This is a genomic window from Mycoplasma sp. 1578d (assembly GCF_024582695.1).
In the GTDB taxonomy this organism is placed as follows: Bacteria; Bacillota_I; Bacilli_A; order Mycoplasmatales; family Metamycoplasmataceae; genus Mycoplasmopsis.
Genome location: NZ_CP102081.1, coordinates 807400 through 893515 on the forward strand (window position 1 = coordinate 807400; position 86116 = coordinate 893515).

71 protein-coding genes, 1 tRNA gene, 1 rRNA gene, 2 pseudogenes and 1 riboswitch are annotated in these 86116 nt (G+C 28.9%); of the genes and pseudogenes, 21 read left to right on the top strand and 54 right to left on the bottom strand.

Annotated features, from left to right (window positions below):
* The first annotated feature begins 222 nt into the window (after positions 1-222).
* On the top strand, positions 223-693 hold the full coding sequence (locus NPA11_RS03185) for a hypothetical protein (RefSeq protein ID WP_257043476.1): 471 nt from the start codon (positions 223-225) through the stop codon (positions 691-693).
* 115 nt (positions 694-808) lie between these two features.
* Here NPA11_RS03185 and NPA11_RS03190 read toward each other — a convergent pair whose 3' ends face one another.
* The 17 genes from NPA11_RS03190 to uvrB all read right to left on the bottom strand — a co-directional run bounded on the left by NPA11_RS03190 (position 809) and on the right by uvrB (position 24231).
* On the bottom strand, positions 809-1906 hold the full coding sequence (locus NPA11_RS03190; RefSeq protein ID WP_257043477.1) for an NADH-dependent flavin oxidoreductase: 1098 nt from the start codon (positions 1904-1906) through the stop codon (positions 809-811).
* Between the two features lie 224 nt (positions 1907-2130).
* Entirely contained in the window at positions 2131-2748 is a 618-nt protein-coding gene (locus tag NPA11_RS03195) for a hypothetical protein (protein ID WP_257043478.1), read from the bottom strand.
* Entirely contained in the window at positions 2748-3965 is a 1218-nt protein-coding gene (locus tag NPA11_RS03200) for an ABC transporter ATP-binding protein (protein WP_257043480.1), read from the bottom strand. The genes NPA11_RS03195 and NPA11_RS03200 overlap by 1 nt, the downstream gene beginning before the upstream one ends.
* Positions 3966-3967: 2 nt before the next feature.
* Complete coding sequence (locus tag NPA11_RS03205; protein ID WP_257043481.1) at positions 3968-4915, bottom strand: sugar ABC transporter permease; 948 nt, start codon at positions 4913-4915, stop codon at positions 3968-3970.
* Positions 4916-4918: 3 nt separating this feature from the next.
* Positions 4919-7879: a carbohydrate ABC transporter permease gene (locus tag NPA11_RS03210; protein WP_257043482.1), complete on the bottom strand. Its 2961-nt coding sequence runs from the start codon at positions 7877-7879 to the stop codon at positions 4919-4921.
* Positions 7880-7881: 2 nt separating this feature from the next.
* Entirely contained in the window at positions 7882-8277 is a 396-nt protein-coding gene (locus tag NPA11_RS03215) for a hypothetical protein (RefSeq protein WP_257043484.1), read from the bottom strand.
* An 82-nt stretch (positions 8278-8359) separates the two neighbouring features.
* The gene (locus NPA11_RS03220) at positions 8360-10330 is read right to left on the bottom strand and encodes a hypothetical protein (protein ID WP_257043485.1); all 1971 of its coding nucleotides are present in this window, start codon (positions 10328-10330) and stop codon (positions 8360-8362) included.
* Positions 10331-10527: 197 nt separating this feature from the next.
* A complete protein-coding gene (locus NPA11_RS03225; protein WP_257043486.1) occupies positions 10528-10773 on the bottom strand; it encodes a hypothetical protein in 246 nt (81 codons plus the stop codon).
* A gap of 18 nt (positions 10774-10791) precedes the next feature.
* Entirely contained in the window at positions 10792-11250 is a 459-nt protein-coding gene (locus NPA11_RS03230) for a hypothetical protein (protein ID WP_257043488.1), read from the bottom strand.
* Positions 11251-11420: 170 nt separating this feature from the next.
* On the bottom strand, positions 11421-13814 hold the full coding sequence (locus NPA11_RS03235; protein WP_257043489.1) for a hypothetical protein: 2394 nt from the start codon (positions 13812-13814) through the stop codon (positions 11421-11423).
* A 103-nt stretch (positions 13815-13917) separates the two neighbouring features.
* Positions 13918-15747, bottom strand: a complete 1830-nt coding sequence (locus NPA11_RS03240) for an alpha-amylase family glycosyl hydrolase (protein WP_257043490.1) — start codon at positions 15745-15747, stop codon at positions 13918-13920.
* Between the two features lie 229 nt (positions 15748-15976).
* Positions 15977-16909 (bottom strand): NAD(P)/FAD-dependent oxidoreductase, encoded by a 933-nt coding sequence (locus tag NPA11_RS03245; protein ID WP_257043491.1) that lies wholly within the window; start codon positions 16907-16909, stop codon positions 15977-15979.
* Between the two features lie 12 nt (positions 16910-16921).
* Positions 16922-17902, bottom strand: a complete 981-nt coding sequence (gene lgt, locus NPA11_RS03250; RefSeq protein ID WP_257043492.1) for a prolipoprotein diacylglyceryl transferase — start codon at positions 17900-17902, stop codon at positions 16922-16924.
* A complete protein-coding gene (gene hprK / locus NPA11_RS03255) occupies positions 17892-18821 on the bottom strand; it encodes an HPr(Ser) kinase/phosphatase (RefSeq protein ID WP_306429072.1) in 930 nt (309 codons plus the stop codon). Before hprK ends, lgt begins: the two co-directional genes overlap by 11 nt.
* Positions 18822-18854: 33 nt before the next feature.
* A complete protein-coding gene (gene uvrA, locus NPA11_RS03260; protein ID WP_257043494.1) occupies positions 18855-21707 on the bottom strand; it encodes an excinuclease ABC subunit UvrA in 2853 nt (950 codons plus the stop codon).
* Positions 21708-21737: 30 nt separating this feature from the next.
* Complete coding sequence (locus tag NPA11_RS03265; protein ID WP_257043495.1) at positions 21738-22214, bottom strand: hypothetical protein; 477 nt, start codon at positions 22212-22214, stop codon at positions 21738-21740.
* Between the two features lie 19 nt (positions 22215-22233).
* The gene (uvrB, locus tag NPA11_RS03270) at positions 22234-24231 is read right to left on the bottom strand and encodes an excinuclease ABC subunit UvrB (protein WP_257043497.1); all 1998 of its coding nucleotides are present in this window, start codon (positions 24229-24231) and stop codon (positions 22234-22236) included.
* Between the two features lie 129 nt (positions 24232-24360).
* On the opposite strand from uvrB, the gene NPA11_RS03275 reads away from it, so the two are divergent.
* The 4 genes from NPA11_RS03275 (at position 24361) to NPA11_RS03290 (ending at position 27982) form a co-directional block, all read left to right on the top strand.
* Positions 24361-24434, top strand: a tRNA-Gly gene (locus tag NPA11_RS03275).
* A 434-nt stretch (positions 24435-24868) separates the two neighbouring features.
* Entirely contained in the window at positions 24869-25642 is a 774-nt protein-coding gene (locus NPA11_RS03280; protein ID WP_257043498.1) for a GNAT family N-acetyltransferase, read from the top strand.
* A 41-nt stretch (positions 25643-25683) separates the two neighbouring features.
* Entirely contained in the window at positions 25684-27036 is a 1353-nt protein-coding gene (gene asnS / locus NPA11_RS03285; protein ID WP_257043499.1) for an asparagine--tRNA ligase, read from the top strand.
* Between the two features lie 37 nt (positions 27037-27073).
* Entirely contained in the window at positions 27074-27982 is a 909-nt protein-coding gene (locus NPA11_RS03290; RefSeq protein WP_257043501.1) for a nucleotidyltransferase, read from the top strand.
* 23 nt (positions 27983-28005) lie between these two features.
* Here the strand turns inward: NPA11_RS03290 and NPA11_RS03295 are convergent, their stop codons facing one another.
* Together NPA11_RS03295 and NPA11_RS03300 are read right to left on the bottom strand one after the other, a co-directional pair.
* Entirely contained in the window at positions 28006-30066 is a 2061-nt protein-coding gene (locus NPA11_RS03295; protein WP_257043502.1) for an MYPU_1760 family metalloprotease, read from the bottom strand.
* 59 nt (positions 30067-30125) lie between these two features.
* Positions 30126-31031, bottom strand: a complete 906-nt coding sequence (locus tag NPA11_RS03300) for a type II restriction endonuclease (protein WP_257043503.1) — start codon at positions 31029-31031, stop codon at positions 30126-30128.
* Positions 31032-31139: 108 nt separating this feature from the next.
* Here NPA11_RS03300 and dcm point away from each other — a divergent pair, with 108 nt between their 5' ends.
* Positions 31140-32300 carry a DNA (cytosine-5-)-methyltransferase gene (gene dcm, locus NPA11_RS03305; protein ID WP_257043505.1) on the top strand — a complete coding sequence of 387 codons (1161 nt, stop codon included), beginning with the start codon at positions 31140-31142 and terminating at the stop codon, positions 32298-32300.
* Between the two features lie 13 nt (positions 32301-32313).
* On the opposite strand, the gene rlmD is transcribed toward dcm, so the two are convergent.
* From rlmD to NPA11_RS03360, 11 genes are all read right to left on the bottom strand, one after another.
* Positions 32314-33612: a 23S rRNA (uracil(1939)-C(5))-methyltransferase RlmD gene (rlmD, locus tag NPA11_RS03310; protein ID WP_257043506.1), complete on the bottom strand. Its 1299-nt coding sequence runs from the start codon at positions 33610-33612 to the stop codon at positions 32314-32316.
* Complete coding sequence (gene rsmD / locus NPA11_RS03315) at positions 33596-34138, bottom strand: 16S rRNA (guanine(966)-N(2))-methyltransferase RsmD (protein ID WP_257043507.1); 543 nt, start codon at positions 34136-34138, stop codon at positions 33596-33598. Before rsmD ends, rlmD begins: the two co-directional genes overlap by 17 nt.
* A 32-nt stretch (positions 34139-34170) precedes the next feature.
* The gene (locus NPA11_RS03320; RefSeq protein ID WP_257043509.1) at positions 34171-34722 is read right to left on the bottom strand and encodes a DJ-1/PfpI family protein; all 552 of its coding nucleotides are present in this window, start codon (positions 34720-34722) and stop codon (positions 34171-34173) included.
* Positions 34722-35618, bottom strand: a complete 897-nt coding sequence (locus NPA11_RS03325; RefSeq protein ID WP_257043510.1) for an MSC_0882 family membrane protein — start codon at positions 35616-35618, stop codon at positions 34722-34724. The genes NPA11_RS03320 and NPA11_RS03325 overlap by 1 nt, the downstream gene beginning before the upstream one ends.
* Before the next feature lie 137 nt (positions 35619-35755).
* Positions 35756-36880: a hypothetical protein gene (locus NPA11_RS03330; RefSeq protein ID WP_257043511.1), complete on the bottom strand. Its 1125-nt coding sequence runs from the start codon at positions 36878-36880 to the stop codon at positions 35756-35758.
* A gap of 1 nt (position 36881) precedes the next feature.
* A complete protein-coding gene (gene def, locus NPA11_RS03335) occupies positions 36882-37439 on the bottom strand; it encodes a peptide deformylase (protein ID WP_257043512.1) in 558 nt (185 codons plus the stop codon).
* Between the two features lie 116 nt (positions 37440-37555).
* Positions 37556-40501: an AAA family ATPase gene (locus tag NPA11_RS03340; RefSeq protein ID WP_257043513.1), complete on the bottom strand. Its 2946-nt coding sequence runs from the start codon at positions 40499-40501 to the stop codon at positions 37556-37558.
* 9 nt (positions 40502-40510) lie between these two features.
* Positions 40511-41191, bottom strand: a complete 681-nt coding sequence (gene rnc, locus NPA11_RS03345) for a ribonuclease III (RefSeq protein WP_257043514.1) — start codon at positions 41189-41191, stop codon at positions 40511-40513.
* A 2-nt stretch (positions 41192-41193) separates the two neighbouring features.
* A complete protein-coding gene (plsX, locus tag NPA11_RS03350) occupies positions 41194-42174 on the bottom strand; it encodes a phosphate acyltransferase PlsX (protein ID WP_257043516.1) in 981 nt (326 codons plus the stop codon).
* Between the two features lies 1 nt (position 42175).
* Complete coding sequence (locus tag NPA11_RS03355; protein ID WP_257043517.1) at positions 42176-43807, bottom strand: DAK2 domain-containing protein; 1632 nt, start codon at positions 43805-43807, stop codon at positions 42176-42178.
* On the bottom strand, positions 43800-44096 hold the full coding sequence (locus NPA11_RS03360; RefSeq protein WP_257043519.1) for a hypothetical protein: 297 nt from the start codon (positions 44094-44096) through the stop codon (positions 43800-43802). Before NPA11_RS03360 ends, NPA11_RS03355 begins: the two co-directional genes overlap by 8 nt.
* Before the next feature lie 145 nt (positions 44097-44241).
* On the opposite strand from NPA11_RS03360, the gene lysS reads away from it, so the two are divergent.
* From lysS to NPA11_RS03385, 5 genes are all read left to right on the top strand, one after another.
* Positions 44242-45717 (top strand): lysine--tRNA ligase, encoded by a 1476-nt coding sequence (gene lysS / locus NPA11_RS03365; RefSeq protein WP_257043520.1) that lies wholly within the window; start codon positions 44242-44244, stop codon positions 45715-45717.
* The gene (locus NPA11_RS03370) at positions 45707-46555 is read left to right on the top strand and encodes an HAD family hydrolase (RefSeq protein WP_257043521.1); all 849 of its coding nucleotides are present in this window, start codon (positions 45707-45709) and stop codon (positions 46553-46555) included. Before lysS ends, NPA11_RS03370 begins: the two co-directional genes overlap by 11 nt.
* A 17-nt stretch (positions 46556-46572) precedes the next feature.
* The gene (locus NPA11_RS03375) at positions 46573-46839 is read left to right on the top strand and encodes a PTS transporter subunit IIC (RefSeq protein WP_257043959.1); all 267 of its coding nucleotides are present in this window, start codon (positions 46573-46575) and stop codon (positions 46837-46839) included.
* A 225-nt stretch (positions 46840-47064) separates the two neighbouring features.
* Positions 47065-47205 carry a hypothetical protein gene (locus tag NPA11_RS03380; RefSeq protein WP_257043522.1) on the top strand — a complete coding sequence of 47 codons (141 nt, stop codon included), beginning with the start codon at positions 47065-47067 and terminating at the stop codon, positions 47203-47205.
* A 1-nt stretch (position 47206) separates the two neighbouring features.
* Positions 47207-49144, top strand: a complete 1938-nt coding sequence (locus NPA11_RS03385; protein WP_257043523.1) for a thiamine pyrophosphate-dependent enzyme — start codon at positions 47207-47209, stop codon at positions 49142-49144.
* A gap of 77 nt (positions 49145-49221) precedes the next feature.
* Here NPA11_RS03385 and NPA11_RS03390 read toward each other — a convergent pair whose 3' ends face one another.
* The gene (locus tag NPA11_RS03390; protein ID WP_257043524.1) at positions 49222-49647 is read right to left on the bottom strand and encodes a hypothetical protein; all 426 of its coding nucleotides are present in this window, start codon (positions 49645-49647) and stop codon (positions 49222-49224) included.
* Positions 49648-49725: 78 nt separating this feature from the next.
* On the opposite strand from NPA11_RS03390, the gene NPA11_RS03395 reads away from it, so the two are divergent.
* The 3 genes and pseudogenes from NPA11_RS03395 to NPA11_RS03405 all read left to right on the top strand — a co-directional run bounded on the left by NPA11_RS03395 (position 49726) and on the right by NPA11_RS03405 (position 50658).
* Positions 49726-50046: a hypothetical protein gene (locus NPA11_RS03395; protein WP_257043525.1), complete on the top strand. Its 321-nt coding sequence runs from the start codon at positions 49726-49728 to the stop codon at positions 50044-50046.
* A 48-nt stretch (positions 50047-50094) separates the two neighbouring features.
* A 5S ribosomal RNA gene (gene rrf / locus NPA11_RS03400) occupies positions 50095-50199 on the top strand.
* A gap of 139 nt (positions 50200-50338) precedes the next feature.
* Positions 50339-50658 (top strand): annotated as a pseudogene (locus NPA11_RS03405) (thioredoxin family protein).
* Positions 50659-50702: 44 nt separating this feature from the next.
* On the opposite strand, the gene NPA11_RS03410 reads toward NPA11_RS03405, so the two are convergent.
* The 13 genes and pseudogenes from NPA11_RS03410 to NPA11_RS03470 all read right to left on the bottom strand — a co-directional run bounded on the left by NPA11_RS03410 (position 50703) and on the right by NPA11_RS03470 (position 64764).
* Positions 50703-51176, bottom strand: a complete 474-nt coding sequence (locus NPA11_RS03410) for a hypothetical protein (protein ID WP_257043526.1) — start codon at positions 51174-51176, stop codon at positions 50703-50705.
* 60 nt (positions 51177-51236) lie between these two features.
* On the bottom strand, positions 51237-51689 hold the full coding sequence (locus tag NPA11_RS03415) for a hypothetical protein (protein ID WP_257043527.1): 453 nt from the start codon (positions 51687-51689) through the stop codon (positions 51237-51239).
* Positions 51690-51811: 122 nt separating this feature from the next.
* The gene (locus NPA11_RS03420; RefSeq protein ID WP_257043528.1) at positions 51812-53920 is read right to left on the bottom strand and encodes a DEAD/DEAH box helicase; all 2109 of its coding nucleotides are present in this window, start codon (positions 53918-53920) and stop codon (positions 51812-51814) included.
* The gene (locus NPA11_RS03425; protein ID WP_257043529.1) at positions 53907-54842 is read right to left on the bottom strand and encodes a DUF1837 domain-containing protein; all 936 of its coding nucleotides are present in this window, start codon (positions 54840-54842) and stop codon (positions 53907-53909) included. The genes NPA11_RS03420 and NPA11_RS03425 overlap by 14 nt, the downstream gene beginning before the upstream one ends.
* A 2-nt stretch (positions 54843-54844) precedes the next feature.
* A complete protein-coding gene (locus NPA11_RS03430) occupies positions 54845-55066 on the bottom strand; it encodes a helix-turn-helix transcriptional regulator (RefSeq protein WP_257043530.1) in 222 nt (73 codons plus the stop codon).
* A 191-nt stretch (positions 55067-55257) separates the two neighbouring features.
* Positions 55258-55860: a restriction endonuclease subunit S gene (locus tag NPA11_RS03435; protein WP_306429079.1), complete on the bottom strand. Its 603-nt coding sequence runs from the start codon at positions 55858-55860 to the stop codon at positions 55258-55260.
* Between the two features lie 25 nt (positions 55861-55885).
* Positions 55886-57025: a restriction endonuclease subunit S gene (locus NPA11_RS03440; RefSeq protein WP_257043531.1), complete on the bottom strand. Its 1140-nt coding sequence runs from the start codon at positions 57023-57025 to the stop codon at positions 55886-55888.
* 2 nt (positions 57026-57027) lie between these two features.
* On the bottom strand, positions 57028-58608 hold the full coding sequence (locus NPA11_RS03445; protein WP_257043533.1) for a type I restriction-modification system subunit M: 1581 nt from the start codon (positions 58606-58608) through the stop codon (positions 57028-57030).
* 18 nt (positions 58609-58626) lie between these two features.
* Positions 58627-59496, bottom strand: a complete 870-nt coding sequence (locus NPA11_RS03450; protein WP_257043961.1) for a hypothetical protein — start codon at positions 59494-59496, stop codon at positions 58627-58629.
* A 24-nt stretch (positions 59497-59520) separates the two neighbouring features.
* Positions 59521-61548: pseudogene (locus NPA11_RS03455) on the bottom strand (type I restriction endonuclease subunit R); the annotation flags it as partial.
* Positions 61549-61572: 24 nt separating this feature from the next.
* Positions 61573-61773, bottom strand: a complete 201-nt coding sequence (locus tag NPA11_RS03460; protein ID WP_257043535.1) for a hypothetical protein — start codon at positions 61771-61773, stop codon at positions 61573-61575.
* Positions 61774-62861: 1088 nt separating this feature from the next.
* Positions 62862-64268, bottom strand: a complete 1407-nt coding sequence (locus NPA11_RS03465; RefSeq protein ID WP_257043537.1) for a phosphotransferase — start codon at positions 64266-64268, stop codon at positions 62862-62864.
* Positions 64261-64764: a hypothetical protein gene (locus NPA11_RS03470; RefSeq protein ID WP_257043538.1), complete on the bottom strand. Its 504-nt coding sequence runs from the start codon at positions 64762-64764 to the stop codon at positions 64261-64263. The genes NPA11_RS03465 and NPA11_RS03470 overlap by 8 nt, the downstream gene beginning before the upstream one ends.
* Before the next feature lie 66 nt (positions 64765-64830).
* Between NPA11_RS03470 and NPA11_RS03475 the strand changes: the two genes are divergently transcribed.
* The 4 genes from NPA11_RS03475 to NPA11_RS03490 all read left to right on the top strand — a co-directional run bounded on the left by NPA11_RS03475 (position 64831) and on the right by NPA11_RS03490 (position 68140).
* On the top strand, positions 64831-65433 hold the full coding sequence (locus NPA11_RS03475; protein ID WP_257043540.1) for a ribonuclease HII: 603 nt from the start codon (positions 64831-64833) through the stop codon (positions 65431-65433).
* A 72-nt stretch (positions 65434-65505) separates the two neighbouring features.
* Positions 65506-66306, top strand: a complete 801-nt coding sequence (locus NPA11_RS03480) for an energy-coupling factor transporter ATPase (protein WP_257043542.1) — start codon at positions 65506-65508, stop codon at positions 66304-66306.
* Positions 66297-67232 (top strand): energy-coupling factor transporter ATPase, encoded by a 936-nt coding sequence (locus NPA11_RS03485; RefSeq protein ID WP_257043543.1) that lies wholly within the window; start codon positions 66297-66299, stop codon positions 67230-67232. The genes NPA11_RS03480 and NPA11_RS03485 overlap by 10 nt, the downstream gene beginning before the upstream one ends.
* Positions 67232-68140 (top strand): energy-coupling factor transporter transmembrane protein EcfT, encoded by a 909-nt coding sequence (locus NPA11_RS03490; protein ID WP_257043544.1) that lies wholly within the window; start codon positions 67232-67234, stop codon positions 68138-68140. The genes NPA11_RS03485 and NPA11_RS03490 overlap by 1 nt, the downstream gene beginning before the upstream one ends.
* A gap of 18 nt (positions 68141-68158) precedes the next feature.
* On the opposite strand, the gene trmB is transcribed toward NPA11_RS03490, so the two are convergent.
* Positions 68159-68767 (bottom strand): tRNA (guanosine(46)-N7)-methyltransferase TrmB, encoded by a 609-nt coding sequence (gene trmB / locus NPA11_RS03495; protein ID WP_257043545.1) that lies wholly within the window; start codon positions 68765-68767, stop codon positions 68159-68161.
* A 74-nt stretch (positions 68768-68841) separates the two neighbouring features.
* Complete coding sequence (locus NPA11_RS03500) at positions 68842-70209, bottom strand: FAD-dependent oxidoreductase (RefSeq protein ID WP_257043546.1); 1368 nt, start codon at positions 70207-70209, stop codon at positions 68842-68844.
* Between the two features lie 129 nt (positions 70210-70338).
* On the opposite strand from NPA11_RS03500, the gene NPA11_RS03505 reads away from it, so the two are divergent.
* From NPA11_RS03505 to NPA11_RS03515, 3 genes are read left to right on the top strand one after another with little or no spacing between them, the layout of a single operon-like run.
* Positions 70339-71082, top strand: a complete 744-nt coding sequence (locus tag NPA11_RS03505) for a phosphotransferase (RefSeq protein ID WP_257043547.1) — start codon at positions 70339-70341, stop codon at positions 71080-71082.
* 26 nt (positions 71083-71108) lie between these two features.
* Positions 71109-72146: a phosphatidate cytidylyltransferase gene (locus NPA11_RS03510; RefSeq protein ID WP_257043548.1), complete on the top strand. Its 1038-nt coding sequence runs from the start codon at positions 71109-71111 to the stop codon at positions 72144-72146.
* 19 nt (positions 72147-72165) lie between these two features.
* On the top strand, positions 72166-76524 hold the full coding sequence (locus tag NPA11_RS03515; RefSeq protein WP_257043549.1) for a PolC-type DNA polymerase III: 4359 nt from the start codon (positions 72166-72168) through the stop codon (positions 76522-76524).
* 348 nt (positions 76525-76872) lie between these two features.
* Here the strand turns inward: NPA11_RS03515 and NPA11_RS03520 are convergent, their stop codons facing one another.
* The 8 genes from NPA11_RS03520 to NPA11_RS03555 form a co-directional block, all read right to left on the bottom strand.
* Positions 76873-77751: a hypothetical protein gene (locus NPA11_RS03520; protein ID WP_257043550.1), complete on the bottom strand. Its 879-nt coding sequence runs from the start codon at positions 77749-77751 to the stop codon at positions 76873-76875.
* 580 nt (positions 77752-78331) lie between these two features.
* Positions 78332-79060, bottom strand: a complete 729-nt coding sequence (locus tag NPA11_RS03525) for an ATP-binding cassette domain-containing protein (RefSeq protein ID WP_257043552.1) — start codon at positions 79058-79060, stop codon at positions 78332-78334.
* Entirely contained in the window at positions 79060-80262 is a 1203-nt protein-coding gene (gene cypl / locus NPA11_RS03530; protein WP_257043553.1) for an ABC transporter thiamine pyrophosphate-binding lipoprotein p37/Cypl, read from the bottom strand. The genes NPA11_RS03525 and cypl overlap by 1 nt, the downstream gene beginning before the upstream one ends.
* 38 nt (positions 80263-80300) lie before the next feature.
* A riboswitch (TPP riboswitch) is annotated at positions 80301-80394 on the bottom strand.
* Positions 80395-80552: 158 nt separating this feature from the next.
* On the bottom strand, positions 80553-82643 hold the full coding sequence (gene fusA / locus NPA11_RS03535; RefSeq protein WP_257043554.1) for an elongation factor G: 2091 nt from the start codon (positions 82641-82643) through the stop codon (positions 80553-80555).
* A gap of 27 nt (positions 82644-82670) precedes the next feature.
* Positions 82671-83141 (bottom strand): 30S ribosomal protein S7, encoded by a 471-nt coding sequence (gene rpsG, locus NPA11_RS03540; RefSeq protein ID WP_257043555.1) that lies wholly within the window; start codon positions 83139-83141, stop codon positions 82671-82673.
* A 52-nt stretch (positions 83142-83193) separates the two neighbouring features.
* The gene (rpsL, locus tag NPA11_RS03545) at positions 83194-83610 is read right to left on the bottom strand and encodes a 30S ribosomal protein S12 (RefSeq protein WP_257043556.1); all 417 of its coding nucleotides are present in this window, start codon (positions 83608-83610) and stop codon (positions 83194-83196) included.
* Between the two features lie 143 nt (positions 83611-83753).
* Positions 83754-84866 (bottom strand): ABC transporter permease, encoded by a 1113-nt coding sequence (locus NPA11_RS03550; RefSeq protein ID WP_257043557.1) that lies wholly within the window; start codon positions 84864-84866, stop codon positions 83754-83756.
* Positions 84867-84873: 7 nt separating this feature from the next.
* Positions 84874-85794, bottom strand: a complete 921-nt coding sequence (locus NPA11_RS03555) for an ABC transporter ATP-binding protein (protein ID WP_257043558.1) — start codon at positions 85792-85794, stop codon at positions 84874-84876.
* Positions 85795-86116 lie beyond the last annotated feature (322 nt).

Genomic DNA, 86116 nt, shown 5'->3' on the forward strand with positions numbered 1-86116 from the left:
TAAATTATTAATATTGATTAAATGTTATTAATTATATTTTATAAAGAATTAAAAAAGTGCTTTATGAAATTAAGCACTTTTTCTGTAAATTTAACTAATATTTTGTTTCAATTCGATCGAAATCGATCGAATTGAAAATCATTAGAATGAAATAAACGTTTTTTATTATTAAAATAAAAAATAATAATATAATATTAGAAAATCAATATGAAAGGCATTTATATGAAAAAATTATTTAAAGGATTAACTATTTTACCAATTACATTAATTCCTACTGTTATTGCTATGTCTTGCGAAACAAAAAAAGAAGAACCAATAAAGAAAGTAGAAAAAGAGAGTAATTTAATCGAAGACTATGAAAAACCAAATCCAACAGTAAATGATTTAAAAAGATTTTATCAAGCTTATGTCAGAATAATGTCTACAACAGGTTTTCTTCAAAAAGATAAAGAAGGAATTATAAGACAAGAATCTTTAGAACATTACTTTGGAGTAAATTTTGACAAAAAATTTGATGAATTCCAAGACAAAAGAGATAATGAGAAACTAAGTACTTTGTTAGATATTTTTACATCAATAAAAATTCCTTCAAATGCTTCAGAGCTTTTTATAAAAACGATTATAGAACCTTATTCAAAAGAAAAAATCGATCTAATTAAGAAAACAATAGCTGAAAATAAAGAATTAGAATAAAGAAATTAATATTTACAAAAGAAATAGTAAATATATTTTGTTTAATTTTCAGTTGTCGGCAATTTGCTGAACAACTGAATTTTTTATTTCGAAAAATGAACATTTTTAATTTTTATTAATCTTTAATTTCAAATCATCCTGGTGTTTTTTGAATTTTTTCTCACATTAAATCTGGTAGTTTTAATTCCTTAACTTTCTTGCAAGAAAGAGCATGTTCAATTTGATCTTCATTCCCTGAAAGAGTTTTTTTAATTCAATCTGGATCAGTAATTAAAACTTGTCCTAAAGCAACCAAATCAGCTCCTAAATTTAAAACTTGCTTTGCTTGATCTGGCGTTTGAATTTGTCCAGCACTAATTAATGTTGCACGTTGATTAATTTGTTGAGCAAATAATTCAACATAAGTTTTTTCATATCCTTGAGGTTTTGATTGATATGCTTGAAAAAGTGATGTATGAATATAATCAACTCCTAAATTAACTAATTTTTCGGTAAGTTGTAAAGTATCGATAACTTTTAACCCATTTTCAATTGGTTCATCTGGAGAAATCCGGTATCCGATAATAAAGTCTTTTTTATTTTCTTGCTCAACTACTTGTTTAACTTGTTTTACAATTTCTAAAGCAAAACGCATGCGATTTTGTATGCTACCACCTCATTGATCGTTTCGTTTGTTAAAATAAGGTGATAAAAAGTTTTGAATTAAAAATCCATGAGCTCCATGTATTTCAATTCCATCAAATCCGGCCTGAATTGCTCTGCGGGTTGTGTGCCCAAAATCTTGGATTATTTGTTGAATTTCTTGCTCACTTAATTCTCTAACTTTTAAATTGCTATTTGCTGGAGCTACATTACTTGCAGAAACAATATCCTGAACAAGCTTAGAAGGAGCTTTATTTCCCGCGTGGAAAATTTGTAAAATAGCTTTTGCTCCACCTGCTTTAGTTACTTGAGCTAATTGACTTAAACTAGGGATAAATTTATCGTCATATCCGGCAAATTGATTGGTAAATCCAATTCCGTTTTCTGAAACAAAGGTACATCCAGTGATTAATAATCCAACTTGGTTATTTCTATGTTTATAGTATTCTATCTCTTGATCAGAAATGGTTAAATCATCATTTGAAGAATAAGTAGTCATAGGTGCCATTGCAATTCTATTTTTAATAGTATGTTTATTTGCTAAATTAATTTGAGAAAAAAGTTCCTTCATTTTGTTCCTTATTTTGTGTCTTTTGGTAAAAAATAAATAAAAAGATTATTAAACCTAAAAGCATACAATTGTAATATTACTAGGTTTAATAACTGCTTTTCTTGATTATAAATAAATTATACTTTATTTTAATTCGGTCGAAATCGATCGAATTAATTCTAACTAAATTACTATTATTTAAAAACGAACAAATTCATTTTGTTCGTTTTTTGTGGTTTTTATGTTTATGCAATTGGTTTGAATTTGCGTTTTAAAATAATGTCTTTGCTTAAAAACCCATATTTTAAGCGTGAATTAATTAAAATAATCATTATTGCAAAGGAAATAAACATTGAAGCTCATGCAAGTGAATAATTGATCCGGTCGCTAGATTGGGTAATATTAACATTTCTTCCACTAATATTAACTGTTCGAGCAATGGTAAGCTCAATTGGTTGGAGCGCAACAATAAAGAAGATCATCACAAATGCAATAAGTACAAATCAAACATTATATCTAATGATTTTATTTCCATTAAAACGATTGCTAAATAGTCCGTATAAAGCAAGACTTGATAAGAACACACTAATTAAAAGAGAACTAATAGCAATTGAAACTAATACTAAAAAGATGGTTTTAAGTTGAAAACTAGTTGAACGTTGATCTAAAATTGTAGCAAATTCAGCTTGACTTTTATCCTTTAGTTCATCTTTTAATCGTTCAGTTAATCACTCTCGTTCAAATGTAATTCGACCATAAAATTTGCTAATTAACAATCCAAGCAAAATTAGAACAACCACACCAAAAATAAGTGAAATTAACACTAAAATTTTCCGTTGTTGGTAGTTAACAAATCAATTCATTAGTTAATTCTTTTCTGAGTAACTTTATCAAAAATATGGACACGAGAATTATCAAATTTGAGTTGGATTTTTTGATAAAGTTCATACTCTTCGTTGTTTGGTGCAGTAATAATAAACTCTAGTGTTTCATTAATTTTAGCTAAAATTAATTGATCTTTACCAATTAGCTCAATGTTAAAAACAATTGCTTGAGTGCTGTTTTGCTCATGGATTGACGAAATTTTAATATCTTCACTTCTAAATCCGACCACAAGTTCTTGGTCAGGGTGCAGTAATGAAGCAGTTTGAGGATTAATTTCAATGCTTAAACTTTTATCACTTGAAACTAGTTTACCATTTTCAAAAATTGCGTCAAATGTGTTCATAGTTGGTGAACCGATAAATTTAGCTACGAATAAATTAGCTGGTTTAAAGTAAAGTTCTCTTCCGTTTCCGCTTTGTTGAATTGAACCATCGTTAAAGACAACAATTTGATCACCCATAGTCATAGCTTCAAGTTGATCGTGAGTAACGTAAATACTAGTGGTTTTGAGCAATCTATGAATAGAAACAATTTCTCTCCTCATGCTTTCACGTAATTTAGCATCAAGGTTTGAAAGTGGTTCGTCCATTAAAAAGACCAAAGGTTTCCGCGAAATTGCCCGACCAATAGCTACCCTTTGTCTTTGACCTCCAGATAGGTCTCTTGGTTTACGATATAAATAATCTTCAATTTTGAGAATTTTAGCAACATCTTTTACCCGACGATCGATGATATCTTTCCGTTCTTTAGCAATTCTAAGCCCAAACGAAATGTTGTTATACACGTTCATATGTGGATAAAGAGCATACGATTGGAATACCATAGCAATATTACGCTCATTAGGAAGTAAGTTATTATATCTTTTATTATTGAATAATAAATCTCCTGAAGTAATTGAGTTAAGTCCGGCAATCATTCTTAATAAGGTAGTTTTACCACATCCACTTGGGCCAAGAAAAATACAAAATGAACCTGGTTTGATTTCTAAATTAATATCCTTAAGGGTGTATTTTTCGTTTCCTTCATATTTTTTTGACAAATTAACTAGCTTAATATGAGCACCATTGTTAGTGTTGGTAATTTCACCTAATTGAGTGATCATTTTATCAAGATCAATTGTTTCAAAGTTATATTCTGGATCAATATGTTCATTTGGTTGAGATACGTGCGATTTTTTAAAAATATTTTTAATCATAATTATCCTTTAACAGCTCCTTCTGAAAGTCCTCCAACAATGAATTTTTGCAAATACATAAATAGTGCAAACGCTGGAATTGAAGCAAGGAGCGAACCAGCTAAATAAGCTCCAAAGTTAATGTGTTTTGGTTCGGTTTCAATCAGAGTGAGTAATCCAACAGCTAGTGTTTTGGTTTCGTTTTCAAAAAGAACAAATCTTGGTAAGATAACGTCAGTAAACGGAATTAAGAACGATCATAATGCCACCATAATTAGTGAAGGTCTAATTACTGGAAGTAAAATTTTAAAGAACAATCCTCAGTTTGTACATCCATCCACTTTTCCTGAATCATCTAATTCAGATGAGACTGTATCTAAATAACTTTTAAGCATAAAAGTGTTGGATGAAATCGCTCCACCTGTATAAATAACAATGAGCATGTACACAGGATTTGCTCCAAGTGCAGTTCCCATTTTAACAATAATAAATAAGGTAATTAGCGATGAAGTTGCTGGAATCATTTGTAAGAGCATAATAATTGCCAGTGAATATTTAGAACCGGCAAACTTAAAGCGTGAGTATGCATATGCATTTAATGCCACTCCGGATGTTGCAAAAATCATAGTTAGTCCAGCGATTAAAAGAGTGTTTTTATATCAAGTTCCAAACAAACTTCGTGGCGAAGTGAATAAGTAATTAAAATTATCAAGTCCAAACTTAAATGGAACAATAGCAATAATCCGTGGGTTGTTAACGTTAAACGATGCGGTAATGAGCGAAAATACTGGAAATAAGATAATAATTGCTCAAAAAATAAGCACTAAGTAGTTAATAAATAAGAACAAGATTTCCATTGGAGTTGGTGCTTTAGTATCCGATTCATTAAAATTAATTCTTTTTAATGGTTTCTTACGGGGAGTAGTATTAATGCTGGAATGAATTGGTTTAAAAAATCTTGATTCAGTCATTGCTTAATCTCTCCTTGTAATTGTTCGAATAAATCCTCTTGCTGAGACAGCAATAGTCATCAATGAAGCAAGAGTAGTAAGAGCAGCAGCAAACGCTTGATCACTTTCAATTTTAATAGCTCCTTGAGCAATTTTAAATACTCAAGAAATAATAATGTCAGTGGTTCCTTCTTTAAATACAGTTGCATCTAAGTATTCTGGACCACCACCAGTGAACAAGCTGATTGTAGTAAAGTTGTTAAATGCACCAACAAATTGTCCAATTAACATTGGTGCAATCATTGCCAGTAATTGCGGGATGGTCAAGAATCAGAACAAGTGTCGACCTTTGGCCCCGTCAATTGAACCGGCTTCATAAATATCTTTTGGTATTGATTGTAAATTACCAGTTACTAGCATAAAGATTCATGCGTATGAAATTCATGTTTGAATAAGAATTACTAACACTCTAACTCTAAGCACATTGTCAAATAATCAGTTGATTGGTCGCTCGATCAGACCGAGTTTTAGGAATATAGCGTTGAAATATCCTGTATCCCCACCAGCAAATGAATTTTTAAAGAAAGTCACGGTAATAAAGACTGGAATGGCTCAAGGAATAATGTAAATTAAACGGAAAATCTTTTTCCCTTTAAGACGGTTATTGTTGACTAAAATAGCAATTGCAATTCCTAATACTACCGGTAATAGTGTTGAAAAGATGCTTCATACTATAGTTCATGAAATAACTCTATAAAGCGAGGTAATGAGACGGTTCTCTCTAAAAATTCATCATAATCCTCATTGTTTCAATCCAACTCATGACACTTTTTGGGTTACTGGATCATGTAAGAATCCAAAGTCAGTAAAGGAAATTAAAATAGAAGTAATAACAGGGGTTGCAACCACAAAAAGCATCAGCACTCATCCAAATAATGAGATCATTCAAGGGAAACCACTAGTGTTGAGTCAGCGTTTAGTTGATGATCATTTACTTGGTCTGAGTCCGTGTTGAAGTGCAATAGCTACTCTCCGTGCTCCAATTGCTGAAATGGTAAAATAAATCAGCGTAAACACGAGCAGAATAATTGAAACTACACCACCAAAAAGGTAATAACGAGCATCAGGCAAGATTCCTAATTCGACGTTTCGAATATTAGCTCCTAGGTCAATCAGTCCAAAGACTCCACCAATCTTATCTCAGTATGCTCCAAATGAAAACGGAACAAATCCTGCGTAAAATAGTACTGAAAAGGCGAGCATAATAGCACCTTTGGCATATTGTTTAAATCAGATTAGCTCTGACAATCCAGGGAGAATAAATCCAACAATTGAAGCTCAAATTCTAATGTGTTTAATACATTCGGTGGGGATTGATTTTTGAGCTTCGTTGATTTTACTTTCAAAGATCTTTTTATCAATCTTCATTTCTGCTTTACGTCTGAAATAAAGGGTTCATAAAGTGTTTTTAATCCGTGACACTTCATTGTTTAATTTAGTGTGATTAACCGCTTCTTTATAATTAATTTTAGCTTCAATTTTTAAGTTTTTATACGCTTGTTTTGAAATTGCTTTAGATGCAAGCTTTTCTTTAATTGTTTTTAAAGCGTTCTTGTAATCTACTTTAGCTTGAGCAATTGACTTTTTAAGTTTTTCGTACTCTTGAGCTTGTAAATTATTTGCCTTCATAACTGACTTTTGACCAGCAGCTTGGCACTCTTCAAGTAAAAATTCAAGTCGAGTTTTGTTCAAATCACTCGAAAGTGTTTGATAAGCATTTCCTGATTCAATATCAAATAAACCATTATAAGTGTGGGCTTTTAACAGCTGACCCTTTTTAATTAAGAACTGTCCTTTGTAAAAATGTTTGATAATTTTTTTGGTATATCTTTTGTTAACAAATCCCCTTACTTTTGACACAATCACATTGAACATAAGGTTTTGTTCATTAGTAAATTGTGCTTTATATGAATCTAGATTTTGTTCATTGAGTTCTGGAAGGTCTAAAATGGTTTTTGTTAGGTAAATGGTGTCTTTTTGTTGCGAATCAGCAAGAAAGTATTCCATTTTAGCAAGCTCTTGTTGATATTGAGCTTTGAGTTGAGCAATTTGCTCATTAGCTGTTTGTTTGTGACTTTGCATTAAAGCAATATTGTGTTGTTCTTGATCAACAATTTGACTTTTATGCTCATTTATGGCTTGATTAAATTGTTCTTTCTTTGCTAAAATTGCTTGTCGATTAAGTTCAAATTTTTCATTATACTCATATTCAGCTTGTAGAATTCTCTTTTTATAGTCAAGCTTGATATTGTATCTTTGAACTTTATATTCTTTTTTCAAAGCATCTTGTTGATTTAAAAATTCTCTGTAATATTTTCTTTTTTGGTTTTGAAGAAATTCCCGTTTTTCATTAATATGTTCAACAAATAAACGAGTCACTATATCTGAATTATTGGGAGTAGAAAGATTAAAGTAATTATTTTGTTTTTGTTTGAGAGCTTGTTTAAATAAGCGATATTTTTTGAAAAGTTTTTCTTCTTCAATCTTGGTATCTGCTTGTAGTTTTTTTAATAATTGCTCTTTAACTTCTAAACTATCATCAGTATCTTTAAGTGATTTTTGGAAATCTTTAACATACGCTATGAGTTCTTTTTTCTTAGCAATAATTTTATTAAGCTCAAATTTAACAAAATCTTGATACGTATCAGTAAAGTTTAAGTTTTTATATGATTCTTTTAAAACTTTAACTTTATTAATATAAGCGACTCGATGACTGGATAATTCACGTTTTAAGTTGGCTTCAAGTTTTGAACGAGCACGTAAAAATAAATCTCGTTCCACTTTTTGCTGAAACTTTAGTGAACTGAACATACGTTCAATTTTCACTTTAGCAATATGCTTATATGCTTTTAGCGTTTGTCCACTTTGTGGGACAATCGGATCAAATTCTTTGTTATACCAGTTATATAGTTTTAATTGTTCCAAGCTTACCTCCTTTTATGTTTAATGTTTTGAATCATTTCGTAACGAGCAACTTTTCGTTTAATGATTAATTTAATGGTGTATCACAGCATAAAAATGCTGAGTAAGATTGCAAAAATTGAGCTAAAGCTTCCAAAAATCTTTTGCATGGTGTTTATTTTATCAAAATCACTCAGAAACGGTACAAAGGCCATCCCAATAAAAATGACAGCTCAAAATATAAAAAAGATATAGCCTGCTTTGATTTTATGTCTTAAAAAATAAGAATAAGCACAAAAGAAGACTATAACTAAGGAATTGGTAATATAAGACAATAACTTAGCGACTTTTATATTGTCAAGTTCATTTGCAGAAAGTTTGCTCAAATCATTATCAACAAAGGTTGATAAAAGTCAAAACATCAACGAAATTGTGATGATTGCACAAAATGATAGCAGAATATAAAAGTCTCTTTTTTCTAAATGTAATTTTAGTTTTATGTTGCTATTTCTTATCAAATTTTATAAATGTAGAGCTACCTGGTTGCTTGTTGATAGTGCTTGTAGTTTCGTCGTATCTTTCGGTTAATTTTCCCATAATTTTATTTTGGAATCATTGTAGATCTTTGTTGGTGTTTTCTTTAGCTATATTTTGCAAGAATTGTACATTTCCAAATGTTTGATCATTTCAATTACCTCATAAACTAGCTGTTAAAATTGGATTTGAATGATCGATCCGGTTAGGTTGGAATTTAATTTCACCAACCCCACCATCTTTAATTGATTTATGTGAGGTAAGCACATCTAATATCTTGTCAAAACTTAAAGTTTTAAGGAAGTTATTCACTTCGGTTTGAATTTGAGCAACAGTTGCTCCATTAGGAAGGGTTTTTTCTTTTTCTTTAACTTGTTCACCCACAAAGTTTTGTCATACTGCTTGATTTACAAATTCGTTAAAGTGCAATCTAGCTGCTTTTTTGATAACGTCATCACTAGCAGGAGTAATAGCTACTTCTTTAATAAACTTAAGAGCATTATCTTCGACTTCTTTGTATAGAGTTTCTAATGAATTGTTCGCTAAAGCTGAAATAACTTTGTTTACCACAGCCATTTTTTCATCATTATTATCACCATTAGCTCCAAAAATAACTTTTTCGATTTTTCTAAGGTGTCATCCGTCGCCATCTTTTAAATCAGCTTTTTTATCAAATTCTTCTGGTTTGATAATGCCATCTTTAATTAACCAAGATTTTCCTTGGAATGAGAATTGACTCATTTTTTTACTAAACATTGCTGCTAAAGCATTTCTTAAAGCTATTTCATCTTTAAGGTTTGCTGTAAGAGTTGCTAATGATTCAGGTTTAAATTCGACAAATGTTCTAATAGCTCCTTTTTCACCAGTGAAAAATTCACCTTTAATTACGTTTGAATCATTAAGTGGTTCATCTTCAGTAACAGTTTCTCATTGATAGAATGGAGTTTTGTTTGCGCTATTAGCTAATTCAAGGATTGGTGCAAAAACTTTCATTAATTCATCATGTGATTTGTATCCTAAACTTGTATAAAATTCTTTGTAATGTTTTGAAGTTGACTCGGTATTCTCTTTAACTTTATTTTTGATATCATTTTGAGATTTAACGGTAAATTGTACCTTAGAATCAGCTTTAAAGTACTCAAAGTTAGGTTCAGGCGATAATGCAATTTTAATAATTTGAGAAATGGCTTGTCTTCTTCCTGGTGAAGAGTTTGTGTTTCTTTGGTTAACCAAAAAGCTTCAAGCACCTAAAGCTTGTCTGTATTCTTCCCCATCAACAGTGTTAATCACATTAAAGAAACTTTGGGTTTCAGCTGAATTTTGAGAAGTTTGTAAATCTCAAGTACCAATGATTGCATATTCAATTTTTCTTTGCTTCATTAACTCAAAGATTTTGTTTTGAACTTGATTCATATCACTGGTTAATACGGCTTTAAGATCATCTTGTGAAATCCCTCTTTTAAACCAGTTAGTTTGTTTATACTCATCTTGATTGAGTAAATAAGCTCCTTGATAAACTGGGAAGTAAACTCTTGTTGCTACATCCACTGCTTGTTTAAAGTATTTATAAAATTTGTTTTCTGGAATGTTTTGATATCCAGAAACAATCTTAGAACTTTCTGGATAAAGTATCTTATCCATTAAATCTACTTTTTCATTTTTAAGTTCGGGTATTTCTTCTTGTAGTTTGTTGAATACCCCACCTAAAATTCCGTTTCCATACCAAAAGTCTTGTAAACGAATAATTGCTTTTCCTTCTTTTACAAGTTCCTCTAAGCTATCTGAATTTGGGTTATTAAGTTCTTTTCTAGCTTCTTCTTCAGGTTTAGTTGAAGCTAAAATAATTCCTTCTACATTATGTCTAATCCCTAAAAGTTTTGATTCAAATTTAGGATTATTTTCCGAACCAACAAGTCCAGTTACGCTACCAAATTTGCTCATATCCGCTTCTTCTTGTTGGGTTGCTCCAAGTTCTTTTGTAACTTCTTTAAAAAGTTTTGGGTCAAATTTATTAAGATCAACAACTGAGTTGCTAACTGCTAAATCAGTAACTCTATCATGAGGTGCATAGAAAATATCAGGAACTTGCTCATCAGTAATTCCTGTTGTAGTATTTAAAGCATCAAAAACATTTTTCTTTATGGTCTTAATTCGGTAACCGTCTGTGTAACTTTGGGTTTTATTAAAGAGTTCAACAACTTTCTTGTAGAAACTTTCTTGTAGAAACTTTCTTGTGCTCCATCTACAGCGACAATAATTTCCTTGCTATCATTTGCTTTTGCATTTGTTGATGAACCATATCCTGTTGAACACCCTATGGCAAGCGATCCCACACTAAGCGAACCTACTAACAAGCTTGATTTAAATAATTTCTTTTTGAACATTCATTCTCCATTTCTTCTTTATTCAAATGCGATTTCGTTTTTGATATATCCTCAGATTGCAAAAATAATTGACAAAGGAATTAATGGAATAATATTAGTGCTAATGCACAAAATATTGATTAATTTAGCTTTTTCAGTTTTTGAATAAATATAACTCAAATGTATTGTCATGAATATATTTACAATCAAAGAAAAGGTTGTGATAATCATCACTAAACGAGCTGAAAAAGTTTTTAATTCGTTTATAAACGATTCTAAATTCTTTTTTGAAGATAAATCAAAATTGTATTTGGATAAAGAATAAAGTAATAATATTAGGTTGAAAAAAATTATTAAATTAGCAAAAAGAATAAAAAGATATTCAATGATTTTGGGAGCGTATTTGCGCTCTAAAGGTCTTTTTCCTAATAATAAAAAACGCAGTTTCTTTTTAAGTGGAATTTTTTCCACTCTTATTTTCCGCTTAAAATTTTTCATAACCTATATAAATTATAAATTTATCGCATTCTTATTGGAATAATTTCCACATTTTTCCAGAATTTTCTGCACTTAGACTTGACTAGTCAACTAAAGAATTGGCAACTTAAATGATCTTTTTTATCTTTTGATTGATAAAAAGCATCTCTTTTTTGAGATGCTTTTGAAAATTACTTGTCAAAATTAATTATTGTTGAGCTTCCTGGTTGATTGTTAAGTGCACTTGTTGTAGCTTTTCATCTTTCACTGAGATGATTCATAACTTTATTTTGGAATCATTGTAGGTCTTTATTGCCGCTTTCATGTGCAAGACTATCTAAAAAGGTAACGTTTCCAAAAGTTTGTTGATTTCAATTGGTTCAAATATCATTTCCTAAAACAGGGTTTGAATGGTCAATTCGATTATCTTGGAATCTAATTTGTCCTAATCCGCCATCTTTAATTGGGGTTTTGGACGCAAGTACTTCAAGTAACTTATCAAAGCTTAAGGTTTTAAGAAATTCATTAACTTCAGTTGAAATTTTCTCAATAGTTATTCCTTCAGGAAGTGATTTTTCTTGCTCTTTTACTCGCAGAGAAACAAAATGTTCTCAGCGAGCTTGGTTAACATATTCGTTAAAATATAATTTAACAGCTTGTTTAATTAGATCATCACTTGCAGGCTTAAGTGCAACTTCTTTAACAAATGTAAGAGCTCTATCTTCAACTTCTTTGTATAAGTTTTCAAGTGAATTGTTCGCTAAGGCTGAAATAATTTTATTTACAAGTTCTGATTTTTCGCTAACATTATCGCCATTAGCTCCAAAAATGTGTTTTTCAATTTTTCTTAAGCTTCATCCATCTCCTTCCTTTAATTGTGGATATTTATCGTAAACATCTTGCTTGATAATATTATCTTTAATTAAATTTTGAGATTCTCCAAATTTAAATTCACTTAATTTCTTACTAAACATTGTTGCTAATGCGTTTTTAAGTGCGATTTCATCTTGAAGAGTTTTTGTAAATTTATCTAAATCAGTGTTTGTAACTTGAGCAAGAGATTGTATTTTTCCAGCACTACCTACAAAATATTCTGGTTTAAGTAAATTTGCATTATCTAATGGATTATCGGCTTTGTTAATTTCTCACTCATAAAAAGGCGTTTTTTTAAGATTGTTAAATAATTCTAAGTTTTTGGATTGTGCTTTAAGTAAATCTTCGTGGGAGCTGTATCCTAAACTTTTGTAAAAATCTGTATATTTTTTAGCTGTTGTTGCTGAATTTTCAGTGACTTTCTTTTTGATTTCAGCTTGAGATGCTGCTGTAAATTCAACTTTTGAATCGGCCTTAAAGTATTCATAATTAGCTTCAGGTTCAAAGATTGTTTTAATAACTTGTGAAATTGCTTTTCTACGCCCAGGAGAAGCATTAGCATTTCTTAAATTAACTAAATAATTTCATGCACCTAACGCTTGTCTGTACTCAACTCCATCAACTGTATTGCTAATGTTGAAGAAACTCTTTGCACCACCGGCATTTTCAGCAACTTGTAAATCACCAGTCACGATAACTGCATATTCAATTGAACCATTTTTCATAAGTTCAAAAATCTTGTTTTGTAGCTGAGTAACATCACTAATAAGTACAGCTTTAAGGTCTTCTTGCGACATTCCTCTTTTAGCTCATACTGAATCTTTAAATTGCTTTGGAGTTAATAAGTAAGCTGCTTCATAAACTGGAAAGTAAAGTCTCGCAGCAATATCCACACCTTGTTTAAAGTATTGATAATATTCACTATTTTCTTCAAAACCTGAAATAATACTTGAACCTTTTGCATATAAAAATTGTCCCATTAAGTCAACATTCTTAAGTTCTGGTTTTGTCTCTTGCAATTGTTTAAAAAGTCCACCAAAGATCCCATTTCCATACCAAAAGTCTTGTAAACGAACAATAGCTTTTCCGGCTTTCACTAACTCTTCTAAGCTATCAAAATTTGGGTCATTAAGATCTTTCAATGCTTCATCCTTGGTTTTAGTTGAAGCTAAAATAATTCCTTCTACATTATGTCTAAGTCCAAAAAGTTTCCCAATTAATTTACGCTCACCATCTTTTTGAGTAAGTCCAGTAATTCTTCCAAATTCTTTAAGATTTTCTTTTTCTTCCGGCGTAGCTTTAATTATTTGAGCAACTTCATCAAGTAATTTTGGATCAAACTTGTCAAGTTCAACTACTGATTTATTTACTGCTAGTTCAGTTACCCGATCTTGAGGTGCATAAAAAATATCAGGAACTGATGAATCAGTAATTCCAACAGTGGTTACAAATGCGTCTCAAACTGATTTACTAATTGGTTTAATTCTATAACCCTCTTTGTAACTTTCTGATTTGTTGAACAGTTCAATCACTTTATTGTAAAAAGTTTGTTGAGCCCCATCCACAGCAATAATGATTTCTTTGTTATCATTAACATTAGTTGTTGCTGAACCTGGGTTTCCATTGTAACCACAAGAAATCGCTAAAGTTCCAACCCCACTTAATGTACTAAGCAATAAGGTAGATTGAAGCAATAATTTTTTCTTAAACATTTTTTCTCTCTTTCTTTAAAAATGTGTTTTTAGTCCTAATTTAATTATAAAAATTCCCTTTGTAAAAAGGAAATTTTTCCACATTATCTGGTTAAATGCTTGACTATTCAACTACTTTTAGTTTCATTACTAAAAGTGGTCCAACTCCATTAGTTTTAACTTGTTTTGTTGCTTTGTCAACAATCACATTTTTAGAAAGTAAAATATCTTGGATAGATACATTGTCTTTCAATTTAAATTCTGATTTATTTTTACCTCAATCAAAAACATACAACAAATACTCACCTTGCCCATTGGTGCGTAAACTCATATTACTTGAAACAATCAATCCTTTAAGTGTCTTAGGAAAAATTAAATCTTGTGGATTTGCAACACTATTTGGATTTTGACTGGTGACATAATCATAATCATTACGAATTTTGTTCAATTTAGCTACAAGTGAATAAGTTGAATTAGCATCCTTAATTGCATCTTCGATTTTTTGCTCATTTTTTGAGAGGTTTAGGAAAATTTTACTGCTCGATTCTCCTGAGCGTTGTTCATAGAAATTAACTTGTTTATTATTATCTTTTCACGGAAAAGCCTCCCTAACTAAGTTATCACCTTTAGATTTAGGCCCTCCATGCATATTTAATTCCATTCCGTCGTATAAAATTGGACTTCCAGCTCGAGACAATAAACTAGTTAAGGCATATTGCAACATAGAAATATCATTTTCATTTAACGGATCATCTCTAAAAATGTTTCTTTTAGTAAAATTATTCGCTAGACGAACTGAATTAATTCACCTTTCAACATCATGATTATCCAAAAAAGGCATTCAGGTGGATTTGTTTTGTACCATTTGCTCAAGGATTCCTTTTTCTTGTAAATAATCAATTCCAACATTACTTTGGAATTTTCAATGGGAACCATCAATCACACTGTCTAAGCCTATAAATTGTACATTTGTATAACTCAATGATTCAGCTGGTGTTTTTCATCATTCTCCAAACATTAATGGAGTGTTATTTGAGCGTTTTCGTTTATCATTATAAGCTTGTTCGCTAGATTTACGTAGTTGTGCAAAAATTTTATTAATTTTGTTATTTCCGTTACTTTTATCTTTATATGGATTTTTACTATCAAAGAAATGATAAAAAGCATCATATCTAAATCCATCAACCCCAAGTTTGGATCAGTATTTTTGCACTGATTCAATTTCTTTAATCACCTTTGGATTATTTAAATTTAAATCTGGCATTCCAGCTCAAAATTCAGCTACATACTTCTTGTTAGTTGCGTTTTTGTTTTTCAAATTTTGAAAAATACCTCTAATTCAATCATTATCAATCCCTAAACCTGGAGTATTTTCGTCAACATTATCAGGTAAGAAATAGTAATAATCCTGGTATTTTTTATCTCCTTGAAGAGCTTTTTGGAACCAAGGATGTTCGTATGATGTATGATTAAATACTAAGTCAAGAACAACTTTTATGCCCCTTTTATGTGCTTGAATTAAAAAATCTTTAAAAGCTTGCTCTCCACCAAGTTCAGGAGCAACTCCTAAATAATCAATCACGTCATAGCCGTGATATGAACTAGAAGGATGAATTGGTGAAAGATAAAGAGTATTAATTCCTAAATTAACAAAATAATCTAAATTATTTTTTAATCCGATAAAATCACCAATTCCATCATTATTCCCATCAGCAAATGAATATACAGTTAATTGATAAATTGTATTAGACTTATTTTTTGGTTCAAAAGGAGCTAAAAATTGAGCATTATTTGCTTCTTCGACATATGATAAACGATTACTATAATTTTGAGCAAAAAATAATTCTCCTCATTTGCGTTCTTGTTTTTGTATTTGAACATTATTACATGCAACACTCACTACACTTATTAGTGGAGTCGTTAAAAATAACCATTTTAAATTTCTTATCTTCATATTTAAATTTTACTAAAATACACAATTTAAAGGGTGATACGCTTATAAAAAGCTTATTTTGTGGAATATTTCCACATAAATAAGCTTTTTAGTTTTTGATAAAAATTTGACCAAGCAAGTATATATAATGGAATAATAACGATGAATTAAAGAACAAAAAAAGAAAAGAACTCAATTCTGAAAGCATAAAAAACATTTGCTTTTTGGCAAATGTTTTTTGTCTAAATAATTAACCTAAATTTGCATTAATTAAATCTGAAATCTTTTTAGCAGCAATGGCTCCGTCTGAAGCTGCAGTTACAATCTGGCGAATTTCTTTGCTTCGAATATCTCCAGCAGCAAAAATCCCTTTTACTGAAGTTTGCATTTCTTCGTCAGTAACAATAAATCCTCTTTGATCGAAAATATCAAAATCTTTAGCAAAATCAGCGACAGGAATTAATCCAATATATGGGAAAAATGAGCTTACTTGTAAAGTCACAAGTGTTCCATCGTCCTTTTTAACTATCGCTCCTTCAAGTTTGTTTTCTCCAAGTAATGAAACAATTTGTGATTTCATAAAGACTTCAATATTTGGAATTTTAAGCAATTCATCAACAAGTTTTTTTTCTGCGTTAAAGAAATCATCTTTAACCACTAAATAAACATGTGAGGCAATTTTTGAAAGATAAGTGGCTTCTTCCACCGCTGAATTTCCACCACCAAGTACAATTGAAGGAAGCCCTTTGTAAAGCGGTCCGTCACAAATCGCACAAAAACTTACTCCACGATCGATTAGTTTTTCACAATTTTCAATAAAAGTAGGGATTCTATTTTTCATTCCCGAAGCAATTAACACGGTTTTTGAGCGATAGCTTTTTCCTTTAGCAGTAATAATTTCTTTATCTAAGTCTGAGTGTGAAATAATTTTTTCCACATCTCCATAAATATATTCAGCACCATATTTTTTGGCATGTTCAAAAAATGTGGTCGCAAGTTGTCATCCTTCAGTGAGTTCGGTTCCTATTCAATTTTCAATTTTACTAGTTGCTGAAAGCTTTCCACCAGGTGCTCCTTTTTCAATAAAAGCAACTTTTAAGTTTGCTCTTGATGCATAAAGAGCTGCGTTTAATCCAGCTGGTCCACTCCCGATGATTATTAAATCATATTTTGTATTATCCATTATAAGTTCTCCTTAAATTTCATTTGCAGTTAGTTTGGTTTTTAATCAATTAATTGCTGCTTTAGGTGATGTTTTAGCAACATATTTTTGATATTTTAATTCATCTTTATAAGTGTATACATATCTGTATTTTTCTTTAGTAACTATATATTCAACCTTTGAAATGAATTGGAAGTAAATAATTCAAAAGGCCCCAAAGAAAATAAATACAAGTGCTACATTTGAATAAAGACTAAACGCTTCTTGACGAAGTGGTTCCATGCTATAACGAACCAATCCGTATCAAAGAAAGTACATTCCAGCATGAGTACCTGGTTTGAATAATCCAAATAAATTGAAAATTCACACAATCACAAGATAAGCAAATAAATTCGCTAATGCTTCATATAAGAAGAGTGGATAACGATAAGCCCCATTGAGTCCTAATTTAGCTGAGTATTGATCTGAAATGAACATATTATTAGCAATAACACTTCCTCAAACCTTAACTGCTGATCCATCTCAATCAATTTTTCCGTACACTTCATGGTTAGTAAAGTTTCCTCATCTTCCCACGAATTGTCCAATTAAGATTGTCGGAATAATGAAACTTAAGATTTTACGAAAGTCAACTACATCACGTTTATATCAACCATAAATTAATCCGCTACATGCTCCTAAAATAACTCCACCTTGAATGGATAATCCACCGTCCCAGGCGGCGTACCAATGCGAATCCTTAAACGGATCGGGATCGTAAATAAGTGCTTCAAAAACATATCCTAATCTTGCTCCTACAATTGAAAGTGGAACAATAATGATAATTAGAGTCATTAAAATATCTAATTTGTAGTTTTCGCGCAATCAAAAGAATAAAACGGTAAGAATGGATGCAATAATTCCAATCATTAAGAGTACTGAATAAGCCCGTACAGGAAATGAGCCAATATTAAATAAAATGCCCGGATCGCCCTCTTTAAATGGGATTAGAATCATGCTAACTTTATCATTCATCGCTTAACCTCCTTTTTTCAATTTTTTCAATAGCATTTAAGCCGTCGTGTCTTGCCAGATAAGCACTCACAGCTGATTCAATAAGCGAAGCAACTGAGCCCCCTTCTTTTGTAGGAATTTGGATTTTCTTAATTGAACGACCCATAATTGGATATTTTAAAAAATCCAGTCCTAAACGATCAAGTTTATTTTGTTCTTCTTTTTTAACCAATTCGACCACTAGATGAATCGGGGTTTGTGAAGCAACTGCACGTACTCCATATGTGTATTTAATATCAATTAAACCGACTCCCCTAATCTCAAGAAAATCTTTAGTGATTTTTGGTGAAAGTCCAACAAAACGATTTCCTAAATCCTTGATCAAAACAGCATCATCAGATATAAAAATGTGTCCTTTTTGAATTAATTCTAAAGCTGCTTCGCTTTTCCCGCTTCCGCTCGGTCCAACAATTAACACTCCAGTCCCACCAATCATCATTAAACAACCATGCACTTGAACAACTTCAGCAAAATGGTTATTTAAATAAGTCCCAATACTTGTGGTTAGATATGAACTAGATAAATAATCACTATGAACGACAGGAACTTTGTATTGAGAAGCAATTTCCTTAATTAATCGCACATTTTCTAAACTAACTCCTTTAGATAAAATCACCAGTGGGGGTAAAAAAGAAAAAACATGATGTAATGATTTTTGAGTTCGTTCGGTTCCAACTCACTCAAACCACTTGCTCTCACTTGTTCCTCAAGCAATGATGTTGCTTTTTAACCGGTCGCTTCCGGTATTTTCAGCTAATTCTAAACCTACTCTTTTAATTGCAGGGGAAAGGATTTCTTGATTATTTAATTCAGTATCATTATTAATGACTTTGAGCTCAAAAAACGTAATAATATCGTTTGCGTACATTTTTTTTGGCATTTTTATCCTTTTTATTAATCTTAATTATACCTTTTAATGTGCATTTTTGATAATTTTACGCAAGAACTCTGCTGTATAAGATATATTCGAAGAGCAAATTTGTTCAGGTGTCCCAGTGGCAATGACTTTACCACCTTTAATTCCACCATCAGGTCCTAAATCAATAATATGATCAGCACTCTTAATTACATCTAAATTATGTTCAATAACTAAAACTGAATCTCCATTATCAACAATGCGATTAAGAATGTTAATGAGTTTTTTAACATCATGAGTATGTAGCCCAGTGGTGGGTTCATCTAAGACATATAATGTTTTCCCAGTTGGTTTTTTCTGTAAGTAAGTTGCTAACTTTACCCGTTGTGCTTCTCCACCTGATAAAGTAGTTGACATTTGACCTAATTTAATATAACCTAAACCAACATCTTGCAGAATTTGTAGTTTTTCGACAATTTTGTTTTTAGATTCAAAGAATTGCAAAGCATAATCAACAGTCATATCTAAAACATCTGCAATCGTTTTATTGCGATATTTAATTTCTAAAGTTTCACGATTATATCTTTTTCCATCACAATCATCACAAGCAACATAAACATCAGGAAGGAAATGCATTTCAATTTTAATAAATCCGTCTCCAGAACATTTATCACAACGTCCTCCTGACACGTTAAAACTAAATCTTCCTTTTGAATAACCTCGAATTTGCGATTCTTTGACACTTGCATAAATATCTCTAATATCATCAAAGATCCCAGTATAAGTTGCAGGGTTTGAGCGCGGCGTTCTTCCGATTGGGCTTTGCGATACGGGAACAATTTTGTCAATATTTTCAAGCCCCTTAATCGAACTAAATAGAGCTTTTTTATGATTATGTCCTTCAGCTAATCCTAAAGAATATTGAATACCACGGACTAATATTTCGTTAACTAAGGTACTTTTCCCAGAACCACTTACTCCAGTAACGGCAACTAATTTACCAAGCGGAATGGTCACGGAAATGTTTTTTAAATTATTCTCTTTAGCTCCATTAATTGTGATTATTTTTCCGTTTCCGCTTCTTCTAAATTTAGGAATTTCAATTTTTCATTCACCTGAAAGGTACTTCCCGGTAATTGAATTTTTATTGTTAATAATTGTTTCCAAATCACCTGAAGCAACAACTTCGCCGCCATTATCCCCAGCAGCTGGACCAATATCAACAATGTGATCTGATTCTAAAATTGTTTCTTCATCATGCTCAACTACAATTAATGTGTTTCCTAAATCAACCATTTTTCGCAAGGTTTCGATTAATTTTAAATTATCTTTTTGGTGAAGACCAATTGAAGGTTCGTCTAAAACATATAAAACTCCAGTTAAATTTGAACCGATTTGGGTTGCTAAACGGATTCTTTGCGATTCGCCTCCTGAAAGAGTTTCGGCGTTTCGATTTAAGGTTAAATATTCTAATCCAACATTTTTTAAAAAAGTTAATCGATCAATAATTTCTTTAATAATAATTTTAGAAATTTGTTGTTCATTCTCATTAAATGTGTCTTTAAGTTTTTCGATAAAATCTAAAGAATCCTCAATTGACATTTGAGTAAATTGATAAATATTCTTATTTCCTAATTTAACCGAAAGGGCATCAGGATTTAAACGAGAACCTTTGCAAATATGGCATTCAAATGAACCCATGTATCTTTTAAGTCAATCTCTAATTGCATCACTGCTTGTGTTGTAATAAAATTGCTCAACTTTATCTAAAATTCCAAGAATTTTCTTTTTATATCTACGATGAGTCCCGCCACTTGAAGTGAGATCGAATTCAATGATTTCATCAGAACCGTATTTTACATATCTAATTAAATTATCTGGAATTTCATCAATCGGAGTATCTTTATCAATTCCGTAATGATTTAATAAAACTTCAAATTCTTGTCATTCTAAATTGAGTGTATTAACTGTGTTTTCAAAATATTTAATTCCACCTAAAGAAATACTTCTTCAAGGTTCAGGGACTAAAGCGTTTCAATCTGCTTTAAATTCAACTCCAATCCCTTTGCAATTTTGACACATTCCATATGGAGAATTGAAGGAAAAAAGTCTAGTTTCTATTTTCGAAATATTAAAATCTTTGTAAATACATGCATGATTTTTTGAAAAAATTAAAATTTCTTGTGTTTCAACATTTTCAACCTTAACAATTCCACCCGAACGATCGCAAGCAATATCTACTGCTTCAGCAATTCTATTTCTGTTTTCTTCTTTTAAACTGACTCTATCAATAACTAAATCAATTACGTGACGAACATTTTTATCTAGAGAAATTGTATCTTCAAGTGAATACATTTGTCCATCGATCTTAACTCTTAAAAAACCTTCTTTTTTAAGTTTTTCAAGCAAATTTTGATGAGTCCCTTTTTCACCTTCAATCAAAGGAGAATAGATTGCTAATAGCGAATTTTGTGGCTGTTGATAAATTGAATTAATAATATCTTTTGAACTTTGTGAAGTAATTTTTATATTATGATTTGGACAAAAAGCCTTCCCAATTCGTGCAAATAAAAGACGAAAATAATCATATATTTCAGTGACTGTTCCTACAGTTGAACGAGGATTGTTAACAGTTGTTTTTTGCTCTATTGAAATTGAAGGACTTAATCCTTCAATTGATTCAACATCAGGTTTTTTAGTTCCGCCCAAAAACATACGTGCATAGCTACTCAAGCTATCCACATATCTGCGACGTCCTTCCTCATAAATTGTATTAAAAGCAAGCGAACTCTTTCCAGAACCGCTTAATCCGGTAAAAACAATTAATTTATTTTTAGGAAGTGTTAGAGAAATATTTTTAAGATTATTTTCTCGTGCTCCTTTAATAATAATTTGATTTTTTTGCGACATTTTTCCTCTTAGCTAGGTAAATCACAACCATTAACTGGATGTAAAAATTAATGTAATTTTCTCTATTTCTAAAATTTGCTCTTTTGTAAATAAATCAAAATCCTGTACAAGTGAAACTAAATCTCTAGCACTACCGTCTAAATTAATAAATGAAAACAATTCTTTAGCGACTTGATATAAATCCTGAGATATCTGCTCATTTGCTAAGACATTATTAAAGCTAATAATGTGGAAATTGGTTAAATTATTTTTAATTTTAACAAATTTATTGTCTTTTGCTTTTGAGACTAATAAATAACCCAATGCAACAACAAATTTTTGAATGTTTTCAGTGAATGTGTCATTTCGCTTAAATAGTGAAAAAGTTAAATAATGATATAGTTCTTTATCTGATAATTCAAGCTTAAGTAAAATTTTACGAAAAGCATTGTAAATTCAAACAACATCAATAGTTTGGATCAATATTAAATCTGTATTTTTCTGTATTTGTTTATATGTATATGTCATGTTATCTATTTAATTTATATTATTTATCTTGAGTTTGAAGTTCTAAAATAAGATCTCTTAATTCAATTGCTCTCTCATAATCAAGCGATTGAGCTGCTTGATTCATTTGTTTTTTGAGTTCATTAATAACTGCATCTTTGTCTTTTTTGCCAACTTTGCTTGAAGATGATTTCTTCTGTTTTTTGTGGAGAATGGCTTCAACAGCATTCATGATATCATGTCCTTGAATTGGTTCGGGTATTGCTTTGATAATGGTTTTTGGAACAATATTATGTTCTTTATTATAAGCTAGTTGCATTGCTCTTTTTTCTTTATTGTCATCAATGCAAATTTGCATACTTTTAGTAATTTTATCTGCATAAAAAATGGCTTGACCTTTACTGTTTCTAGCGGCACGACCGGTAATTTGGATTAATGAACGATAATTACGAGTAAACCCTTCTTTATCAGCATCTAAAACAATAACTTTAGATACTTCAGGAAGGTCAATTCCTTCTCTAAGTAAATTAATTCCAATAACCGTTTCGTAAATTCCTTTTCTTAATTTACGTAAAATTTCGTTCCGTTCAAAGGTATTGTATTCACTGTGAATATAAGCAGCTTTAATTCCCCTTTCAGATAAATATAGCGATAATTCCTCTGAAGATTTCTTGGTTAGTGTTAAAATAATTGTTTTGTCATTATTTTCACGCTGTTTGATTAGAGTGTTAAAAATATCTTCCATTTGATTTTTTGCTGGTTTAATAATTATTTCTGGATCAACAAGGCCGGTTGGCCGAACGTATAAACGTGTGACCACTCCTTGAGTTTTATCTAACTCATAATCGCCTGGAGTTGCTGAAATAAAGACTTTATGAAAATCAAAATTATTTTCTCATTCATCAAAGCGTAAAGGTCTATTTTCTAAAGCGCTCGGTAATCTAAAACCATAATTGACCAAACTTTCTTTTCTAGAGCGATCTCCCGAATACATAGTGTGTAATTGTGGAACAAACATATGTGATTCATCAATAAACATGAGTGATTCTTTTGGAAAGTAGTCTAAAATTGTGTACGGACGTTGTCCAAAAGTTCTTTGGTCAAGATACATTGAATAGTTTTCAATTCCTTTGCACATTCCAAATTCACGCATATCATCAATATCATTTTTAACTCTCTGACTAATGCGAGTTGCTTCAAGAATTTTGCCTTGATCAGTAAAATTACTAATTTGTTCTTGCAATTCTTTTTCGATTAATGGAATGATGGTGTCATAAACTGAATTTGAAGTAGCATAAGCATTCCCAGGTGATAATGTATATATCGATACTTTTTTCAGCACATTTTTGGTCAATGGATCAACTAACGAGATTTCTTCGATCTCATCTCCAAAAAACGAAATTCGAACACAGCTTTCTTCTGAATCGGCAGGCCGAACAAAGATAAGGTCTCCTTTAACTGTGAATTTTCCAGGAACTTGCTCAAAATCATTTCGTTCATATTTAATTTGAACTAAATGATAAATGAATTCTTTAATTGAAATTGGTTGCCCAACATAAAAACGATAAAAAGAATCTTTATAAATCTCAGGATTTAAAGCACCATAAATAGCACTTACTGACGCTACAACAATAGTATCTTTACGCGTTAAAATCGAGTTAATTGTACTTAAGCGCAAAATTTCAATTTGCTCATTAGTCTTTGAATCTTTTTCAATATATGTATCTGTTTTAGCCATGTAAGCTTCAGGACGATAATAATCAAAATAAGAGATAAAATATTCCACAGCATTTTCGGGAAAGAAAGTTTTAAGCTCACTATAAAGTTGTGAAGCTAATGTTTTAGTGTGACTTAAAATTAAAACTGGTTTGTCAAAATTTTTAATTACATTAGCAATAGTATAAGTTTTCCCCGAACCAGTAACCCCTAAAAGTACTTGTTCTTTTAGCCCTTCTTTAATTCCTTGGGTAATTTCATTAATTGCTTTGGGTTGATCTCCACTTGGTTTATAATTTGCATGTAATTTAAAAAGACTCATAATTAAATTATATTTAAATATTTACTATTCAACTGGGTGTGTTTTATTGCTTTTTGATTTTTATAAAAAATCATAAAAAATGTTGACTTTTGTTTTTTTGTATTATAATTATAAAGCAACCATTTAAATGCGAGTGTAGTTTAATGGCAGAACTTCAGCCTTCCAAGCTGACTATGAGGGTTCGATTCCCTTCACTCGCTCCATTTCATTTTAGTGATCCTACAAAACACCGAAAGGTGTTTTTCTTTTAAAAAATTTAATAAAAAGGAAATGCATAGAATTGCATTTCCTAAAACATATAAAAAAGTATAGATAATATTATATAAGAGAAAAACGAGAGAGATGAAAGTCTTATGTATTAAAATCTATAATATTGATGGTTTCAGATAGAAACAATTAAGTAAATAATAAAATAAGTATGTCAGAAAATATTAAGCGAGTACTCTTTCTTTCAAAAGAGGAGATCAACTAGTGGATCTCATAATAATTATAAAGTTTTCACGTTATAAATATGAAAATCGCATGCTTTTTCATATTTGTTCCATTTTTTATTTACTTTTTAAAGAGAAATAAAAATCGTTATAATTAAATAATGAGAAAATTCATCCTTGCCCAAAATACACAAAAACAGGAGATATTGGATTTTTTATATCAAAATAAAACATTCTTAAATACCTTCTTAATATCTGATATAGAAAATTTTGGTCTATCTGAAAATAATTCCATTTTTACTTATATAAATGAAGATCAAATCCAAGATGTGATCCTTTATTTTTATGGAAATTTGGTGATTTTTCTAAAAGATGAACATTTTGATAAGCAATCTTTTATCAAAATTGTTAAATCTCATAATGTTGCTAATATTTTGCTTGTTGGAATAAAACCAGAAATTCTAGTCAACATTCTTAAAGAATTTGGTTTTGATTACACAATTTATACCGAAACATTTATGAAATTAAATATTGAAAAATTCAAACAAAAATATCAAGATGTCAATTTAAAATCGCTTAAGATTAAATTTACTGATATTAATTTAATTGTGCAAGAGTTCAAAAAAATTGACGAGTTTAAAGGGTTTGGTGACCAAATGTATAATGAGCAATATTTAGAGCAAGCATATAATATTGGTTCATATTTTGGGTATATAATTAAGCAAAAAGATCATGTATTATCTCACGCTGCTTCTTCAGCAGTGACTAATTCAGCAATTATGCTTGGACGAATCTTTACCATTCCAAGTGCTCGTCATAAAGGTTATGCTTTTGATTGTATAATTAATTTATGTCACGATATTATAAAAATTAATAAAACTCCTATTTTATTTTCAAATAACTTAAATGCTATAAAATTGTACGAAAAAATTGGTTTTGAGCCAATTGGTGATTTTATTGTTTTAACTAAAAATAATTAATAAAATATAATTTAGAATCTATAAAAAATAAAGGAAGTAGAATGCATTCAGTAAAAAAAATATTACATAAACCTGCATATTTTGATCAAAAAGAATACATTATTAAAGGTTGGGTTGTTTCAAATCGCGGAAATAAAAAAGTTAGATTTCTTTCAATTAATGATGGATCAACCATTAAATCAATGCAAGTGATATTTAAGGATCAATCATTTGATTTTGAGCTGCTTGATAAACTTAAAAATGGTTCAGGTTTAGTTGTAAAAGGTATTTTAAAAGAAACTCCACAAGCTAAACAACCTATTGAATTAGAAGCAACTCAAATACTTTCATATTCAATTGCACATGAAGATTACCCAATTCAAAATCAAGAAATTAAACTTGAAACTCTTAGAGAACTACCGCACTTAAGGCACCGAACAAATTTACTCCGAGCAATTATGCTTATTCGTTCAACTTTAGCGCATGAAGTTCATCGTTACTTTATGCAAAGAGATTTTTATTATATGAATTCTCCAATCATTACCAGTAATGACGGAGAAGGAGCTGGAGAAACCTTTAGTGTTGATGATACAGATAAAGATCCATTTTTTGGCAAAGATAAAAAAGCCACTTTAGGAGTAACCGGTCAATTACATGGTGAATCTGCTGCTCTTGGGATGCAAAAAATTTACACTTTTGCTCCAACTTTTAGAGCTGAAAAATCAAACACTAAACGCCATTTAGCTGAGTTTTGAATGATTGAACCTGAAGTTGCTTTTTATAACCTTTATGATGATATTACTCTAGCTGATGATTTACTGAAAGTGGTAATTCGCAACACAATTTTCAAGCATAAAGATGAAATGCAATACCTTAACGATAATCTTGATAATAACTTACTATCAAGGATTAACGAATTCCTTAATACACCTTTAAAAATTGTTGAATATACTGATGCAATTAACCAATTAGCACAAGTTAAGCAAAGATTTGAAAATCAAGATATTAAATTTGGTTTAGACTTAGCAACTGAACATGAAAAATATCTAACTGAAGTAGTTTATAAAGCTCCTATTGCAGTTATTAACTTTCCTAAAGAATTTAAAGCCTTTTATATGAAACAAAATGATGACGGAAAAACCGTTGCTTCATTTGACTTGTTAGTACCTGGAGTTGGAGAACTTGTAGGTGGAAGTCAAAGAGAAAATGATATTGAAAAACTCACTGCTCGAATTGATGAATTAGGAATTAATAAAGAAGATCTTAAATGATATTTAGATCTTAGAAGATTTGGGAATGTTAGCTCGGCTGGATTTGGTATTGGATTTGAAAGATTAGTCATGTATGTAACAGGTGCAGAAAATATTAGAGATGTTATTCCATACCCACGTACCGCCGGAAATATTCGTATGTAAAATTAGCTCAAGCTAATTTTTTATAAAAATTTGAACAATGAATAAAACTAAAATTGGTATTGTTGCAGAATACAATCCTTTTCATAATGGCCACATTCATCAATTAAATTTGGTAAAACAAAAGTTCCCAAATAGCAAAATTTATGTAGCTATGTCTCACAAATTTTCACAACGTGGTGAATATCTTTGTATGTCTTGACATAAACGGAAAAAAAATGCTAAAAAATATGGGGTCGATAAATTTCTTAAACTAAAAATGAATATTTCGTCTCAAGCTGCTCATATTTTTGCACGAGAAAGTGTGCTAAAATTGTCTAAAAAAGGAATTAAATATTTAGTTTTTGGTAGCGAAAGTGGCAAAGTTGATCAATTAATTCAAATAGCTAAAGTTCTAAAAGAACATAAAAAGCAATATGATCAACTAGTTAAAAAACATTTAAAACAAGGCTGAGCTTTCCCAAGAGCCACAAATTTAGCACTGCAAGAATTAACTGGAGCTGATATTTCAATGCCTAATGATATTTTAGGTATTGAATATGTTAAAACAATAGTTAATGAAAATTTGCCAATTACACCAATTGCTCTTAAAAGAACTATTGATTTTCACTCTCAAGAGACTTATCAACATTTTGCAAGTGCAACTAAAATTAGACAAATAATTGTTCATAATCAAGATATATCTCCTTTTACACCTGTAAAACGAAAAGATATCTTAAATAAAAGAATTCAAGATACATATGCTAAATTTCAAAAAATAGTAAAAAACACACCTGCACAAACCTTAGCAAAATACAAAATGATTTCGGAAGGAATGGAAAATTTGTTTAAAAAACATGTGCATGCCCCTGATTATGATACTTTCATTCAAAGCTGCGTAAGTAAGCGTTATACTGCTTCTCGAATTAAAAGAGCGTATTTATTTGTACTCAAAAGAATTAAAAAATAAAGATAAAAATCTTTATTTTTTAATTATATTATTTTAGTTGTTAAAATTCCTTTTTCACTTTGTAAATATATTTCTCTTCTGTCATTCCCTGTGCTTCCTTGATCAGTAGTCACTCTTCTAAATTCTGGTATTGAAACAGTTCGATCAAATTCAATCTCGTCTTCTTGAGCTTTACCATCATTATTTAAATCTTTTCAGAAATAAATTTTATCTCCTTCTTTCAGATTTACATAATTTTCGCTAACATATGGATAATATACTTGTTGTGGATTTGGATATAATCTAGTGCTTATTTGCTCATTTCTTGCTTCTGGATCTAAGAGTGAAGCGCCTTGATCAAATTGACTTTTCCCAAAAAAGTTAAATTGGTCTTGATATTTGAATTTTGTAGTTAAAATGTTTTTATTATCTTTAGATACAATGGCAAATCCCGTTTCATTCTTATCCTTTAAATAACCAGCAAATTTCACAAAACTTCTCGCAACATCATCGTTTCATAATTTTTCGTGGAGTTTATTAGTTTCAGTGATTTTATCATCTCATCTTCAAATAATTTTAGGGAATATTTGAGCTATTTCTTTACCGTACCCCATTGTTTCAAGGAATAAATTATAAAACTGTTTTGTGCGGTCATTTTTAAACTCATCTCTAAGAGTATAAAGTTTGCTTGGTTCTGAATCAAAATTCTTTTTCGGTAGTGTCCCTTTGTAATTAAACGGAAAGACACTGTTTGGGAATGCTAAATAATCATTGAGATTTCAATCTGTGTTAGTATACGCAATACCAGAAGGCTCTAAATATGTTCTTATTCAATCATTACTTGGACCATAACTTAATAAAGCTAAACTATTATTTTTTACAATTGTGCTTCCAAATCAGCTAAATAAATAATCATTATCTTTTTGTGAACTTTGAACTGCTCCTTTATTAAGTTCAAAATAATTTTCATATGCATATTTTGTGTATTCACGTGCAACTGCTTCAGTTAATGAATAAATATATTTAATATTATCTGGTTTGATTTTGAAATTTCCATCGGTTGAATAAAAAATTTCAGCAGTATCTAAAAATTTATATTTATCTTCATAGGTATTAGCATAATTCCATAATTCACTCGGAGAAAAAATGCTGCTTAAAAATCTTTTTCTAAATAAAGGGTCGGCTTTATCATAAGAAGGATTCCCGTTTAAATCTGCTCTTAAATTAACGTTTCAATTTAAAAGATCTTTAAATTGCTCAGTGAAATATCCATTCCAAATTTGAACTTCTTGACCATGATTTTCTTCTGAGGCTCCATGGTATATAATCCGAGCATTATTGTAATTGTTTTTCTTTGAGCCATAATGATCAATTAATAAGCCGACTTGAGCATATGTATTAGCTCAGTGATGAATATACTCATGGAATAAAGTTCCCATTAGTGAACTCATTATTGAGTAAAGACCAATTCCTTTTTCAAGTAATAAATAACCATTTAAATAAATATTTTTATTTTGAGTAATGTAAACACCATTGGCAGTAGATGGAATTACATTAAAATCATTAATATTAATTCCCTCTAAAAAATGAACTTCAGGACCAAAAGGTACTTTTCTTTTGAATTCTTGAGCAAATTTAACTAAAGCGTTTTTGCCAAGCATGTAACGATGAATCCCTTTATCATCCGTTGCGTATGAAAATTCTCTGAATAAAACTCCAGTATATTCATCTTTAAACTCAATATAAAAACGATTTTCAGTATCTTTTTTTTCTTTTACTTTATCAAAGTCTTTTTCGGTTGAATTGATCTGATTTAGTGTCTTTTCTTGCTGTTCAGTTGATAAAGCATTTTTATTGACAATAAATGTTTCTCCTTCAGTGATTGGAACTACTCTGTGTGGTGAAATTTTTTCATCGTTAAAATCCAAATAGTCATTAGATAATTTAATGTCTTTTGAATTTACAGGAGTAAAAGTTCGCTTGCTCTCACCATTCTCATTACCTACTTTTGAATTGTTAAAAAAATTACAACTTACAGAACTCGTTAATAAACCAATACTCATTGGAAGGGTTAACAAAAATCTCTTAATCAAAGCCTTTTTCATAATAAAGTATTATATTCTTTTCTAGTTATTTAGCATTTAATAAAAATTTAAAAATTGGGTTAATCCAATTGTTTTTCGTAAAATTGTTTTACAAATTCATGTTCTTTATGCTTTTCAATTTGTTTGATTAACATACTTTTAAAAAATTCTTTTTCTTCACTACTATAAATAAAATTTTCTCATTTCTTAGAATTTGATATGCATAATGAAATTAAATCTTCAAATGATAATACCCTGCTGTTTTCTTTATATTTAGTATCTTTTATTCTCTTGGTAGTAGTAATTTGAATATTAGCTTCATATAATGTGTCTAAAACTTCCTTACTAATATTATCGTCTAAAGTTACGAGAAACATTTCCATTGCCCCTGTTCTACCTAATTCTTCAGGAACTTCTTGTCAACGTTCTCTTAAAGTGGTTTTTGCACTAATTAAAATTGTGTTTCTCTTATTTATTGTATATTCTATTACCCCAGGAGAAACAATATCAACCATTTTACCTAAACCTTTTTTCATGAATTCAAGTTTGCCAATATTAGCTTGACTGTCTAATTTTATTCCCGCTCCTATTAGTATTAGCTCGATAATAGCTTCAAATTCCTTTCCTGCTCTACTTCTTCTGCTTTGTGTATTAGAAAGAATAAGTGCATATATGTGTTCAGGAAACGATTCAACAAACCACGTTATTGATTCTATAGGAGATAAGGAGTTTACATATTCCTCTTTTACTAATTTTTTCAACAAATGAGTAGTAAATTTTTCCTCTAAAGGTAAAAAAGATTTTCAACAATTAAATCTTAATTTTTCAATAATTTCACTCGCATTCTCTTTAAAATAATCAGGAGATTTATTGTGGTAATTTAATTTTAAAAAATTTCTATAAACTAATTCATATGGTTGGGAAAAAATTTTATCTCTTTCATTTTTTATTAGTTCTTTATATTCATCTAGTTTTATTTTCTCCATTATTTAAAGTACCTTTCTTATTATTCTAATTATAAAAATAATATAATAGTGTTGAAAAAGGACAAATAGTCCTTTGTTTTATCCTTTATAATTAAACTAGGAGTATTTATGGAATTTATAGGACAAATTCAAGGTTTTTCAACACGTGAACAAATAAAGAACAAAAGACAAAAATTAAATATGACGCAAAAAGAGCTTGCTGATGCTATTGGTTTATCTAAATACGGGGACAGAACTATAAGGAGATGAGAAAATGGTGAATCTAGTCCTTCATTATTAGAACTAAAACAAATATTAGATTTTCCTGAAAAAGTGCCTTTTTTAAATAATGAAAAAGCTAAATTTTCAATGATTGATTTATTCGCCGGAATAGGTGGCATTAGATTAGGATTTGCACTAACAAATCAAATCAAGGTTGTTTTTAGTAGTGAAATTGATAAATTTGCGATTAAAACATATCGAGCTAATTTCGGTGATACTCCAAGTGGAGATATTACTAAAATTTCAACAAACCATATTCCCGATCATGATATTTTGGTTGGCGGTTTTCCGTGTCAAGCATTTTCTCAAGCTGGTAAAAAACTTGGTTTTGAAGATACTAGGGGGACATTGTTTTTTGATGTAGCTCGAATAATTTTAGATAAACAGCCTAAATGTTTCTTGTTGGAAAATGTTAGAAATTTAATCTCACACAATAAAGGAAACACTTTTAGCACAATCTTGAACACACTCAAATCACTTGACTATCAAGTTTATTACACTTTATTAAAAGCTAAAGATTTTGGGGTCCCACAAAATCGGGAAAGAATCTATATTGTTGGTTTTAATAAAAATCTTGTTCCTAATGCTGGAGATTTTTCATTTCCAAAACCAAGTAAGAAGAAAACAAAAGTTGGAGATATTTTACAAACTCAAGTCAATTCTAAGTACACTATTTCTGATAATTTATGAAAAGGTCATCAAAGAAGAAGAAAAGAACATAAGCAAAAAGGAAATGGTTTTGGTTATTCACTTTTTAATCACAACAGTACATACACAAACACAATTTCAGCTAGATATTACAAAGATGGAAGTGAAATTTTAATTGAACAAGAGAATAAAAATCCTAGAAAGTTAACACCAAGAGAGGCGGCTCGCTTGCAAGGGTTTCCAGAAGATTTTATCATTCCAGTAAGTGATACACAAAGTTATAAACAATTCGGAAATTCAGTAGCAGTCCCAGTCATAAATGCAATTGCTAAACAAATGCTTAAAGTCTTAAATAAATAAAGGAATAAGTTGCTTATTCAGATTTAGTTAAAAAAACTAGTGTTTCAATATGGTGTGTATTTGGGAACATGTCAAAAGGAATAATTTGCTCTATTTTGTATTGATTTTTAATAAATTCTTTAAGATCTCTTGTTAAAGTTCTCGGATCACATGATAAATAAATAACGTTAGACAGATTTTGTTTACTAATTCATTCAATCACTTTAATATCTAATCCCAAACGTGGTGGATCAATTATTAAAGTACTATTATTTGCAGAGATTGGCTTTTGTTCAATTACACTTTCTACTTTACCGGCATAATAATGAGCATTATTTACTTTATTTAATAATGCATTTTGTTTGGCTCGCTCAATTGATGAAGGGTTAATTTCAATTCCAATTAATTGTTGATAATGTGAACTTAAAATTTGTGAAAAAACTCCAACACCACAATAAGCATCAATTAATATATCTGCATCTTGCTGATTAACTATCTTGGCTTTAATTGTGTTTAATATTTTTTCAAAAACACTTAAATTTACTTGAAAAAAATTAACTGATTTCAAGGTAAACTTTTTATCTAGTAAATTCATTGTAAAATCTTGCTTATTAAAAATAGTAAAAATTTTGTTTTTCTTTTTCACACATAGATCAATAATAAAAGAATTTTCTTTAAGTAAATTAATTAACTTAATTGGTAAATCATAATCAGAATGTAAACTAAATAAAATTTGAGCTTGATTATTCTCGTTAACTCTAAACATGATTTCATCAATGAGTTTGAGTTTGTTTATTTTGCTTTGGAATACAAAATTGATTTTTTCTAAAACGTACATTAAAATATAATTTAATGATTTAAGATTAAGCGAAAAATCACTTACTTGAACTAAGGTATTGCTTTTATTAATATATTCAGCGTAAAATACTTTTTGGTTGTGTGCTTTTAGTGCATATCTTACTTTATTACGATAATTAAAGGGTAAATTACTTGGAACAATGTCTTGAATTACTTGCGAATTAATATTTAAGTTTTTTACTAGTAGATTTCTTAAATATTGATCTTTTCATTTTAATTGTGCATGATATTGTAAATTAATTAATGATGCTGAATTTGTTGAGATTTGGTTTTTATTTCGATGAATAGATCGTTTGATTAAAGTCTCCACTACACCATATCCATAATTAGAATGTAACTTTTCAATCTTAATAATAGCTTGCTCGTTTGGAAATAAGTCAGGAACAAAAATACGCTTTTGATTATAAAGAACCACTCCATAACCTTGATAACTTAATTCAATACATTTGACTTGAAACTTAATTTCAGCAGACATAAAGCAGTTCAATTCTCCCGTGTTGTTTTTGTTTATAAATCTTTAAATTTGATGGAATTATAATTTCTCTTGCAAGATCTGTTTCAATAATAATTTCTCCATCAGTAGTTAAAATTTGTTTGTGATTAATTAATTCTAAAGCATTATTGACTAACTCGACATTTTTAAACGGAGCATCGATAAAAATGAAATCAAAGTCTTCCTTGGTTTTGTTTAAATAATCAAGGGCATCAGTGTTAAGGGCTCTAATTTTTTGCGTTTTAAGTAAATTGAAATTGTTTTGAATTACACCAAAAGCATGTTTATTTTTCTCTATTGCCACAATTGAACTAGCTCCACGACTCTCGGCCTCTATACTCCAAGCGCCGCTACCAGCAAATAAATCTAAGCATTTCGAGTCAACTATTTTAAAGTGTAAACTTGCAAAAACAGCTTCACGGACTTTTTCAGTACTAGCTCGAGTCAGTTCTTTATCTGGCTGATTAATTTTTTTGTTTTTATAAATTCCTGCAATAATTCTTAACATGTGTTTCCTTTTTAAAAAAAGCACCCTAAGTGCTATTTTGTTGTTCTCATAGCTAGGTGAACTTTTTCAAGTGCTTCTTTACCATAAAAATGTTCAACTAATTCATATCCTAATTCCATAGCAGCATCAGCACAACGTGCAGTGATAAGATGTTTTTCTTTAAGTAAATTAGTAACATAATCTTGCTGATAATTCTTGCTTTTAAATGGCTCAGACCAAGTGCTTGGATAGGCTGAATAAGAAGTATTGTGATCGATTAAATTATGTTCTCTTAAAGTATTAGGGGTATCGCAAATGGCTGCAATTGGCCCATTAAATGAACTAATTAGTTTTAACGCCTGCTCGTTTGTTCTTAATAATTGAGCAGCAAATCCGCCTGGGATGAATAATAAATCATAATCAGCTAAATTAACATTATTTTTAATATTGTTAATTGCAAAGACTTTATATTGACTTAAAATACTTTTTTCTGTTGGATGATAATAATCTACCACAATATCAGGATCAGCTCTTCTTAAGCATGAAAGCGGAGTAACTAATTCCACATCATTAAATTTATTTTCTAAAATGACTAAAATTTTCATTATTTTTTCCTTCTTAAAACTCCACGATAAATTAAGAATAACATCAAAGCAAATGGTAATACATAAACTAAAATAAAGATAATTATGTAGGTATTTCTTCAAGCTTTATTAAGTGATTTTTTTGATTGATCAACAGCTGTAATAAATTGAGCAGCTTCATAAACAATTAAAATTTTCACATCAGCAATTCGTTTTTTGTTGTATAGCAGAATAAAAATATACAACAAGGTAACACTAATAATAACAAATAAGCTAACTCACAAAAAGGCAATTGTATTTCCAAATCAACCTTTAAAGATTTCCTGAAAATTAAGGTGAAGTTCAAATTTAATCGCACTATTTTCGCTCGTTTTAAGTTCTCACTCTCCTACATTATACAAAAGATAAATAATTAAAACAAAAAGAGCAAAAAACGTCATAAAGAAGACATAGAGCCAAGTATAGCTAATTAATTTTAGAGAGATTGATTTATATAAATCAGCAAATAAGGTACTAGCAGCTATATCTCCATTACTAAAACTCTCTCTATATCGTCTTTCAACATTTTTAAATGCTGAAAGACGAATTAAGTTTTTTACCAATAAATAAAAGGTGGTTAAAAACACTATTACAATAATAATCCAATTCAATATTCCTGAGTTGGGATTTTTAGCTGTATTAAGGAAATAATTACATAATCCTGCTGTAATTGTAGCTAAAAGAATTAATACTCAAAAGGCAATTCCAAATTTAAGAATGGTTTTTTCTTTATGAATAATTCGGTAAGTAGCTGGTGAAAGTTGTTTGTTGGGATCTTGATATTTGTTAATTACTTTTTCTTGTTCTTGAATGCTCTTTTCAAGTTGGTTGGTCGGTTGTAATTCAACTGTATCATTTGATGTTTTAGGTCGAAACATAATTAAACTCCTTTGTTGAGGATATTATAAAGAACAAATTTATCAAATATATATGAACTTTTTTATTTTTTAACCAATGATATAACTTTATAATAACAATTAATTTTGAGTTTAAGAACTTTCAAGCTGACTCTTTATTATTTGTTTTCTATATTTTTAATGCTTGTATTTAAATGATCTAAAACACTAGTAAGAATTTCCTCAGAAAAACCGCTATCTTTACCAAGTTTAGTATCAACTGTTTTACCAATTCAATCAATAACGTCTTTTTTAGCATCTGGCTTTAATAGGCCCACTGAATCGGTAACTAGCTTTAATTGTGAAGATAAATCTCCATTTTTAAGCTGATTGTCCAATTCTTTATTAACAGCATTAATTAAAATTTCTTTTTTACGTTCGGGTGTGGCTGTTAAATATTCTGGGTTAGATTTTTGTAATTCATCTTCGGCTTTTTTAATTTCAGGTGAATATGAATCAGCTAATTGACTAACTGTTTTGCCTTCACTGATTTTTACTTTATTTAAAGTATCAAGTGAATTTTTTCTCAATTCTGGGTCATTAAGAATGTTTACTAAAGGCTTAACTACATTTTCTTGGAATTTTTCTTTGTCTTCAGGACTTAATTTGCTGTAATCTTGTTTTAATGCTTCTTCAAATTTTTTATCATTTTGTAATGCCGATAATTTTGCAAAGTCTTTAAGTTTACTTACAAAAACTGAAGGATTTTTACTTTGGAAAAAGGTCATAAAACCAATGCTAAATTTAGTAAAGCCATCATCTTGCTTCTTGTTGGTTTGAAATGAAGCTGAAAGCGATACTACAGCAGGTACCATTAATAATCCAGTGCCAGATCCATATAAAAATCTTCTTCAAATTTTTGATTTTCTAGCTGCTTTTAAAGCTCTAAATTTCACTAAACAAATAATTGTATATACAATAAATCCAATTGTATAAATAGTGAAAAAGAACATAAGCGAAATATAAATTGGTAAATAATATATAATTCGTTCCGCTAATTCTTTATATTGATCATCCACCTCTTTTAATGCTGATTTTAAAATTGGAATTGATCCTGGTCCTGCACCCATTCCAAATAATAAAGCAACTCCAACGAGTATAACGAATTTTCATCTATAGAAAAATCCTCCAAAAATCCCTGAAACTATAACCCATAAAGTTAAAATGGTAAGAATTGCAGTTCCTGGACCATCGTTAAAAAAGTTTAATAATTTTTCTAAAGTGATTTGTGTTTGTTCATTCATATTAAATTAAAATTGTTCTCCTGTTTGGTTTCTTCCATGGATCTTTTTGATTGATACGATCAATAAAAAGTTTCCCATTAAGGTGATCTAACTCATGTTGGAAGATAATAGCTAAATAACCTGTTAAATCAAAGGTATACATTCCTTGCTTATTGAAGCTATAAGCTTGGACAGTGATCTTATAACTCCGCGGAACATAACCTTCTTGTTTTGGTCAATCTTCAGGAACCGATAAACATCCTTCTCCTTGTGATAAGGCAACTAATTGATCGCTTTTACGCACAATTTTCGGATTAAATAAAACATCCTTAAAAATTGGGTTTCCTTTGTCATCGGGTAAATAAACATAAAAAACGTTTTTAAGGACTCCATATTGAATAGCAGCAACTCCAACTCCGGGTCTAAATTCACTTCCTTCTTTTTGCGAATCATCAATGTGGTAAATCATTTTTTCGGCTAGTTCTATATCCTCTTGAGTTAACGGGATCGGGACATCAACTGATTTTTTCCGTAAAATTTGATCGGGTAAATTGACGATTTGAACCTCAAATTTTTTCATATGTTAAATTGTACTAAAATAAGGGGGTTAAACCCCTTATTTTCTTTTTTTATTTTTAAATTTTCAAAAAATATAAATAATGTGTCTTATAAATTATCTGAATCTTTAAAATAGTTTTATATTTGCTCTTTATTTTGTTCAATTAATTTTTCAGCTTCAGATAATTTGACTGAAAAGAAACTAGTCACTCCACGATTTTGCATGGTTGCTCCAAATAAATGGTCAACTCTTGACATAGTTCCATGACGGTGTGTAATAACGATGAATTGAGTTTGTTTCTTGAGTTCTTGTAAGTAGTTTGCATATCTGACCACATTTGATTCATCAAGTGCTGCTTCAACTTCGTCTAAAATGCAAAGCGGTAATGGGCGAGCTTTCAAAATGGCAAATAATAGTGAAATAGCAATTAGTGATTTTTCTCCACCAGAGAAAAGTTTAAGATTTTTAACGCTTTTTCCTGGGGGTTGTGCATAAATAGAAATTCCACTTTCAAGCACATTATTCGGGTCAACAAATTTTACTTGAGCACTTCCTCCACCGAACATTGATCTAAACACATTTTCAAATTCGACATTAACATCATTAACAATATTAGTTAAACGAGTAATAATAATTTTATCAAGTTCTGCAATGGCATTAAGCACAGTTTCTTTTGCCTCTTCAAGTTCGTCACGATTTGAAACATAAATATCATATTTAGATTCAACTTCTTCTAATTGAGCAATTGAATCTAAATTCACATTTCCAAGAGCGCTTATTTCTTTTCTCAGTTCATCAATAAGTTCGCGTGCTTTTTCTGTTGGAATTTCTAATTTATAATTGGCTATGGCATTTTCTAATGTTAAATTATAAAACCCAGAAAGTCTAACACGATTTTGTGCTAATTGATCTTGCGATTTTTCAACACTATAAAGTTTATTGCTGAAAGATTGAGTTAATTGACTAAATAATTTATTAGCTTCATTTCTCAGTTCATTTAACTGCTCAATTTCTGAATCAATTTTGTGTTTTTGTTGTAAGTTTGCACTTAGCTCAAAAAGATAATTTTTCAACTCTTTATCAAGTTGATTGATTCGTTCAACAGTAGTATTAATTACCTCACCATTAATTTGAGTTACATCAGTACCAATAAGTGAAAAATCAGACTGAATTTTATCTAGTTTAGCTTGAGCGTGTTGAATTGAAATAGCTGTTGCTGACAATTCATTACTATATGAAGTAACATAATTTTGTAAATTAATACTTTGATTTTTTAACTGTTCTAAATTATTAAAATTTTTCTGTTCAAGTGAGTTAATTCCTGGAATGAGCTTTTGTAATTCGAAAATTTTATCTTCAAGTCCTAAGATATCATCGCTTTCTTGTTTGGTCCCACCTGACATAATTCCACCAACACGAACAATATCGCCATCTTTAGTAACCACTAAATACTTTTTCTCGACAATTTTTGAGATCTTATTGGCAGACTGAATGTTATCTACAATAATAGCATTCCCTAATAAAAATTTATTTAGGACACTATATTTTTCATCAACATTAACTAATTCACTAGCAATTCCAATAAATCCAAGTTGATTACGTACCACAAGTGAATAATCATCACGAATGTGTTTTTCCTTAATTGAATTCAGCGGGATAAAGGATGCTCTTCCGCCATTATTAGCTTTTAAAAATTCAATTGCTTTCACCGCAGTTTCTGAAGTATCCACAACCACATGTTGAATATTTGAAGCTAAAATTGCCTCAATTGCACTAGCATATTCGCGATCAACTTTAATTAAATCACCAACAATTCCTTTTAATCCTTTAAAATTATGAGCATTGTCTAAAATAGTTTTAACCCCTTTATAAAGATTGCTTCTGCTTTGTTTTTTAGCATTTAAAATCTTAATTTGTGTTTCGATTTCATGTTTTTTTCTGCTTAAATTGTTGATTTTAGTTTGCAATTCATTAATTTCAACATTAACTTGAACTAATTTTTGATGAGTGTGTTCTTTTTTGGCTTGTACTTCATTTTGTGATTCTATTAAATGTTCAAGCATTTGTTTTTCTTCTAAATAAGCTTGTTGAAGAGCTTCTTTTTTCTCGTGTAAATTAGCTTTAACCTGTCCTGAAGCTATTAAGTTTCTATGAGCGGTTTCATTATTGTAAATAATTTTAAGTTCATTTAAACGAGTTTCGGTACTATTTTTCTTAGCTGATAGCTCTGAAATTTTCTTATTTAATTCACCTTGTTGGACTTTGCGTTGAGTAATTTTAGTGTTATATTCTTCGATTTTAACTTTATAATCGTTTTTGGTTTCCTCTACTCCTTCTAGTTCTTTATTAAGTTCGGAAACATATTGATCTAAACGCACTATTTCTTGAGCTAAATAAGCAATTTCAACATTTTGCAATTGATTTGATTTTTCTTTGTAAATTAAAGCTTTTTCAGCTTGTTTTCTAAGCGGTACGAGTTGTCTTTCTAGTTCGGAAATATGTGCTTGGATAACTCTTAATGACTCATCGGTTTTTTCTAATTTTCTTAGTGATTCAGTTTTTCTGAATTTATATTTAGATACTCCAGCAGCTTCCTCGAAAATTCCCCGGCGTTGTTCATCACTTGCTTGAGCAATATCACTAACTGTTCCTTGAGAAATAATAGCAAGTGAGCTTTTACCAATTCCAGTTTCCATGGCAATTGCTTTAATGTCTTTATGGCGGGCTAATTTTCCATTAATAAAATATTCATTGAGCGACTTATTGCGGTCTAATGAACGAGTGATTGAAATAATATCTTCTTCATAAGAAGTGAGGTTATCCTTGTTTTCAAAAGTTAAAGTTACGGTTGCTTTGTCGAGTGGTTTGGTGGTTTTTGAACCAGCAAAAATAACATCTTTCATTTCATCACCACGAAGTTCTTTTGCACTTTGTTCACCTAAAACTCACTTAATAGCATCGTTAATATTGCTTTTCCCTGAACCGTTCGGACCCACAATTCCTGCAATTCCACCATCAAAACGTAAAATTATTGGATCAGCAAAAGATTTAAAACCATGTGCTTCAATTTTAATTAGTTTCATATACTTCCTTTATTTTAATTTACTCAAAGCATCTTGAGCTGCAACTTGTTCAGCTTCTTTTTTTGAGTTTCCAATTCCAACCCCAAATATTTGTTTATCATGAATAACTTTGGCCAAAAATTTTTTATCACTATTTTGAGACACATTGTATGTCACACCGTCTTTTGAAAAGCTCTGAATATATTCTTGTAATATTGTTTTTGAATCTTTGTTGCTTTGAGCGTGAACCTTATCAATCACTGGAAAAATGTATTTTTCCACAAATTTTCTCGCTTCATCAATTCCCTGGTCTAAGTAAATGGCTCCAAGTATAGATTCAAAAACATCAGCTTTAACTTTGAGTGAATTTTTGACATCATTTGCTGTTTGTTTATATCCAGTTTTTAAAATATCCACTAGTCCCAATTTTTCGGATAATTCTGCTAATGTTTCAGTTCGAACAGCTGCTGATCGAACCCGAGTTTGTTTTCCTGGTTCTAAATTAGTGTATTTAAGAAAAATATATTCACTTGATAAAAAATTTAAGATTGAATCTCCTAAAAATTCAAGCTGTTCGTAATTGTTTAGCCCTTTGCGTAATGCAACATATGAAGAGTGTGAAATTGCACAAAAATATAACTTAATATTTTTAGGTTTAATTTGATGAAATTTTAAAAATTCTTCAAGTGATTTAGCTTTCATAATATTCATACTTAATTAATTTCTTTCAACATTTTATTTAATAAATCTTTTTCCATTGCATCCTTAAGCTGATTTAATGCTGAAAGATAACTCTTTTGATCACTTGAGCCATGTGCTTTTAAAGCCAAACATTTGACCCCAACTACTCACGCACTTCCAACGTTGCGATAGTCTAATATTTTCATGACATCTTTAAAAGCACTCTTAACTAATAAACCGCCTAATTTTCTTTTTAAATTTTTATTAATACTTGATTTTAGTGAATCAATTAGCGTTAACACAGCTCCTTCATAACTTTTTAACACTAAATTTCCGCCATATCCATCGATAATAGCCACATTAAAATATCCCCTAAATAAATCTCTGGTTTCTTGAAATCCTACATAATTAATCTTTGGATTTGTTTTAAGGTTCGCGTGGGCTTGTTGAACTGATTCTGAACCTTTATAATCTTCAACACCAATATTCAAAAGTGTTACTTTTGGAAACAATTCATTAAACATGGTTTTGTAAAAAAGCGATCCTAATAACGCTCATTCTTCAAGCCATTGTGATTTAACTTCTAAATTAGCCCCAACATCTAAAAAGATAAATTTTTGACCATTAATAGCATTAGCCACAGGCATAAATGCTGGGCGTGAAACACCGTTTAAGCGTCCAATTTTTAATGTTAGAGCTGAAATATAGCTTCCACTATCACCTGATGATAATAAACTATCAATTTTGCCTTGTTTATATAAATCAATCATTTGATTCATTGAAGTATTTTCTCTAAGTGTTTGTTTAATATTCTTAGGATCGCTTGGAACATTGAGATTAGTAATTAATTCTATATTATTGGGTAAATTGTCAATATTAGTGTTTTTTAAATCACCAACTAGAACTAATTTAATATCTTTATTAGCTTGTGCAAATTCACAAGCAGCTTGATAAGCTTCTCTTGGTCCATTATCATTTCCATTTACATCAAAACCAATTGAATATTTATACATCTTATTCAACTCCTATTAAAAAGTGATAATTTGGTTGATTTCCTTCATATATTTCCACTTCAATATCTCATTTTGAATTAATATAATTAGAAATTTCTTGGGCATCTTCATAACAAGATTCGTCCCCATAAAAAATAGTAACAATTTCTCTATTTTTGTTCATTAATTTGGAAATAATATGTTTAGCAGCGTCAATTGCATTTTTGCTAGTTTCAATGATTTTCCCATTTGCTATCGCTAAATAATCACCTGCTTTAATTCGTACGCTATTAATTTTGGTGCTTCTTACAGCAATGGTCACTTCACCTGAACCAACTCCTTTAATTGCGCTTTTGATATTAGCAAGATTTTCTTTAACTTTGTTTTCAGGATTATAATGGAATAATGCAGTAAGCCCTTCAATTTGTGTTTTAGTCGGAATTACGTGGACATTACAATTTTTAGTCGCCACAGCAGCTTGCTGGGCAACTAATGTAATATTTTTATTATTCGGTAAAATAAACACATTTTCTGCATTCACAGCTTGAATTGCTTCAATTAAATCTTGGGCTGAAGGATTTGATGTTTGACCACCTTCAACAATGTAATCACAACCATTTTCTTGCATGATTTTAATAATTCCAGTTCCTAAATTGCATGAAATAATTGCATTAGTCACTCGTTGACTTTTAGCTTGTGCCTTAGCAAATTCTTCAGATTGGGCTCGTGAATTATTAGCTTGTAAGGTCATGTTTTCTGATTTAATTTTAATAAATTCACCGTGTTTTTGGGCTATATTCAGCATATTCCCTGGTTTAAGAACGTGCCCATGAACTTTGAGTAAATTATCATCCTGTACAATTACCAATGAATTGGCAATTTTTTCAATTTTTTTAGTAAATTTATCTTTATCAAATTTGTCTGGTTCATTAATTTCAATTAAAAATTCAGTGCAATATCCAAATTCGCCATCATAGGTTTCACTATCAGAAATAAAATTAGCAATATCCTCACTTTTATCGCTTTTTTCAACTGGTCTACCTAAAAAATATTCGCTAATTCCTCATAGGATTTTATATAAACCTTCTCCACCAGAATCAGTGACTCCAACTTCTTTTAAAATTTTTAAAGAATTAGGTGTATTATCACAACTTTCGCGAGCATAAGTAACTGCATCAGCAAAGAAATTTTCTATTTCTTCTTCGCTTTTAGTATATTTTTGGCTTAATTTTTCAGCGGTTTCTCTAATAACACTTAAAATAGTTCCTTCAACAGGTTTAAAAACTGCTTTATAAGCTCTTGTTGCCGCTGAACTGAACGCAATCGTTAAATCATGGCAATTAAGTGTTTTTTTGTCTTTGATTCCTTGATAAAAACCTTTAAAAATCTGACTTAAGATAACTCCTGAATTTCCTCTTGCTTCATAAAGCATATCATTAGCCACTTGAGCAGCAACTTGGGCTACGTTCTGTTCTGACACTTTCATTAAATTCATTCTCGCACCATTCATAGTAGCGGCCATATTGGTTCCTGTATCTCCATCAGGAACTGGAAACACATTTAATGCATCAATTTGATTTTTAGCATTTAAAAGAGCATTGGTTCCGGATAATAATGCATCTGCGAGCTGTTTACCGCTAATATTTTTAGACATTCTCCACACCTCTGATAAAAATAGTTATATTATTTACTTTTTGATTATGTTTTTTTAATTCATGTTGCATTTGACTTTGTAGTTCTTCAAGAACACATTTAGCTGGAACACCATTTAAAATGCTCACAGCAGCAATAAAATCTCAACCTTGCGGAGTGTGAAAAACCTCAATCAAATCAACATAGTTGACATTATTTGTGTTTTGCGTTTTATTAAGATTGTCTTGATTAGCTTGAATATTAACAATCCCAGGAACAGAAGAGAGTGTTTGTACAAAAAGTTGTTTCATTTGCAATAGTTCCATATCCTGACCCCAAATTAAGTATTTATAATTATTTATATTTTACATTTTTTTCACAATTTAAGTGGCTATAAATGTTTAAGATAAGTATAAATTTAATATAATTAAAAAATACTGACTAAGGAGATAGAAAATGGAGACCAAACTGAGTGAACAAGAACAAATCAGAAGAAATAAATTAAAACACTATCAACAAATGGGTATTAATCCATTTGTTCAGGCTACTCAATTACAAAAATTAACTTATTCAAACCAAATTATTGAACAAAATCTTGAATTTACTAAAGAACAACTTGAACAAAAAGAGATTCCTTACGCTATTACTGGGAGAATTTTGACCATGAGAGGTCCTTTTATTTTAATTAAGGACTATCATGGAAAAATTCAAGTTTATTTTAATAAAAAGCAACATCAACAGCTGGCTGAGCTTGTTGATACTTTTGATTTAGGGGATATTATTTATGTTCAAGGTATAGCCATGAAAACTCACACTGGCGAAGTTACTCTTAAAGCTAAAGAAATTAAATTGCTCAGCAAAGCACTTAAACCACTTCCTGATAAATATCATGGATTATCTGATGTAGAAGAAAGATATAGACATAGATATGTGGATTTAATTGTTAATCCAGATAGCGTCAATACTTTTTGAACAAGAAGTAAAATCATTAGCGCGATTCGCTCATATTTTGATAATTTAGAATACATGGAAGTTGAAACTCCATTTTTACACGATTATTTATCTGGAGCAAGTGCTAAACCATTTAAAACTCATCATAATGCTCTTGATCAAGACTATTTTTTACGAATTGCTACAGAAATTCCACTTAAGAAACTTCTTGTTGGTGGAATTGATCGTGTTTATGAAATTGGTAAAATCTTCCGTAATGAAGGAATTGACACCACTCACAATCCTGAATTTACTTCAATTGAGTTTTATGAAGCTTATTCAAATCTACAAGGTATGATGGAGCGTACTGAAGAATTAATTAAATCTATTGCTTACAAACTTAATAAGCAAAAAGTGATTAATCGTGGCGTAGAAATTGATCTCACTAAACCATTTAATCGCATAAACATGATTGATGCTGTATCTAAAGCTACAGGCACAGATTTTCGTAACATTAGCTTTGAACAAGCTGTTCAAATTGCTCAAAAACACAATATTAAAGTTGAAAAATTCTTTAAACTTGGTCATATTATTAACGAACTTTTTGAAGTATTAATCGAACAAACTCTCATTCAACCTACCTTTGTTTACGGACATCCAATTGAAATATCTCCACTTACTGCAAAGAGCCAAGATCCACGTTTTACCGAACGAGCCGAATTATTCATCAACACTAAAGAATATGCTAATATGTACACTGAGTTGAGTGATCCAATCGATCAATTAGAACGTTTCAAAGAACAATTAAACGAAAAAAATAACGGAAACGATGAAGCAAGTGATATTGATTGAGACTTTGTTGAAGCCCTTGAATATGGGTTTCCTCCTGCTGGTGGTTGCGGAATTGGGATTGACCGCATAACTATGCTTTTAACTGAAAAAGATTCAATTCGTGACGTTTTACTATTCCCTACCATGAAGAGAAAATTAAATGGAAAATAAATATATCTTTGCGTTTGATTTGGATGGAACTTTATTAAAAAGAGACGGAACAATTGATTCTTTTACTCAAAAAGCAATAAGTTTTAGTGCTTCTAAAGGACATTACAATGTCCTTGCCACAGGACGAGGAATTTTAAAAGTCAAACACCTAGTTGAAAACAAAATTATTCAAGATGTTCATTACGCTGTTTGTTCAAATGGATCAATAATTTGAGATATCAAAAACAACAAAACTCAAATTTATGGTTATCTGCCACAAGAAGTTTATTACAAAGTTCGTAAGCACGCATTAGAACATGAATTATTATTAAATTTTGATACTGATCAGCTGAACGGTACAATTATTGCTACTAAAAATCAAAATAAATATCCAGCTTGAATGAGCAAAGAAGAACGAAAACGTTTTAAGGTTTTTAGAGAATTAGAACTTGAACATTGCGATCATCTTTCTGGTTTACAAACTACCAAGCTACTTCAAATGTCTTTAAAAAGCTCAAAAGAACTTTGGCCAATTGTAACCAATAAACTCAAAGAAGAATTAAAAGGTCAAGCAATTGTTTGTTTAACCAATTTCAATTACACTGATATCAATCCAATCGGAATCTCTAAATATCAAGGAATTAAGAGATTATTAGACGATTTAAAGTTAACTAATAACAATTTAATTACTTTTGGCGATAGTGGTAATGATTGTGAAATGCTTATTAATTCTCGTTTTGGTTTTTGTATGTCAAACGGAACTCAAGAAGCCAAAGATATAGCTCATAAAATTATTGGGGACCACGAGAGCGATACTATAGGACAAACAATATATGAGTTAATTAATCCAACTAAATAAAAACAAACTTGAAAGGTTTGTTTTTATTTATATTTGTCGGGGTAAGATTATTTATTAATCAACCGGTACTAATATACAAGGGAATTAATGATATATTAATCAAAAATTCTAAAGCTACTTTAGATAGTCCTGTGGTGTTTCTGTATGCACCAAATGCTGTAATAATTGGCTTTATATCTTCATTTTTTGCTGGTATAATTGGTATGTTCATAACAATTGGACTTGGTAAAGCATCGCTAATTCCTGCTATATTTCTTCCTAGGTTGGTCTACACTTTTTCTTAAGTGCTACTTCTGGGGATTAGAAATGTTAAAGGTGGAATTATTGTTGTCATTGTTGGACCGTTTTTTGGTATTTTAATTATTACCTTTATCCTCGTTTTCTTTGTTTTAGGAAACTGAATTCCAACTAATACTAACCAATTAGGTATGTTAATTTAACAAAATAACGAGTTAAATACTTCGGTAAATTAGCCCAATTAAGAAGATACTGATTATTTAATTAATTATGTGTCTAGATTGCTAGGATTAATCCCTAAAGCCGGTAAATTTGTTGCTTTTAGTGTTATTATCCTTACTTATCTAGGATTAGCTACCGATGGACTAATTAAGAAATTTATTCTAAAGAAAACAAATAAGGGTGCTCAATAAAATGTACAAAAAACAATTTACTCACAAAGATTTTATAGCTAATATGCGAGCTGTCGCAATTGATGGAATTAATAATGCTCACCAAGGACATATTGGAATGGCTCTTGGTGCATCAGAAATTTTTTACTCAATGGTTGGAGAAATTTTAAAATTCTCGCCTTCACATCCAAGATGATTCAATCGTGATCGCTTTGTTCTTTCAGCTGGACACGGTTCAATGGGACTTTATTCACTTTACCATTTAATGGGATTATTAACTTTGGATGATATCAAAGCTCATAAAGTGCTTCATTCAAAAACTCCTTCACATCCAGAAATTGAAAAATTAGATTACATCGATGCATCAACTGGGCCACTTGGTCAAGGAGTTGCTATGGGTGTTGGAATGGCTTATAGCAACAAATATTTAAGCCAACAATTTAACCAAAAAGACCTTAAAATTATCAATCACGATGTCTTTGTTTTATGTGGTGATGGAGACTTACAAGAAGGGGTGGCTTTAGAATCACTTGCCTTTGCTGGAACTAATAAATTAGATTCGCTAATTTTAGTACATGATTACAATAATATGCAAATTGATACCTCAGGAACTGAAGTTAATAATCTTGATTTTGAAAAATTCTTCCAATCATTAAAATTTAAAACCATTATTTTAAAAAATAACCGTCCTGAGACTATTATTAAGGCAATTAAGCAAGCTCAAAAAAACTCTCGTCCTACTTATATTCAAATTCCTACTATTATTGCCTTTGGAACTAAAGTTGCCAATTCTCCAAAAGGACACAATGGAATTTTAAGTCCACAAGCTACTATTGAATACAAACAGGGGTTAGGCCTTACTCATACCAATGAATTTGAATATGATCCTCAAGCGTATGAATATGGAACTAAATTACTAAAACCTAGAGATAATTTATACTCTCGTTGAGAGAAAAAATTAGCTAAATATAAAAAATTATATCCACAATTACACGAACAATTGCTTTCAGTCATTAATAAAGAAAAAGCATTTGATTTTAGTGATTTTAAATTCGTTAAAACTAATGTTGCTTTAAGAGATTATGTTGATGAAATTATGAAATTCATGGACAAACACCACACTAACTTTTTGGGTGGTTCAGCTGATTTACGCGGAGCAACTAAAGTCGGATTTGATTCAAATCGCAACATTAAATATGGAATTAGAGAATTTGCTATGGCAGCCATGAATAATGGAATTGCCCTCCATTCAGGTTTAACTACTTTTGGAGCAACATTCTTAGTTTTTGCTGATTATGCTAAAGCAGCTCTTAGACTTGGTTCTATTATGGAATTACCAAATATTACCGTCTTTAGCCATGATTCATACCAAGTTGGGGGAGATGGTCCAACTCACCAAGGAGTTGAACAAGTAACAGCTTTACGTAGTATTCCAAATTACCTTGTCTTTAGACCAGCTGATGAAAATGAGGTTCTTAACTCATTTAAATACGCTCTTGCTCTGAAACAGTCTCCATCAGCAATTGTAGTAACTAGACAACCATTAAAATCGTTTAATTTACAAAAAGATACCTTTACTCCAGCATACTTTATTAAACAAAATGATCAAGCTCAAATCAACCTGCTTGCAAGTGGTTCAGAACTTGAATTAGTGTACAAGGTATCTGAGCAATTAGAACAAGAAGGAATTAAAGCAAATGTAGTCTCGGTTCCTTGTTTACAATTAATGCTTAAAGATCAAGAATTAATGCATTCATTACAATTAAACAAATTACCAAACTTTGCTGTTGAAGCAACTAATGATCCATTGTGATTTAAACTAGCTCAATTGAGCAAGTTTGATGCTCATTTAGCTGAATATTTTGGACACTCAGCTCCTGGTGATGTGGTTTATGAATTAAATGGATTTACAGTCGAAAACATATTAGCTAAAGTAAAAGTTTTTTATCTAAATAATTAATAATTTATCAATAGTTATTGATAAGTAGAATTAAAAACTTAGTCCCGTATCAAGCAGGACTAAGTTTTTTAACTGTTTTAAAATTGATTGTTTTCTGTTGGTTCATTTTTGATAAATAAAGAACTAATAGTTAAACTAATAATAATTAAGTTAGAAATAATAAATAACAAATATCCCATGGTTTGTTTTTCAACGCTAATTAATCCAATGGCTAAGCTAGTGATAAAAATGTTTAAAAAGGCAAAGATTAGTACAAAAAACCAAAATTTGGCGTTTTTAGAATCTTTTGCTCGTTTATAACTAATAGTTGAGCCAAACGCACTTAAACATATCATTCAACTAAATGGTACAACTAGTAAAAACATATACGAAATAGTTTGATTGGTTAACAAACTAATCAAAAAACCAATTAACCCTAATGATAAAAACAAAAAGGTAAAAATTTGTGGTTTGTTGATATTAAGCTTGTTATGATTGTGTAAAACATTCTCTGAATTGTTCATGATTTTTATTCCTGTTAAATTTAAATAATATTATAAACTTTTAAAGTTGTTTATGTAAATAATTGTACAATTTAATATATGAACAAATTCCAAACACAATCAGCGGCTGAATTAAATCTATCGTTTGATTTTGAAATTACCGATTTTCAAAATCGTAAATTCGAAATCACCATTCACAAAATGCTTAGAGATTTGCCTTTTAATGATAGTTTTTTTGAATGATTTATGGAGGATTTAATTTACTTTTTTGCCAAAAACAAATACCAACTACGTTGAGATATTGAAACTGTTTACTTTACTGGGATCAAAAATTTAAACCTATCCCCTCAAGATGAACAAAAATTTATTCTATTATTAACTAATTCAGTAAGCAATTTTGATATTGTTGTCAGAAACTAAAAAAATAAAAAAATATTTGCTTTTTATTTTTTTGTGTTATACTTTTTGTACAGTGATTATAGCAGCGGGGATCACCTGAACCCATTCCGAACTCAGTAGTTAAGCCCGTTAGTGCCGAAGATAGCAGAGATGCAAAAATAGGGGTTGCTGTTTTTTATTTCCTTTTTAAAAATAATCGAACAACCCCTTTATTCATTAATTAATGATAAAAATGCATTTTTTATATTAAAAAATGGTACAAAATAAACTTTTTCCCTATTTTAGATAGATTTGTGTATAATTATTACAAATCATACGAAAGGAACTTATGGTTAAAGAATCAACAAAAAACGAAGTTTTAGAAACTGTAAAGAGTGGTTTCCATTTAATTGTCTTCCATGCTAAATGGTGTGGAATGTGTAAAATGTTTGGTCCAGTACTCGAAGAATTATCAAAAAAGATAATGTTAGTGTATTAAAAATTGACGTTGATGATGAAAAATTATATGCAAGCGAAGAAAAAGTTCAGTCAATCCCTTATGTACTTGTTTACAAAGATGGAAAAGTTGTACACAAATTGTTAGGGTACAGACCTTACGAACAACTTAAAGAAGATCTAGCATCTTATTTATAATTGATAATAATAAAAAACTTCTCGTTAATTAACGAGAAGTTTTTTTATTCGGTTTGTTGAAATAATAATCTTTGCGATTCTCCAATAGTAATTAATACTCAAATTATAAAAGCTGTTTGTAAAATTGCGAAGATTATTAAAAAGATTAGTCACACAATTGGGATTAAAATTAAAATAATTAAAAAAGGAAAGATAACCACTGAAATAATACTAATGATAAAAATGATATTGTATTTTCCAATCTGTTGATTGTCTTGTTTTTCTATATAATAATTTTTGATTTGACTAATAAAAACAATAAAGAACACACCTAATAAAACAAATGTAATCATTAACATGATTATCAAAATAAAAGTCAAAATTATTCCAATCCCTATTGATCCATATGCTCCGCCTATTGCAAGAGCTCCAGTAATAAAAATCATTATGATTAAAAGTAAAAATAATGAGATTGGAAGAATTAACAATGGAATTGCAAACTTTTTAGCTCTAGAAAGTTTTTGTTGTATATTATTCATAATACCTTTCTTAACGCATTTTATTAAATTTATGTAATTCTGAAACTAATATTTCATTTTTTATAATTCTGTTTTATCATCAATCATCATTTTTTCTTGATCTTCAGTTTCTTCTAATGGTTTTTCATCTGGTAATATTTCGTTTATTCTAAGTATCACTGAAAATCAACATATCAACATTAAAAAAATCATCAAAAATGAAAAGAGACTAATAATAAATAAGTGTTCAAACACTTTTGATGATACTTTGTCTTTTTCATTTATAAAATAAATTGATATTCTACTTAATGATAAAGTTATTAATACATGAAGAATAAATAATATTGAAAACAAAAGTGCTAATGTAATACTAAAACCAATGGCTCCGTTTTTTGCTAAAGGATTAATTAGTATACTTTGTTTAACACCTCAAATAATAAACGCAATTGTAATAAATGTAATAATAAGATAGATAAAAATAGATAATCGAGCACGAGATCTAACTTTTGTTAATTCGAATTTTAAAGTTTCCATTTATTCCTTTCATAAATATATATTTATTAAATTATAAGTTAAAAAAGGAAAACACGCAAATTCAAAGAGTTTCTGTGCTTATTTTTAATTGTTACAAACTGGCAAAATAAGAACAAAATCTATTAAATAATCATTTTTTCAATAACGAATTTAGAAATTACGCTTATTTTATTTTTAATTTTTTGATAATTTTCCCTTAATAATAATATTAATTGATCTATTGATTCAAAATTATCCCCTATTATTTCTTTAATTTTTTGTATATCTAAATCATATATACCCATATCTTTTAACATTTTGCTTAAAGGAGAATTTAAAAAATATTTATTTTCTATTACTTTAGTAATATGAGTCTCAATAACATTTATTTTTTCTTCTGAAACATTATCTAATTGCATAAAGAAGATAATTGGAATTATTTTTTTATAAAAAGTGTGCTCTAAATAACTATTTTTAATTTTTAAAACTTCGTTAATTATAGCGTTGGTATTTGATTTTTTAAAATTAAATTTTTTTAAAATTTCTTCAACTATATTTCTAACATTTGGCAATGATTTATAAGTTAATAAATGAATAATATTAATTTTTATGTTGTCTCAAAATTTTATTTTTTCTATCCCTTCAATTATTTTATATATTTCTTTAACAATATCTCGCTTACCTTTAGAAGAAAATTGTTTTATAGCATCATATAAATATAATTTATTTTGTTTAAATCTATTGTAAATATTTTTAATTGTAGAAAATCTGAATTGCATCGCAAACCTTGTTTTATATTCTTCGTATGAAATATCCATATCTTTAAGTAGTTGTAAAAAATCTGGATGTTTTTTATAATTTTCAGAATTAATATCCATATCTATGCTTTCTTGATCTGTAAGTTCAAATTGAATAGACTTTAATGCGTCTTTTTTGTGATATTCACTATCATCTGGTCCTTGAATATAGTGGGCTGTGCCTAAATAATGTTGAGATAATCTTCCTGTTCTTCCAATTAGATTAAAAAAATCAAACGCATCAAAATTTTTATCTCTTATTTTTGGTTCTGTAATAATAATATTTTCACATGCGGTATTAACACCTTCTAATAGAGTAGATGTGCATAACATTATATTATATTGACTGTGAATATCATCAAACAAAGATAATTGAAACATTCTAATACCTAACGATATTTGTCCGTGATGAACTAAAATATTATTTTTCAAGGCTTTTAAAATAGTTCATTCTTCATGAATTTCTTTAGATGCTCATTCAATAAAATTTTCTAGTTTTTTATTTCTATTGATTACTTTATTGTTTGTGTTTAAATTATTAATAAATTTATTTAAGAAATTAACTGTAGGAAAATAAACTAATAATTTGGTGTCTTTGAGTTTTTTGATTAATTCAATTATTTTCTTATTTCTTTCCTTTTTTATTTCATTTTTTTTCTTTTTTTTCTTTATTTTGAGACTATATGTAATAACATCATTTACGACAGGAGAAAAATCACTGGAGAAAAATATTGGTTTTTTCTCTAATTTATCTGTATTTTGAATTTCCTTTAAAAAAGGAGCTAGTAATAAATATTTCTTTGATATCCTCATTAAATTTTTATATGCTAAATTTAAAATTAAAACTCTTTCATCATTTGGATCGGTTTTGAGTTTATAAACTTCATCTATAACTAAAAAATCTATCTCAGAAAACAGCGAAATATCTGAGTTATGAATAACTCTTTCTGGAGTTAATATAAATAAATTACTTTTATTGAAATCAGGTGTCTTCTCTAAATCAACGCTTATATATAATTTATAATTTTTAAAAGCATCTTTATATCTTCTGATGATTTTTTGTTTATATTCATCAACTAGAGCTAAGGTCGGAACAATTAAAACAACATTTTTGGGTTGATGTTTTGCAATATATTCAAACACAACAAATGTTTTCCCAAAACTAGTAGGAGCACTAAAAATAATTCCCTCATTTTCTTCAATAATGCTTAATATTTTCATTTGTTCAGGATGCAAAGAAATATTTTCGTCTATATGACTATAAGCGAAAGCATTATAAATCGCTGATTTAAATGAGTATTCTTCCGAATACATATTAAGTCCTAAATGGAACAATGAATCTGCGTTTTCTATTTTTCATTCTTTTTCTTTTTTATTGTCCTTTGCTTCTTTTAATTCCCTTATATAAATATCTCTGTTTTCTTGAACGCTTATTATCTCTTTATTTGTATTCATGTGATTTATTTACCGCCACTCTTATTGCATATTCCATAAATTTGTTTTTATCAATTAAAGGAAAAGAAATCAATATATATTTTGTTTTTAATTCTAATTTGTCTTCTTGGTTGATCTTTTTTAATTGCTCTAAAAAATTTTTAATATTATTTTGCATATTCCCTTGTATACTATCACCATGAGCAATGAAAACTGGTATGACAATAGAATTAATATTTGCTTCTTTAATAAATTGATTAAGAGTTGTGCAGACATCAATTTTATCTTTATATTTATCTAAAAATAATTTGTTAAATTTTAATTTATCATTCGATAAAACTATTCGATATTCTTCAATAAGGTTCTCTTCATATTCTTCTAATGTTTTATTGGCATTTTCAATCCCTTTTTTTAACTCTTTGTAAACTTTTGATTCACCAAATAAAATTTCATCTTTTTTATCATCATAAAATAACACATCTATTCCATTTACACTCATATTTCCATCAGTGATCAATTTAAGTTTCGGGATTATGTAATGATACCCAAAATATTTTGATAAAAATAAATGGAAAATATATTCTCCAATTTTTCCTGCTTTATCTTTTCCTATTAGTAGTTTATTATCTTTGTTTTTAAAAACTTCGTGTTCACCTTTAATGATTTTTTCTAATTCTTCTTTTAAGTCAAATGGTCCCAACTTTTCTAACTCTAAATTTAAAAATAGACTAATATTGGTATAAAGTTTTTTGCGTGTTTTGTCATTTATTTCGAATTTAAGACCTGTATTTTCTTCGGTATAAAGAAGTAAATTTTGCTCATTAAATATATATGAAACCAATCCACTTATAAATTTCTTTTCATCTTGAAAATCTAAGTATAAAAAGCTATATCTATTATCCAAATTATAAATTTGAAAGTTTTCAAATTTCTCTGTTTTCATTTTTACTCTTTCTTAGATCTATTATCTTTAATGCATTCAATGATATTTGATATATCGCAATCTAACTCAGTACAAATTCTTAGTAAAACATCAGTTGTGACATTTTTGTCATTTTTTAATTTATAAAAAGTGCTTTTGCTGATTTTGGCTCTTTCCATTAATTCCTTGTTTGTTATTTCTTTATCTATCAGCAGTTTTCATAATGGTTTAAAACTAAATTTCATTTTCTTGCTCCTTGGTTTTCGAGTTGTTTTGTATTAAACTAAAATATATCTTCAACACAATCTAAAAACTTTTATATAAGATATAACGTTCTGTTTTTAGAAACTTTTTTATTCTTAATACCAATCTTATACTAATATTTAAATTTAAGTAGTTTTTAACCATAAAAAACACCTTTTGAAGGTGTTTTTGGTTATTTAGGCTCTGCTAGTAATCAATTTCGATAATATTGATATTGTTTGTTGACAAGATCAATTTCAGCAGGAAGACCTTGTGTCAGCCCGTTAGTTAATTCTTCAAAGTTATCTAAAATATCAACTATTTTTTGTTGGGTTTGAATATCTGGAAGGGTTATATTTAGATTAAGAAGGCTTTCTTTGGGTAGAGAAAGTATTTTTCCGCCATAAGCTTGTTTTTTAATAATCTCTTCTTGATTTTTTAGAAAATAATATAAGTATTTATTTAAAAGCGTTGATTCATCTGTGGATTTAACAATATAACAATGTGAGCTTGCTCAAAATTTAGATTTTTGAAAATCAACATATCCTGCTGCCCCTCCCTGAGCAATCGTGATTGTGTTTTTTTGTTCATTATATTCGTCAAAATAACCAATAGGAGACATTCCGCCATTAATAACTGGATATTTTCCATTATTAATCATATTATCTTTATTAAGTTGCTTACCTTTTGTTAAAACTATATATTTGTCTAGCTTAACCGAATTTTGTATTTGTAAAGTTTCTGAAATTACGTCAAAAAAGACAAAATTAATAAGTTTAATAAGAGAATTTATTAAGCTGTCTTTAGTTAGCTGTCTTTAGTTAGCTGTCTTTAGTTAGCTGTCTTTCAACTTCTGATGTTTGGAATATATCGTTTGTAAATGTTAATAATTTATCTCTGTAATATTGATATTGTTTATCTCTAAGCTCAATTTCTGCAGGTAAACCGATATTTAAATCTTCACAAATTTGTTCAAAATTATCTAATACATCAACAATTTTTTGCTGAATTTTGAAACTTGGAATAAGAATTTCTATATCAGAAATATAAGAAGGATAAATATTAGGTATGCCACCTGTTGATTTTAAAGAATAAATATATTCTTGTTTATTTTTTAAGAAATGAAATAAGTATTTTTGATTAACTACCTCTTCATTAGCATGAATAGTGAAACAATTTGAAGCATAAATTGGTGTATCTCAAAAAGCAACAAATCCTGCATAACCAGATGAAGCTACTGTTATTGAATTTTTGTCTCTGTTTGGAATATCTGTATATTTTTTAACTTGTGTGCCACTTGATACTACAGGGTATTTAGTCCCTTCTGGAATGTCAATTTTTCAAGTTCCTCTTTCAAATGAAGCAACGTCTTTTAATTTTCGTCTTTTAATATCAGTTAAATAATTAGTGTTTAAAAGTTGGTTTCTATAGTATGAATATTGCTTTTTTCTTGCTGTTAGCTCGGCTGTTAGCTCGGCTGTTAGCTCTTGGGAATAATCGGTCAATAAATCTAAGATTCTAATAATTTTTTCTTGTTCTTTAATGCTTGGTACAAGAATTTCTATATCAAAAATATAAGAGGAATAAATATTGGGTATTCCACCTGTTGATTTTAAAGAATGAATATATTCTTGTTTATTTTTTAAGAAATGAAATAAGTATTTTTGAAGAACAATTTCTTCATTAGCGTGTATAGTGAAACAATTTGAAGCATAAATTGGTGTATCTCAAAAAGCAACAAAACCAGCTCCTGCCCCAGATGAAGCTACTGTTATTGAATTTTTGTCTCTGTTTGGAATATCTGTATATTTTTTAACTTGTGTGCCACTTGATACTACAGGGTATTTAGTCCCTTCTGGAATGTCAATTTTTCAAGTTCCTCTTTCAAATGTAGCAATATCTTTTAATTTATAAAGTTTAAAATTCGTTGATCTGTTTTTTGTTAATTTTTCTAATTGCATTTTTATTCAAACTCTTTATCTAATTCTTCGATGATTTTGTCTATTTGGGTTCTTAACTGATCTTGTTTAGCTGTAATCTCTTTGATTTGAGCATTTAATTCTTTAATATCAATTACTTCTTCCTGAGTTTTCTTTTGGAGATATTGGGATACAGATAAATTGTAATTATTGTTTGCTATTTCTTCTTTAGACACAACTTTTGCAAGGTTTTCTACATCTTTACGATCAAAATATAATTTAGCAATTTGATCAATATTAGCTTGAGATAGTTTGTTTCCTTTTTTAGCTTTTTCAACAATATCACTTGCATCGATAAATAAGATGTTGTTATCTTTTTTATTTCTTCTTAAAACTAAAATTGTTGTGGCAATTGAAGTTCCATAAAATAAATTATCAGGCATTTGAATTATTGCTTCAATAGCATTAACTGTATCAACTAAGTATTTTCTAATCTTTTGTTCAGCTCCAGCTCTATAAAAAACACCAGGAAAACAAACAATAGCAGCAACCCCATCTTCAGATAAATGATCAAGCGAATGCATCACAAATGCTAAATCAGCTTTTGATTTAGGAGCTAAAACTCCAGCATCTTTAAATCTTGAATCATTAATTAAAGTTGGATTATCACTTCCTTCTCATTTAAGTGAATAAGGAGGATTAGACACAATTACATCAAATGGTTTTTGATCTAAATGCATTGGATTAAGTAGTGTGTCACCATTTCGAATGTTGAATTTATCATACTCAACATCGTGTAAAAACATGTTCATTCTACACAAGTTAAATGTAGTAATATTAATTTCTTGACCGTAGAATCCACCAGTAATATTGTTTTTGTTTTCACCAAGAAGTTTAATTGCTTTTAAAAGTAACGAACCCGATCCACATGTTGGATCATAAACTTTATTAATTTGTTTTTTATTATCAATAGCAATTGTAGCAAGTAAAGTTGATACTTCAGGTGGAGTAAAAAACTCTCCTCCTGATTTTCCGGCACTTGAAGCATACATACTTAAAAGAAATTCGTATGCATCTCCAAATATATCTACAGAGCTTTGCGATGTTTTACCTAGATTAATTGCTCCAATATTTTCTAATAATTTAATGATTGTTTTATTTTTATCATTGACTTCTTTTCCTAATTTCTGACTATTAAAATCTAAATCATTAAATAACCCTTCAAAATCTTCTTGACTTTCGTTTCCGGAAGCAGATTTTTCAATTGATGAGAAAATTCTCTGTAAATTAATATTTAAATCAGGATCATCTAGTGCTCTTTTTTGAACATTGATAAATAAATCTGAAGGTTTAATAAAGTATCCGATACCTTTAATAATTCCTTTTTTAATATCTTCATCAATTTCTGAATCATCACATTTTTCATAATCAAAATCTAAAAGACCGTTTTCTCTTGCATCTTTATTTATATAATGAACTAGATTTTCAGAAATATAGCGATAAAATAAAAATCCTAAAACATATGTTTTAAAATCTCAGCCATCTACACTTCCGCGTAGTTCTTCAGCTATTTTTCAAATAGCATTATGTAATTCTGTTCGTTCAATGTCTCTTTTATTATCCATATTATTTTTCTTCCTTTTTTAGTAAATACCATTGTATTGTTTAACAAAATGATTTAATTTTTCAGCAATCACTTGAGCTTTAGCAATTTTACTTTGCTCTCCCTTATCCATAATAGAACCCTTAATCAAGCTGATAAATTCAGTTCCAAACGATTTAACTTCTCCTTCTTTTAAACATTTATGAATATATGTTCTTGTTTGTGGAATGTCTTTAAGTGGTAAGTTCTTAATAATTTCACTAATCACTGCTTCAATGTGATCTTGCATATAACCTTGTCACTCTTCAACAAAATCGTTTGGCTTGTTGTTGTTTAGAATTTTATTTCAAATTCTTTTAATAAATTTGCGTACTAATGAAGTATTCTCTCTTCATTTATATTGTGATTTAAGAAATTCTTCAAAATCAGCAGCAACTTTTTCGAATGATTCTTCATTAAATTCTTTAGTTTTGGTTATTAAATCTTCAATCAGATTGAGAATTTCATACCATCCATAATCAGCGTTTTTGATTGTTTCAATTTCATATTCAACACCATCATATGATTGGTTAAAAGGATTATCTTTTTTTACTTTTTTGTATTTTTCGTGTAATTCTAAATAATGGCTTTGATAATTCTGTTTGTCTCTTCCTGTAAAAATTTCACCTTGTTCTCACTTTTGACGATATTCGTCAAAAGTTCTAATAATCGTTTCAGTTCGTTGTAAGTCGGTATATAATTTCACAAACTCTTTTTCCTGTTCTGGAGTTAGATTGTTTGACTCGAGTTCTTCAAGCGGGAAATCTTTTTGAAGTTTTTTCACTAATTCTTTATAACCTAGAACTTTCTGCCCTCTAGCATTAATATAAGGACCTTCAAAGTATCTTGGAAAACTTCTTAACAAGCACATTTCTGAAGGATTTTGGGCCCCAAAAAGAGCTAAGGCTTCTTTGGTTTTTTCTTCTAGATCTCTAAAAGTAATAATGTTTCCAGCCACTTTTAGAGAATTATAAATTCGATTAGTTCTTGAAAAAGCTTGAATGAGGTTATGATATTCAAGATTTTTATCAACTCATAATGTGTTGAGCGTTACAGCATCAAATCCAGTTAAAAACATATTACATACAATCAGCATGTCAATCTCACGTTTTTTAACTTTATCCGAAACACCGTTATAATAATTTTCAAATCCTTCACTAGTTAGTGAATAATCACTATCAAACATTTTGTTGTAATCGTTCATCGCTTCTTCAAGAACATTTTTCTCTTCTTTAACTAATTTACTTGACTCGAATCCTTCGCTTAAATCAAAGTCGAGAATATTTTCTGATTTATACGTGTTTTCAAAATTGGTAAAAATTGTGGCAATTTTTAAATCCATTTTGTTTTCGGTAATTTGTTTTTTGAATTCACGATAATATAAACCGGCCATTTCAGTTGATTGACATGCAAAAATAGAATTAAATCCACTTTTAACTAAATCATGCGTGTTTCTCAAAGTTTTATCATTATAATTTTCCAGCGTATACTTAACAATTTCTCTAATTCTATTCGGATCTTTATATTGATTTTTGTCGTCTAAAACTTTATATGTTTGATTTATTTTTTTAGCTACTGTATTGTATTGAACATTGAATTTAAGAACATTCCCATCACGAATACCATCTGCAATTGTGTATGTATGGAGTTTTTTACCAAAAATATCTTTAGTTGTGCTGTGTCCTTTTGCTTCTTTAGTGTTCTTTTCAAAAATTGGAGTTCCTGTAAACCCAAAGAAAATATGATTTCTAAAGTGATTTTTAATATTAAAATGCGTTTCACCAAATTGCGATCTATGGCACTCATCAAAGATAAACACTGTTGCTGATGAATTATCTTTTAGCATTCTTTTTGATTTGTTATTTTTGATATAACGATTTAGCTTTTGAATAGTAGTAACTATAATTTTTTGATCTGATAAGCCAGAGTTTGAATTTAATTTTTCTTCAAGGATTCTAGTACTTGCTGTACTACTTACTGAACCTTTTTGGTATTTTTCAAACTCTTTTACTGTTTGATAATCTAAATCTCTTCGATCTACTACAAACAACACTTTTTTGATATTTTCATTATTAGAAAGTATTTGAGCAACTTTAAAAGAGGTTAGAGTTTTACCTGAACCGGTTGAATGTCAAATATACCCACCAGCTTGGTTTGTTCCGATTAAACTTTTATTATTTAAGGCAACATTTGTTTGTTGAAGAATTTTTTCACATGCTGCAATTTGATATGGACGCATGACAAGGAGTTTTTTATCTTCTGTTAAAACACAATATTTAGTTAAAATTGATAAAATAGTTCTTTTTCGAAAAAATAAAAAGACAAAATCATCCAAATCTCGAATTGGATGATTTTGTGCATCTGCTCATGTAATTACAAACTCAAATGAATTGCTAGTTTTAATTAATCCGGCTTGAAGTTTTTCGTTCTTGTTTTTCTCTTTAAGGGATAAAAATCTGGTTGTATTAGAGTAGTATTTAGTAAATGTCCCATTACTTATAACAAATAATTGGATATACTGAAACAATCCATCACCACTGGCAAAAGATTGTTCTTGATATCTTTCTATTTGGTTAAATGCTTCTTCAATCGAAACACTTCGACGTTTCAGTTCAATTTGAATAAGTGGAAGTCCATTTACAAGAATGGTAACATCATATCTATTTTTCTTTTGCGAATTAGTTTCGTACTGATTAATAACTTGTAAAGTATTATTAAAAATATCAACATCATCAATTAATTTGATATTTTTAAACTTTTCTTCGCGATCATATAATTTTGCACTAAAAGTTCTAATTCTTTGAATCTTTTCAGTTTTATCGTAAATGTTTTCGTTTTCTTTTGAAATAACATCTTTATAAAACTCTTCTCATTCTCTATCACTAAAGGTAAAATTATTTAGTTTGGAGATTTGCTTTCTTAGATTTGCTTTCTTAGATTTGCTTTCTTAGATTTGCTTTCTTAGATTTGCTTTTAGCTCTTTTTCGTTTTTAATATCAACATATTCGTATCCAATTGACATTAAATCAGAAATAAATTTATTTTCAAGCTGTTCTTCAGATTGATATTCTTTTTCTTGAGTCTTTTCAGATTTAAATTCATCAATCACAACTCAATTTTCATTTTCTGAAGATAAAATCTGCTTCATTTGCACAGGTAAAGAACTCCTTCTTATTCTTAAATTTTTTTAATTATACAATTTTTTTATTTGTAAAAATATAGAAAAAATTAGTTTGTGATAGAATAACTTTAAGGTTCTTTTTATAAAGTTTTTAATTATTCTAAAAATATAATTAAGAACTGAAATTAAAGTTTATCAAATAAAGTTATTAATCTTTCAAGTGCGAAAAAAACACCTGAAATGCAAATAATATTATTTGATATTTTTTTGCATTTTCAATGTTTTTGTTTTTGATATTTTTCGAATTAGATAATAGAATTCGAAATTGTAAAAACAAAAATCGAAAAGCAAAAATGATTTCGATTATAAGAATAAATATAAATAATATTCTTATAATAAGATTAATTATCATGTTTATCTTTTCTATGATAGCACCTCCTTTCTTTTGTTTTATTGATTAGAGTATAACGCAGTTTTTTAGAGACACATAGAAATTAATATTTATCATAATTAATAAACAACAAAAAAACTAAGGCAAATATTGTTGCCTTAGTTTTAAAATATAATTTTTATAAGAAATGGTATCTTGATTATAAATGTAATTAAACTTTTTTTCGCTAAAAATGAATATATTAGTTATATTAAAATATTTTAATAAAAACAAGAGTTGATTTTTCAATTACAATATATTTTAGAAAAGGAATAACAAACGCGTATTTTTAAATTGGGCGTAATTATGTATTTTAGTTTTGTTTACTAACCTAAAAAATATCTATCATTTAATGCCCTAATCTATTAAATTATCTATATTTTTAGACTACATTGTGAAGATGATTATTCATAAATATTCAAGAAACAATTAATGAAATTGCAAAAATAATGTCTAATAATAAAAATCATATTAATCATTTATTTTCAATTTTTAGAATATTGAGAATTTTTAAACTAAATAACATAATAGTGACTATTACTCAAAAAACAGTAAGGATTATTAATGTTATATATAAATAATAATTAAGATCCTTTTTTATGTTAGCTAAATCATTCATGACTTTATTAATTATATTTTAACTCATATTTCTCCTTAAAAATCAATCATAAATAAAAAGGTATTTTTATAAATAATCTTGATATTTTTGAATATTTTTTACATTTAAATCAAAAGAAAAATTGTCTTGTAAGTCTAAACTTCACAAAAGCCCATAAAAGTTAACAATACATTTATATTTATAAAATTCTTCTTTTGAAGTATTTTTATCATAGCACTTAAGTAAATGCAACTCTTTATCTTCGTTTAAATCTAAATTAGTGCTTAGATAAGCAAGATCGAAATATTTACTATTAAGTGAAATATTCACTAAATCAATAAATTTAAATTTTCCGTCATTTATACTCAACACAATATTACCTTGGTGTAAATCATTATGAGATAAGACTAAATCTTTAGGATTGTTTAAAATCTTAAAGATTTTTTCAATTATTTCAGGTTTAATTTGTTTAACTCATTCATTATCTTTAAACTTTTGATAAAGGTTAAAGATAAATTGATTAATCGTATATGAATATTGATTCGGTAATTGATGAAACTTCTTGATTTTTGTAGCTAAACGTCTTAGAGTTCCTTTGCAGTAATGAAATTTTTCCTCATGAATTCATTTTCTTAAAATAATTTGTTCATCTTCATAAGCGATAAATGGAATAAAATCATGTTCTCCTAGATTTTTGATTAATAAAGGTTGGTGATTATTTTTAAACTGAACTACTCGATCATTTAACAAGTATGAACTTTTTGATGAAGATTCGATTGGTTTAATTTTCTTCACTTCTTGTTTGATTTTATCAATATAATCTCTTTTATAAGTATATTGATTAAAAACGTTACTAATAAACAATAAATCTTTAAATTGCTCAGTAGTAATTTCAAGATGTTTTAAAATTAATTTTAAATCAAATCCTTCTTTATAGAGAGCCACTGCATCATAACCAAAAAAGTTTGATCTGATTCATTCTAAATCAATGAATCTCACTTGATTTTGATCATTAATTAAAATATTTTTTAATACTAAATCTCCATGATGCAATACTTTTGGTTGATCTTTAAATTTAGCAATGGTTTTGCTATATTCTGGTGAATTAATTTCATTCTCAAATCAATCAAACTCTTGTGCTTGAATTTTAAGTTTTGAAAATTTTTTTAGCTGTTCTAAAACAGCAATTTGAATTTCTTGAGTCAGCTTAATTTTTTCTAAAGTTTGACCCTCAAATCACTCACGAATTAATAAATTATCATCATAATATAAGGTTTTTAAATCTTGTAAATAATATAATGCTTCAGCTTTTTTTGGTTCTTTTAAAAAGTCTTTTTTAATTCGAACTTGATACTTTAAATCATTTATTATTGCAGAATATGTGTAATTATGAAAACCTTCATATTCAAAAGTTAGTGAATTTATTTCACTAACTTGCTTAACTTTTAATATTTTATTAACTAAAACTAAATGTTGTGTAACTAAATTATTCATTAACCCTCTCAGCGATTAATTCTAAATGATTTGGACAAGTAAACATATTTTGTTCTTGATTAAATTGAATATATAAAACTCCAGGGTATGTTCGATAATATTGTTTCTTTCCGATAAAATGCATCCCTAACATTGCCAAATGAAAGACATTTCTTTTTTCTTGTTCAAGTTGTGCTTCAAAGACAACTGGATACACACTTAAATCAAAACTAATTAATGGATGAACTTTAAGTAATCTTTTTTCTTCATCACTGAAAAAATCTATAATTTCTTGATGTTCTTTAACTAAATCTGTATTTGTCCCAAAAAATTTGTTAGAAACACTAACTTCCTCTTGAAAGGTTTTTATAAAAACATTCAAATCTAATAAATTTTTTTGGGTTTTGATAATACTATTTAAAAATCAAGTAATTTTTTCTAACTCTCGAGCTAATCCAAAATAAAACTCAAAATATTGATCACATTTTTTACAATAAGCTTTTACTTTATCCACCATAGATTAATTATATTTAAAAGCTTAATATTTTAAATGCTATTGTCTCTTTTATTTATAATTTTTTATATGCTCAATTATGAAAGAGAATTTTTACCTAATAAAAAGATCATTGCTGGTTGCGATGAGGCTGGACGTGGATCATGAGCTGGCCCGCTAGTAGCAGCGTGTGTGATTATGCCTTATGGTGCTAAAATTGAAGAAATAAACGATTCAAAAAAATTAAATTCTCACAAAAGACAAGCTCTTTTTGATCAAATTTTAAACAACGCACTCGAAGTTCAGATCTCAATTCGTTCAGTTGAAGATATTAATCTTTCTAATCCTAAAGAAGAATCAAAAGTCGCAATGAGTAATTGCGTTCAGCAAATGAAACTCACGCCTGAAATTGTAATTACTGATTTTGAAAAAATCTATATTGATTTAGAGCAAATCAACTTAATTAAAGGTGATCAAATTTCTTATAATGTAGCTGCAGCTAGCATTATTGCTAAGGTTTATCGTGATAATTTAATGATCAAACTTGATCAACAATATCCTGGATATGGATTTGTAAATCATAAGGGTTATGGGACTAAAGAACATAAACTTGCAATTGTAAAAAACGGAATTACTCCACAACACCGAATTAAATACAAACCGATTAAAAATTTAGTTTCTTCAATAACTTAATTTTGTTCTTTTTTACACTTTTTAAGCCTTTGTTGTAAAAAGTATATTTTGTATTATGGTAAAATTAGTATTATGATTAAGGTCGAAAATGTTACTTTTAAATATCGAGCTAATGACATTGTTCCAGCCTTGTCAAATGTCTCATTTGAAATCAAAAAAGGTGAATATGTAGCTATTTTAGGACATAATGGTTCAGGAAAAAGCACTATTTCAAAAATCCTTTCAGCTCTAATCAAACCAACTTCTGGGCAAGTGATTATTGATGATATTGTTTATTCACGCGAAACTTTAATCGATGTTAGAAAAAAAATTGGCATTGTTTTTCAAAATCCAGAAAACCAATTTATCGGTTCTTCGGTCGAAGATGATATTGCTTTTGGTTTAGAAAACAAACTTATGTCACGACCAGAAATGATTGAAACAGTACGAAAATATGCAGAAAAAGTTGATATGCTGGATTATTTAGAGCGTGAGCCTGAAAATCTTTCAGGAGGACAAAAACAACGCGTTGCCATTGCATCAGTCCTTGCCCTTGATCCTGAAGTAATTATTTTTGACGAAATCACTTCAATGCTTGATCCAAGAGGAAAAAATAAAGTAATTGAAATTATTCAAGGAATTCGAGCGCGAAAAGATAAAACCTTAATTTCAATTACTCACGATATGGATGAAGCTATTTTAGCTGACAAATGTTTAGTTTTTTCAAGCGGAAAATTAGTGGCTGCTGGAAGACCAATTGATATTTTAAATAACAAAAAAATCATTGATATTGCTAAAATTGATTCTCCTTTTGTTTATAAACTAAGCTCATTGATTAAAGGGATCGAACCCACATACAACGAAGAGGAGTTATTAAACAAAATATGCAAATAAAATTAAATAATGTCGAACATATTTTTTCAAAAAATACTCCTTGAGAATTTAAAGCTCTAAATGGTGTATCGATTACTATTAATCAAGGTGAATATATTGGTGTTATCGGACAAACAGGAAGCGGAAAAACTACTTTTATTCAACATTTAAACGCTTTATTAAATCCTACTGAAGGTGAAGTTTCTTGGATTTTTGAGCACGAACCAAACGCCAATAAGGAAATACTGCTTAAATTACCTATTTATAAAAAACGTTTTTTCAGTTTTTTATATCCAAAAACTAAAAAATTAAAAAAATCGTTTAAATTTAAGGCGTCTAAATTAATTAGAAACAAAATCGGAGTTGTGTTTCAATTTGCTGAATACCAATTATTTAAACAAACTGTTTTAGAAGATATTATTTTTGCTCCGGTGGCTTTTGGAATGAATAAAGAATTAGCAAAAGAAAAGGCTAAAACTTATATTAAACTTGTTGGATTAAGTGAAGATTATTTAAAGCGAAGTCCCTTTGATTTATCTGGTGGTCAAAAACGCCGAGTTGCTCTTGCTGGTATTTTAGCTCTTGAGCCACAAGTTCTGGTAGTGGATGAACCCACTGCCGGTCTTGATCCTGTAGGAGTAGTGGAAATTTTGGATATTCTCACTAAATTAAACCAACAAGGAACCACTGTTGTTAATGTTACTCACGATTTAGATCATGTTTTAGAACGTGCTAAAAGAGCAATAGTTTTTAAAGATGGATTAATCTGTAAAGATGGAACTCCTTACGAAATTCTCAATGATATTGAATTTTTACAACAAAATAACCTTCAACCTCCGCGTTTGCTTGATTTTGTCCACAAATTACGAAACCGCGGACTTAAGGTGCCTCCTGTTTGTTCGGTAGAAGAATTAGCTCAATGAATTAATTCTCAAGGAGGAAAATAATGAAAAGTGTTTTTGGAAGATATATTCCTCGAAAAGGTTTCTTTTACAATATTGATCCACGCTTAAAAATTATTATTGTTGTTTTTTATGTTGTTTTTGCTTTTATGGCAAAAAATTACATTGATAGTTTGATTTTATTAATTCCACTTTTAACCGTTTATTTAATTGTTGTTAAAAAAGTTAAATCAGTAATTAAAATGGCTAAATTCCCTATTATTATGGCTATTGTTATCTTTTTAATTAATTTATTGACTATTAAATATGGAGATGTATCAAAAGCTTTTACAAACGAAAAGCCATTCCCGTGATATTTAACATATCCAGATTTTCCAATGGATGGCAAACATGATCAAAATTTAGTTATTAGTATGTTAGCTTTAAACCGTAGTATTGCTCTCTTTTTAAGAGTTTTTACCATGATTTTGTCAACTACTTTATTAACTAATACAACTCGACCAATTCTACTGACTAAAGCAATTGAAGATTTAATGTTCCCGCTTAAACTCTTGTTTATTCCAACTCAAATTATTGCTATGATTATTTCAATTGCCTTACGTTTTATTCCAACGCTTTTAGATGAATCACAACGTATTATGAAGGCTCAAAGCTCAAGAGGGATTGATTTTAAAAATGGTAAATTAAAAGATAAAGCCGTGGCTTTTTCAACCTTAATTATTCCACTCTTTGTCTCGAGTTTTGCAAAAGCTGATGATTTAAGTGATGCCATGCAAACTCGTGGTTATGAGCCATATTCAAAAAGAACTAAATATCGTCAATTAAATCTTTCATGAAGAGATTTAGTGGTAACCTTATTTATTATTGCTCTGGGATTATTAATTGGATTTAACACTTATTATGGTTCGCATTATTTACCGGTCTTTTGAATTGTTCAATTAGGTATTTATTAAAAAATCTAGCTCTACAAGCTAGATTTTTCTTGCCTCAAGATAATTAATATTTTTCCCTTTGCTTGACCATTTAATCTCATATCCGGTAGGATAATTGTCTTTATTAAATTTGCTTTGATGCAAATTGTTTGTTAATCCGAGAATTTCTCAATTATTCTGCTTAAACGATTCAACCGAATATTCAAACAATTTATCATTGTCGGTTTTAAATTTAAGCTTTCCATTTCTTGAGAGAATCGTTTCATATAAAGCTAAAAAGTTTTTATATGTTAACCTTCTTTTTTCGTGGGCATTTTTGGGTCATGGATCACAAAAAGTTAATCATAATTCATTTATTTTGCCATTAAATAATTCTGGTATCTGAACAGCATCCTTTGTTATAATGAATAAATTATTTAATTCAAGCTGGTTAATTTTTTTTAAGATTTTATGAGCTACAGTTGGATATTTTTCAAGAGCATAAAAAGTTTTATTCGGATTATTCAAAGCCATTTGAGTAATCATTTCGCCTTTCCCAGCTCCAATTTCTAATACGCTTTGATCATTTAATTGAATCGGAAATTGATTTAAAAAATAACGAGATTGCGCTAATTCACCGGCTGCATTTTTATTATGTCTTAATCTCATAGTGATAATAATTATAATTAAAAGTTTTGCAAAAAGGACAAAACTGATTTTTGTCCTTTCTTTTGTTTTGTATTTTATTTTTTATATTTAATTCCAAGAGCATTAAGCATTGCTACTAAGAAGAAGTTAAATGGTTTATTGAAGTGTGGTAAGAAGTAAACATCTGTTAAAGCAATTTCAGGAAGTGTAAGTCCTTTCTGAATGGCTAGTGCAAACATAAAGATTACTTCTGTATGATAGAATTTTCCTCATGAACCAATTTGAACACCGATTAATTTGTAGTTGGTTTTATCATATGTAAGTTTAATTGCAACTTTATCATGTTCTTTCATGAATTCTGGACGATCATTGTCAATAAAATATTCTTCAGCTACATTTGTAAGCCCAAATCTTTCTGCTGAAGCTTTAGTCATACCAGTTGAAGCATAGTGGCAATCAAACACGTTAATTGCATTAGTTCCAACTACACCAGGGAAAGGAACATTAATTCCAGCAATGTTCATTGCCGCAATTAATCCTGTTTTAACAGCATTAGTAGCAAGAGCTATGTGGCAGTTTTTTCCTGTTACTTTGTTCATCATTGATGCTGAATCACCAATTACATAAATATCTTTATCTGAAACTGAACGTTGATATTCATCTACAACTATTGCGCCGTTTGGTAATTTTTCAACATCACTAAGAGCTTCTGTTCTTGGTTTAAATCCAATTGATAAAATTACTAAATCAGCTTTATATTCACCTTTGTTAGTTACAACTGAAGATACATGTACTCCATCTTTTGATTTAAATTCAACAACTGATTCACCAAGTTGTAATTTAACTCCTGCATCTTTCATACGTTTTTCCATTACGTCTGTAAATTCAGGATCAAAGTAGTTAGGAATTACTCTTTCTTGTAAGTCAATTAAAGTAACATTTTTACCTTTTAAGTGGAATGCTTCTACTAATTCAACCCCAATGTATCCGGCTCCGACAATAACAACGTCTTTAACTTTTTTATCATCAGCAGCTTCATGAATTTTTTGAGCATGTTGGAAAAGTTTTGAAAGCATAATGTTTTTGTATTCTTTTCCTTTAAAAGGAGGTTCAATTGGTCAAGTTCCTCCAGCAAAAACTAATTTGTCGTATGTATCAGTAAATTCTTTTCCTGTTGCTACATCTTTAACTACAACTTCTTTTTTAGCTCTGTCAATTTTTATCACTTCATGTTCTGTTTTTAAATCAACATTGTATTCTTCTCTAAGGATTTTTGGAGATGAATAGAATAATCCTTCAGGTGATTCAAATTCTCCCCCAACCCATAAAGCAATTCCACATCCTAAAAATGATGTGTTAGTGTTTCGGTCGTAAACCACAACATTGTCTTGAGGATTAATTGTTTGTAAAGTTCTTAAAAACGATGTTCCTGCGTGGTTAGCTCCGACAACTAAAATTCTCATATATTTTAATCCTTTCGAATATTTAATTTTTTAAATATTTATTAGTTCTGATAATTATACAATATAATAGATGTTCAATACTAAATATGACAATTATTTCCGCAAAAATGTGGAAAATAAAGGATTTTTATGAAAAAAATTAAGCTTGGTTTTACTAACGAATCCTACAAGGATGAAAAATTTTTTGTCCAAAAGAAAATACCCAATCAATTTAATCACAAAATTGATTATTCAATTTTAAGTTCGTTAGATTTTGTTCCTAAATTATTTGAAAACTCAAAACAATGATTAAAATTTGAGTTTATTGAAAATATTGATTTTGAACTTACTGATCAAGTTTTAATTCAAATTGCCGATTATTTAAAAACAATTCATAATTCAAAATTACCATTTCCAAAAACTAATCACGCAGCTCGTGTTAAACAATATCGAAAAGTCCTTAAGGATAAAAATATTCAAATTGAAATTTTAAATAAATATTATAAACGAATTAACTTAATTTTATCTAAAATGGAAAATAACCGTCCTTTGCACAATGACTTATTTAAAACTAATATTTTAATGGATAAAAATCAAAAGCTTTGGATTGTTGATTGAGAATACGCAAGTATGGGTGATAAACATTTTGATTTAGCTTATTTTATTACCAGTAATAACCTTAATAAGCATCAGGAAAAAGTCTTTTTAGACCGCTATGAATCATATTGAGAAGAATATTTGTACCAACACAAAATTCTGATTTATTATTTAATTATTTTATGATTAAATAATCAAGAAACTATGCCTTTTGATGATAAACCTTTTTATCAATTGGTTGAACAAAGTGTTCAAGAATATGAAAACAAAAAGAAAAACAACGAGTTTGCAAAATAATTTTTTAATATAATTAAACTAATATTATGAATTTAGATAATAAAGCAAAAAATTCTTTATTTTATCAAAGAGTTATGCCCTCTTTGTTTTTGTTTATTTTTTTGCTTTTATTTTTTGTTATTTTTAGACTCTCTTTTTATACTTTTACTCAGTTTAATTGGGGTAATTCTTCTGATATAGCTAAAATAATTCTTAGAATTATTGCCTTACTTTTATATGCTTTAATTGGGTTTTGGGCTTTTTATGAATTAAGTGATTCATTTACAAAAAATAAAAATAGTTCACTTATTTTAAGCATTTTTCAATTGGTACCGTTATTTTTAGGTTCAAACTATTTAATCGATAATGAAAAAAGAGATGTTTCACTAATACTTAATTTTGTTTATTCTGAATGAATTTTTTATGTCCTAATTATTTCTAATGCATTGATTTTTGTGATAATTCGTCTTATAACAGTTGAAAATATTAATTATCAAAATCTAATTATTCGGGCACTTGTTTATTTAATTTTTAGTTTTTTGATAGCTATGTTTTTAAAGATTTTTGTTTTTTTAATGAAAACGCATTCTGGACTATCATACATTATTATTTTAATCGCCGGTTCTAGTGCCGCTGATATTGGCGGTTTTGTTTTTGGAAGAAAATTTGGAAATAAATTTTTTAAAAATCGTTTAGCCCCAAATATCAGTCCTCAAAAAACGTGAGAAGGTTTTATCGGCGGATGAATCTTTTCGTTTTTAGTTATAATAACACTTGTTGTTCTACTTAATTTTACCGATCAAATATCTCAAATTAGTGGTAGAAATTACTTTGATATTTTATTTACTTTCCCTCAAAATAGTGAGAATTGAATATCTATTGCAAAAGCATCATTAATTTTATTCACAATTGCTCTTCCAATTATTGCAACAATTGGTGATTTATCATTTTCAAGTATTAAGCGTTGAAATGAAATAAAAGATTTTTCTAATATATTAAAGGGACATGGAGGATTATTAGATCGCTTAGACAGTATTATTTTTGTCTTTGTGCTATTCTCACTATTAACCATTATTTTTAAATAATCAAACACAAGGAGTATAAATGAAAACTAAGGATTTTTACAAAGATATTTCTTTTAATAATTTTGCTAAATATTCAAATTTAGGAGAATTAGAATCAATTCAAGATGCTTATATTTTAAATAATCAAATCGAATTTAGTGATGATAAGAAAAATGCATTTTTAACAATTTGTTTTAAGAATATTCCTTCGTTTTCTGATTTTATTTTACTTAAACATAAAATCGATAATTTTAAAGATTTAAAACTTCACGTTGATTTTTTAATTGATAATTATTACCCAGAAGACCCAAAAATTAAAGATTATGCTTTATATTTTCTCTCGCTAGAACCAAAATTTGAAGAAATTGTTAAAGCTCATCAAAATTCTTCGTTTTTGCAAATTAATCATGAAAAACGTAAATGAGTCTTTATGCAAATCGAAACTGCATATGAAGAACTTTTAAATGAAATTATTTTTTATTTAAAAGATCAATTTGCCAAAATCAACTTAAATAAGGTAGATTTTGAAATTGAAATAGTAAAAATTGAGCTTCCAAAACTATTTGCATCTGAAAATTTTATTCTTGAACAAGAGCAAAAACTACTGCAAATCAATGAACAAGTAAACAGTGTTTTTGGTAAAAGCGTTTATAACGCTAAAAAAAACAAATTCAATTCAAATAAAGCTAATTATCAACTAATGAACATAAAAGATATTCATTCAATTATTGAAATTCCACAACAATTTAATGTAGCAATTAAAGGTCAAGTTTATAAAACTGATTTTATTGATCGTAAAAATTTCATTATATATAAATACTGAATTTCTGATTTAAAAGATGCTATTGAAGTATCATACTTTCAAAAAGAAAAATTATCAGATGATGGAATTTTTTCAATTAATGATTGAATTGAAGTTTATGGTTCTTTAGGAGAAAGTTTTGATAAATCACAAAAAATTATCAAGGCTAATAAAATTATTAAAACCGAATCTCCTTTAATGGACCCTGTAGATAATGAACCAATTAAGCGAATTGAGTTAAACGCCAAAACTAAAATGAACACAATGGACGGAATAATGAGTCCAACTCAACTTGTTGAATTTGCACAAAAATTAGGTCATAAAGCTGTAGCTATTTGTGACTTAAATGGAGTTCAAGCTTTTCCTGAATTTTATCAAGCTACAAAATCAGCTAAAATCAAACCAATTTATGGTGCTTCATTTAATATAATCGACAAGAATAATAAAGTCTTTTTAAATTCCTTTGAAAATTTTAATTTAGATGATATTGAGTATGTTGCATTTGACCTTGAAACAACCAATCTTTCAGCTAGTTTTGGTGAAATAATTGAATTTGGTGGGGTCATTATCAAAAACAAAAGAATTATTGAAGAATTTCAATTCTTTCTCAAACCAAATACTTCAATTTCTTCTTTTACCACTAATTTAACTTCAATTACCAATCAAATGCTTCAAGAACAAGGGCTTGAACAAATTGATGGGCTAAATAAAATCTATAATATTTTAAACAATCGCTACGCCATTGCTCACAACTGTAATTTTGATATGGGATTTATTTATCAAAAATTTTCTGAATATAATATCCCAATTCCAAATACCACATTCATGGACGCTTTAGCGATCTCTCGGCTTTTATTCCCTTGAAAAAGAAGACACACTCTTGGTGCTTTTTGTTCTTATTTATCAATTGATTACAAAGAGGATGAAGCGCACCGTGCTGATTATGATGCTCGAGTTCTTGCCAACGTTTGAATGGCTGCTATTGAAGAATTAAAAAAATCTAATATTTATACTTGTAATGATTTATCTTCATTAATAACTGATGGTTATTATTCAAATGTTCGTGCCGATGAAATGAGTGTTTTAGTTTTAAACCAACAAGGTTTAAAAGAATTGTTTCAATTTGTCACTTTAGCTTTAACCAAGCGTTATTTTGGCCGTGCTAAATTGTTTTATGATGATTTAGTTAAGTCTCCTAACTTACTGTTTGGCTCAGGTGGAATCCGAAGCGGTTTAATAGACGCTTATTTATTTGGTAGCCAATATCAACAACAAAAATTATTAAAATTATTTGACTATATTGAAGTCCCACATCCAAGTGCCTTCTTAAATAATGTTGGTGAAAATGACTTAACTTTACAACAAATTCAAGTTGCTCTTAAAAAATTAATTCAAGATGCGACAAAACTAGGAAAAATAGTTATTGCTATCTCAGATGCTCGATACGAAAAAGATCAAGATCAAATTTTTTATAAATCTTTAGTTTATTCAATGGGTATTGGTGGCACTCCACACTTTTTATTCAATAAATCTAAAGCACAAGTTGGAAATTTAGTTATTCCAAAACTTCATTTTTTAACAACTAGAGAAATGTTGGATCAATTTGCTTTTTTAGGCGATTTACAAATGATTAAAGATGTTGTAATTAATAACACTCATAAAATTGAAAAAATGGTTGCAAACGATATTCAAGTCATTAAAAAAGATTTGTATACGCCTAAATTTGACAATTCTCATCAAAAACTTTATGATTTAGTTTATAAAACTGCTCGAGAAAAATATGGGGAAAATTTACCTCCAATTATCGAAGAGCGTCTTGAAAAAGAAATTCAACCAATTATTAAATATGGTTATGATGTTATTTATTGAATTTCAAATCGTTTAATTAAAAAATGTGAAGATATGGGCTCAATTGCTGGAAGTAGGGGAAGTGTTGGTTCTTCGCTTGTGGCCACAATGGCCGGAATTACCGAAGTAAACCCACTGCCACCACACTATATTTGTCCAAAATGCAAACATTTTGAAGTCTTTGAAAATTCTGAAATTACTTCTGGTTATGATCTAGATGATAAAAAATGTCCAAAATGTAACATAATAATGGATAAAGATGGTCATTCGATTCCGTTTGAAACCTTTTTAGGTTTCAACGCTGACAAAGTTCCTGATATTGATTTAAACTTTTCTGGTGATTATCAATCCGAAATCCATAATGAAGTTAAGCGTATTTTCGGAGAAGAAAATACGCTTAGGGCCGGTACTATTTCTACTATTAAAGAAAAAACTGCCTTTGGTTATATTAAAAAAATTGAAGAAGAATATAACTTTGGCTACTCACGAAATTTTATTGACTTTTTATCTTCTAAAATTATCGGTGTAAAAAGAACAACTGGGCAACACCCTGGTGGAATTATTATTATTCCAAAAGAATTTCAAGTGGAAGATTTTACACCAACTAATTATCCCGCTGATGATATTAGTATTGATTGAAAAACAACTCACTTTGATTTTCACGCGATTCATGATAATGTCCTAAAGCTTGATATTTTAGGACACCGTGATCCGACTGCTATCTTAATGCTTCAAAGAATTACTAATATTAATTTTCAAAGAGATATTCCTAAAAAAGATCCGCGAGTGATGTCATTATTTACTTCCACCAAGGAATTAAATATTGATCCTTCGCAAATTGGAGGTGAACAAACCGGAGCAATTGGTTTACCTGAATTTGGAACCTCTTTTGTTCGTAAAATGCTTAAAGAAGCTAAACCAACAAGTTTTGCTGATCTAATTTCAATTTCAGGTCTTTCACACGGTACAGATGTTTGAGCAAATAATGCTCAAACATTAATTAAAAATAATAGTTTCACCTTAAGAGATGTGATTTGTTGTAGGGATGATATTTTATACTACTTAAAAGGTAAAGGTGTTGACGCTCTTGAATCGTTTAAAATTATGGAAAAAGTCCGTAAAGGAAAAGGACTTACAGATGAAGAAGCATCTAAACTTGAAGGACAAAATATCCCTTCTTGATATATTGATAGTATGCAAAAAATTAAATATATGTTCCCTAAAGCTCACGCGGCCGCTTATGTACTAATGGCTTGAAGAATTGCATGATTTAAACTTTATTATCCACTTGAATATTACGCTACTTTTTTAACTATTAGAGTTGAAGAATTTGATATTGAAACTATTGTTAATGATCATGGAGCTCTGAGAACTAATAAGAAAATTAACGAAATTAACAAATTACCTAAGAAAACTGTTCTAGATGACGCATTATTAACGACCCTTGAATCAGTCCGTGAATTGTACGCTCGTGGTTTTTCAATTAATAATATAAACCTTGAAAAATCACTTGAAAAAGAATGAGTAATTGACAAAAATAACAAAGCACTAATTCCTCCTTTTTCAGCTGTTAAAGGGCTTGGAGAATCTGTGGCTAAGAAAATAATTCAAGCCCGTAACGAGCGAGAATTTATCTCTAAAGAGGATTTTGCAAAACGAACTTCAATTAACAAAACTCTTCTTGACACTCTTAATAATTTGGGTGTTTTAAATACATTAGACGACACTGATCAAATGAAATTATTTTAGATATAAAAAGATCATAATTTAATTATGATCTTTTTATTGAATTTATAAATTTTAATATTCTAATATTTTTATATTGCTTATTAATTATAAAACGATTAATTGATGATATATTATATTTAAGTTTATCAAAATTAAGAATTATATTAGAAATTATGTTTAGTATAAAAATATTAAACATAATTAATCACATATAAGCAAAAGCTTTATTATAGTTTGTTGTTCGTTCACCTAAATAAATAAATAATCGTCCACCAAGGTAAAAATCATCAGTTGAGAGAGAACTATACAAAACAACACTTCTAAACATGATTTCTGCATAAATTGTAAATAAAGTAATTAAATCTCTTTTTAAATAAGGTAAGATATAATGTTATAAATTTTAAACTTGCTTCATCCAATTAATTTTAAATTTTTAAATTTAGAATGATCTATTTTATTTACTGAATCTGATAATTGTTTTAATATTGAACCAGAATTATGAAAAGCTAGAATAACTAAAATTAGCGTAACTTTCGAATTAAAAATAGGACTAAAAACAAAAAACACAATAATCGAAGGAAAGGTTCTTAAAATGATTAATCACAATTTAGCAAAAATGATAGTGGTTTTTTTGTTTTGTTTTTCAATTAAGAAAGTTAGTGTAATTATTACTAAAATAAATAAAAAAACAAGTGAGAATATTGTGTGTTTTCAGATTTGAAAAGCTTGTTTTATTAAAGGTTGATTATTAGAGGAAGCATCATTACTAAATACACCAAAATAAGGTTTAAAAAAATTATTTACAAAATTATAAAAAGAGTTATTTTTAAAAACTGAGTAACTTAAAGAACTAAAAACATAAATACTATAGATTATTAAAAAAATTAAAAGTGTGCTTTTTAGTAATTTTTGTCAATTAATTTGAAAAAATTTTGTTATTTTGTTTTTTGATAGTTTTTTAAATGGAACATGCTTTAAGACATAATTTTTAAATAAAAAATCAATTAATTCTAAAAATAAAATAAAAGAAATTAAAATTAATAAAGGTATTCCTAATTGATCAATATTACTTCCTCCATTTTTTGTAGCATAATCGGTTAAGATTCCAATACCAACTAAACCAAAATTCGAAAGTAAAGATGCTCATCTGATATTCGATTCAAATGAATAAAGTAATAATCCAATGATTTTATTATTAATGCGAGGATAAATTTCTCTGAAAAAAGAATTAAATTTACTATTTCCCATTTTAATTGAGAGATAATAGTATTTTGTATCAACTGTTTTAAAAATTTCTACAAAATATTTATGTAGTCATAATCAAGTAAACCAAAAATAAGCTAAGAGTAAAGCAGTATCCCCTACTTCTAAAGAGGTTTGAAATATAAGTATGAACACAACTTCCGGAATTACCCTAAGAAAAAATAGTATAAACTTGATTAAGCTGCAAAATATTTTATTATTAAATTTTTCGCTACTTAAAAACGAAGTAATTAAAGCGATAACAAAACCGCCAAAAGTGCCCGCTGCTGCAAATTGAATATTAGTAAATAAATATATTAGAGATTTTATTCACAAATTATCGTTTTTGTTTTCAAAAGTACTTATTGAATTAAAACTAAAAATTTTTTTAAAATTTTTAAAAAGTACTTGGCCTCCATCAGGATGATTTAAAGAAAAATCATAAGATGATAAAAGAAAAATAACTGAAAGGGTAAAAATGACTCAAAACGAATAAATTCATATTTTTTTAATTTTTCATCCTGTTGAAACGCCGTCTATGGTTATTTGATATTGAAAAAAAGTTTTTATTATATTTTTCTTCATTTTAAATTAATTTAACTAGTTGTTCAAAAGTTAATTCTTCCTTTTTAACTAAGGAAATATTTTGATTTTTCACAATTAAAAAGTATTCAAAATATTGATATGCTAATTTAAGATCGTGGATTATTACAAGAACAGAGAGATTTTCACTCTCATTTACTTTTTTGATATCTTGCATAACAATTTGAGAAGTTTCATAATCTAAGTTTGAAGTTGGTTCATCAGCAATTAATAGTTGACATTTTTGCACAATAGCTTTACAAATTTCAACTCTTTGTTTTTCTCCACCACTTAAATTTTCGACTCTTTCAAATGCTTTTTGCAAAATATTTAATTTATTAAGTGTTTGAAAAATGAATTCTTCTTCTTTTTTGCTAAGTAAGTTAAAAATCTTATAGAACCAATTATCATAGTTTCTAAACGATCTTTTAATGTTATTATAAACACTATCAGTTTGAATTAAATTAGGTTCTTGGGTGATATAAGCGACTTTAGAAATGAGATTTTTTCATTTATTTTTTGTTGTTTTTATGTTTTCGCCAAATAAATAAATTTCTCCTGCTTGATAATGAGTTCCTTTTAATATACAGTTCACTAAAGTCGTTTTTCCTGCACCTGATTTACCAATAATTGCAATCATTTTTTCTTTAGGAAATTCTATATTTAAATTATTAAAAAAATCTACATTTTTAAAACTTACTTTTACATTTTTAAACTTAACAATATTATTCATTATCCATTAAATTGTTGTTTTAGAAAATTGATTTTTTCCTGAAGTTTATCATTTGTTAGAGGAACAAATTTATTAAAACCTGAGAAAATTCCGTAAGTATTTTCTTCTTGTGTAAGTTGTTCTAAGGCTTTAGTAAATAGTTTTTGTTGTGCTAAAGGCATTTTTTTACGTGATAAAACAGCATCATAAAACAAAGGCCCAGCCATAGTTAAATATCTAATTTGCTCATTTGGGTATTTGGTTGGTTTAAAATTTGAACCTGCTTGTGTAAAGTTAAATACACCATCATAATCAAAACCAATTCTATATGTTTTTTTATCTGTTGTTTCTACACCTAAATTTTTTTCATTTCCTTTACCACTTAAAACAAAGTTGTTTTGGTTGGTTAAATAATCTGAAATTTCTTTATAAGTTTTTCCAAAGTTTTGAGCTATAACCGAAACTGGTGCTATATATTTAGAAAGACTTGATGTTTTTTTGTATAAAATTCCATAACTTTTAAACGTGTCTCAATCTTTGTCAAGTCATGCTTTTTTAATTTTTTCTCTAATTTCTGGGGTTCCTGAAATTAAAATTGATCCATAAAAATTTTCGGTAAATTCGTTTGTTTTGTAAAATGCTCCATATTTTGAGCCGTCTCATTTTAATAATCTTTCTTTTTCTTCACCTGTTCAGGTTGGATATTCACCAAATTGTTTATTTTCTAATTGTAATGTATTTGCTTTTTGAGCCATTTCATATAATGGGTCTTTGTCTTTTTTATTTTCAAATTTAGCTGCTATTTCTGGTGTCCATAAAAATTTATATGTTTGAGTTTGAGCAACTGTAGGTAATAAATCTTCTGTTTTTTGTTTTGATATTGTAGAGTAACTCAAAATCATAAAATCCTGTTCTGGATTATTTGCTAAAAATTGTTGATATGAAGCTCCTGTATCATCAGCATAAACTAATTTAATTGAAACATCTTTGTATTGTTTTAATGAATTATCTTTATTTTTAAGATCGTTAAAATGTTTAGTTAATACGTTTTCTCATTTTGTTTTTTGTTCATCAGTATAACCTGAGTTTGGTGTTGGTACTAAAAATTTAATATCTGTATCTCATGTATTGGTTTGTGAAGCAGTACATGATGCTGCAACTAGTGGTGCTAAACCTAGCGATCCTAGAATTAGCGGTTTTATTTTTTTAAATATTTTATACATAAAAAAACTCCTTGTTTTTAAGGGGTTTTACTGAAAAATAACTCTGTCAGTTAACTTAGCTACGCAAGCATTGCCTTGATCAGCTTAGGTATTTCTCAGCCTTTCTAACGAAAGGCACCCTCGTTAATTACTTTATAATTATAACAAATTAACTTTTAAAAATAAAATAATGTATAAAATATTCAAACATTTTAATGATAATATTTATGCATATTTTGTGATTGAAAGTATTAAATGTAAATAAAAAACTCGCAAAAGCGAGTTTTCTTGTGGGTACTTTTAAAATAATTTTAATCTTCGTCTTTGTTTTGAATATTTCTACGTTTAATGATTTCGTCAGAAATATTTTTTGGACATTTTTCGTAATGATCAAATTGCATTTGATATGTTCCACGTCCACTGGTCATTGATCTAAGTTCGGTTGAATATCCAAACATTTCTGAAAGAGGAACAGCGGCACGAACAATTGTAGCTCCATCGTTTCTTTGTTCTTGGTCGTTAACAAGTCCTCTTCTTCTTGAAAGATCCCCGATAACATCTCCAATGTGGTCGCTAGGAACAACAACTGCCACATCCATAATTGGTTCTAAAAGAACTGTTCCAATAGCATCTTTAGCTTTAGTAAGAGCTTTAGAAGCAGCAATTTTATAAGCTAATTCGGATGAATCGACATCGTGGTATGATCCATCAAATAAAGTAGCTTTAATATCAATCATTGGGTATCCAGCTAAAATACCAGCAGCCATTTTGTCTTCAAGACCTTTTTGAATTGGTTTAATGTATTCTTTAGGAATTTTTCCACCAACAATTTTGTCAACAAATTCAAATCCACCATCTGGGTTTGGTTCAAATTTCAATCAAACGTGTCCGTATTGACCTTTACCACCTGATTGTTTAATATGTTTACCTTCAACTTCTGCAGTTTTAGTAATTGTTTCACGGTACGAAACTTGAGGTGCTCCAACTTTAACTTGTACACCAAATTCACGTCTTAAACGATCTACAATGATATCAAGGTGTAACTCACCCATACCAGCAATAATGGTTTGTCCAGTTTCTTCATCAGTATAAGTTCTGAATGTAGGATCTTCAGCAGCTAATTTTTGTAATCCTAATGAAAGTTTTTCAGTAGCAGCTTTTGATTCAGGTTCAAGAGCTTGCGAAATAACTGGTTCAGGGAATACCATTTTTTCAAGCACAATTTTTGGTGATTTTTCTGAAATTAAAGTATCTCCAGTAGTGGTTGATTTAAGTCCAACGGCTGCAGCAATATCTCCAGCACGACATTCATCAATTTCCACACGGTTATTGGCATGCATTTGTAGAATACGTCCAATACGTTCTTTTTGTTCTTTAGTTGAGTTATAAACGTAACTTCCTTTATTTAAAACTCCACGATAAACACGGAAGAATGTTAAGGTTCCAACAAATGGATCAGTCATAACTTTAAATGCCAAAGCAGCAAATTCAGCATCATCAGTTGCTAAAACATCTACTTGTTTATCACCTTCATAAGCTTTAATTGGGGGAATATCAAGAGGTGAAGGTAAATAATCAACCACTGCGTCAATCATTTTCTTAACCCCTTTGTTTTTAAATGATGTCCCACAAACAGCTGGGAAAAATTCTGCAGTTAAAGTAGCTTTGCGAATTGCTTCTTTAAATGAAGCTTCATCTAATTCTCCGCCTTCAAGCACTATCATCATTACTTCTTCGTCATAATTAGCAACTGCTTCAAGTAATTCTTGTCTTTTTAATTTAGCAACATCTACTAATTCAGCTGGAATTTCAGTTTCAAACTCTTCTTCTTGAGCTTCGCCATTATAAGTAACTGCTTTCATAGTTACTAAATCAATAATTCCAGTAAAGTCTGCTTCAGAACCAATTGGTCATTGAATTGCAACTGCGTTCCCGCCAAGTCTGGTTTTAACTGATTCAACCGATTTTTCAAAATCAGCTCCAGCTTTATCCATTTTATTTACGTACACAATTCTTGGTACTTTATAATTGGTTGCTTGTCTTCAAACAGTTTCAGTTTGAGGTTCAACTCCTGATTGAGCGTCTAAAACAGCAACTGCACCATCAAGCACACGCAATGAACGTTCTACCTCAACAGTAAAATCAACGTGTCCAGGAGTATCAATAACGTTAATTCTTTTTCCTTTTCAAAACGCTGTGGTTGCAGCTGAGGTAATGGTAATTCCTCTTTCTTGCTCTTGAGCCATTCAGTCCATTTGTGAAGCTCCATCGTGAGTTTCACCAATTTTGTGAATTTTACCTGTATGAAATAAAATTCTTTCAGTTGTAGTAGTTTTACCTGCATCAATGTGAGCCATAATACCGATGTTTCGGTAGTCTTTTAAATCATAATCTCTTGCCATAATATCTATTAATTATATACTAAGATACTATCATCTGAAGTGTGCAAATGCACGGTTTGCTTCAGCCATTTTGTGAGTATCTTCACGTTTCTTAATAGCTCCTCCTGTTTTGTTTGATGCGTCAATAATTTCATTAGCTAAACGCACATCCATGGTTTTTTCGTTTCTAGTACGTGCGTAATTAACAAGTCATCTAAGAGCAAGTGTTTTCTTTCTACGTGGAGAAACTTCGGTAGGAACTTGATAGTTGGTTCCTCCGATTCTTCTGGTTCTAATTTCTAATTGTGGAGTAATATTTTCTACAGCTTGTAAAAATACTTCCATTGGGTCTTTTTGAGTTTTTTCTTTCACAATTTCAAATGCTGAATAAAGAATATCTTGAGCAATTGATTTTTTTCCGTCAAGCATAATAGTGTTAATTAATTTTGTAACAATTACAGAATTAAAAACTGGATCTGCAAGTACTTCACGGATTGGTGCACTTTTTTTTCTTGACATATTGTCCTCCTATTTTCGATTCATTAAATAATAAGTAATTTGATTAATTTAACTATTTAGCTTTTTCTCTTTTAGCTCCGTATAAACTACGTCCTTGTTTACGTTTAGCAACTCCGGCAGCATCTTGGGTTCCACGAACAATGTGGTATCTAACCCCAGGTAAGTCTTTAACACGACCTCCACGAATTAACACCACTGAGTGTTCTTGTAGATTGTGTCCTTCTCCTGGAATATAAGCTGTAACTTCCATTCCGTTTGATAATTTAACACGAGCATATTTACGTAACGCTGAGTTAGGTTTTTTAGGTGTCATTGTTGCAACACGAGTACATACACCACGTTTAAATGGTGAAGCCATTTTTTTAGCTTTTTTAATCAGCGAGTTGTAACTTAAACTTAAAGCAGGTGCGTTTTGTTTCTTTTCTTTTGAAACACGCCCGCTTGTAACTAGTTGATTTGTTGTTGGCATTTTGAACTTCCTTTCTGTATTTTTAAATTTAAAACTAGTCTAATAACATATAAAAGATATGTAGATTTATTATATATTAAATTCTGATCCGTGTGTATCATATTTTAAATTATTTTTTTCTCTATAGAAAATTGGGACAAAATTTATTTTAAGTTTATTTTGGTTTTGATTTGTGATTTAATTTTATTTAAATTTAATTTAATAAAATATTTAATTAATCTTCAACTTTGAATCACTTTATCAATAAAAATATTAATTCAGAATAAGCACAAAATTCAAGATAATACGTAAATCAAACTTCAAGCAACTGAAATATTATGATCTAACAAACTAATTGGATTGAGGGATATATTAGTTGCTTGATTTAAAGTATTGACATACAATGAATGTCTGGTTATTTGTAATAAATGTGTGGTTGGTATTATCGAACAAAATGAACGTAATCAACTTGGATAATATGCTAATGGAATGAACGATCCAATAAAATATCCTCCAAACAAAATCAGCATGATATTTAACGCTTGCGAAATATTTAATGATCTTAAGCGTGATAAAACAATTGGAAATAATAATGAAGCAAATAAAGTACCACAAATCATAAGTAAAAAAGTATTAAACATGGTTGATCAATTTAAAATATTAATAATTTGATAAGTGAATAATGAACTTTGTGGTTCTTTAGCTGTTGATGAGTATATAGCTTCTAAACTTTTTAAAATTTGATCAGCATTATTTCCGTATTGAGCACTTAATTCTGGTTTTTCTTTAATATATTTAATTAAAGAAGCAACTGAATCAATGGTTTCCGAGGCAATACTTTTAAGTATTAACTTAGAATTAAAAGTTTTAATTTCATTAACATTAAAACCTAAAATAAAAAAGATAAAAATGATAAATGTTAAAAATGTAGTGATAAAGTTTATTGCAAAGTTAAATAAAAAATAACTATATCGAATTTTTCAATGTTTAATCGGTGTAACTTTAATATCGTTGATAGCATTATTATAATTATCTTGAATCTGGATTACAGTTAATGTTGATCCGTTAATAATAGTAATTAAAAAAATTAGACCAGTTCCAATTTGAAAATTATCTCGAGCTAATAAAGATTTATGTCCTCTTTGAAGTGAAACTAAGTTAAAAATTAATAAGAGAATAACAAAAATAAAAATAGGGGCTATTAAACTAAAGAAAAAGCGAAATTTTTGATTTCACAGTGAAATAAATTGTCGACGAAATAAAATATATGTACTCATAAGATCCTTAATTATTAACTATTGACAAAAAGACATCGTCCATGTCCCCTTTAATAATTTCAATATCATTAAAAATGTGTTTATGTTCAGTTAAATATTCATTAATTTTTTTAGTGTTTTTAAAAGTAATTAAATAACAATTATTTTGAAAAATAAATTCTTTGCCTGAATTTTGTATATATTCTTCTAATTTAATGTTCTTTTTAGAATAAATTTTTAAAGTTGCATAAGTATATTTATTTTTTAAATCTGCTACAGTCCCCTGAGCAACAATTTCCCCTTTATTCAAAACAATGACATGATCACAATTACTTGCTTCCTCCATATAATGTGTAGTTAAAATAATGGTTAATAATTGCTTTTCTCTCAGATTATTTAAAATTTTTCACACTAATTTCCGAGAACTTGGATCTAAGCCAGTGGTTGGTTCATCTAAAAATAAAATGCTTGGAGAATGAATGAGAGCTCTTGCTATATCAACTCTACGCCTTTGCCCGCCGGATAATGTTTTATATAGTTTATTTGCAAATTCTTCTAATTCAAAAAGTTTAATCATGTCTTGAACTTTTTCTTTAATCATAGCTTTTTTATCTCTAAAATATAAAAAAGCTCGCTCATATAAAATTTCTCTTACCGATAAATAACGATCTAAAATCGAATCTTGAAACACAACTCCAATTTGACTTTTAATATATTCAGGATAATCATTAATATTTTTATTATTAATTAGTACATTACCTGAATCTGGTTTAATAAAGCTTAAAATAATATTTAATGTGGTTGTTTTTCCGGCTCCGTTAATCCCTAAAAAACCAAATAATTCACCTTTATAAACATTAAAAGTGAGATTGTTAATGGTTTTGGTTTCCCCATATGTTTTATTTAAATTTTCAATTGATAAGATAATTTCTTTATTATTAGGTTTCATATTACTTATTTTTATTATAGTTTAATATTTTTAAGTTTTACAATAAATATCCACAAGTCAAATTACCTGTTTTTTTAATTGTTATTTTTTAAATTATATACACATTTTTAGCATATTAAACTTGTGAATAAAATTGTGAATAACTTTTTATTTATTTGATAATTCACAATTATTTTATTGTATTAATTTTTAAAGAATAAAATTATAGACATGAAAGAATTTATCAAAGAAAATTCAGCTTATAGTGAAATTGATTTAAAAATTTTAACCGACCAATTTAAAGAAGATTTAGTTAATAAAGTTGATAATCTTTGATATTCTG